The sequence below is a fragment of the Vibrio sp. 10N.286.51.C3 genome (assembly GCF_003050065.1).
Classification (GTDB): Bacteria; Pseudomonadota; Gammaproteobacteria; order Enterobacterales; family Vibrionaceae; genus Vibrio; species Vibrio crassostreae.
Map to the genome: position 1 here is coordinate 1 of NZ_PIGC01000013.1, position 115,343 is coordinate 115,343.

General features: G+C 43.8%; 82 protein-coding genes and 3 pseudogenes (1 of these 85 running past the window's edge). 47 read left to right on the forward strand and 38 right to left on the reverse strand.

The window, feature by feature from the left end; genetic code table 11:
- Both CWO27_RS14855 and CWO27_RS14860 read left to right on the forward strand, forming a co-directional pair.
- Positions 1-1,871 (forward strand): helicase-related protein (locus CWO27_RS14855; RefSeq protein WP_107899159.1); only part of this gene is annotated, 1,871 nt, incomplete at its 5' end.
- A gap of 203 nt (positions 1,872-2,074) precedes the next feature.
- Positions 2,075-2,452 carry a hypothetical protein gene (locus tag CWO27_RS14860; RefSeq protein ID WP_019821854.1) on the forward strand — a complete coding sequence of 126 codons (378 nt, stop codon included), beginning with the start codon at positions 2,075-2,077 and terminating at the stop codon, positions 2,450-2,452.
- A gap of 140 nt (positions 2,453-2,592) precedes the next feature.
- Here CWO27_RS14860 and CWO27_RS14865 read toward each other — a convergent pair whose 3' ends face one another.
- The 8 genes and pseudogenes from CWO27_RS14865 to CWO27_RS14895 form a co-directional block, all read right to left on the reverse strand.
- The gene (locus tag CWO27_RS14865; protein ID WP_017055177.1) at positions 2,593-3,696 is read right to left on the reverse strand and encodes a phosphoribosylaminoimidazolesuccinocarboxamide synthase; all 1,104 of its coding nucleotides are present in this window, start codon (positions 3,694-3,696) and stop codon (positions 2,593-2,595) included.
- 294 nt (positions 3,697-3,990) lie between these two features.
- Positions 3,991-4,398 carry a SulA-like leucine-rich domain-containing protein gene (locus CWO27_RS14870; protein WP_004733418.1) on the reverse strand — a complete coding sequence of 136 codons (408 nt, stop codon included), beginning with the start codon at positions 4,396-4,398 and terminating at the stop codon, positions 3,991-3,993.
- Between the two features lie 364 nt (positions 4,399-4,762).
- Complete coding sequence (locus CWO27_RS14875) at positions 4,763-4,951, reverse strand: hypothetical protein (protein ID WP_004733419.1); 189 nt, start codon at positions 4,949-4,951, stop codon at positions 4,763-4,765.
- 165 nt (positions 4,952-5,116) lie between these two features.
- Positions 5,117-5,551 (reverse strand): annotated as a pseudogene (locus CWO27_RS23980) (hypothetical protein); the annotation flags it as partial.
- A gap of 83 nt (positions 5,552-5,634) precedes the next feature.
- Positions 5,635-6,202, reverse strand: a pseudogene (locus CWO27_RS23985) (tetratricopeptide repeat protein); the annotation flags it as partial.
- Positions 6,203-6,359: 157 nt separating this feature from the next.
- Entirely contained in the window at positions 6,360-7,025 is a 666-nt protein-coding gene (locus CWO27_RS14885) for an OmpA family protein (protein ID WP_048607125.1), read from the reverse strand.
- 113 nt (positions 7,026-7,138) lie between these two features.
- Positions 7,139-7,828 (reverse strand): DUF2786 domain-containing protein, encoded by a 690-nt coding sequence (locus CWO27_RS14890; RefSeq protein WP_017059769.1) that lies wholly within the window; start codon positions 7,826-7,828, stop codon positions 7,139-7,141.
- A gap of 209 nt (positions 7,829-8,037) precedes the next feature.
- The gene (locus tag CWO27_RS14895) at positions 8,038-8,721 is read right to left on the reverse strand and encodes a DUF3334 family protein (RefSeq protein ID WP_107899161.1); all 684 of its coding nucleotides are present in this window, start codon (positions 8,719-8,721) and stop codon (positions 8,038-8,040) included.
- A 222-nt stretch (positions 8,722-8,943) separates the two neighbouring features.
- Between CWO27_RS14895 and ydiJ the strand changes: the two genes are divergently transcribed.
- The 4 genes from ydiJ to CWO27_RS14915 all read left to right on the forward strand — a co-directional run bounded on the left by ydiJ (position 8,944) and on the right by CWO27_RS14915 (position 16,340).
- Positions 8,944-11,979, forward strand: coding sequence for a D-2-hydroxyglutarate dehydrogenase YdiJ (gene ydiJ, locus CWO27_RS14900; protein WP_107899162.1), 3,036 nt, complete (start codon positions 8,944-8,946; stop codon positions 11,977-11,979).
- 67 nt (positions 11,980-12,046) lie between these two features.
- Positions 12,047-12,508 carry a methyltransferase family protein gene (locus CWO27_RS14905; RefSeq protein WP_102433130.1) on the forward strand — a complete coding sequence of 154 codons (462 nt, stop codon included), beginning with the start codon at positions 12,047-12,049 and terminating at the stop codon, positions 12,506-12,508.
- A 152-nt stretch (positions 12,509-12,660) separates the two neighbouring features.
- Entirely contained in the window at positions 12,661-14,295 is a 1,635-nt protein-coding gene (locus CWO27_RS14910) for a trypsin-like serine protease (protein ID WP_102433129.1), read from the forward strand.
- A gap of 389 nt (positions 14,296-14,684) precedes the next feature.
- On the forward strand, positions 14,685-16,340 hold the full coding sequence (locus CWO27_RS14915; RefSeq protein WP_107899163.1) for a S1 family peptidase: 1,656 nt from the start codon (positions 14,685-14,687) through the stop codon (positions 16,338-16,340).
- A 93-nt stretch (positions 16,341-16,433) separates the two neighbouring features.
- Here CWO27_RS14915 and CWO27_RS14920 read toward each other — a convergent pair whose 3' ends face one another.
- From CWO27_RS14920 to hutC, 6 genes are all read right to left on the reverse strand, one after another.
- Entirely contained in the window at positions 16,434-17,159 is a 726-nt protein-coding gene (locus CWO27_RS14920; protein WP_010438254.1) for a DUF3581 domain-containing protein, read from the reverse strand.
- Positions 17,160-17,385: 226 nt separating this feature from the next.
- Entirely contained in the window at positions 17,386-18,918 is a 1,533-nt protein-coding gene (gene hutH / locus CWO27_RS14925; protein WP_107899202.1) for a histidine ammonia-lyase, read from the reverse strand.
- 14 nt (positions 18,919-18,932) lie between these two features.
- Entirely contained in the window at positions 18,933-20,627 is a 1,695-nt protein-coding gene (gene hutU, locus CWO27_RS14930) for a urocanate hydratase (RefSeq protein ID WP_048615115.1), read from the reverse strand.
- A gap of 78 nt (positions 20,628-20,705) precedes the next feature.
- Positions 20,706-21,770 carry a formimidoylglutamase gene (hutG, locus tag CWO27_RS14935; protein ID WP_107899164.1) on the reverse strand — a complete coding sequence of 355 codons (1,065 nt, stop codon included), beginning with the start codon at positions 21,768-21,770 and terminating at the stop codon, positions 20,706-20,708.
- On the reverse strand, positions 21,757-23,007 hold the full coding sequence (hutI, locus tag CWO27_RS14940) for an imidazolonepropionase (protein ID WP_102530447.1): 1,251 nt from the start codon (positions 23,005-23,007) through the stop codon (positions 21,757-21,759). The genes hutG and hutI overlap by 14 nt, the downstream gene beginning before the upstream one ends.
- A 113-nt stretch (positions 23,008-23,120) precedes the next feature.
- Positions 23,121-23,834 (reverse strand): histidine utilization repressor, encoded by a 714-nt coding sequence (gene hutC / locus CWO27_RS14945; protein ID WP_107899165.1) that lies wholly within the window; start codon positions 23,832-23,834, stop codon positions 23,121-23,123.
- Positions 23,835-24,015: 181 nt separating this feature from the next.
- Between hutC and CWO27_RS14950 the strand changes: the two genes are divergently transcribed.
- From CWO27_RS14950 to CWO27_RS14980, 7 genes are all read left to right on the forward strand, one after another.
- Positions 24,016-24,759 (forward strand): sporulation protein, encoded by a 744-nt coding sequence (locus CWO27_RS14950; protein ID WP_102433123.1) that lies wholly within the window; start codon positions 24,016-24,018, stop codon positions 24,757-24,759.
- Between the two features lie 383 nt (positions 24,760-25,142).
- Positions 25,143-27,071, forward strand: a complete 1,929-nt coding sequence (gene thrS / locus CWO27_RS14955; protein WP_048659527.1) for a threonine--tRNA ligase — start codon at positions 25,143-25,145, stop codon at positions 27,069-27,071.
- Positions 27,072-27,073: 2 nt separating this feature from the next.
- Positions 27,074-27,625: a translation initiation factor IF-3 gene (gene infC, locus CWO27_RS14960; RefSeq protein WP_076654893.1), complete on the forward strand. Its 552-nt coding sequence runs from the start codon at positions 27,074-27,076 to the stop codon at positions 27,623-27,625.
- 104 nt (positions 27,626-27,729) lie between these two features.
- Positions 27,730-27,924 (forward strand): 50S ribosomal protein L35, encoded by a 195-nt coding sequence (gene rpmI / locus CWO27_RS14965; RefSeq protein ID WP_004738430.1) that lies wholly within the window; start codon positions 27,730-27,732, stop codon positions 27,922-27,924.
- A gap of 42 nt (positions 27,925-27,966) precedes the next feature.
- Positions 27,967-28,320 carry a 50S ribosomal protein L20 gene (gene rplT / locus CWO27_RS14970; protein ID WP_004733517.1) on the forward strand — a complete coding sequence of 118 codons (354 nt, stop codon included), beginning with the start codon at positions 27,967-27,969 and terminating at the stop codon, positions 28,318-28,320.
- A gap of 176 nt (positions 28,321-28,496) precedes the next feature.
- Positions 28,497-28,814: a N(4)-acetylcytidine aminohydrolase gene (yqfB, locus tag CWO27_RS14975; RefSeq protein WP_048659526.1), complete on the forward strand. Its 318-nt coding sequence runs from the start codon at positions 28,497-28,499 to the stop codon at positions 28,812-28,814.
- 40 nt (positions 28,815-28,854) lie between these two features.
- The gene (locus CWO27_RS14980; protein ID WP_107899166.1) at positions 28,855-29,292 is read left to right on the forward strand and encodes a hypothetical protein; all 438 of its coding nucleotides are present in this window, start codon (positions 28,855-28,857) and stop codon (positions 29,290-29,292) included.
- Positions 29,293-29,396: 104 nt separating this feature from the next.
- Here the strand turns inward: CWO27_RS14980 and CWO27_RS14985 are convergent, their stop codons facing one another.
- The 4 genes from CWO27_RS14985 to CWO27_RS15005 form a co-directional block, all read right to left on the reverse strand.
- Entirely contained in the window at positions 29,397-30,635 is a 1,239-nt protein-coding gene (locus CWO27_RS14985; RefSeq protein WP_107899167.1) for a leucine-rich repeat-containing protein kinase family protein, read from the reverse strand.
- Between the two features lie 114 nt (positions 30,636-30,749).
- Positions 30,750-32,324, reverse strand: coding sequence for an ABC-F family ATP-binding cassette domain-containing protein (locus CWO27_RS14990; protein WP_107899168.1), 1,575 nt, complete (start codon positions 32,322-32,324; stop codon positions 30,750-30,752).
- Positions 32,325-32,815: 491 nt separating this feature from the next.
- Positions 32,816-33,394: a TetR/AcrR family transcriptional regulator gene (locus CWO27_RS15000; RefSeq protein ID WP_107899169.1), complete on the reverse strand. Its 579-nt coding sequence runs from the start codon at positions 33,392-33,394 to the stop codon at positions 32,816-32,818.
- On the reverse strand, positions 33,391-34,827 hold the full coding sequence (locus CWO27_RS15005; protein ID WP_107899170.1) for a coniferyl aldehyde dehydrogenase: 1,437 nt from the start codon (positions 34,825-34,827) through the stop codon (positions 33,391-33,393). The genes CWO27_RS15000 and CWO27_RS15005 overlap by 4 nt, the downstream gene beginning before the upstream one ends.
- Before the next feature lie 561 nt (positions 34,828-35,388).
- Here CWO27_RS15005 and speA point away from each other — a divergent pair.
- The 3 genes from speA to CWO27_RS15020 all read left to right on the forward strand — a co-directional run bounded on the left by speA (position 35,389) and on the right by CWO27_RS15020 (position 59,245).
- Positions 35,389-37,296, forward strand: coding sequence for an arginine decarboxylase (gene speA / locus CWO27_RS15010; RefSeq protein WP_032500248.1), 1,908 nt, complete (start codon positions 35,389-35,391; stop codon positions 37,294-37,296).
- Positions 37,296-38,222: an agmatinase gene (speB, locus tag CWO27_RS15015; protein WP_017105806.1), complete on the forward strand. Its 927-nt coding sequence runs from the start codon at positions 37,296-37,298 to the stop codon at positions 38,220-38,222. Before speA ends, speB begins: the two co-directional genes overlap by 1 nt.
- 668 nt (positions 38,223-38,890) lie before the next feature.
- A complete protein-coding gene (locus CWO27_RS15020) occupies positions 38,891-59,245 on the forward strand; it encodes a retention module-containing protein (protein ID WP_107899171.1) in 20,355 nt (6,784 codons plus the stop codon).
- Positions 59,246-59,321: 76 nt separating this feature from the next.
- On the opposite strand, the gene CWO27_RS15025 is transcribed toward CWO27_RS15020, so the two are convergent.
- From CWO27_RS15025 to CWO27_RS15045, 5 genes are all read right to left on the reverse strand, one after another.
- Positions 59,322-60,086, reverse strand: coding sequence for a transporter substrate-binding domain-containing protein (locus CWO27_RS15025; RefSeq protein WP_102433393.1), 765 nt, complete (start codon positions 60,084-60,086; stop codon positions 59,322-59,324).
- A gap of 222 nt (positions 60,087-60,308) precedes the next feature.
- A complete protein-coding gene (locus CWO27_RS15030; protein ID WP_102433392.1) occupies positions 60,309-60,935 on the reverse strand; it encodes a bifunctional 4-hydroxy-2-oxoglutarate aldolase/2-dehydro-3-deoxy-phosphogluconate aldolase in 627 nt (208 codons plus the stop codon).
- 215 nt (positions 60,936-61,150) lie between these two features.
- Positions 61,151-62,704: a methyl-accepting chemotaxis protein gene (locus CWO27_RS15035; protein WP_102433391.1), complete on the reverse strand. Its 1,554-nt coding sequence runs from the start codon at positions 62,702-62,704 to the stop codon at positions 61,151-61,153.
- A 349-nt stretch (positions 62,705-63,053) separates the two neighbouring features.
- Positions 63,054-63,662, reverse strand: a complete 609-nt coding sequence (locus CWO27_RS15040) for a toxin-antitoxin system YwqK family antitoxin (RefSeq protein ID WP_102433390.1) — start codon at positions 63,660-63,662, stop codon at positions 63,054-63,056.
- Between the two features lie 182 nt (positions 63,663-63,844).
- On the reverse strand, positions 63,845-64,339 hold the full coding sequence (locus CWO27_RS15045; protein WP_102480885.1) for a peptide-methionine (S)-S-oxide reductase: 495 nt from the start codon (positions 64,337-64,339) through the stop codon (positions 63,845-63,847).
- Between the two features lie 239 nt (positions 64,340-64,578).
- Here CWO27_RS15045 and CWO27_RS15050 point away from each other — a divergent pair, with 239 nt between their 5' ends.
- From CWO27_RS15050 to tnaA, 3 genes are all read left to right on the forward strand, one after another.
- Positions 64,579-65,676 carry a YcjF family protein gene (locus CWO27_RS15050; protein ID WP_048659500.1) on the forward strand — a complete coding sequence of 366 codons (1,098 nt, stop codon included), beginning with the start codon at positions 64,579-64,581 and terminating at the stop codon, positions 65,674-65,676.
- A complete protein-coding gene (locus CWO27_RS15055; RefSeq protein WP_107899172.1) occupies positions 65,663-67,351 on the forward strand; it encodes a GTPase family protein in 1,689 nt (562 codons plus the stop codon). Before CWO27_RS15050 ends, CWO27_RS15055 begins: the two co-directional genes overlap by 14 nt.
- A gap of 781 nt (positions 67,352-68,132) precedes the next feature.
- Positions 68,133-69,605 (forward strand): tryptophanase, encoded by a 1,473-nt coding sequence (gene tnaA, locus CWO27_RS15060; protein WP_055318953.1) that lies wholly within the window; start codon positions 68,133-68,135, stop codon positions 69,603-69,605.
- Positions 69,606-69,705: 100 nt separating this feature from the next.
- Here tnaA and CWO27_RS15065 read toward each other — a convergent pair whose 3' ends face one another.
- Positions 69,706-70,590 (reverse strand): LysR family transcriptional regulator, encoded by an 885-nt coding sequence (locus CWO27_RS15065; protein ID WP_057622168.1) that lies wholly within the window; start codon positions 70,588-70,590, stop codon positions 69,706-69,708.
- Between the two features lie 228 nt (positions 70,591-70,818).
- On the opposite strand from CWO27_RS15065, the gene CWO27_RS15070 reads away from it, so the two are divergent.
- Both CWO27_RS15070 and CWO27_RS15075 read left to right on the forward strand, forming a co-directional pair.
- On the forward strand, positions 70,819-71,058 hold the full coding sequence (locus CWO27_RS15070) for a hypothetical protein (protein WP_107899173.1): 240 nt from the start codon (positions 70,819-70,821) through the stop codon (positions 71,056-71,058).
- Between the two features lie 207 nt (positions 71,059-71,265).
- A complete protein-coding gene (locus tag CWO27_RS15075) occupies positions 71,266-71,583 on the forward strand; it encodes a Dabb family protein (RefSeq protein WP_170960825.1) in 318 nt (105 codons plus the stop codon).
- A 93-nt stretch (positions 71,584-71,676) separates the two neighbouring features.
- Here the strand turns inward: CWO27_RS15075 and CWO27_RS15080 are convergent, their stop codons facing one another.
- Positions 71,677-72,885 (reverse strand): DUF3103 domain-containing protein, encoded by a 1,209-nt coding sequence (locus CWO27_RS15080; protein ID WP_107899174.1) that lies wholly within the window; start codon positions 72,883-72,885, stop codon positions 71,677-71,679.
- Between the two features lie 609 nt (positions 72,886-73,494).
- On the opposite strand from CWO27_RS15080, the gene CWO27_RS15085 reads away from it, so the two are divergent.
- On the forward strand, positions 73,495-74,964 hold the full coding sequence (locus tag CWO27_RS15085; protein WP_102433505.1) for a transglycosylase SLT domain-containing protein: 1,470 nt from the start codon (positions 73,495-73,497) through the stop codon (positions 74,962-74,964).
- Positions 74,965-75,125: 161 nt separating this feature from the next.
- Here CWO27_RS15085 and CWO27_RS15090 read toward each other — a convergent pair whose 3' ends face one another.
- The gene (locus CWO27_RS15090; protein WP_102433506.1) at positions 75,126-75,668 is read right to left on the reverse strand and encodes a DUF3332 family protein; all 543 of its coding nucleotides are present in this window, start codon (positions 75,666-75,668) and stop codon (positions 75,126-75,128) included.
- 311 nt (positions 75,669-75,979) lie between these two features.
- Here CWO27_RS15090 and CWO27_RS15095 point away from each other — a divergent pair, with 311 nt between their 5' ends.
- Positions 75,980-76,879, forward strand: coding sequence for a LysR family transcriptional regulator (locus CWO27_RS15095; protein WP_107899175.1), 900 nt, complete (start codon positions 75,980-75,982; stop codon positions 76,877-76,879).
- Positions 76,880-77,002: 123 nt separating this feature from the next.
- Here the strand turns inward: CWO27_RS15095 and CWO27_RS15100 are convergent, their stop codons facing one another.
- Positions 77,003-78,826 carry a M4 family metallopeptidase gene (locus CWO27_RS15100; protein WP_107899176.1) on the reverse strand — a complete coding sequence of 608 codons (1,824 nt, stop codon included), beginning with the start codon at positions 78,824-78,826 and terminating at the stop codon, positions 77,003-77,005.
- A 581-nt stretch (positions 78,827-79,407) separates the two neighbouring features.
- Between CWO27_RS15100 and CWO27_RS15105 the strand changes: the two genes are divergently transcribed.
- The 14 genes from CWO27_RS15105 to CWO27_RS15170 all read left to right on the forward strand — a co-directional run bounded on the left by CWO27_RS15105 (position 79,408) and on the right by CWO27_RS15170 (position 91,349).
- Positions 79,408-80,421, forward strand: coding sequence for an endonuclease NucS domain-containing protein (locus tag CWO27_RS15105; protein WP_102448243.1), 1,014 nt, complete (start codon positions 79,408-79,410; stop codon positions 80,419-80,421).
- Positions 80,422-80,612: 191 nt separating this feature from the next.
- Positions 80,613-81,500 carry a hypothetical protein gene (locus tag CWO27_RS15110; protein ID WP_102448242.1) on the forward strand — a complete coding sequence of 296 codons (888 nt, stop codon included), beginning with the start codon at positions 80,613-80,615 and terminating at the stop codon, positions 81,498-81,500.
- A complete protein-coding gene (locus tag CWO27_RS15115) occupies positions 81,493-81,909 on the forward strand; it encodes a hypothetical protein (RefSeq protein ID WP_108161880.1) in 417 nt (138 codons plus the stop codon). Before CWO27_RS15110 ends, CWO27_RS15115 begins: the two co-directional genes overlap by 8 nt.
- Before the next feature lie 111 nt (positions 81,910-82,020).
- The gene (locus CWO27_RS15120; RefSeq protein WP_102448240.1) at positions 82,021-82,470 is read left to right on the forward strand and encodes a GNAT family N-acetyltransferase; all 450 of its coding nucleotides are present in this window, start codon (positions 82,021-82,023) and stop codon (positions 82,468-82,470) included.
- A 38-nt stretch (positions 82,471-82,508) separates the two neighbouring features.
- The gene (locus CWO27_RS15125) at positions 82,509-83,399 is read left to right on the forward strand and encodes a hypothetical protein (protein ID WP_107899177.1); all 891 of its coding nucleotides are present in this window, start codon (positions 82,509-82,511) and stop codon (positions 83,397-83,399) included.
- Positions 83,400-83,813: 414 nt separating this feature from the next.
- Positions 83,814-85,232: an SLC13 family permease gene (locus tag CWO27_RS15130; RefSeq protein WP_107899178.1), complete on the forward strand. Its 1,419-nt coding sequence runs from the start codon at positions 83,814-83,816 to the stop codon at positions 85,230-85,232.
- A gap of 6 nt (positions 85,233-85,238) precedes the next feature.
- Positions 85,239-86,594 (forward strand): ATP-binding protein, encoded by a 1,356-nt coding sequence (locus CWO27_RS15135; RefSeq protein WP_107899179.1) that lies wholly within the window; start codon positions 85,239-85,241, stop codon positions 86,592-86,594.
- Positions 86,581-87,054, forward strand: coding sequence for a response regulator (locus CWO27_RS15140; RefSeq protein ID WP_010438444.1), 474 nt, complete (start codon positions 86,581-86,583; stop codon positions 87,052-87,054). Before CWO27_RS15135 ends, CWO27_RS15140 begins: the two co-directional genes overlap by 14 nt.
- A gap of 460 nt (positions 87,055-87,514) precedes the next feature.
- On the forward strand, positions 87,515-88,015 hold the full coding sequence (locus tag CWO27_RS15145) for an opioid growth factor receptor-related protein (protein WP_107899180.1): 501 nt from the start codon (positions 87,515-87,517) through the stop codon (positions 88,013-88,015).
- 198 nt (positions 88,016-88,213) lie between these two features.
- Positions 88,214-88,669: a hypothetical protein gene (locus CWO27_RS15150; protein ID WP_107899181.1), complete on the forward strand. Its 456-nt coding sequence runs from the start codon at positions 88,214-88,216 to the stop codon at positions 88,667-88,669.
- A 580-nt stretch (positions 88,670-89,249) separates the two neighbouring features.
- Positions 89,250-89,726, forward strand: a complete 477-nt coding sequence (locus tag CWO27_RS15155) for a DUF2059 domain-containing protein (RefSeq protein WP_053085782.1) — start codon at positions 89,250-89,252, stop codon at positions 89,724-89,726.
- A 109-nt stretch (positions 89,727-89,835) separates the two neighbouring features.
- Positions 89,836-90,198 carry a hypothetical protein gene (locus CWO27_RS23775; RefSeq protein ID WP_240698872.1) on the forward strand — a complete coding sequence of 121 codons (363 nt, stop codon included), beginning with the start codon at positions 89,836-89,838 and terminating at the stop codon, positions 90,196-90,198.
- An 89-nt stretch (positions 90,199-90,287) separates the two neighbouring features.
- Positions 90,288-90,839, forward strand: a complete 552-nt coding sequence (cyaB, locus tag CWO27_RS15165) for a class IV adenylate cyclase (RefSeq protein WP_102433360.1) — start codon at positions 90,288-90,290, stop codon at positions 90,837-90,839.
- Between the two features lie 27 nt (positions 90,840-90,866).
- Complete coding sequence (locus CWO27_RS15170; protein WP_107899182.1) at positions 90,867-91,349, forward strand: tetratricopeptide repeat protein; 483 nt, start codon at positions 90,867-90,869, stop codon at positions 91,347-91,349.
- A 100-nt stretch (positions 91,350-91,449) separates the two neighbouring features.
- On the opposite strand, the gene CWO27_RS15175 is transcribed toward CWO27_RS15170, so the two are convergent.
- Together CWO27_RS15175 and CWO27_RS15180 are read right to left on the reverse strand one after the other, a co-directional pair.
- Positions 91,450-92,478 carry a methionine synthase gene (locus tag CWO27_RS15175; protein WP_107899183.1) on the reverse strand — a complete coding sequence of 343 codons (1,029 nt, stop codon included), beginning with the start codon at positions 92,476-92,478 and terminating at the stop codon, positions 91,450-91,452.
- Between the two features lie 69 nt (positions 92,479-92,547).
- Positions 92,548-93,525, reverse strand: a complete 978-nt coding sequence (locus CWO27_RS15180) for a DUF1852 domain-containing protein (protein ID WP_107899184.1) — start codon at positions 93,523-93,525, stop codon at positions 92,548-92,550.
- Positions 93,526-93,844: 319 nt separating this feature from the next.
- Between CWO27_RS15180 and CWO27_RS15185 the strand changes: the two genes are divergently transcribed.
- Both CWO27_RS15185 and CWO27_RS15190 read left to right on the forward strand, forming a co-directional pair.
- Complete coding sequence (locus CWO27_RS15185; RefSeq protein ID WP_107899203.1) at positions 93,845-94,654, forward strand: sulfite exporter TauE/SafE family protein; 810 nt, start codon at positions 93,845-93,847, stop codon at positions 94,652-94,654.
- A gap of 220 nt (positions 94,655-94,874) precedes the next feature.
- Positions 94,875-95,876: a metal-dependent hydrolase gene (locus CWO27_RS15190; protein WP_107899185.1), complete on the forward strand. Its 1,002-nt coding sequence runs from the start codon at positions 94,875-94,877 to the stop codon at positions 95,874-95,876.
- Positions 95,877-95,951: 75 nt separating this feature from the next.
- Here CWO27_RS15190 and CWO27_RS23990 read toward each other — a convergent pair.
- Positions 95,952-96,078, reverse strand: a pseudogene (locus CWO27_RS23990) (carboxypeptidase); the annotation flags it as partial.
- 296 nt (positions 96,079-96,374) lie between these two features.
- On the opposite strand from CWO27_RS23990, the gene CWO27_RS15195 reads away from it, so the two are divergent.
- The gene (locus tag CWO27_RS15195) at positions 96,375-97,415 is read left to right on the forward strand and encodes an alpha/beta hydrolase (protein WP_107899186.1); all 1,041 of its coding nucleotides are present in this window, start codon (positions 96,375-96,377) and stop codon (positions 97,413-97,415) included.
- Positions 97,416-97,778: 363 nt separating this feature from the next.
- The gene (locus tag CWO27_RS15200) at positions 97,779-99,455 is read left to right on the forward strand and encodes a mechanosensitive ion channel family protein (protein WP_240699568.1); all 1,677 of its coding nucleotides are present in this window, start codon (positions 97,779-97,781) and stop codon (positions 99,453-99,455) included.
- A 32-nt stretch (positions 99,456-99,487) separates the two neighbouring features.
- On the opposite strand, the gene CWO27_RS15205 is transcribed toward CWO27_RS15200, so the two are convergent.
- The 4 genes from CWO27_RS15205 to CWO27_RS15220 all read right to left on the reverse strand — a co-directional run bounded on the left by CWO27_RS15205 (position 99,488) and on the right by CWO27_RS15220 (position 104,307).
- The gene (locus CWO27_RS15205) at positions 99,488-100,417 is read right to left on the reverse strand and encodes a LysR family transcriptional regulator (protein WP_107899187.1); all 930 of its coding nucleotides are present in this window, start codon (positions 100,415-100,417) and stop codon (positions 99,488-99,490) included.
- Between the two features lie 127 nt (positions 100,418-100,544).
- Positions 100,545-101,951: a magnesium transporter gene (locus CWO27_RS15210; RefSeq protein WP_107899188.1), complete on the reverse strand. Its 1,407-nt coding sequence runs from the start codon at positions 101,949-101,951 to the stop codon at positions 100,545-100,547.
- A gap of 85 nt (positions 101,952-102,036) precedes the next feature.
- Entirely contained in the window at positions 102,037-103,128 is a 1,092-nt protein-coding gene (locus tag CWO27_RS15215; protein ID WP_107899189.1) for a calcium:proton antiporter, read from the reverse strand.
- Positions 103,129-103,350: 222 nt separating this feature from the next.
- Positions 103,351-104,307, reverse strand: a complete 957-nt coding sequence (locus CWO27_RS15220; RefSeq protein ID WP_107899190.1) for a DUF2860 family protein — start codon at positions 104,305-104,307, stop codon at positions 103,351-103,353.
- A gap of 215 nt (positions 104,308-104,522) precedes the next feature.
- Here CWO27_RS15220 and CWO27_RS15225 point away from each other — a divergent pair, with 215 nt between their 5' ends.
- Together CWO27_RS15225 and CWO27_RS15235 are read left to right on the forward strand one after the other, a co-directional pair.
- Complete coding sequence (locus CWO27_RS15225; RefSeq protein ID WP_102433350.1) at positions 104,523-104,879, forward strand: hypothetical protein; 357 nt, start codon at positions 104,523-104,525, stop codon at positions 104,877-104,879.
- Positions 104,880-105,291: 412 nt separating this feature from the next.
- Entirely contained in the window at positions 105,292-106,908 is a 1,617-nt protein-coding gene (locus tag CWO27_RS15235; RefSeq protein ID WP_107899192.1) for an endonuclease, read from the forward strand.
- A 421-nt stretch (positions 106,909-107,329) separates the two neighbouring features.
- Here CWO27_RS15235 and CWO27_RS15240 read toward each other — a convergent pair whose 3' ends face one another.
- Positions 107,330-108,256: a LysR family transcriptional regulator gene (locus CWO27_RS15240; RefSeq protein ID WP_102433348.1), complete on the reverse strand. Its 927-nt coding sequence runs from the start codon at positions 108,254-108,256 to the stop codon at positions 107,330-107,332.
- Positions 108,253-109,257 carry a LysR family transcriptional regulator gene (locus CWO27_RS15245; RefSeq protein ID WP_102433347.1) on the reverse strand — a complete coding sequence of 335 codons (1,005 nt, stop codon included), beginning with the start codon at positions 109,255-109,257 and terminating at the stop codon, positions 108,253-108,255. Before CWO27_RS15245 ends, CWO27_RS15240 begins: the two co-directional genes overlap by 4 nt.
- 178 nt (positions 109,258-109,435) lie before the next feature.
- Between CWO27_RS15245 and CWO27_RS15250 the strand changes: the two genes are divergently transcribed.
- The 3 genes from CWO27_RS15250 (at position 109,436) to CWO27_RS15260 (ending at position 112,255) form a co-directional block, all read left to right on the forward strand.
- Positions 109,436-110,482: a DUF1214 domain-containing protein gene (locus CWO27_RS15250; protein WP_107899193.1), complete on the forward strand. Its 1,047-nt coding sequence runs from the start codon at positions 109,436-109,438 to the stop codon at positions 110,480-110,482.
- Between the two features lie 56 nt (positions 110,483-110,538).
- Positions 110,539-111,342 carry a hypothetical protein gene (locus CWO27_RS15255; protein WP_441351762.1) on the forward strand — a complete coding sequence of 268 codons (804 nt, stop codon included), beginning with the start codon at positions 110,539-110,541 and terminating at the stop codon, positions 111,340-111,342.
- 91 nt (positions 111,343-111,433) lie between these two features.
- A complete protein-coding gene (locus CWO27_RS15260) occupies positions 111,434-112,255 on the forward strand; it encodes a hypothetical protein (protein ID WP_102433344.1) in 822 nt (273 codons plus the stop codon).
- A gap of 413 nt (positions 112,256-112,668) precedes the next feature.
- Here CWO27_RS15260 and CWO27_RS15265 read toward each other — a convergent pair whose 3' ends face one another.
- Complete coding sequence (locus tag CWO27_RS15265; RefSeq protein ID WP_102433343.1) at positions 112,669-114,141, reverse strand: carboxypeptidase M32; 1,473 nt, start codon at positions 114,139-114,141, stop codon at positions 112,669-112,671.
- A 298-nt stretch (positions 114,142-114,439) separates the two neighbouring features.
- Here CWO27_RS15265 and CWO27_RS15270 point away from each other — a divergent pair, with 298 nt between their 5' ends.
- Positions 114,440-115,075, forward strand: a complete 636-nt coding sequence (locus CWO27_RS15270; protein WP_107899194.1) for a LysE family translocator — start codon at positions 114,440-114,442, stop codon at positions 115,073-115,075.
- Between the two features lie 116 nt (positions 115,076-115,191).
- Here CWO27_RS15270 and CWO27_RS15275 read toward each other — a convergent pair whose 3' ends face one another.
- On the reverse strand, positions 115,192-115,343 hold the 3' end of the coding sequence (locus CWO27_RS15275) for an aerolysin family beta-barrel pore-forming toxin (protein ID WP_102433341.1). The gene runs 1,330 nt beyond the window's last position; only the last 152 of its 1,482 coding nucleotides appear in the window; its start codon lies beyond the right edge, outside the window; its stop codon occupies positions 115,192-115,194.

Sequence of the window (115,343 nt, forward strand, 5' to 3'; positions counted from 1 at the left end):
AAGTCGAGATTGAACACCGAGCGAATGAATCCAGAACACTGCCTGATAGTCGACATCTAGAACAGCGCATCGCGGAAGAGGTGAATCATCTACTGATAGCGTCTTCTGGCGATATGTTGGTTTTTCTGCCGGGTAAAAAAGAGATCGTGCAATGCGAACAAGCTTTAGCGAAAAATCCAGATATCCAAGTCGTTAAATTGCATGCCTCGGTGAGTGATAAAGAGCGAGATTTAGCGTTATCGGGTCGGAATACCAATACTGAAGGTGATGGCCAGAGAAAGGTCATCCTTGCTACAAACGTTGCGGAAACCTCATTAACCATTCCTGATATTGGTGTGGTGATAGATTCAGGATTAGAAAGACGCACCGTTCAACGCAACGGCAGAACCACCTTAATGTTGAAATCCATATCACGTGCTAGTGCCAAACAACGCGCGGGCCGTGCGGGTAGGGTAATGGACGGCGTTTGTGTTCGTTTGTATGGCGAACACGCAGCGTTAGAATTGGTTACGCCTCCTGAATTGCAGCGTGAAGAGCTGACCGAACCTATGTTGGCGGCGGCATGTTGTGGTGCGACTCTTGATAGTTTATCTTTCCTCGACCCTATTCCTGAGAAGTCGCTAAATAGCGCAACTCAAATCTTGCTGACGATGGAAGCGATTAACGCCGACCATCAAATTACCGAGCACGGCAAAAAGCTGTATCCACTGCCGATTGATGCTTTGTATGCAGACATTGTAACTCGCATCAAAACCAAAGCACTCAAAGAAGCGATGGTCGATCTCACAGCGGCGTTGTCTGTGCCTGCTCGCTTGTATCAATTACCGAACAGTGCAGAACATCTGGAAGCACTGGCGCAACAGGAGAAAGAAGGGTGTGATTTAAGCCTGTTAATTCAGATTGTGCGTGGTCGCGAATATCCGCATTTAGAAATAGACCTACAGGCACTGAATGAAGCTCAAGGTCTAGCTAAGCAAATGCGTGAGGTATTTGAACTTCCTCAGCTAGAAGTCGCGTCACGTTTTCAACGCATTGAACTACTTAAGACTATTGTGGATCTTCATCCTGAACTGGTGTTTGTGCGCCGGCTGAAAAGGAAAGAGGCCTTTGCTAATGGAGTGTTAGAGGTGGTACTTGGTCGCCAGAACCGTTTCCCGGACAATGCACAAGCTATGTTGGTGCTAGACACCCACAGCTTGCCGGGAAGAGGGGTTAAGCAAACACTGACCTTAGCGACGGTCACTGCACCTATTCCTCTTGAGCTTATAGTTGATGCTGAGTTAGGAGATTGGGAGCAAGGTGAAACCGTTGTGAATGATGATGGCGTCTTTACCGAGATGGCGTTGATGTACGCAGGCCGCACGATTACAACCAAGCTTGTCGCGGCTGAAGGGCAACTATCATTAAAGCCTATCGTCGATCTCGTGGTAAGTGGTGCTCAACTTCCTGGTTTTGCAAAGGTTCGCACTCAAGAGATTAAGCATTGGCAGCTGTATGTGAAACTCGGTCTCGATGAGCAAACACAATACACACCAGAAATTGAGAACATTAACTTTGAGCTATGGTTTATAGAGCAGCTTGAAGTGTTAGGGGTTACTGATGTCAGCGAATTGGAAATGTTTGACCACTCAGACATACCGTTCGATGGCATTCCAACTTGGCTCTATTCAGAATTTTCGGAAAAATACCCGTTTGCATTGAGCCTTGCCGACTTGCAACTCGATGTAGAATACTTGCCCGCGAGAAAGCTGATTTACGTTCACTATCAATCGGGTAGTCGAAAGTTATCGCCAAAACGTTGGGAGCTACCGACATGGTCAGGCTGGCGCATTCAGTACAAAAAAGCGAGCCGAATAATTGATATCAAATAGATGGATAAGTTTTATCTCTAAAATATTAATCAAATAGGTGCATATATGATTTTTCAGTGCTTATTTTGTTACAAGTTTGATTTTTATATGCCTTTTTAACCAATCAAAAGGTCATAAAAGACTATTCTTCTATATCCTATTGCTATAAAGAAAGAGTTGATAGATATTGAGTATATTGTGTTGCCAAAGTGTCGGGGGACATCATGGATAAACAGGAAGAGACGCGTGTAGAGTTCGATTACACAACATTTCTTGGCGCCTCATGCAGTAAAAAATGGACTTTTCTGGAAGCACTCACCACAATTGCGCCAGTATTCAGTACCGTCTGGCGAGATAGCATTAAAGAGCTAGCAAGCCCTGAAGATCGTTTATGGCAGATGGCATTGAAATCAATGTCGACGCGTAAAAGTGATGAGTCGAATATTGTGACCTTACTCAAGCTCGCGAAGCTGGAAGGAATCAATGAGCTCAAAGTAGTGATGCCATATTCTCTTGAAGAAGAGCAGATCGAGTATATTGAATCGCGCAGTCATTTAGTGATTGCGGGTAATTCTGGAGAAGAGTTCACGATTAGGCTGTAACTTCAGTTCGCCTATAACCTCTCTCAGGATTAGTAAAACGCACACGTAAAAAGGGCCTCAATATTGAGGCCCTTTTAGTATCTAAAACCTGTGTTTACGAGCTTTCTAGCTTTCTACTTTGAGATAAAGCGATTAAGCCACTAGTCGATTAGACCATAGTCAGCGCGCAGAACATCAATGATCTCTTGCTTAGGATTTTCGCTCAAGACAATCTCAGCACCTGTGATTTTCGCAGCGATATCAAGGTAAGTACGAGAAAGAGACATTAGCGAATCAAGAGGCAGCTCATTGTCACGAGCTAGTGCTTCACGTTCTGGCATACGTTCTTTGTTCAATAGAATGTCGGCATCAGGGAAGTAGTTAAGCAGGAACTGACGGAAGCCTTCTTTTGAGTTCTCAACGATGTTGCCGTTGTTGTATTCCTGAGTATCCCAAATGCGAGATGAATCTGGAGTACCAACTTCGTCCATGTAGATAAGTTTTTCTTTGCCCTGAGCATCGTTGACGTAACCAAATTCAAACTTAGTGTCGACAAAGGTTTGGTCTACTTTCGCCAGTGCTTGGCTAATCACGTTGAAGCCTTCTTTTAGCAGCTTCTCGTAATGCGCGATGTCACTTGCCTGAGTGAAGTTGAATGCTGCGAAGTTGTCTTCGATGTTGTTACGTGTGATGTTCACATCATCAGCTTCTGGAACGCCAGGAATACCTTTCAAAATCCCTTTAGTAGAAGGCGTGATAAGCAGCTCTGGTAGCTTCTTGTCTTTCTCTAGGCCTTCAGGCATCTCGATACCACAGAATTCACGTTCGCCGTTCGCGTATGCACGCCACATAGAGCCTGTGATGTATTGACGACAAATCGCTTCGATCATGACTGGGCGAGCTTTTTGTACAATCCATACGAATGGGTGAGGGATATCAAGGATATGACTGTCAGCAAGGCCGTTGTCTTTAAACAATTTGAACCAGTGGTTAGAGATAGCATTTAGAGCTGCTCCCTTACCTGGAACACCTTTCAGATTCCCTTCACCACGCCAGATACAATCAAATGCAGAGATACGGTCACTGATCACCATGATTGCTAAAGGCGCATCTGGTGCTACATCGTAACCTTTCTCTTTAATTAGTCGTTGGCTATCTTCTTCAGTTAACCAGTAGACTGAGCGAACCTTGCCACTGTGGACAGGTTTGTCAGTACGGATTGGTAGGTCATCATTTACGGCAAGAACTTGATCAGCAAGGCTCATTTAGACATTCCTATCTTTTATCAAACGTCATACAGAGAAGTGCGGTGTGCACATGATTAGACGGGCATTATACCCAATCTACTGTTTGCTTCCAGAGAAAAAGCAAACGATTGCTAAATCTATTGATCAAATAAAAACCCCCGCCTAACTATCCGCTGAATAATTGGCGAATTGTAGGGCAGAGGAAGGCAGTATGTTTGGACTGTGTTTTAGAGCTATGCTGTCGAGTTAACTTAAGTTTGTTAGCTAAAAGATTAAGCTATGTTTGTGAACCAAAATGTTAAGCAAGGTAGATCAGTGAATACGCTCTGAATTTGCATCCATAAAGAAGACTTCACATTGAAAGCGCATACCTAGTGTTCTTAGGTACTGTTGGCTGAATTGATCAATCGATGCACTTGCAACAATCGCACTCGCATTCTTAGAGCGGATGGCTTTCTCAACCGTTTCAACTTCCGTCATCTGGTGAGAGGCTTTCATATGAATAACACGGTCGCAGCAAACATTATGTTGCTTAAGCTGCTTAGCCGATGGTCTTGGTGTTTGAGCCGTAAAAAGTAGCCACTGGTGTTGATTGGACAGCAACGCCATTCTTGCAAACAATGCTTCCTCGTTTGAATTTTTGCTTTTACGAGAAACTGATGTAAATGCGCAGTGAACTAGCGGGCTAGAGTGTTGGGCTTTAACGTGTGCTTGAATCATTTTGCTGTCCTTATATACATGCTGTATGTGTATACAGTAGTTTTAGTTGCTTATAAGATCAAGCGTTTTTTGCGGGATTATTGGACGATTTCGTCTGGAATTATGGGTGAAATTTAATTAAGCTATTGAAATTATTTGATAAATTAAATTTGAATGAATTTGCTGTTTTGTCTCATCAGTTGAAAAAATGTGAGCTTTACACAGGTGTATACAGTGGTTTTGACAGAAAAGTACTGTATATACCTGTGTAGAAGAGAGAAGAGAGAAGAGAGAAGAGAGAAGAGAGAAGATAGAAGATAGAAGAGAGAAAACCACAAGCACAAAAAAAGCGCCTTAGGCGCTTTCTTATATTTCACGGTGTTGCTTATCTCAATGTCGCTTGGGAGAGTTTTGCTCTCATTTCCATTTCACCAATATTGAACTGGCGAACATCAATGGTTGCAATATCATTGCACTCTTTACATGCATGATGACACTTACCATCTAGGTAGTCATGCTTTTTAACTAGGCTTGGCTTTTTGCACCAATCACAAACGCCTTCTATTGTGAACATATTCTCTCCTCACCTGTTTAAGTCAGGTGTATTTTCGGCGCAAATTATGACACAAGTAAGACCCATTAGTTAATAGTTTGTTACCCGTTTTTGAGAGGGGGATCGATTGCAACACCAATAAAATCGTTATCTTTGAGATATAGGAAAATGAAGATGTGTGTTTGTTTACGGTTTTGTAACATTTTGTAAAATGGTTTTTAGCGCATTGTTCAAACGTTTCATTTCTTCGTCACATCCATGACCATCAGGGTGATAGATTTTCGACAGTTGTTTGTATCGAATTTTGATGCTTTTCTGGTCAGGTATTGAACTCGGTGTGTACCCAAACAGAGCACAAGCGACCTGCAAATTACTCAGACCTTTGCTGTTTTTCTGCTTCTTCAATTCGTGAAACATAGTGTGCAGCTGGCGTTTTTGTTGCCTAATCGTAAGGTCCTTTGAGCTAAGCTGCGCTTCAAGTGATTGTTGTTGCTGATTCAATTCACCAGATTTTAGAACCTGTCTCTTTCGCGAGATAACCAGAGTCGCACTGATACTCAAGATCGCAATCAGTAAGGCCAACGCAGCACCAATCATATATTCAGAGCTGGTTAGGTTAGAACTGGAGAGCTTAGAGCGTGTCGCTTGGCTAGATTGCACTTGCTGAGATAGCCCCTGACTGCTGTCGATTTCAGAGTCGATGCTGTCATCGAGCTGTTCTATTGAAGAGATCTGCTTTGCGCGCTGCTGGTTGAATTGCGCTTGTAGAACACGGGTGTAGCCATCTTCTGCATTAGGGTTGTCTTTTAAGGCAGCTTCATACCATAGCTGCGCGGCATCTAATGGTTGGAGTAGTTCCTTTTCAAGTGAGGACTCATAGATCTTTGCTACTTCCACTAGAGCTCTCTTGTTACCTTGCAATGCCGCTTTGATGAACCACTCTAAGGCCATTTTGTTATCTTGCTCGATACTTGTTCCTGCCAAGTACCACTCGCCGAGTTTAAATTGTGCATCTGCATTGCCATTATCTGCAGATTGAGAGTACCAATAGAATGCGTCGTCGATGTTCTCAGGCACACCCGTTCCCAATTCATACGCTTGCGCTAATTGGTATTGAGAAATGGGATCTTGAGGTTGTGACTGTAGTGAAAACTCATTACTACTTGCTGCGTGCACGAAATGTGGGGTGGGCAACAGTATCGAGGAAAAAACGAGGGCTAGAAATAGAGTTCTAAGAAGTGACGATGACAAAAAGTTGGATTGGATAAGCAAAAGATAAGTCTCGTAAAAAAGCCCAGAGTCGATATGTCAGTATGAATACGCTTTATGGTTGTTGGTTATTAGTATTACGTTAATTGAGTAACATAACTGATAAACAACTATATAGAGGTTAATTCAATAGATAAAGACGGACTGGGCTTTAATCGTGCTACTTAAGCGGCAAGATTTGAATTTCTACACGACGGTTACAAGCACGACCTTGAGAGGTATTGTTGTCACATAGAGGGTAACGCTCACCGTTACCACGAGCAATAGCACGGCCTGCTGCTACATCTTGAGAGATCAAGAATGCACGAACAGATTCAGCACGACGCTCAGAAAGGATTTGGTTAGTCGACTCACTGCCAGTGCTGTCCGTGTGACCTTCGATCACTAGGCTTGTGTCTGGGTATTCAACTAGGATGCGCGCAACGCCGCGAAGTGTGTTGTGAATGCTTGATTCTAAAGCGTAAGAACCAGAATCAAAACCAATGCCGTTTTCCAGACGAAGTAGAAGTTGATTCTCACCAACACGTTCTACTTGAACGCCAGAGTTCATTAGTTCTTCACGAAGGGCTGCTTCTTGTCGGTCAAAATAGTAACCAATACCACCACCAACAGCCGCACCACCTGCCGCACCAATAAGTGCACGTTTACCACGGTCTTTAGAGTCACCGGTAGCTGCACCAGCGACGGCACCAGCAAGTGCACCAATTAGAGCGCCTTGAGTTGCAGAGTTAGTCTCAGATTCGCCAGTTGTCGCGTTTTGGCGTTGAGTTGCCTGACAACCCGTTAAAGCGATAGTAAGCGCTAGGGCTAGTGTGATTTTTTTCAACGTATTTTCTCCATCATGTACTTCTATCAAACGAATAAATCCGAGTGACAAACATAGTCCTGTAAATCTTATTGATGGTTTTTATCAATACGCCGAAGTAATGTAAAGTGGCTCTATGATTTAGTTATCTTTTTAGCTGCCTGGGTACCGCCAACTGGTCGATTAACAGACAATTTACGACCTTTCTTCAAACCAACTTCATAATCGGCGGTGAGGTTTTTCATCGCTTCTCTCAGTTGCTGTTTGAACGTTTCACGGTCGATATTTTTGAATTCTTTATCAATGTAGTTATTGATCTTGTTGTTTGATTCGTCGTCTGGAGTAATGGTTGGCAGCTTTTCAAGTGCACCTTCAACCCAGCCTGAAACAAACGAGTTCACGCGGCGTGTTACTTCTAATGAGCCTGTGCCAGAGCCAGCAAAGCTATTTCTGAATTGGCCGGTGTGTTCATTCAGCTCGCGATAAATGATATCGAAAGCGAAGGCTGCGAAGATCGCGCGGTCGGCTTCACCAATGAATTCAACGCGCTTGAGGCCTTTGTGATTCAGTAACACGGCTTCTACGCCAAACTTGGTGTTGATACCGCGAATAACGCGCAGCAGTGTAGAACTGATATTTGCAGGTAACAGGTGACTGGACTGAGTTTTCCCCATCTTGATAAATTCAATATCGTCTTTTTCGAGACCATATTTCAGCATCAAGTTATGCGCCATTTTTATCGCATTGGCAGCTTCATTGACGTTCGCAGAATTTCCAAGCTCAAGACACTTGGCAATTTTCTTTAGGGCTTTTTTCTTATCCATCGACAATTTAATCAGTACCGCAAATTTTTAAAAGTCCAACATTTTACATGTTTTCGCGGGTAACAGAAAGGCAAAACTGGTTTGATGAACAAGTGAGGTGGTGAACATTGGACTGCACGAGCCGGCTTGGTGACACAAACAAAAACGCCATCAAGAGTATTGATGGCGTTGGTGACTCGATTTTTTAGAATGACTAGAGCTTTCGCAAACTAGATACCCAGTTCATCGAGTAGATCTGCTGCAGAATCATTGCCAGAGCTTTGAGCTGGCTTGTTCGCTTCTTGCATTTTTTTCTGAGTCGCCTCAAGAATGCTATCTGGACATTCGTCTTCTGCGATTTCAAATTCTTCCAATTGAATGAATTCGGTCTTATCCATCGCAAGCTCAAGGTAGAAGATGTTGTTATTGGCGGTAGAGAAGGTCACACGACGAGCTTGTGGACGATCGAGATTGGTATCAACAGAAAGGTTTACTTGCTTGTTCAGAGCCAGCATTTTTGGTTGGTTTTGGGTGATGTTGGTTTGCAGCTCTTTGCGGATTTTATTGGTGAAGTCACCCACCAATTGGTTCATCAACTCACCCAATACATCACCCACTTCGTCTGAAGTATGAAGCACAGCGAGCTCGTTTTCAGGCATGCCCATATTGCGCATGTAATTGGTGTAGACCTCTAACGCTGCTTTGGACGTAAAATTGATAACAACAAGACCAGAAAAGCCGCCGTCAAACAGAACGAAGCAACCAAAGTCTGGCTTTAGGCTTGTTTTGTTGATCTTTTGAACCATGGCTGAATAGGACACCTGAGAAGCCGTCGCTGAAGTAAGTACGCTTGAGACTGATTGGCATAGTTTAAGAAGGATATCTTCAGTTGTGACTGTTTTGTTTTTTTTCATTGTGATGTGCTCGTGGAGATGTCTTAAACAAAATGTTATTCAGTATATTACTACTGAAATAAGACGAAAGTGACTATTTCTCCATTCTTGCACTGAGATTCTGATTTGATCACCTTTTTATATGATCTTAATAGTAGTAAAGTGACGAAATTCAAAGAAAATTATTAAAAATCTCAGATAACCCAATGCTGATAGGATCAGCGAAGTAGGGGCAGGAAGCAAATGTTACCAAGACTTCAACTCAATGCTGATGTCGATCCAGTTGTCGTACGCTTTTTAGATGAACTAAAAACAGCGGGCTTTACTGGCGACATTGAATCTCAATATTCTAGCCGTTTGGCTGTGGCGACTGATAACAGTGTCTATCAGCAATTGCCGCAGGCGGTCATCCTTCCTAAAACAACGCAAGATGTTGTGCTTATCGGTAAAGTGGTTTCTAAATCTGCTTACGAACGTGTGACCTTTTCCCCTCGTGGTGGCGGTACCGGAACCAACGGACAATCTTTAACAAAAGGTGTCGTGGTTGACCTGTCGCGATACATGAATAAGGTTCTTGAGATTAACGAGAAAGAAGGCTGGGTAAGAGTTCAGTCTGGTGTCGTTAAAGATCAATTGAACGACGCTGTTCGCCCGTATGGTTACTTTTTCTCTCCAGACCTTTCCACAAGTAACCGAGCAACCTTGGGTGGCATGATCAATACCGATGCTTCGGGCCAAGGGTCATTAAAGTACGGAAAAACGTCTGACCATGTATTATCGCTACAAGCGGTATTCGCAGACGGTTCATGTTTAGAGTCTGATTTATCACACGGCTTACCCGTTGAAGGTGAATTCGCTCACCATGCCCTTGAGGTGACTGAGGCTGTTTGTCGAGACAAGCGCGCTCAAATTCTGGATAAATTCCCTCCGCTGAATCGCTTCTTAACTGGTTACGATCTAAAGAATGCAATCAACGAGCAAGACGATAGCTTTGACCTGACTCGCGTTCTATGTGGCGCTGAAGGTTCGTTAGCATTCATCACGGAAGCTAAGCTAAACCTAACGCCGATTCCAAAAGCACGCACACTGGTTAACGTGAAATACAACACGTTTGATTCTGCATTGCGTAATGCACCGTTTATGGTGGAAGCGAAAGCACTGTCTGTTGAAACGGTTGATTCAAGAGTATTGAACTTAGCGAAGCAAGACATCGTCTGGCACACCGTGAGCGACCTGCTGACCGATGTCCCTAACAAAGAGATGCTTGGCATCAACATGGTTGAGTTTGCAGGCCAAGATGAAGCGGAAGTTGAACAACAAGTTCAAGCGCTGACGGCACAACTTGAAACCATGGTAGAAACCGAAGACGCGGGTGTGATCGGTTTCCAAGTTTGTAGCGATTTGGCGAGTATTGGCCGAATCTACAACATGCGTAAGAAAGCGGTGGGTTTATTAGGTGCGGCGAAAGGCCGAGCTAAGCCAGTCGCTTTTGCTGAAGATACTTGTGTACCACCAGAAAACCTCGCGGACTTTATCTCTGAATTTAGAGTGTTACTCGATTCAAAAGAGTTGAATTACGGCATGTTTGGTCACGTGGATGCGGGCGTATTACACGTTCGTCCAGCATTGGATCTGTGTGACCCGATGCAAGAAGCCTTGATGCATGAAGTCTCTGATGAAGTGGTTAAGCTAGTGGCGAAATACGGCGGCTTAATGTGGGGTGAACATGGTAAAGGCTTCCGTTCTGAGTATGGTCCTGACTTCTTCGGCGAAGAGCTGTTTACCGAATTAAGACGCGTTAAAGCGGCATTCGACCCGCATAACAAGATGAACCCTGGCAAGATCTGTACGCCTTTAGAAAGTGACGCTGAATTGGTGAAAGTCACCGATACTAAGCGTGGTTTCTACGACCGTCAGATCGAAGTACAAGTTCGTGACAGCTTCAAGCAAGCGATGGAATGTAACGGCAACGGCTTATGTTTCAACTACGACACGAGCTCGCCAATGTGTCCTTCAATGAAAGTTACGGCTGACCGTCGTCATTCACCAAAAGGCCGCGCAGGCTTAGTCAGAGAATGGTTACGCCAGTTAACAGAGCAAGGCGTCGATATTCTCGATTTAGAGCAAGAAGCGCTGAAGGACAATACTCCGGTTAAAACCATGGTGGAACGTGTTCGTAATACAATGAACAAACGCCATGAATACGATTTCTCGCATGAAGTTCACGAAGCGATGAACGGTTGTCTTGCGTGTAAAGCGTGTGCGAGCCAGTGTCCGATTAAAGTTGATGTTCCGAGCTTCCGTTCTCGATTCTTAAACATTTATTACTCACGCTACCAACGCCCTGCAAAAGACTATTTAGTCGCCAACATTGAAACCATGCTGCCGCTAATGGCGAAAGCGCCAAAGGTTGTTAATGCTGCCTTGGGTCAAAAGTGGATACAAACCGCAACAGCGAAAACAGTCGGTTATGTTGATGCACCGCTTATGTCGGTCCCTACGCTTAAGAATCGTCTGGCGAGCAAAGAGCTGCAACTATTCGATATCCAATATCTAGAAGGGCTCTCTTCTGAAGAGAAGAAACAGCATGTGTTGATCGTCCAAGACCCGTTTACTAGCTTTTATGATGCAGAGGTAGTCGAAGACTTCGTTACCTTGACTCAGAAGCTTGGCAAAACACCGGTACTACTGCCGTTCAAACCTAATGGGAAAGCGCTGCACATAAAAGGCTTCTTAAGTCGTTTCGCTCGTGAGGCGAAATCGACGTCTGATTTCTTATCGATGGTGGCTGATATTGGTATTCCTTTAGTCGGTGTTGATCCTGCTCTTGTGCTTTGTTACCGCGATGAATACGTCGAGATTTTAGGTGACAAGCGTGGCGACTTTGATGTGCTCACCGTACATGAATGGTTAATGCCGTCGCTCGGTGATTTTGAAGCGCGTTCTGCAAGCGAAGAAATGTGGTACTTGTTTGCTCACTGTACGGAGAAGACCAAAATGCCAAACGCTGAAAAAGAGTGGGGCGCTATCTTCAAACACTTTGGCGCTGCTTTAACCAGCGTTCCTGTCGGCTGTTGTGGTATGGCAGGTACTTTCGGTCACGAAGTCGATAAGCTGCAAATGTCGAAAGACATATACGGTCTAAGTTGGAAGCCAAGGATGCAAGACTTACCGAAAGAGCGTTGCTTAGTGACGGGTTATTCCTGTCGAAGCCAAGTGAAGCGTTTTGAGGGTGAGAAGCTTGCCCACCCACTACAAGCGCTCGCAAAAATTATTTAATACATTTAGCCCAGCAATTGCTGGGCTTTTTTCTAAACTAACAATGGAATTGTTAATAAGGAAAGCTATGAGATTTCTTGAGTTAAAAGTACCACCCGTTGCACTTTTCATTATTGTATTTATAGCCTCGAACTTCTGTGCGCAGCAATTGATCCTAGGAGCAATTGCACTGCCTTATGGAATGGTTGTACTCGGTATCGGGATTGTATTGAGTGGTGTGATTGGAATATCAGGCATATTGGAATTTCGAAAACAGAACACCACCGTTAATCCGATCAAAGTCGAAACCGCCTCGGCAGTTGTGGACAGCGGTATTTTCGGTTACACCCGTAACCCAATGTACTTAGGGCTATTCATCCTACTGTTTTGCTTTGGCTACTTCTTCCAAAACCTGTTCAGCGTTTTACTCAGTTTTGTATTTGTAATGTACATGACTCAGTTCCAAATCAAACCCGAAGAGCGAGCACTAGAAAAATTGTTCGGTGCTGAATATGTTGATTACAAACAAAAGGTTAGGCGTTGGATCTGATGTGGATTCAAAGACAATCAAGTAATTAGATAATAACTATTATCATTTAGTTGAGATTCATCACAAAAAAATATAACCAATGTTTCATATTGTGTTTTTATAAAATAGCCTGCACATCATTATTAAAAGATATAAAAGGCTAGGTAATAAAAATGGTTCAGGCTAAATGGTTGTCGCTAGGTATCTATGCAGTGAGTCTGTCTTCAACGTCGGTGTTGGCAGATGTTTCAGCTCGAATTATCAACGGTAAAGAAGCAACACAAGGCAATTGGCCATTTATGGCTGCGCTAGTCTCAAGGAACGTGAACGCTTATGACGGTCAGTTTTGTGGTGCGAGCTTCATTGGTGAGCGATATGTATTAACTGCCGCTCACTGTGTGGAAGGTAATGGTCGTGAAGATCTAGATGTGGTGATTGGCGTATCAAACCTTTCTGCCTCTCAAGCCGCACAACATAGATACGCTGTTGATAATATTTATGTACATGAATATTACAACTCTGCAGCGACAGGCAATGATATCGCCATTATTGAGCTCGCAGAAAAGCCAGCTGAGTCTGTGGTTAATCTCGTTGATGGTTATGTTCGAGGTAACCTAAATGATGGTCAGATGCTAACGGTGATGGGCTGGGGAGATCAGGACGCATCAGATGGTTATGCATCTAAGAGTGAACTATATCAAGTCAACATTCCTTTAGTTAATCAGTATGAATGTAATAGCGTTCCTCACAGTGGCTATGCGTCAATTGGCAGTGATGCATTCTGTGCGGGATACAGTGATGGTGGTTATGACTCCTGCCAGGGTGACAGTGGTGGACCAATCGTTGTGTCGACAAATGGAACATATGAGCAACTGGGCATTGTAAGCTGGGGTAAAGGCTGTGCACAGTCCAACGCCTACGGAGTCTATACCAATATTAGCTACTTTGATGATTGGATTGATGAGCAGCAATCAGGGCTTAGTTACCGTCAAATTGAAATGCTTGGTGCAAAATTATTGGCGCCTATTTCACATACCTTTGAATTCACAAATAAATCTGATCAAAACATTGCAGTAAACCGTGTTTATCCAATTTCAGGTAATGATACTGTTATAACAGACAACGGATGTAGCATTTTAACTGCAGGGCAAAGCTGTGAAGTTGTGGTTAGTTTCGACCTAAACTCAATTGGTGAACATGAATTTGGTATTAATGTTGACACTGATTTATTGGTAGGCACGGTTACTTCAACTGCTTCTGTAATCGGAGCGAGATCTGTAACGGATACGGTGAGTTCATATGTAAGCATACCAAACAGTGGCGTCTACAACACACAAGCTTGGATTACAGAAGGTGATTCGCTGTCCTCACCGTCCATTAGCCACGGTACATCTACAGCGCTTATTGTTGAGGGGATTCCTTCTGGTACAGTTTCGTTTGACCTAACTGCATCGTCTGAAGCTGATTATGATTTTGTTGAGGTTTATATTAATGGTCAAAAACTTGATAGTGTCTCTGGTGAGTTTTCTGGTTCGGTCAACCTACCGATGGTGAGAGATTCCAATAATAGCTTCATGATTACCTATGTGAAAGATTGGTTTGGTTCCACCGGAAATGACAAAGCTACGGTCAAGAACTTCTCTTATACAGATGAGATAAAGATATCTAAGTCTGAAGGAACGCAAAACGCAAAAAGCTCAGGGGGCGGTAGCGGCGGCTCGCTGTCTTGGCATTGGTTATTTGTGCTTTTAGGCGGTGCGACTGTACGTAAGTCATTTTCACCACTGAAGATGAAAGGTGATCAGTAAGCTATACCACTGACGCTAACTTAAGACTGATAGCCAACCTATCACCTTTAGTTAAACGCGAAAAGCCCAGCTGGATGAAATCAGCTGGGCTTTATTGATCTGAATTCACGGTTATAGCTAACTCCGATTTCCGTTTCTAACTTGGTTTCAATCAGTGCCAAATCAAACCAGAAGAGCGAGTACTAGGCAATTATTCAGTGCTGAATATGTTGATTACAAACAGAAGGTTAGGCGCTAGGTTTGATTTGTTAATGCAGTTAATAAGCTAGCTATTCACTAATGTTTGAAACCTATTCAAGGTAAGCCATATTTTGGTGCGCTTACCATTTATATTTATTTTTTATCAAATAACCTGTCAGTTATTATTAAAACAAATGAAAGGTTAGGTAATGAAAGTTATCCAAACAAAATGGCTGCCATTAAGTATTTATGCGGTTGGTCTCTCTTCAATGCCGGTGTTGGCAGATATCTCCCCTCAAATTATCAATGGTAACGAAGCGGCAAAAGGTAGTTGGCCATTCATGGTCGCGCTTGTTTCAAAAAACATGGATGCCTACGAAGGGCAGTTCTGCGGCGCAAGTTTCATTGGTGAGCGATATGTGCTCACCGCAGCGCACTGTATCGAAGCAAGTAGCAACCAAGATTTTGAGGTTGTCATTGGTGTCTCTGATCTTTCTTCGCCCGACGTAGAGCAGCACCGCTATTCTGTTGAGCAAATTTATGCCCATGAAAGTTATACTCAAGAGCCTGCGAGTAATGACATCGCTATTATTGAGCTTAATGATAAGCCCACGGAGTCTGCGGTTAACCTGGTCGATGGTTATGCTCGTGATAACTTGAATACAGGTCAGATGTTAACTGTCATAGGTTGGGGTAACCAGAATTCATCAGAAGAGCAATACTCATCCACGAGTCAGTTACATCAAGTGAATGTTCCGTTAGTTAGTCAGCGAGAATGTAACTTTGGTCAAGGAGACGGATATTCAGATATTGGCTCTGATGCTTTTTGTGCCGGTTACAAAGAAGGCGGACGCGATTCATGTAGCGGGGATAGCGGCGGTCCAATCATGTTGTCCACCAATGGTCACTACGAACAGCTAGGTCTTGTGAGTTGGGGAGAAGGTTGTGCACAGCCAAGGGCATACGGTGTCTACACCAACATAAGCCACTTTGCTGACTGGATAGGTAAGAAGACGGCAGGTTTTAGTTACCAAACTAAAGCGATGCTTGGTGCTCGATCTTTGGGCCCAATTGAACACAAGTTTGAATTTACGAACAAATCTGATCAAGAGATTAAAGTAACCAACGTATCTTTAGCTGTCGCCACAGACGATCCCATAACCTACAATGGTACTGCGATCATAAAGAGCAATAGTTGTACGACGCTATCGCCGAATGAAGGCTGTGATGTGGTTGTAAGCTACAACATAGATTCAGTGGGTAATCATGATTTTGGTATCAAGCTGTCAACCGACTCATTAGCCGGTGTGGTGACATCAAAGGCATATGCTATTGGCGCGAATGTGGTTTCTGATGCAGTGAATTCACTCGTCACGATACCTAAGAATGCAGTTTACAGCACAGAAGCTTGGGATGTTGAAGGGTATACGATAGCTTCACCGGATATTAGTAATAGCCAGTCCACCGCATTCATTGTTGACGGAATCCCAGCTGGTACCGTGTCTTTGGATCTCACCGTCTTTTCTGAAGAAGATCGTGACTATATGGAGATCTACATTAACGGCTTTGAAGTCGGCGCGTTTGCGGGGCAATTATCTGGGACTGTTGAACTGCCAATGGCGAGAGCTAAAGACAATAGCTTCATGATTGCGTACAGCAAAGATGAGGCGGGTTCTGCAGGGCATGACAGAGTGACCATTAAGAACTTTGCTTATAGTAATGAGATTAAAGAGCTAAGCTTGGTGGAAGATCCAATCATCAAAAAGACAGGTGGTTCAATGGGTTGGTATTGGCTGGCGATGCTGTTAGGTGGCACGATGATACGTAAGTCACTTTCGTCATTGAAGAGGAAAGGTACTCAGTAAATACCGGTGACTTATATTAATATCTATTGTTTAGAATAAAAAAAGCCCAGTTTGATACCTCAAGTTGGGCTTTTTAATTCTGTGTTGGCTTACTTAAGCGGCAGCTGCGAACTGAGCTAGAAACATCTCTTTACGTTCGTTGAAGCGGTTTACTAGGTCATCGACAGAAGCTTGGTCGTATGGCTTAAGGCCACTTGCTACCATGCGTTTCACGCCTTTACCTACCACTTCGCCGTCCTCTTTGAAATCGAAGTTCAGTGTCACGATGCCACGCTTGCCTTCAACATCAAAAGTCGCACCAGAGAATTCAACTTCTGGGTGAGATAGGTCTAGGCGAGTAAATTCAACTTCCATGCTCTCGTAAATAACAAGAGGGCGTTGGCAGTTGATCATCATCTGTTGCTCTTCCATAAGAGGAACCATGATGTGTGGGAAGTTCATACCAGAGAACTTAACGTAGTTTGTTACTACGTGTTCGATGAATGCTTGATCGTGGCTTTTCTCACCTTCACAAGACATGTGTAGGTACTCTTTGCCTTTCTCGTCAACCAGTGAGCTTTCTTTTTCACACTTGTTGTCAACGCTAAGCGCAATACCGTTACCAACCATACCTGAAAAATCAAAACGCATTTTTTGGCTGATGCCTTCTTTCTGCAGAAGAACTGCAAACAAAAGATCGCCAGGCACGCAGAAGCGCTTGTTGTCTTCATCGTGAATTGGGTTGAAGTCAGCGGCTACTTTTTTAGCAAAGTGGCTAGCCTGTTCACGAGTGAATTGAAATTGATTGTCTTCAGTAGAAAAGTAAGGTGTCAGAAACATAGTATCGCTATTAGTCATCAAATCTGGGGTGGATTATAGCTAACTAACTTCGTTCTAATGGTCTATCCAGTTAACTTTGCTTATATATCAGTTAATTAGATAAATACGTTGGATGGTATGTGACGATTTTAAGAGAGATATGGCCTCTGGCTCAATGCAACAAGGGCTAATCGATAGCCCTTGTTTATATGACACTCTAATGAGTGTTGTTCAGAATGTTTTTGCTTTAAAAGCTACACAAAGTGCCTTCTGGCATTAGGTGATTATGAACGGATAATTTGAGCAATAAGTTCGCTTGTTCAATATCCGGTGCAAAATATCTGTCTTTGTCGTAGAAGCTGACTTTTTCACGCAAAATCTGTTTCGCTTCTTCCACACGAGGAGAAGATAGATTCGGAGCGCGGAAGTCTAGCCCTTGTGCTGCTGCCAAATATTCTACAGCCAATATCCCACGGGTATTTTCAGCCATGTATCTAAGTCTACGTGCTGCGAAGGTTGCCATTGATACGTGGTCTTCTTGGTTTGCTGATGTCGGAAGGCTGTCTATTGACGCAGGATGCGCTAAGGTTTTGTTCTCACTCGCCAATGCTGCAGAGGTAACCTGAGCAATCATAAAGCCCGAGTTCACGCCACCGTTATCGACCAAGAAAGGTGGAAGTTTGCTTAGCGCGCTATCAATCAGCAGCGCCATTCTTCGTTCTGACAAGCTACCGATTTCAGCTATTGCTAATGCAAGGTTATCGGCAGCCATTGCCACAGGTTCTGCGTGGAAGTTACCCCCTGAAATAATGTCGCCATCGTCAGCGAAAACCAGCGGGTTGTCGGATACGGCATTCGCTTCAATCGTTAAAGTCTCTGCTGAGTTACGAATCTGCTGTAAACAAGCACCCATCACTTGAGGTTGGCAACGCAGTGAGTAAGGGTCTTGAACCTTTTCACAACAAGTGTGTGATTCACCAATCTCACTCTTTTGATCGAGCAGATGACGGTAAGCAAGCGCTGCATCCATTTGTCCACGATGACCACGAACGCGGTGAATACGAGGGTCAAATGGGCGGCGACTACCGAGTGCGGCTTCTACAGACATTGCACCACACACGGTTGCAGACGCAAACAAGTCTTCAGCTGCGAATAGACCTTCTAATGCAAAGGCCGTCGATGCTTGAGTACCGTTTAACAGCGCTAAACCTTCTTTAGGAGCAAGTGTGATTGGCTCAAGGCCAGCGATCTGCATCGCTTCTAAACCTGTAATGATCTTACCGTTGTGGCGTGCTTGGCCTTCACCTAGCAGAACGGTACTCATGTGGGCGAGGGGAGCAAGATCTCCAGATGCACCTACTGAGCCTTTCTGTGGTACACATGGGTAAACTTGAGCGTTCACAAGATCGATAAGTGCATTGATCACCTTGAGGCGGATACCAGAGTAACCGCGAGATAAGCTGTTAATTTTTAACACCATCATCAAGCGCACAGTTTCATCAGACATGAATTTACCAATGCCCGCCGCGTGAGAAAGCACGATACTTTTCTGTAGTACTTCTAAATCTTCAGGGGCTATTTTAGTATTCGCTAATAAGCCAAAACCTGTATTGATGCCATATACCGTGCGATCTTCAGCAATCACTTGCTCGACAACCTGCATGCTCGCTTCAATATCAGGGATAGCTGCAGGGTCGAGTGACAGGTTCACAGGGCTACGGCTGATTTTACGCAGTTCAGATAGGCCTAGTAGTCCTGGCTTAAGTAATAAATTCAACATGTTATCTCCAGACATTAAAGGCGACGAAGTTCTTCGTTCAACATAGGTAAATCAAGCTTCTGTTCTTTCGCACACTGCTTGGCAATATCGTAACCCGCATCAGCATGACGCATTACGCCAGTTGCAGGATCATTGTGAAGTACGCGAGCAATTCGCTGTGATGCATCTTCACTACCGTCACAACAAATCACCATACCTGAGTGTTGCGAGAAGCCCATGCCAACGCCACCACCGTGGTGTAAAGAAACCCATGTTGCGCCGCCTGCAGTATTTAGAAGGGCGTTCAATAGAGGCCAATCTGATACGGCATCTGATCCATCCATCATGCCTTCTGTTTCACGGTTCGGGCTTGCTACTGAGCCTGAATCTAGGTGGTCACGACCGATAACAACGGGTGCTTTAAGTTCGCCATTCTTAACCATTTCATTGAATGCTTGGCCCAAGCGTTCACGATCTTTCAAGCCAACCCAACAAATACGAGCTGGTAGGCCCTGGAACTGAATGCGTTCACGCGCCATATCTAGCCAATTATGTAGATGTGGGTTATCTGGAATCAGTTCTTTTACTTTTTGGTCTGTTTTGTAGATGTCTTCTGGGTCGCCAGATAGGGCTGCCCAACGGAACGGACCGATGCCTTCACAGAATAAAGGACGAATATAGGCAGGAACGAAACCTGGGAAATCAAATGCGTTTTCTACGCCTTCTTCCAGTGCCATTTGGCGAATGTTATTACCGTAATCTACAGTCGCAGCACCTCGATATTGTAGGTCGAGCATCGCTTGAACTTGAATCGCCATCGATTGTTTCGCGGCTTTCACCACTTTTGCTTCATCAATGGTGCGCTCTTGCGCTGCTTTTTCCATTGTCCAACCTTGCGGCAAGTAACCGTTCAGTGGATCGTGGGCAGATGTTTGGTCGGTCACTACGTCAGGCGTGATGTTACGTTCGACTAACTCTGGGAAGACGTCTGCGGCGTTACCTAATAAGCCAACAGAGATTGGCGTGTCTGACTCTTTAATCATAGCCATTGCTTCATCTAAGCTGGTGGCTTTTTTGTCTACATAGCCAGTACGTAAGCGGTAGTCGATTCGTGATTCATCACACTCAACCGCGATCATTGAGAAACCAGCCATTGTTGCCGCAAGAGGTTGAGCGCCGCCCATGCCGCCAAGGCCGCCTGTGAGTACCCATTTGCCGTTTGCTTCGCCTTGGAAGTGTTTCTTCGCAATCGCGACAAAGGTTTCATAAGTACCTTGAACGATGCCTTGTGAGCCGATGTAGATCCAGCTACCTGCGGTCATTTGACCGTACATCATCAAGCCTTCTTTATCGAGCTCGTTGAAGTGCTCCCAGTTGGCCCAATGTGGAACAAGGTTAGAGTTAGCGATCAACACGCGAGGTGCGTTTTTATGAGTCGGGAACACGCCTACAGGTTTACCTGATTGAACAAGCAGCGTTTGGTCGTCTTCTAAACGCTCTAATACTTCAACAATCTTGTCATAACATTTCCAATCACGCGCTGCGCGACCAATACCACCATACACAACCAGTGCATGTGGGTGTTCTGCCACATCAGGGTCTAGGTTGTTCATTAGCATACGCAGTGGTGCTTCTGTTAACCAAGATTTAGCGCGCAAAGTGGTGCCATGAGGTGCGCGAATTTCGCGAGTCGTGTCGAGACGAGGGTCACTGTTGTGGTGTTCCGTCATTTTGGAATTCCTTCTGTTTCACGTTATATCGTTGTAGTTGTAGTTGTAGTTGTAGTTGTAGTTATCGGTATATCTGGATTAGTCGTTGGCCATTGCAGAGGCAATATCCCAACACAAACGAGCAGCCAATCGAGCCGTTTGGCCATCGACGTCGTAGTCTGGGTTATATTCCGCAATGTCCGCGATAATGAGTTTTTCACTGTGTTTAAAAATCTGTTCTAGAAAAGGAGCGAGTGTTTCATAGCTCACGCCTCTTGCCGCTGGTGCACTGACACCCGGCGCAGTCGCCGCAGGGAAGACATCGAGATCGATGGTGAGATAGAGGTAATCACACTCATCGATGAATTTTTGCAACTTAACCAATTGAGCGACTTGGTTTACTTGGGTCATATTGCGGTCGTGTTCATACCAAACGCCTAGTTGGTCGGCTTTGTTGAACAGTGCTTTAGTATTGCTTGCCGCGCTAACACCAAGGCAAGCGTATTTGAACGGCCATTGATGTTTGTGGCAGTAATCGCTGATCTGATTAAAAGGTGTACCTGAACTGGGTTTAACATCAGCGATGTCGCTTTCAAATTCACGAAGGTCAAAGTGAGCATCAAAGTTAACGATGCCTATTTTAGGCTTGTGTGCTGGCTGACCTTTATCAAGGCGTTCCGCTTCATGTCGGTGTTCAGTTTGATGTAAATGCTCAGCGAGGCCTTGGAACGAGGCCCAAGCCACTTCGTGACCACCGCCAAGGGTAATCACTTTGTTGGTTGATAAGGCATTGGCAATCACAGAAGCACACTGTTTTTGACTGATTTCTAATTGACCATCGTTACATTCGATATCACCAAGATCCGCGATGTGTGTATCACTATGCCAAGCCATATTAGCTAACGCTTGACGAATTAGGTTAGGTGCTTGTCTTGCGCCCACTCGTCCTTTATTTCTTGCAACGCCTGCATCGCTGGCAAAGCCGACCAAAGCGATAGCGCCATCAGTAAGCTCGTTACTTAAATCATTATGTTGCACTTGCTTGGTAATGTGATGAACGCGGGTGCAGAGTGCACCATCTTCAAGATCATTACGTCCCGTCCACACAAAGTTATGTACGGTTTCTGAGTTCTTTTGAATGCCGTTGGACTTAGATTGAGTCATGACACACCTCGCCATTAACAATGCGTTTATGAAGATGAGGAACACCAACTTGATAGCTCAGGTCAGCAGGGTGGTCGATATTCCAGATAGCCAAATCAGCGGCATAACCCACTTCAACTTTACCTTTGGTTTGTGAGTCGCCAATGGCTGCGGCAGCGTTACAAGTCACACCGCGTAGTGCTTCTTCAGGCGTCGTACCAAACAGGGTGCAGCTCATGTTCATCATTAGCGTTAAGTCAGCAAAAGGAGAAGTGCCGGGGTTTAAGTCGGTCGCTATCGCCATTGGAATGTTGTGTTCACGAAGTAGGGCAATAGGTGGCTGTTGAGTCTCTTTTAAGAAGTAGAAAGCGCCGGGAAGCAAGGTAGCAACTGTGCCTGATTCCGCCAGTGCCTTGACTCCAGTTTCATCAAGGTACTCAACATGGTCGACAGAGAGTGCGCCGTACTTCGCTGCAAGCGCACTACCACCCATATTAGAAAGCTGTTCTGTGTGGCCTTTGATCGCTAACCCATGTTCTTTAGCTGTCGCAAATACACGTTCGGTTTGTTCTAGATTGAAGCCGATAGATTCGCAGAACACGTCAACTGCATCGGCGAGTCCTTGCTCTGCAGCTTTAGGAATGATCTCTTGGCAAACCAAATCGATATAGCTGTCCGGATGCTCTTTGTATTCGGGCGGTACAGCATGGGCTGCAAGGAGAGTGGTGCTGATCTTAATTCGGCGATGATTCTCTAACGCTTTAGCAGCACGTAACATTTTGAGCTCATCTTCAAGTGTTAAACCATAGCCAGATTTTACTTCGATGCTGGTTACGCCACTTCTTAGTAGGCCATCGAGTCTCGGTAACGCCATTTCAACCAGCTCAGACTCTTGCGCTGCACGTGTGGCCGTGACTGTCGCTAGAATTCCACCGCCTTGTTTGGCGATGTCGGTGTAAGAGACACCATTCAAACGCTGTTCAAATTCGTTGGCGCGATTACCTGCAAATACGAGGTGAGTGTGGCAATCAATCAGCCCTGGGGTGACTAACTTGTTTTTGCAGTCATAGGTGGCGTAATCCAAAGAACCATCAACACTTACTTGTTCTAACTCAGAAGCAAGTTCGCCTTGGTTTGAACAAGAGATGGACACGATCTTACCGTTTTCGATAACGATATCTTGAGGGGCAGAGGGCTGATAACCATCGGCTCCTGAACTCATGGAGACCACTCGTGCGTTTTTGAGGATCAAATTCATAATCACCTAGATCTTTGCTTAACATTAAATGTATATACAAATAAATAGGCTAAACGCTGACCCGAATCAAGTTGATGTTGCAAAAATGTGATCGTCGATCGGGATGATGTTCTTTAATCTAGAAGTATCTTGGAGCTTAATTTGTACTTAGAGCCAGGATGGTAGAGCAATGCAAAGCTGATGAGACGTTCTTTGCTCCATGTTCTTCTATTCAAAAGAAGGCAAGGCTCTGATTCAGAAAGCTTTAGTGACGTTCTGATCTGAGTGTCTGGAATAATGGCTTCAACCGTGTGTTCAATAGCACTCAACGGGCAGTTTTTTGAAAGGTATTCATTGGGTGTAGATTTTGAAAAGTCCTGCTCTAGGTATTTTGGAGCGGCTTGAGAGCTCACCCAACGAGCTTCCAGTTGTATCGGCGTATTGTCAGCAAAGTGGATGATTTCACTATAGAATACTTCTGCATTGATCATCACGCCTAACCGTGTGGCGGTGCTTTCATCAGCCTTGATGTTATCGTGTTTGATCACTTGGCTAGTATACGTTTGGCCACGGTCTTTGATCTCTTGCGCGATATTGTTGATATCAAGTAGCGGAGATTGTGCTTTTTCGTCGGGCTCACAAACAAAAGTACCGAGCCTTGGCTTCCTGATGAGCTTGCCTTCAGACACAAGATCTCGAATGGCTTTATTCACCGTCATTCTACTCACGTTGAACTGTTCTGTGAGTTCGAGTTCGGTGGTAATTTGATAACCCACCGGCCAGTGACCATTGGTAATTTTGTCATCTATGAACTGTTTTATCTGAAGGTAGAGCGGCGCTTTCGACATAATGAAACCTTATTTGACTATACAAATAGAGTAACGGAATTTTTCACGATTTCAACATTTCCTCGGGTAATGTGACCTTATTCAACATAGATGGGGCAAATTGCTTGATTCTGTGAGGCAAGTGTCGCAAATTGTCACGCAATAACTATTCGTAAATCAGATAATTAGAAAGAGAAATAATATGTTTAAGAAATTAAAGGCCTCGTTGGGCATTGGTGCAGCAAAGGTTGATACCGTCTTAGATAATATTGAAGTTTTCCAAGGTGGCGAGTTGTCAGGCAATGTTCACATTGTTGGTGGCGACGTTGAGCAACAAATCGACCTGATTAACTTGGTTCTCAACACAGAAGTAAAAGTAGAAACAGAAGACAGCACTAGCTATGAAACTTTTTCACTCGGTCGTATTCAAGCCGTAGAGCCTTTCGTTATCCAACCGGGCGAAGCCAAACTGGTTCCATTCCGTCTTAAACTGAATGATGAAACGCCAGTCACCGCGTTGAACGCACAAATGAACCAATGCCATGTGTGGGTCGAAACCAATCTAGATATCGGCTTCGCGATTGATCCTAAAGACCGTGACTTTATCTCCGTACACCCACTGCCAACGGTCGCTAAAATCATCCAAAGTGTAGAAGCATCGGGCATGGCAATGGTGAAAGCAGACGTAGAGAAGGGCTTCTTAAAAGGCAACAGCTTTGCTTCTCGCTCTGGCTGTTACCAAGAGATTGAATTTCGCAGCGGCGGCTTTATGAATAACAAAGAGATCGAGCTGTCATTCATCGTAGATGGTTCTATGGTTCACTGCTTAGCAGAAATCGACCGCTCAATGAGCTTCCGTGGCGACCAATACATCTCATTCAGTTTGCCAGCTAACGCGGCCGACTCAGACATCCGCAACGCTGTATCAAGAATCATGAGTGCGTAGTTCCCTCTCTGTTAGTAGTTGCTCTGTCTATTAACAGAGACAAGACAATACAACTTCTAAAGCCGAACTTAACCGTTCGGTTTTTTTGTATTGTAGATAAAGCCAACGAATTACTGATTGAGCTATGGGTTAGGCGTTAGAAGGATCTATATAGAAGAGACATTTCAGTCATATAGTTTTGTGGTGCTGCGGGACTAACATTGTCATTTCATATTATTTCGTTACAATGTTTGGCTACTCACAAATGGGGCATCTGTATTTGCTTCTATGTGGGTATATTTATTATGCATATATCCCCAATCAGCGTACTAGTTGATTGAAAGACATATATTAAACATTTTCATGTGTTGCTTGGTGTGCAACACCACTGTAAAGGACAAATAATGCCAATTATTACTCTTCCTGACGGTAGTCAGCGTCAATTTGACAACCCTGTATCAACTCTAGATGTTGCCCTATCAATCGGTCCTGGTCTTGCGAAAGCAACCATTGCTGGTCGTGTAGACGGCGAGCGTGTTGATGCTTGTGATCTTATCGAAAACGATGCAAGCCTAGAAATCATCACAGCTAAAGATGAAGTTGATGGCCTTGAGATCGTTCGTCACTCTTGTGCTCACCTTTTAGGCCACGCGGTTAAGCAGCTTTTTCCAGAAGCGAAAATGGCGATCGGTCCTACTATCGATAACGGTTTCTACTACGATATCGACCTTGAGCACTCTCTAACGCAAGAAGATCTAGAAAAGATTGAAAAGCGCATGAAAGAGTTAGCGAAGACCAAGTACCAGGTTGTTAAGAAGAAAGTTAGCTGGCAGGAAGCGCGCGACGCATTCGAAGCTCGCGGCGAGACTTACAAGATTGAAATCTTGGACGAGAACGTTTCTAAAGACGATCGTCCAGGCCTGTACCATCACGAAGAATACATCGATATGTGTCGTGGTCCACACGTGCCTAACATGAGCTTCTGTCAGCACTTTACTCTACTTAACGTAGCGGGTGCTTACTGGCGTGGTAACAGTGACAACAAGATGCTTCAACGTATCTACGGCACTGCATTCCACGACAAGAAGGCGCTTAAAGCTCACCTTGTGCGCCTAGAAGAAGCGGCTAAACGTGACCACCGTAAAATCGGTAAAGCGCTTGACCTATTCCACATGCAGCAAGAAGCACCAGGCATGGTGTTCTGGCACCATAACGGTTGGACTATCTTCCGTGAGCTAGAAGTATTTATTCGTCAAAAACTGACTGAGTACGATTACCAAGAAGTTAAAGGCCCATTAATGATGGACCGTGTTCTTTGGGAACGCTCTGGTCACTGGGATAAGTACGCTGAAGCAATGTTCACAACTTCTTCTGAGAACCGTGAATACGCTATCAAGCCAATGAACTGTCCTGGCCACGTTCAAATCTTCAACCAAGGTTTGAAATCTTACCGTGATCTACCGCTACGTATGGCTGAGTTTGGCTCATGTCACCGTAACGAGCCGTCTGGCGCACTTCACGGCATTATGCGTGTTCGTGGCTTCACTCAAGATGATGCTCACGTATTCTGTACTGAAGACCAAGTTCAACAAGAAGTTAAAGCTTGTATTGATATGGTTTACGATACTTATACAACTTTCGGTTTCGAAAACATTGTTGTTAAGCTATCGACTCGTCCAGAACAGCGTGTAGGTTCAGACGAAATGTGGGACCGTGCAGAGGCTGACCTTAAGCAAGCGCTAGAAGCATTAGAGATTGCATACGAGATTCAAGAAGGCGAGGGTGCGTTCTACGGACCTAAGATTGAATTTACTTTGCATGATTGTTTGGACCGCGCTTGGCAATGTGGTACAGTGCAGCTCGATTTTGCATTACCAGAACGTTTAGGTGCTACTTACGTAGGTGAAGATAACGAGCGTCACACGCCAGTTATGATCCACCGCGCGATTTTAGGTTCACTAGAACGCTTCATCGGTATTCTTATTGAAGAATACGCTGGCTTCTTCCCAACGTGGTTGGCGCCAGAACAAGCAGTTGTAATGGGCATTACAGACAAACAGTCTGAATATGTACAAGAAATTACGAAAAAACTGCAAAAAAGTGGATTTAGAGTCAAAGCAGACTTGAGAAATGAGAAGATTGGCTTTAAAATCCGCGAACATACTTTGAAACGTGTACCGTTCATGCTTGTGTGTGGTGACCAAGAAATGGAAGCCGGCGAAATTGCAGTACGTACACGTAAAGGTAAGGACCTTGGCAAATTTAAAGTGGATGACTTTATTTCATACATCCAAGCCGAGGTTTCAAGCCGTAAGCTCAATCTGGAGGAATAGCTATTAAAGGCGGAAGACGTGGCCAACAACCGGCCAAACAAAACCAGCACCGTTTAAACGGTGACATTCGTGGCGTTCGTGAAGTGCGTCTAACTGGCGCAGACGGCGAAGCTGTTGGTGTAGTATCAATCGCTGAAGCGATGGAAGCTGCAAATGAAGCTGGTATGGATCTTGTAGAGATCAGCCCTAACGCCGAGCCGCCAGTTTGTCGTGTGATGGACTACGGTAAGTTCCTCTTCGAGAAGAGCAAAGCTGCGAAAGAGCAGAAGAAGAAGCAAAAGCAGGTTCAGATCAAGGAAATTAAATTCCGACCTGGAACTGATATTGGAGACTATCAGGTAAAACTACGCAACCTGACTGGTTTCCTAGAAGACGGCAACAAAGTGAAGGTAACAATTCGCTTCCGTGGCCGCGAAATGGCTCACCAAGAAATCGGTGTTGACGTTCTTAATCGTTTGAAAGCGGATACTGAAGAATTTGCAGTAGTCGAATCTTTCCCAACGAGAATTGAAGGTCGCCAGATGATCATGGTGTTGGCCCCTAAAAAGAAGTAATTAACGGCTTTGCAAGTAATTGAACCCTGCAGCCTCAGGTTGCGGGGTTTTATTCGCCCTAATTACTATGTTATTAACAACTCAACAATGCGGAGTTATTCATCATGCCTAAGATGAAAACCAACAAAGGTGCTGCTAAGCGTTTCCAGAAAACTGCTGGTGGTATTAAGTTTAAGCACGCTGGTAAACGTCACATCCTGACTAAGCGTACTACTAAGAACAAGCGTCAGCTACGTCCGAACTCGATCCTTCCTAAATGTGAAGTTGCTCAAGTTCTACGTATGATGCCATACGCTTAATTCTTTTTAGTTTATAAATTCGTTTAGTTTAGGAGAAGCATAATGCCTCGCGTAAAACGTGGTGTACAAGCTCGTGCACGTCATAAGAAAGTTCTAAAACAAGCTAAAGGTTACTACGGAGCACGTTCACGTGTTTACCGCGTAGCTTTCCAAGCAGTTACCAAAGCTGGTCAATACGCTTACCGTGACCGTCGCAACAAGAAACGTCAATTCCGTCAACTTTGGATTGCACGTATCAACGCGGCATCTCGTCAAAATGGTCTATCTTACAGCCGTTTCATCAATGGCCTTAAGAAAGCATCTATCGAGATCGACCGTAAGATTCTTGCTGACATCGCAGTATTCGACAAAGCAGCATTTGCTGTTCTAGTTGAAAAAGCGAAAGCATCTCTATAATTTAGAGTTAGCTTAAAGGTTTAAGAAAAGGAGAACTTCGGTTCTCCTTTTTTATTGCCTGTAATTTAGCTTTGCCATATTTTCTCGCATCTCGCATCTAATTTTTTATTCGCTTGAACAAGTATTCTGGTATATAAACATTTACCTAACCTTTAAATGTTAAGCGACCGAGATAAATGACCGCACCTACTACTATGACGTTCTTCGAACGTTTTGAAACAGATATCCTTTCAGGCAAAAAGACCATTACTATTCGCGATGAATCTGAGCGCGATTACCAGCCGGGCAGTGTTGTAGAAGTATCCACGCTAGAGCAGGGACGTGTATTCTGTAATCTTAAGATCATTAGCGTTGAACCAATCCTGTTTGATGACTTAGGTGAGTTCCATGCTCAGCAAGAGAACATGACGCTAGAAGTCCTGAAGGGGGTGATTCAAGATATCTACCCAGGGATCTCTGAACTTTATGTTGTCTCTTATGAGTTGGTAGCTTAAGCCTGATTGGATTAGATTGACTAGCTAGGGATGGCGATTTATGAGTAATAACCAGCAGACACTACTTCAGCTTTACTGTCGTGAACAGCAAGACCAAACGTTACTGTCTAAGAATGACCTTGATAGTGAACTGAGCGAGAGTGCCGATTATTTAAAGTGGTGCGAGAGCAAAAGAAACTTTGTTGAAGAAGATGTCTTAGGGCGTACTTGGGTAAAAAGTTGCCCAGCAGGGTATATTACTGAGGTTCACTTTCATTTGGATGGCAGTCTAACGGAATACCGCTTGTTTGATCGGTTTGAAACTCAAGGTCATTGGCTGTTGAAAAGCGGGTTGCTGCAAGTTGAAATCAGTAAAGGTGACAATCGTTACCAGTTTGATGCGGTTGCGTGTAAAGACTTGAATATCCACTCGGCGGTGGAATATAAAAACCAAGAGCTTCACTCCTACCTTAAGCTTGTTCAGGTGGAAGCTAGTTAACTCGGATTTGACTCATCAAGCTCCAAAAGCAAAAAAGCTAACGTCAAACGTTAGCTTTTTTCATTTCGATCGAACCTTGATTGGCTACTTAGGCTTGGCAGCCCTTATGCGTGATAGTTTTCAAGTTCCTTGTACAGTTCTGAATCTACGTCGTCAGTAGAGCAAACTGTCAATAGGTCTTCAATAAAACACTTGAGAGCGCGAGCTTCGATGCGTCGAATACCCTGTTGCTGCTCTTCAGTCAGGTAACCGTAGATAGTCGCCGCGCCAAAATCACCAAAGATCATTTGACCTTGTTCATTAACCAAGGTGTTGTGCGCATACAAGTCACCGTGGCAAATCTTGTTGCCATGCAGGTGATTAAATACATCAATCATTTGAGTAACGATGTTGTCGATTTGCGCGATTGGAAGTTCGAAACCTTCTGGGAAAGTATCACGCGTGCAAGTATCGAGTGTCGGTGGCAAGCCTAGGTTGTAATGGCAGCTTGGGATAAGCTCCATCACCAACGCAAGGTAATCTTGTTCGTCCACTTGCGCGATAGACTTCACTAAGTTGCTATGGTGACCAGCTTGAAGACACGCTTCTAGTTCATCATGTGGGTAACCGTCGCTTGTCACTTCGCCTTTGAATACTTTAACCGCCACTTCCTGAGGGAAATCAAAATCACTGTTTAACCAATTAGCATGAGATATCACGCCTGATGCACCTTGACCAAGCACTTGATTCAATGAGTAGCATTGCGAGCTTACTGCAGGCACGCTATCTAAGCTGCTCGGGTGTTTGCAAAATGGATTGCCCGCAAAGGCTAACCAAGCAAGTTTTGGTAGCTTAATAAGGAACTCAGGGAATTCAGTCAGTTGGTTTGCAGACAAGCGGACCAGTTCGAGGTTGGATAGGTCTTCCATACTCTCAGGTAAAGCGCGAAGCTGGTTGCCTGCGAGTGCTAGCTTTTGCAGTTTTGGTCTTTCACCCAGTGAGTTAGGCAGAACTTCGATGGCATTATCTGTCAGAATTAACCAGCGCAATTGAGCGGGTAGGGACTCTTCACTCACAGTTTTGATTTGGTTGGTCTTGAAACCGATCATTTCAAGCTTAGGAAGTGACCCAAGAACATCAGGAAGGTGCGTGAACAGGTTGTTCGAAGCGAAGATAATACGCAGGTTAGTAAGCTGTGCTAATTCTTGTGGAAGCTCTGATAGCTGATTCCCCGAAAGATCCAGAATCTCTAGCGAATCGGAGAGCTCTAAGATCTCTAATGGAAACTCGGTGAGACCTTCTGACAGTTTTAAGCGCTTAATACCTTTTAGTTGCCCTGATTTTAATTGTTCTAGAGTATGCAAACCTTAGCCTTATGAATAGATGTTCGAGGCGCGTAGTGTACTTGTCTCAAGTGAGAAAGGCGAGCACCGGAACGATGCTCGTTTAACTAAGCTTAGCGAATGAATTTACGAAGCTTAAAGTTGCATGTGATTTTGGCTTACGCCAACCTCCTCAACAAAATCGGTATCATGACTGACTAGGATGAACGCACCTTGATAGTCACGTAAAGCCGACGCCAATATTTGCTTTGAGTCGATGTCTAGGTGATTGTCTGGTTCATCGAGCAGCAGTAATGGCGAATCCTGTTTATGGCTGACGATCAACATCGCCAGTTTCATTTTCTCTCCACCACTTAGGTGAGCTACTTTGCGGTACACGGAGTCTCGCCTAAATCCAATGCCAGCTAACAAGGTGCGTGCGTCACTTTCCGTCATGCTGCAGCTATGTGCCATCAGGCTATCGAACATGGTGTCATTGGTGTCCAACAAACCAAAGTGTTGATCAAGGTACACCGTAGATCCTAAGCGTTTGATGGTGCCAGTGTAGTTCGAGTGCTCGTTGTGAATCGCTTTCAACAGTGTCGACTTACCACAACCGTTTGCACCAGTTAGATAACAGCGTTCACCTTGTGACAGAGAAAAGTGGATAGTAGTACCAGCCCCATACTCAAGTCGGCAATCTTCAACTGTTAATAGCGCGTTCTTTTTCTTGCTATTACTCTGCTGTAGATACAAGGCCTGAGGTTTCAGTTGCTCTTGCTGTTCTTTAAGAAACTGAAGCTTATCTTGATTTTGCTCCTTTAAGTTATTTTGACTAATGGCTGATGCTCCTTGCGTTCGTCCGGCTTTATCTTTCATCGCATCCAATAATATCTTGGGTTGGCTGCCTGACTTTCGCAGTCGGTTTCCTTGCGCCTCTCGCTGTTGTGCTTTTTCTTTGTTGGCTTGAGCTTGGCGTTCAAGTCGTCTCTTTTCGGATTGGTGATGCGTAATCTGCTTGTCCAATGCTTCATTTTGGCTCGACATTTGTTTGAAGTAGTCATCGTAGTTTCCTTTATAGAAACGTAACCCCAAACTGTTGAGATGGTAGATACCTTCCATGTGTCTCAACAGGCTTCGGTCATGGCTAACCATCAGTATTTTGCCTTCATATTGTTGGCACTGTTCTATTAACCAGCTACGCCCGTCATTGTCTAAATGATTCGACGGCTCATCGAGAATCAGTATGTCGTTATTTGATGTAAATAAGCGATGAAGTTGCAAGAGGGCAAGTTGGCCGCCGCTTAATGTGTTGCACGGTGTGGTTAACTCACTGGTTATTTTCAATGTAGCTAAAAGCTGTTGAGTGCTTTCTTGCAAACCCCAATCGTCGCCAACGATATTGAAGTGCTCAAGTTCGCAGCTACCTTGTTCGATAGCTCGCAAGGCATTGAGCTTTTCGTTGATACCTAAGAAGTCAGCAATGCTGATCGTGCTATCTAAAAGTTCTGAAGGCAACTGTGAGTAGAAACCAATCGAGCCTTGTCTAGACACACTCCCAGATGTCGGCTGCGCTTGCCCGGTGAGTAATGTAAGTAACAACGACTTTCCGGCTCCATTTCTTCCAACTAAGCCAGTTAATCGCGTGTTCAGATTAAAGGTGATGTCTTTAAATAACCACTCACCAGTATCGAGCTGAAATGAGAGATTATTGGCTAAAATAGTAGGCATAAAAATACCTCCCTTTACGTATAAACGAGTAAAAGGGGCGAGGCGCTTTTCTACATAGACTCCAACGTAGGACTCTAAGAATAGATCGCCCAAGACATTACTTAGGTAGATGACCAATCAAAGATAGAAAAGCTGTGCTGAGATGATTTCTGTCTTTGAGGTGCAGTTCTGCAAGATTCATGTTGTCAAAAGACGGATCTTTAAGAACTTGATTTGTCGCGAAAATAGATGACGAAGTAACGCCCACTAACCCCGAGTGTCCAAATGATTTTTATAAAAATAAATCGGATGTCAGGATGTTAGTACTTCATTATGGCGTTATTCTCTTTTGAAATGATGGTGGGATGTTACTGAAAGAGAGTGCTTAAAGTCAATATGATGACCTGATTAAAATGTATCCAAATAATTAAAGCGCCTCATGCCTATATAGATATAGCCATGAGGTGCTTTAGAGTGTTCTTTGAAAGCAAGAGCTTCAAATAATGTAAAAATTACAGGTTTTGTCCGCCGACAGCTCGCCAACACATGTCAAAGCTATCGCTGATGTACTTGGCTGACTGCTCTGGTGGTAACTCATTCTGCTCAATCAACCAGTTTGCACAAATCAAAAAATGGCTGTGGATGAAGTGCCTAACGAGATTAATGTCTAACACCATTAACTCACCGGCTTCCTGTCCTTTCAAAATGATATCATCGAGTGATGCGAACATCTGCGAGACAATGACTTCGCGAGTTTGAGTCGTTGGGTCAAAATGCACATTGGTGAAAAACTTCATGGCGACTGGGTTTTCTAATGCCCACTCAATCCCTGTCATCCACATGAATTTAAAGGCTTGATAGCGATTTTGTTTAGCGATTTCTGTGTGCTGAACAAGGGTAGAAAATAGCTCTATTTTCAGTTCACGAAACAGTTCATCAATCAGTAGAGATTTGTTCTCAAAGTGATGAAACAGCGTGGCTTTTGCTACCCCTGCGGTTTTCGCTATTTGACCTGTAGATGTGCCCTCTAACCCTTGTTGAGAGAAGAGTAGGAGCGCAGCATCTAGGATTTTTTGCCTTTTCGTAATCATCGATTCAGTACTTTGAACATCATTTTTTTGATTGGGTTGTTATATGGAGGGTGCATCAACTTAGTGAAATTGATTTTGCCTCGAGTCAATACGGTTTTCGCATGGCTGAAGGTTCTGAAGCCTTCAACACCGTGGTAGTGTCCCATGCCTGACGGACCAATACCACCAAACGGCGCGTCTTCTGCTGCGACATGTACTAGAGAGTCGTTAATACAAACACCCCCTGAATGAGTGTCCGATAGGAATAGGTCTTGAGTCTGTTTGTCGTGACTCATTAGGTACAGGGCAAGTGGACGTTCTCTTGTTGTGATGTAGCTGATTGCTTCTTCAATAGAATCATAAGGCACGATAGGAAGCACAGGACCAAACAACTCTTCTTGCATTGCCACCATGTCGTCATTCACTTCGGTGAGAAGGTGTGGCGTCATTCTGTGGTTCACGTCGTCTTGCGCTTGTTCGGTGACAGTATGTACTACAGCACCTTTTGATTGCGCATCTTCAACCACACCTTTTAATCGATTGTACTGACGCATGTTAACCACTGAGGTTAAGTCTTTGCTCTCAATTCCCGCTTTATACAGCTTCTTGAAGTAGCGTTTATAAGCCGTGATAAATGCATCGACTTTTTCTCTTGGCAGCAAGATGTAGTCAGGCGCGACACAGATTTGGCCTGCATTTAAGCTTTTTGCAAACAGGATACGTTCAACAGCGTCAGCCACATCAAAGTCAGGGGCGATGATGGTTGGAGACTTTCCGCCAAGTTCAAGTGTCACTGGCGTTAAGTTCGCGGCAGCGGCTTTCATGACGTGCTTACCTACCGCGGTTGAGCCTGTGAATAGGATATGGTCAAACGGCAGCTGGCTGAATTTCGCGGAAACATCGGCTTCACCTTCGATGATCGCCACTTGATCTTCACTAAAGCCTTCAGCCAACATCGCTTTTAAAACACGGTTGGTTGCAGGGGTAAACTCAGACATCTTAAGCATTGCTGTGTTACCTGCTGCCAATGCTGTAATTAGAGGACCCAAAGAGAGCATAACTGGGAAGTTCCAAGGCACGATGATGCCAACCACACCTACCGGTTGATAATGCACAGTAATCTTGGCTGGTGTTAGCATCAAGCCGGCTTTTCGACGTGAAGGCTTCAACCACTTCTTAAGGTTTTTATCACTGTAATTGATCTGGTGTAGGGAAGGGGTGATGTCAGCAATTAAGCTGTCGTGCTTTGCTCGATGGCCATAATCTTCTGATACCGCTTCAATTAACTGCTCTTGGTAGCGCATTAATAGTTTTTTCAAGACTGAGAGATCATTTCGTCTCTGCTCAAGTGTTGGATTAACGTTGTTACGGTAGTGATCTTGTTGTCGGTTGAACAGTTGATCCATGTCGTTGGTGCTTGACGTGTTTGGTTCAAGGTCTAGATTATGGCTCATAGTATCCCCTAAATTCGAAGGCTGACCGATTGGTCGGCCAGTTAAAATTACAAGAATATCCAACCGAATACAAGATGCGCGCAAGAAAAGTTCAATAATTGAGCGGTTACAACATTGAACTGGGCGATTTTTAGTAGGAAGAATGAAGTATTAGTAGGCATCGAATCGAGGGATACAAGCCGTGTTGGTGATAGCGAGAGTTGTGATCGGGAAGTGCGCATGTTTGTCACAAACCTGACTTAACATCACCAAATTAGCCAAGAATTTTAGGTGCAAATGCTATTTTATTCACCTAATTTTTTATGAGAAAGTGCTTTATATTTAATGCGCTTCAGCCTGCTTTTTGCCCTAAAACCTTGTAATTCCTTATCTGTCATTTTAAGTAGATCGGTCGATAAAAAAACGTAATCGTAACCACAAATATCTATGGTTGGACTCGCTCTTCATAATATCGGTTAATGCAGCCAACAAATCGTTTTTGAGCGTTTTTTGTTGGGTTATACCTCGCTATTCCAAAGAGGTATCTTCTGTCGATGGCCCTATAGTGTGAGGTCTCTAGAATTGGAAAATTCGGTTAATTTGGAACGCATCCGTGCTGAGTATAATGTAAAGCACTGGAGCCAAGGTTTTTATGGAATTGATGACAACGGTGAAGTGTATGTTTCACCGAGCGAAACGGATCATCAAGTTCCCCTCAGTAAGATCGTAAAACAGTTAGAGCAAAGAAATATTGGTTTACCTGCTCTTGTGCGTTTTCCTCAAATAGTGCATCAACGTGTGCACAATATCTGTAACGCATTCAACCAAGCGATCGACGAATATCAGTACGATAACCGTTACCTACTTGTTTACCCGATTAAAGTTAATCAACAAAAAGAAGTGGTTGACGAGATCTTAGCGAGCCAAGCTCAATTAGAGCAGAAGCAACTAGGTCTAGAGGCGGGCAGCAAACCAGAACTATTAGCGGTATTGGCGCTGGCTCAAAAAGCGAGCTCTGTGATCGTATGCAACGGTTACAAAGACAGAGAATACATCCGTCTTGCGCTTATTGGCGAAAAGCTAGGCCACAAAGTATTTATCGTTCTAGAGAAATTGTCAGAGCTTGATCTTGTTCTTTCTGAAGCGAAAGCGCTTGGCGTTAAACCTCGTTTGGGTTTACGTATTCGCCTTGCTTCTCAAGGTGCGGGTAAATGGCAAGCAAGTGGTGGTGAGAAGTCGAAGTTTGGCTTGTCTGCATCACAAGTGCTTACCGTTATTGAGCGTTTGAAAGCCGAAGACCAACTGGATGTTCTAGAGCTAGTACACTTCCACCTTGGCTCGCAAATGGCGAATATTCGTGATGTGCGAAATGGTGTGAGTGAGGCGGCTCGTTTCTACTGTGAACTGCGTGATATTGGCGCTCAACTGAAGTTCTTAGATGTTGGTGGTGGTTTAGCGGTCGATTACGACGGCACACGCAGCCAATCTTCAAACTCAATGAACTACGGCTTGCTTGAGTACGCTCGTAACATCGTGATGACAGTAGGGGACATTTGTAAGCTCTACAATCAGCCACAACCTGTGATCATTTCGGAGTCTGGTCGCTCACTGACTGCGCACCATGCCGTGCTAATCACCAACGTGATTGGTACTGAAAGCTACTCGCCGGAAGACATGGCAGCACCAGAAGCCGACGCACCACTGTTGCTAAACAACATGTGGAAGAACTTCTTGGAGTTAGATGCAGGCAATGATGACCGCGCGCTGATTGAGATCTACAACGATACGCAAAGTGATATCGCAGAAGCACACAACCAATTTGCGACAGGCATGCTGAACCTTCAGCACCGTGCTTGGGCAGAGCAGATGTCTTTGCGCATTAACTACGAACTTAGCTCTCGCATGAGTACTAAGAACCGTTACCACCGTCCAATCTTGGATGAGTTGAGCGAGCGTTTGGCTGATAAGTTCTTCGTTAACTTCTCACTGTTCCAATCATTGCCTGATGCTTGGGGTATCGATCAGGTGTTCCCAGTATTGCCTCTTAGTGGTTTGGATAATGCTGACGAGCGACGCGCTGTGGTGTTGGACATCACATGTGATTCTGACGGTACGATTGATCAGTATGTTGATGGTCAAGGTATTGAAACAACGCTGCCAGTTCCTGCATGGAACCCTGATGAACCATATTTGATGGGCTTCTTCCTAGTAGGCGCATACCAAGAGATCTTGGGTGATATGCATAACCTATTTGGTGATACGCACAGTGTAGTGGTCAACGTTGACGAAAGCGGTGAAGCGAACATCGATTACATTAACGAAGGCGACACGGTTGAAGACATGATGCGTTATGTTCATATCGATATGGACCTAATTCGCCAGAACTACAAAGAATTGGTAACGGCGAAAGTACCAGCTCAAGAGCAGCAAAGCGTACTTGAAGAGTTAGAGCAAGGCTTGATGGGTTACACCTATCTTGAGGATTTTTAATGAACGATCTATTTACGAAACCAGATTACTCACTGTACTCCAATGCGATGACTTTCATGCGCCGTCCATTGGTGCAGAACCCAATCGATAACGATGCTGATGTGGTGGTGTTGGGCGCGCCGTTAGATATGGCGACATCTGGTCGTCCGGGTGCACGTATGGGACCTGATGCGATTCGCCGTGCGTCGGTGAACTTGGCATGGGAAGGCAAGAAGTTTCCGTGGGACTTCAATGTATTTGAACATACCTCGGTGATTGATGCTGGCGACCTTGTGTTTGATTGCGGTGACGCAGAAGATCTAACTCAACGTTTAGAAGCGGCTGCTGATGCGATTCTAAATAGTGGTAAAACTCTGTTAGGTTTAGGTGGCGATCACTTCATTACACTGCCTTTGCTTAGAGCATATGGCAAGAAGTACGGTGAGATGGCTCTGATTCACTTCGACGCGCATACTGACACTTACAGTCAGGGCAGTCGTTACGATCATGGTACTATGTTCTACCATGCGCCAAATGAAGGTTTAATTTCGCCTGAACATTCAGTTCAAATTGGTATTCGTACAGAGTATAAGCAGGAAGGTCACGGCTTTAACGTTATTAACGCGATGCAAGCGAACGACATGAGCGTGGACGAGATCATTGCTCAAGTGAAAGGCATTGTTGGTGATAAGCCAGTTTACCTAACGTTTGATATCGACTGTCTGGATCCTGCTTTTGCACCGGGTACCGGCACGCCAGTGTGTGGTGGTTTGAATTCAGATAAAGTGCTCAAAATCATCCGTGGCTTACAAGGTATCAACATGGTTGGTATGGATGTGGTAGAAGTGTCTCCAGCCTATGACCAAAGCGAGATTACAGCATTGGCTGGTGCGACGATTGCTCTCGAACTACTTTACGTTTGGACGGCGAACCGCCTCGCTAAATAGTAGTGTGTCATTGCTAACAGCATAACGTTATATACTGATTTTAAAGCCCATTAAGGTTTAACTTAGTGGGCTTTTTTGTTTTTGGTGGTGGACAAATAGAGTAACTCATCGTTGGAAATGAGCAGTTTCTCCCTGTTATGAACTAATGCGCTATCAGGTGTGCCTTATGCAAGTCGTTTAATTGACTCTGGATAGAAATACATCATCTTTACTCTGGTTGCTGTCTCAAATGTGGGACTTACCTCTGCTTTGCTGTCAACGCATAACTCACCTCTATTAATGCCCCATATTCGCTAATGATTTATCAACCTTATTACTGTATATATTTATAAAACGAAGAGGTGCAATTACATTGTGCGTTTATTTGCATATAAATCAGCATCCTACTAACTTTTAACTCAGGTTTTCAAATCCCAGCCACAATACCTAGATTTGTGAAAAGACGTCTCGTCGCACAGACATGGCATTTTTTATGGGGAAGACTAGGCTTAAGGGTAAGTAAACTATAAAAAAACAGGTGAAATACTTCTCTCTTTTCAAGCAGATTGGGCATAACAATGGATTGCCATTGATGAGAGCTAAATATGTGTTTAATTAAAACCTGAAATTGCTATTACAAATAATTTTCACAGCTCTAGAGAATAGTGCTTTGTGACAACGGGGGATATATGGATATCGAAGTTTCGCGCCAGGTTGCGGTAGTTGAAGCTACCAGTGGAGATGTGGTTGTAGTTAAGCCTGACGGCAGTGCCAGAAAAGTTTCGGTTGGCGATATCATCCGTGAAAATGAGATTGTTATTACCGCGCATGATGCTGAACTCCTAATAGGCCAGCCTAGCGGCCCTGTTGAGGTTGAAGGTAATTGTGTTGGTTGTGTCGATCAAGACTTGGCTTGGGCAGATGCGCCTATCGCCGGAGAGGTGAATATCGATTTGGCGCAAGCTGCTGATGATTCATTTACTGATGATGACCTTGCAGCCATCCAAGAAGCCATTTTAGGTGGTGCCGATCCAACTCAAATTTTAGAAGCTACCGCTGCTGGTGGTGGTCTAGGTTCTGCAAACGCAGGCTTTGTTACTATAGATTACACCTACATAGAAACTCATCCTTCGACCTTCTTTGAAACTTCTGGTCTAGAAGTGCAATCTGTTGATGAAGACAGAGAAGAGCTTAGATCGATCACGCTCTCATCGGGTGGTCAATCCATCGCTGAAGCACTTACCGAAGGTTCCATTTCAGGCAATACTTACCCTCAATCTGTGACGGTTACTGATACCGTTGTTGCGGGTAGTTTAGCGCTTGACCCAGATTCTTTTGCTCCAGAAACACTTTCTCTCGCCTCGCTCCTTAGTGAACTTAATAGCGACATTACCTCTAGTGGTCAACCGGTAACTTTTACGTTTGATTCAGCCTCCAATTCGATTATTGGTGTTCAAGGTACAGATGAAGTACTGCGCATCGATATTGATGCCGTGAGTGTTGGAAATGACGTTGAATTATCGCTGACCACAACTGTTTCCCAACCGATAGATCATGTTCCGTCGATTGGTGGCGGTCAGGTTTCCTTTACGGGCGACCAAATCAACATCGCCTTTGACATACAAGGTCAAGACACCGCAGGTAATCAGCTTGTCACACCTATCAATGCGCAAGTGACCGTCTTTGACGGGGTAGATCCGTCTGCTGAAAGTGTGAATATCAGTAACGTTGAAACAAGCAGTGCTGCAATTGAAGGCACGTTTTCAAATATTGGTAGTGATAATCTTCAGTCAGTTGTTTTCGACCCAAGTGCACTCGCTCAGTTTGATGGTGTCCTCAGCGATAATCAGGCGACCGTTGCATCCTTGTCTGCTGATGGAAGTACCATCACACTGTCAACCCAAGGTAGCAGCGACGTTATTTTAACCGTTAGCTTAGATACTGACGGTACCTATCGATTTGAGCAGTTGAGACCAATAGAACAAGTCGGCACTGATTCGCTTACTTTCTCTTTACCAATCACGGTTACCGATTTTGACCAAGATATCGTAACCAATACCATCAACCTCACTATTTCTGATGGCGATAAACCAGTCATTACCAATGTCGACAGTATCGATGTTGATGAAGCTGGCATTGTTGGTGGTTCTCAAGAGGGGACGGCAACCGTATCAGGAAGTGGCAGTGTCACCTCAGAGATTTTTGATAGTGACATTATCGATCATCATGAACTTGAACCTGCAGAGTTTAATACCGCTGGCACACTGATATCTAACGGTGAGGTTGTGTTACTTGAGCTGGTTGATGAAACCAATGGTGTGCGAACGTACGAGGGCTATGTCGAGATTAATGGCGCAAGAATTACGGTTTTTGATGTGAAAATTGATAGCCCATCTTTGGGTAGCTACGAATTTAATCTGTATGAAGAACTATCGCATCAAGGCGCTGAAGATGCACAGTTAACCTTTGCACTGCCTATCTATGCGGTGGACGCGGATGGCGATAGATCGGCGTTATCCAGTGGTTCAAGTACACCAGAAGCTGCCCAGATTCTTATCAACGTTAAAGATGATGTTGTTGAGCTCGTTGATAAGGTTGAGTCAGTCACGGAACCGACTTTAGCGGGCGATACCATTGTTTCGTATAACCTGTTCAATTTCGAAGGCGCAGATGGTTCTACAATTCAATCGTTTAACTATGATGGTGTTGATTACTCGCTAGATCAGAGCTTACAGCCCGATGCTGCTCAGACTTTCAGTTTTACTGAGGGTGTCGTCACTATCTCATTAAACGGTGATTTCAGTTTTGAAGTCGCTCGTGATATCGACCACTCAAGCAGTGAAACTATAGTAAAACAGTTCTCATTTTTAGCTGAAGATGGCGATGGAGATACTGATACCTCAACACTTGAGTTAAGTATTACCGATGGTCAAAACCCGGCAATCAATCTGATTCCACCTGTTACTTTATCTGAAACCAACCTAGCTGATGGCTCTGCACCAAGTGGAAGTGCAGTAAGTGCAACCAACACGATCACTTTTACTTCTGGTAGTGATGACGTGGCGAATTTCCGCATTGAGCCTACAGAGTTCAATGTCGGCGGCGCACTGAAATCGAATGGCTTTGTGGTTGAGATAAAAGAGGATTCGGCGAATCCAGGTACTTACATTGGTTTCATTACTGATGGCTCAAACACTGAAATCCCAGTGTTTACGATTAGCTTCTCGTCCACCACGCTTGGTGAATACACCTTTACTTTGTTAGAAGCGTTGGACCATGCCGATGGCCTAGCGAACAATGATCTGAGCTTTGATCTTCCGGTATATGCGGTAGACAGCGATGGCGATGATTCTGTTGTGTCCCAACTGAATGTGACTATCGGTGATGATGTTCAAATCATGCAAGATGGCACGTTAGATATTGTTGAGCCTAATCTAGCTGATGGCACGGTGACCACTAACACCATTGATGTGATGCCAAACCAAAGTGCTGATGGCGCGACGATTACTCAGTTTACTTATGACGGTGTCGTAAACACACTGGATCAAAGCATTTCAGGTGAACAGCAATTCAGCTTCACCGAAGGCGAGCTATATATCACTCTTGAAGGGGAATTGCGCTTTGAGCCAAACCGAAATTTAGACCACTCGGTGAGCGAAGACATCGTGAAATCGATTGTTGTAACCTCAAACGACTTCGATAATGACTCTCTGACTTCAACCGTAACGCTGACCATCACCGATGGTGATAACCCTACGATTGACGTTATTCCGAGCGTTTCGCTTTCTGAAACGAATCTGAGCGATGGCTCTGCTCCAAGTGGCAGCGCGGTAAGCTCCACTCAAACCATCACGTTCACCAACCAAAGTGATGATGTGGTTCGTTTCCGTATTGAGCCAACGGAGTTCAATACTAACGATGATCTTAAATCGAACGGTTTAGCCGTTGAATTACGAGAAGACCCACAAGGTTCGGGTAATTATATTGGTTTTACGACCAGTGCGACGAATGTCGAAACCACGGTATTTACGCTGAGTTTTTCTAGCACCACATTAGGTGAATACACGTTCACACTCATCGAAGCGTTGGACCATCAAGATGCCCTTGGTAACAACGAGCTCAGCTTTGATCTGCCTGTTTATGCGGTAGACAGTGACGGCGATGATTCAATGATGTCACCGTTAAGTGTGACCATCGGTGATGATGTTCAAATTATGCAAGACGGTACGTTAGATATCGTCGAGCCGAATCTTGCAGCTGGTACCGTGACAACTGGTACTGTTGATGTGATGCCAAATCAAAGTGCCGATGGCGCAACGATCACTCAATTCACTTATGACGGCCAACTTCGAACGCTTGACCAAAATGACACTGGCGAGCAGCAGTTTAGCTTCACAGAAGGTGAACTGTTCATTACGCTTGAAGGTGAAGTGCGCTTTGAGCCTAATCGTAATCTAGACCACACGCTGAACGAAGATATCGTGAAATTAATCGTGGTGACGTCTAGTGACTCCGATAACGATGTATTGACCTCAACCGTCACGCTGACCATTACCGATGGTGATATCCCGACCATTGATAATGTCCCAACTGTGAGCTTGTCAGAAACCAATCTGAGTGATGGCTCTGCACCAAGTGGCAGCGCGGTTAGCTCAACTCAGACCATTACTTACACCACTCAAAGTGATGATGTGACCAGCTTCCGTATTGAACCGACTGAGTTCAATGTTGGTGGTACTCTCACATCAAACGGATTAGCGGTCGAGCTGAAAGCTGACCCAACCACACCGGGTGGTTATATCGGTTTTATTACGGATGGTTCGAACGCTGAAACCAACGTATTCACGATTAGTTTTTCAGATACCAACTTAGGCCAATACACCTTCACCTTACTTGAAGCACTAGACCATATAGATGGCCTCGCAAATAATAATTTGAGTTTCGACTTGCCGGTTTACGCGGTCGATAGCGATGGCGATGACTCGTTGGTGTCTCAATTAAACGTAACCATTGGTGATGATGTCCAAATCATGCAAGGTGGTACGTTAGATATCACTGAGCCAAACCTTGCAGATGGCACAATCACAACCAATACCATCGATGTGATGCCAAATCAGAGTGCCGATAGTGCGACGATCACTCAGTTCACTTATGACGGTCAACTACGAACACTTGATCAGAATGACTCTGGCGAGCAGCAGTTTAGCTTCATAGAAGGTGAGTTATTCATCACTCTTGAAGGTGAAATACGCTTCGAGCCAAATCGTAATTTGGATCACACTGTTAGCGAAGACATCGTGAAGTCGATTGTGGTGACCTCAAGCGATTCAGACAATGACGTACTGACATCCACAGTGACGCTGACCATTACTGATGGTGATATCCCAACCATTGATGCCGTGCCAAGCGTGACTCTGTCTGAAGCTAACCTTAGTGACGGTTCTACACCAAGCTCCAGTGCCGTCAGTCAGACCGAAACGATTACCTTCACGAATCAAAGCGATGATGTCGCGAATTTCCGTATTGAACCAACCGAGTTCAATGTCGGTGGTGCTCTGACGTCCAATGGGTTTACGGTAGAGATTAAAGAAGACTCTGCTAATCCGAGCACTTATATCGGTTTTATCACTGATGGCTCGAATGCTGAAATTTCAGTGTTCACCATTAGTTTCTCGGCAGCCACACTAGGCGAATACACCTTTACTTTGTTAGAAGCGTTGGACCATGCCGATGGCCTAGCGAACAATGATCTGAGCTTCGATCTACCTGTTTATGCGCTTGATACGGATGGCGACGATTCCTTGGTGTCTCAACTGAATGTGACCATCGGTGATGATGTCCAAATCATGCAAGATGGCACATTAGATATCACTGAGCCAAACCTTGCTGACGGTACGGTGACAACCAACACCATTGATGTGATGCCAAATCAAAGTGCTGATGGCGCGACGATCACTCAGTTTACCTATGACGGTGTCGTAAACACACTGGATCAAAGCATTTCAGGCGAGCAGCAATTCAGCTTCACCGAAGGCGAGCTTTATATCACCCTTGAAGGGGAGGTGCGCTTTGAACCTAATCGCGATCTAGACCATTCCGTTAGTGAAGATATCGTGAAGTCGATTGTCGTGACTTCAAGCGACTTCGATAACGATCCGGTGACTTCAACCATTACGCTGACCATTACTGATGGTGATACCCCGACTATCGATGCTGTTCCGAGTGTTGCTCTTGAAGAAGCGGATCTCGCTGATGGCTCATCACCAAGCGGCAGTGCGGTTAGCCAAACAGAAACCATCACTTTCACCAATCAAAGTGATGATGTGGAGAAATTCCGTTTAGAGCCGAGTGAGTTTAATACCGGCGGTACTCTGAAATCTGATGGCTTAGTGATTGAGATTCGAGAAGAGCCTGCGGGTTCGGGTAACTACATTGGTTTCACCACAGATACTTCAAATGTCGAGACTACAGTCTTCACGCTTGAATTTAGCAGCACGACTTTAGGTGAATACACCTTCACGCTTATAGAAGCGATTGACCACACACCAATTCAAGGTAATAACGACCTAACGTTCAACTTGCCAGTGTACGCGGTTGATAGCGATGGCGATGATTCTCAAATGTCGCCACTTGCTGTGACGATTACCGATGATATCCAAGTCATGGTAGATGGCGCGTTTACGATTGAAGAGCCAACTGTGGCTGATTTAGCAGCGGGTACGCCGACAACTACGACTGTGAATGTTCTTGATCTAGAAGGGGCGGACGGCACGACCATCACCCAAATCAATTATGACAACGGCACAGTGTTTACGCTTGACCAGAGCAATACGGGAGAGCAGAAGTTTGTGGTTGCTGAAGGTTCGCTTTATGTCACGCTACAAGGTGATGTGCGCTTTGAACCAAACCGTAACCTCGACCACACAAGTGGAGACATCGTTAAGTCGATAGTCGTGACTTCAAGCGACTCAGATAGTGATGTTGTTACTTCTACAGTCACGTTGACTATTACCGATGGTGACATCCCAACGATTGATAATGTACCGAGCGTTACTTTATCTGAAACTAATTTGAGTGATGGTTCTACGCCAAGTGGTGTCGCTGTAAGTCAAACAGAGACGATTACCTTCACTAATCAAAGTGATGATGTGGCGAGTTTCCGTATTGAACCGACAGAATTCAATGTTGGTGGGGCGCTTAAATCAAATGGGCTGGTGGTTGAGCTAAAAGCAGACCCAAGCACACCAGGTGGTTATATCGGTTTTGTGACGGATGGTTCGAACGTTGAAACCAACGTGTTCACGATCAGTTTCTCTAGTACTACCCTCGGCCAATACACTTTCACGTTGTTGGAAGCATTAGACCATGTGGATGGTTTAGCGAACAACGATCTTAGCTTTGATCTTCCTGTTTATGCGGTAGACACCGACGGCGACGATTCATTGGTGTCACAGTTGAATGTGACCATCGGTGATGATGTTCAAATCATGCAAGATGGAGCGTTAAACATTGTCGAGCCAACAGTTGCTGATTTGGCTGCGGGCACGCCCACGACAACGACCGTTAATGTATTTGATCAAGAAGGGGCAGACGGCGCGACCATCACACAATTTACTTATGATGGCGGGACTGTATTAACGCTTGACCAGAATAATACTGGCGAGCAGAAGTTCGTAGTTGCTGAAGGTTCACTGTATATCACTATTCAAGGTGACGTTCGCTTCGAGCCGAACCGTAATCTTGACCATACTAACGGAGATATCGTTAAACAGATCGAGGTCACCTCAAGCGATTTCGATAAGGATACCGTGACATCGACAGTCACCCTGACGATTACTGATGGTGATATCCCGACCATTGATACGGTGCCAAGTGTTACTCTGTCTGAAACTAATCTTGCTGATGGCTCAGCGCCAAGTAGCGGTGCTGTAAGTCAAACTGAGACGCTTACTTTTACTAATCAAAGTGATGATGTGACCCGTTTCCGTCTTGAACCTACCGAGTTCAATGTCGGCGGCGCACTGAAATCGAATGGTTTTGTGGTCGAGATAAAAGAAGATTCAGCGAATCCAGGTACTTATATCGGCTTCATTACTGATGGTTCAAATGCTGAAATTCCAGTGTTCACGATTAGCTTCTCGACCTCGACTCTTGGTGAATACACCTTTACTTTATTGGAAGCGTTAGATCATGCAGATGGTCTAGCGAACAATGATCTGAGCTTTGATCTTCCGGTCTATGCGGTAGACAGCGATGGCGATGATTCTTTGGTGTCTCAACTCAATGTAACCATCGGTGATGATGTTCAAATCATGCAAGACGGTACGTTAGATATCGTTGAGCCAAATCTGGCTGATGGTACGGTAACAACCAATACCATTGATGTAATGCCAAACCAAAGTGCTGATGGTGCAACGGTTACTGAGTTTTCTTTTGGTGGAATCGTTAAGACGTTGGATCAGAGCATCGCAGGCGAACAGCAATTCAGTTTCACAGAAGGTGAGTTGTACATCACCCTTCAAGGTGAGATGCGCTTTGAGCCCAACCGTAACTTAGACCATTCCGCGAGCGAAGACATTGTTAAGTCGATAGTCGTGACATCCAATGACTTTGATAACGATCCGGTGACTGCGACCGTAACTTTGACCATAACCGATGGCGACAACCCGACTATCGATGCGGTGCCGAGTGTTGCACTTGAAGAAGCTGATCTGGCTGATGGCTCATCACCAAGCGGCAGTGCGGTTAGCCAAACAGAAACCATCACTTTCACCAATCAAAGTGATGATGTGGAGAAATTCCGTTTAGAGCCGAGTGAGTTTAATACCGGCGGTACTCTGAAATCTGATGGCTTAGTGATTGAGATTCGAGAAGAGCCTTCGGGTTCGGGTAACTACATTGGTTTCACCACAGATACTTCAAATGTCGAGACTACAGTCTTCACGCTTGCATTTAGCAGCACGACTTTAGGTGAATACACCTTCACGCTTATAGAAGCGATTGACCATACACCAATTCAAGGTAATAACGACCTAACATTCAACTTGCCGGTGTACGCGGTCGATAGTGATGGCGATGACTCTCTGATGTCGCCTCTGGCTGTAACGATTACCGATGATATTCAAATCATGGTTGATGGTGCGCTCAGCATTGAAGAGCCGACAGTGGCCGACTTAGCCGCGGGTACGCCGACAACAACGACCGTCAATATTCTTGATCAAGAAGGGGCAGACGGCACGACTATCACCCAAATTAATTACGACAATGGCACAGTGTTCACGCTTGACCAGAACAACACGGGTGAACAGAAGTTTGTGGTTGCTGAAGGCTCACTCTATATCACGCTGCAAGGCGATGTGCGCTTTGAACCAAACCGCGATCTTAATCACTCGGGCGGGGATATCGTTAAGTCGATAGTGGTCAGTTCAAGTGACTATGATAGTGATGTGGTGACTTCGACAGTCACGCTAACCATTACCGATGGCGATCTGCCAATCATCAACGTCATTCCTGGCGTGAGTCTTTCTGAAGTCGATCTGGCTGATGGTTCTGCGCCAACGGGTAACCCAGTATCGATGACTCAAGTGATTACCTATACCGAGGGTAGTGATGATGTTAGTCATTTCAGAATTGACCCTGCTCAGTTCAATACTTCGGGGGCTTTGAAGTCGAATGGCTTAGAGGTTGAGATTAAAGAGCAGCCAGCGAACTCTGGAAACTATATTGGCTTTGTAAGAGACGGTGCTAACGTAGAAACCAACGTCTTCACAATCAGTTTCTCAACCACCAATTTAGGGCAATACACGTTTACGCTGCTTGAAGCGTTAGACCATGCGGATGGCTTGCAGAACAACTCCTTAAACTTCGATGTGCCTGTTATAGCAGTGGATACCGATGGTGATGAGTCTGCGATGTCACCAATGACAGTGACCATTACCGATGATGTACAAGGTGTACAAGACGGGTCATTGAATATTGTTGAGCCTTCATTGGCGGATCTAGTGGCAGGCACACCAACTACGCCAACCATCGATGTAATGCCGACTCAAAGTGCAGATGGCGCAAAGGTCACCCAATTTATTTACGATGGTGGTACTGCTGTCACCTTGGATCCGAATGTATCGACAGAGCAGGTGTTTACCGTAACCGATGGTTTACTGTACATCACGATTGAAGGCGAAGTTCGTTTTGAGCCAAATCGAAATCTGGATCATTCAGCTGGTGATATTGTTAGAACGATTGTGGTAACGACCAGCGACTTTGATAACGATACTGATACCGCGGATGTCACATTAACGATCCAAGATGGTATTGATCCGGTCATCGATGTTGTTCCTAGCGTAAACTTATCGGAAGTGAACCTAGCAGATGGCTCAACGCCGAGTGGTTCTGCGGTAAGTTCAACACAAACCATTACCTACACCGTGGGTAGTGATGACTTAAGCCACTTTAGAATTGCAACCAACGAATTCAATCCTGGTGATGTGCTGAAATCAAATGGTCTTGTTGTTCAGCTAAAAGAAGATCCTGCTTCACCTGGCGACTACATCGGGTTTACTGATGACGGGGCCGGTAACGTAACCAATGTATTCACCATTGATTTTGATAGTGTCAATAAAGGTCAGTTCACCTTCACGCTGATTGAGGCTCTCGATCACCTTGATGGCGCGCTTAATAACGACCTTAATTTCAATTTACCTGTTTATGCGGTTGATACTGATGGTGATGACTCAGTTAAGCGTGATGTTGTTGTCACCATTCAAGATGACCTCCAACAGATGCAAGATGGTACTTTAACCATCACAGAGCCAAATACTGGCACACCAACTACCTCGACCGTTGATGTATTGCCTACGCCAAGTGCTGATGGGGCAACCATTACACAGTTCACCTATGACGGTGGCTCTGCGATTACTTTGGATCAAAGCATCAGCGGTGAGCAGGAATTTGTTTTCACTGAAGGCTCGCTGTTTGTCACTTTGGATGGTGATGTAAGGTTTGAACCAAATCGTAATCTTGACCACTCTGCAGGTGATATTGTTAAGCTGATTGAATTTACTTCTTCTGATTTTGATAAGGATATTTCTTCTTCAACGGTCACACTCACTATCGTTGATGGTGATGGACCAACGTTGAATGTCGTTCCGAGTGTTAGCTTGTCTGAAAGCTTACTTGCTGATGGTTCAACGCCGAGTGGCAGCCCAGTCAGCGTGACCCAAACCATTACTTCACTCGCAAGCAGTGATGACATCGAGAAGATTGTCGTCGAAGTAGGGTTGTTTAATACCAGCGGTGTATTGAAGTCTGATGGCCTTGAATTGAGCTTGCGTGAAGAGCCTGCTGGTTCCGGTGATTACGTAGCATTCACAACGGACGGCTCAGGTGTTGAGAAAGTTATCTTCACCCTAGAATTTGATAACACTAACCCGAGTGAGTACACGTTTACTTTGTTAGAGCGTTTGGATCATGTCGACGGATTAGGAAACAACGATCTCAGCTTTGACTTGTCGGTATATGCACAAGACACCGATGGCGATATTTCACCGTCTAAACCGCTTTCTGTGACCATCAGTGATGATGTTCAATTGATGCAATCTGGTGCTCTTAGCATCACAGAGCCAAGCACGGGCACACCTACCACAACGACATTTGATGTGATGCCTGCGCAAAGTGCAGATGGCGCCACAATCACTAAGTTTACCTATGGCAGCCAACCTGAAGAGTCACTAGTACAAACCGACACGGGTGAGCAAGAATTTGTGTTCACTGAAGGTTCTCTGTTTATCAATCTTGAAGGTGATGTACGTTTCGAACCTAACCGTAATCTCGATCATTCGGGTGGTAACATCGTTAAGACCATTACGGTGACATCGGAAGATAAAGATGGCGATATTGTCACTTCAACAGTGACGCTGACTATTGCAGATGGTGCTCCACCAGTTATAGATACAGTACCAACGGTTGCATTGGAAGAAGCGAATCTGGTCGACGGCTCTTCACCGGGATTACCTGTGAGCCAAACTGAAACCATTACTTTCACAGCAGGAAGTGATGATGTGAGCCACTTCCGTATTGATACCACTCAGTTCAACACGTCTGGCGATCTGAAAGCGGATGGTTTGGTGGTTCAGCTAAAAGAAGATCCTCTGAACAGCGATAATTATATTGGTTACGTTGAAAGCGGCGGTGTCCAAACGGATATCTTTACCATCACCTTTAGCAGCATGGTTCTAGGAGAGTACACATTCACCTTGTTGGAAGAGTTAGATCATTTGCCAGTTCAGGGTAATAATGATCAAATATTCACGTTACCAGTGATCGCAGTTGACCAAGACAATACTGATTCTGTGATGAAACCTCTGACCGTTACTATAACCGATGATGTGCCTGTCATTACTGACACGACAGCGACCAGCACATTTGTGGTTGATGAAGATGATCTTGGATCTGTGGTGTCTCAAGCAACAGGTGCATTTGTTACCACAGAAGGTGCAGACCAAGTAGAGGTTTACGAACTGCGTAATATCTCTGCGCTTGAAGCGACATTGAACTCTGGAACCGAAGCGATTTCTATTACAGAAGTCACAGGAGCTGCGAACACAACGACCTATCAAGGTACGACGACAAGCGGGACTCCTATCTTCACGCTCGCGCTAGCGAATGACGGCTCTTATACCTTTACGTTGCTAGGTCCTCTAAACCATCCAACAAGCCCGAATTCCAATACCTTAACGATTCCGTTTGATGTTGTTGCGGTTGATGGTGACGGTGATGACTCTAATCAGTATGTATTGCCGATCGAAGTGCTCGATGATGTGCCAGTAATGAGTGCGCCAACAGGTGAGACGGTAGTTGATGAAGATGATCTTGCTGGGATTGGTTCTGATCAATCCGAAGATACCATTATTAATGGACTATTCACCGTTGATGAAGGTGCTGATGGTGTTGTTAAGTATGAATTGGTCGATGAAAACTTAGTGATTGCAGGCTTAACTTCTGATGGAGAAAGCCTAGAGTGGCTGCCTGTTTCACAAAGCGGTACAACCTTCACTTATGTTGCACAGACGGTAACTAGCAATCAGCCTGTGTTTGAAATCATTTTTGATACCTCAAACAACAGCTATCAATTTGAGCTGTTTAAACCACTTAAGCATCCTGATGGCGCGAATGAAAACACCATAGATCTTGATTTCTCTGTCGTGGCCGAAGATTTTGACCGAGACCAGTCGAACGCGATCGATCTGACTATTACTGTGACTGATGATGTTCCATTGGTGACTACTCAATCGATAACGCGAATTGAAGGGCAGGGTTACGGTAATTCCAAAGTTAACATGTTTGCTAATGCGACAGATGTGGGTGCGGATGATGCAGCACTGACTCGCATAGAGGGCATTACCAGCAATGGCGCTGATATCGTTTTCCGTACCGGAAATAGTGGGCCTTACAGTGATGGTTTCGATTTAAACAATGGTAGTCAAGAGGTTCGAGTATACGAGCAGACCAATGGAGGTGTTGATACTCGTGAGCTTGGTCGATTGCGTATTAACTCAAATGGTGAGGTTGAGTTTAGAGCTAACGGTTATCTAGAGCATAACGGTGAGACAATAGATTTCTCTATTAACGTGATTGCGACAGATGGAGATTTGGACACATCTGAAACACCGTTAGATATTACGATTACAGATAGGGACTCTACAAGAATCGCGCTGAAAGTGACGACCTTCGAGGATGCGGGTAGAGACTCAACCATACCTTACGCAACAGGCGATGAGCCGACTCTTGAGAATATTCAAGATAATCAAAGCGGTTTGCCTGATGCTCCTGCACAAATTGCGCTGCAGGTTAACATAAAGGACCAAGATAATAACGAGTCTATCGGCCAACTGACGATTCAGAGCGGTAATCACAGAGGGACGTTCTATTACTTTGATGGCGTGGAATATCACAAGTTAGTCGCTGAACCAAACGGTGATATCTTGTTTGGTCCGCCTCAAATGCAGCAGAGCTTTGCTCCAGACACGAATCAACCATTAGACACTATTGCGACAATCGACAACTTGTTCTTTGTTCCAGACCAAAACTACGGTTCGAATGACAATGGTGTGCGAATCAACTACGAGCTCGAAATTGATAACAACGGCACGCTTGATCATACAGTAAATTCAAACTTCAGAATTGAGATTGAAGCGGTAGCGGATATTGCAACTTGGGATGATGCGAATAGCGCGTATCAGTATCAAGTTAACGAAGATGAAGACAACGTTACGTTGCAGCTGAACGCAGAGTCGCAAGATAACAGTAATACTGAGACGATTACCTATGAACTTGAAGTTGTTCAGGGAGATGGCCAGTTTGAGCTTCTCGACCAAAACGGCAACGTCCTTACTCCGACTAACGGTGTTTACATCATTGCGGCTGGAGACATCAATAGTACGGTCGTAAACCCGATCGATAACTTCTCCGGTCAAATAGAGTTTAAAGCAACAGCGATAACGGAAGAGACGCGTAATCCGTACGATGATTCTGCAAATGGCGGGGTGGACAAAACGACCGCTCGCTCTGTAGAGCAAAACATCATCATTGATGTGACTGCCGATGCAGACCCTGGCTCGTTCAGCGTTAACCGAATCCGTATTAACGAAGACAATATCGATGATCCAGATTACGTCGGGCCTTTAGACAATAAAGACGCGTTCACGTTAGACGAAGTCATCACCATGACAGGTTCGGTAGATGCTGACAGTTCTGAAGAACTGTTTGTGCGCATCAGTAATGTTACGGAAGGTGCAGAGCTTTACTTCTTAGGTACCACGAATGTCGTTCCAACAGTCACTATTAATGGTATCGATTACCAAGAAATAGCGTATTCCGATTTGGCAAACGTTGAGGTTGTTCCAACTAAACACAGTAATGTCAGTTTCACCTTCGATGTCACGGGTGTGGTCAAAGATACCGCAAATCTATCCACGGGCGCCCAAGTCGATGAGGAGATATTAGGAACTAAAACGGTGAACGTTGAGGTGAAAGGCGTTGCCGATACTCCTTATGGTGGAACGAATGGTACGGCTTGGACAGCAATTACTGATGGCACAACATCTGGCGTTCAAACCACAATCCAAGAAAGCCAAAATGGTGATACCTTTGCTGAGCTAGATTTCACTGTATTGTCGGGCGAGAGAAGACCAGATAGCGGCACAACACCATTACCTGACGATGGCTCAGAGTCGATAACGGTTATTCTTTCAGGCATCCCTGACGGCGTTATTCTGGAAGATGGCGATGGTACCGTGATTGACTTGAACTTTGTTGGTTATGAAACGGGACCGGGCGGTAGCCCTGATCTATCTAAACCTATCTACGAAGCGAATATCACTGAAGCGGGGAAAACTTCAGGTATCCGTATTAGACCTGTTGATTCGTCGACAGAGAATATCCATATCCAGGGTAAAGTGATCGTGACTGAGAATGATGGTCATACGCTCTCTTTTGATCAGGAAATTCGCATATTAGTTGAGCCTAGGATTGATACCTCAGCAACCTACAATACGGTAACTCGTGGGGACGAAGATACGGCGATCAACATTGATTGGCACCCAGAGGGCACTGATTACATTGACGATGATGAGCACTTCACTTCAATCGTCATCAGTGGCATTCCAAGTGGTGTTGCAAGTGTGGTTGTAAACGGTGATGTAATTTGGAATTACGATGCCGTAGCCGGAACGCTAACCATCACACCTAAGAGTGGGCAGACTCCAGAAGCGTTCACTCAGATAGCACTGAACAATAATTTTATTCAGATAACACCGGAGCAAGATTCGAGCACCGACTTTACGCTTAGTACGGTTGTCATGATTGAAGAGCGCGATCATGAGTATGTTGATGCAACTGATCCTGGTCAGGGCATCGTTACCGCGACGATTACAGGTACGATTGATGTGCGTGTAAGACCTGTCGTTGAACCTGGCGATGCCGACAACAAGATTGTCGTTTCAAACGAAGATGGCTCTGGAGATCTCACTACGATTACGGCTGATGCTAATGGTGTCATTAAATTTACAACTAACAGTGATAACACATCAATTTCGGATGAATACGTCGTCCGATACCAAGAAACGGATTTAAGCACAGTAGAAGAGCAAGTCGACGAAGTGATTGTTCAGTTGACTAACACCGACGGAAGCGCGTTATCTGATGATATTTTAGGGCAACTTTTGGTCACAGGCGCCTCTTACGAAGGCGGTGGCCGTTGGGTTGTGACCAATGAAGATGCCTTTAGCGTCAGTGCGCCCAATGGATTAGATTTCACCCCTGAAAATGATGCGGATGATGTGGCTACTGATTTCAATGATATCAAGATGACAATTTTCACCTTAGTATCAGATCCAGGTGATGCCAACAATGAAACTTCAGCCCAAGTACAGCGCACCGGGGAAGTAACGCTTTCTTACCCTGAAGTGCTGACGGCTCCTGACAAAGTTGCCGCAGATATTGCGATTGTGCCAGACAGTGTTATCGATGCGGTCGAAGATACACAACTTGATTTCGGCGCGGCACTAAACGGCATTTTAAGCTTTACGGGTCGCGATGATTCTACTGACCAAGTGACGGTGATCATTGATGGTACTCTGGTCATTGATGCTACTACATCATTCCCAATTAGCCTGTCGGGAACAAGTGATGTTGACTTTGTGAACGGGAAATATGTTTACGAGACGACAATCGAACAGGGCGTAGCCATCGATTCATCGGGTTTATTATTGAACCTGCCTGCTGACTATTCTGGCGACTTTAGGTTACCAATCACAATAGTAACCAAAGATACACTTTCTGGTGATGAGAAAACCTTGGTGACCGATGTAGTTATTAAAGTTGCTCCTGACGTTGAAGGTAATCCAGACATTGATGTTACGGTTGTTGGTTCGCTCGATGATTCATTTAATCCTGTCGATACTGATGGTCAACCTGGACAAGATCCGGTGGGTTACGAAGATACTTACATTCAGCTTGATTTCAGCACAACCATTACTGATCAAGTCAGTGGGGTTGAGGGTGGTGACGAAAAATTCACATCTATTACGCTGACTTTGGATGACACAAGTGTCGGTGCATTTTACACAAGCGCGGGTGTATCGCTTGGTACGTCCGTGACCTTCAATGAAGCGGAAATTAATGCTGGTGCTCTGGATAATGTATTGTTCCGTCCTGCTCCTAATTACCCAACGGGTAACGATATTAACCAAGTACAAGTTAATGTCAGCGGAACAATAACCGATACTGCTACCTACAATGACGCCTCATCTCCAGCCGGAACAGCAACCGATACTGATACGTTCAATACCAGTGTTAGCTTTGAAGTTGTCCCTGTGGTTGATGATGTGCTTGTAACAGGGCCGGGTAGTGATCCTGATGTCATTGAGATCACGGGCAATGAAGATCAAGCTATTTCTCTATCGGGAACAGGGCCAGTCTCCATTGCGCTCACTGACCTAGACGGCTCAGAGCAGTTCGTTTCGATTAAGTTCACCGGTGTACCCGATGGCTTCTTAATGAGTGCAGATCTGGGCTCTGCTTATACAGTGAAGAACAATGGTGGTGGTGAGTGGAGTGTTCAACTTCCTCAAGCTTCAGGATTGTCATTTGATTTGAGTGAGATTTCGATCCTACCGCCTAAAAACTTCAGTGGTACGGCGGAATTTGGCGTTGCTGTCTTTACTCAAGAATCCTTGTTAGGCGTGCCTACTGCAGCCTCAAACCTACCAAGCTTTAAGCTGCATGTGGTGCCGGTGGGTGATGATGTTGATACCAACCCAACGGACTCTGTTACAGGCAATGAAGGCCAAAACATTGATATCGAAATCAATGCGACTATTTTGGATAAAGAGCTATCTGCAACAGGCAGCGGCACGTATACCGAAAATGCGCCAGAGACACTTCGTGTAGAGGTGGCTGGTGTTCCTCAAGATGCTTCTATTTTCTATCCAGATGGCACGACATTGGCTAGCTATGATCCTGCGACGCAGATCTGGACGCTAGATGTTCCTGCACAGTCACTAGATAAGATTGTATTCAACTCTGGTGAACATAACAGTGATGCAGGCAATGCACTGGGTATCAATGGCCCGCTGCAGATTACCGTTCGCTCTGTTGATACTGATGCTGATAACACGGAATACTTGGGGACTCCAACGACCTTCGATGTTGATTTGGTGATTGATCCTATCAACGATCAACCGATCTTTGTAAACGTAACGAATATTGAAACATCTGAAGACATCAGTGTTGCCATCGACAACTTTAGTATTTACGACGTTGACGCTAATTTTGATAATCCAGATGCGCCGTATGTTCTTACGTTGCAAGTGGATCAAACACTGCCGGGAGCGCAAGGTGTGTTTGAGTTTACCAGCTCACCTGACGTAACGTTTGTATTGCAGCCTGACGGCTCATTGGTGATTACTGGTAAAGAAGCTGATATCAATACCGCGTTGGTGAATGGGGCTGTTACTTTCAAACCAGACCCAGATCAGAACTATCTCAACCAGAGTGGTTTAGTCACGATCAATGCAACACTCGATGACGGTGGTAATAACGGTCTGATTGACGCGGGTGACCTGAATACCGCTCAAACCAATCAAACTACCTTCACCATTAAGGTGACGGAAGTGAATGACGCTCCTGTGGCAAACAACGTTGATCTAGGCTCGATTGCAGAGGAAGGACAGCTTGTTATCGTTGAAGGTGACTTAATTGCAGCAAGCTCAGATCTTGAAAACCATAACCTCATCGTCACGGGTGTGACCCTTACTCAAGGCCAAGGTCAATTACAGCGCTTTGAAAACGCTGGTGGTGCTGACAACGCTGCGATTACGGGCCCATTCTGGATATTTACGGCTGCTGATGATTTTAACGGTGACGTTAAACTCGATTACAGCATTATCGATGATGGTACAACCAACGGCGTGGATGACTTCTTAACAGACACTGCTGAAATAAGTCTTGTAGTAACAGAAGTCAATGACCAACCAGTAGCAACCAATGTTAACTTGGGCACCATGCCAGAAGAAGGTCAGTTGATCATCAAAGCTGAAGACCTGGTTTCTGCAACGACAGACCCTGAAGGCGATGCGATCACTGTGACTGGAGTTGTTATCGATGAAGGTCAGGGGCAGCTTCAGAAGTTTGAAAACGTCGGTGGTTCTGACGACAACTCGATAAACGGTCCATATTGGGTATTCACTGCCGCTGATGATTACAATGGCAACGTTAAGTTCACTTATACCGTAGAAGACAATGGCACAACCAACGGCGTTGATGATTTCTTAACGGATACCGCTGAAATAAGCGTTGTTGTAACTGAAGTGAATGATCAGCCAGTGGCAACCAATGTTAACTTGGGTACCATGCTTGAAGAAGGCCAATTGATCATCAAAGCTGAAGACCTGATTGCAGCGACGACTGATCCTGAGGGGGATGTTGTTACAGTGACTGGAGTCGTTATCGACCAAGGTCAGGGACAGATTCAGAAGTTCGAAAATGTCGGTGGTGCGGATGACAACTCGATCAATGGCCCATATTGGGTATTCACAGCAGCCGATGATTACAATGGCGACGTTAAATTCACTTACACAGTAGAAGACAATGGCACAACCAACGGGGCTGATGACTTCCTAACGGATACAGCAGAAATCAGCGTTGTAGTGCAAGGCGTTAACGATACGCCTATTGTAAGTGGTGACAACGTCACCGATTTGATTGATGAAGACGCCGGTCAGTTGTTGAGTGGCATCAATGTCAGTGACCCTGATTATGTAGATGCATTCTCTGATGACTTAATGACAGTCACGCTGACGGTGGATTACGGCATATTGAATGTAGCTCTCCCAGCAGGGACGACGGTGATGGTTAACGGCAACAACACGGGTTCAGTCATCTTAGTCGGTACTCTTAACGATTTGAATGCTCTAATTGATACGCCAACCAGTCCAAGTGGTGTCTACCTCGATGCGAGTTTATCTCCAACCAATAGTATTGGATTAGAAGTCATCGCTAAAGACAGCGGAAACCCTTCTGGTATCGCAATAGAAACGACACCTGTGATCTATGATATTGCAGTGACACCTGTGGCGAATGCGCCAACCTTGTCTATCGACCCGACATTTAACTACGTGAGAAACATTACGACCAGCTCATCAGTGGTCGCTAATAGTGGAGTCGCTTTAGTCGGAATTGTTGCTGCATTGACGGATATTACTGAAGAGTTAACGTTGAAGATCAGTGATGTTCCGGATGGTGTTAATGTGGCCAGTGATGCGGGTACGGTTTCGCTAGTAGGTGACACTTGGATAGCGACGGCTGATGCGATTGATAGTCTCAGACTCGTCGAGCAACCATCAGCTGGTAAGCCGTTAACTCCTGGTAACTACACGTTGAAGGTTGAGGCGGTATCTGAGGAAACGGACAATAACGATATTGCGATATCTCAAAACATTGATCTAAACCTCAATATAGTTGCGAACCCACTCGATCTCGATCTGTCTTCTGAAACAGACGATGTGCAACTTTTAGCGAGTGACTTTGATACCAACCTCACTGGCGGGTCAGGAAATGACCGACTTGTAGGTGGAGCGGGTGACGATACGCTTGTTGGCGGTGATGGTAACGACACCCTGATTGGCGGTGGAGGCTCAGACATCCTGACTGGTGGCGCTGGTATGGATTCGTTCGTATGGCTGAATATCGAAGATGGCGTTGAAGACACCATCACTGATTTCAGCCTGTCTGAAGGAGACCAGATCGACCTAAGAGAAGTATTGCCAGAGTTGAAGAATACTTCACCAGACATGACAGCGTTACTGCAGCAGATAGACGCGAAAGTGGACGGGGATGATATTGAGCTTACGATCAACCCTGATGGTGTAGGTACAACGGAGCAGGTGATTGTGGTTGAAGACCTTGCGCCACAACTAACCTTAAGTGGCACTATGCCTTCGGATATTCTGGATGCATTAGTACAGCAGAACGTGATTACTCACGGTTAACGTGAAGCATTAAACCAATACGAAATAGGCCAGCAATGCTGGCCTAATTTTTGTCACTGTATAAATTGAAAAGACGTTACTTAAGAGAGTTGTGGATCAGAAACTCTTCTTCCACGCCTTTCAATTTCATCTCATCCATAATGAAATTTACCGTGTTCAATAGGCGCTGTTCGCCTTTTGGAATCAGATAACCGAATTGGCTGTTGGTAAACGGTGTTTCACAGCGAGCTGCCTCAAGGCGCTCATCCGTTACTTGATAGAACAGACCTTCAGGGGTTTCTGTCACCATGACATCTACTTTGCCTTCCGCAACGGCTTGCGGAACGTCTAGGTTATTCTCGTAACGTGTGAAGTTTGCGTTCTGCAAGTTAGCGTCGGCAAATATCTCGTTGGTACCGCCAATATTTACACCTACACGAACCGAAGACAAATTTACTTTCTCGATGCTGTCGTACTGTTCTGCTGTGCCTTTCGCAACCAAGAAACACTTACCAAAGGTCATATAACCTTGAGTTTGTTCTGCGTTTAACTGGCGTTGCATTTTGCGTGTAATACCACCCATCGCGATGTCGTACTTATCGTCATCTAGGTCGCTCAGTAGATCTTTCCATGTGGTACGAACAATCTGTAATTCGACACCTAGCTGTTCTGCAATGTGCTGTGCAACATCGATATCGTAGCCAGAGTAGGTTTTGCCGTCGAAGTAAGAGAAGGGCTTGTAGTCGCCAGTGGTGCCCACACGAAGAGTGCCTGATTTTTGAATGTCTTCTAACTGGTCAGCTTGTGCGACACCAGAAAGTGCCAGAGCAATGGAAGCAAGTAATAGTGATGTTTTTTTCATTATAATTGTCTGTTGTGTTTGTGTTGTCATTCAAAGTAACAGAAACAATCAGAGAAAGAGATCAAACCATTGGAAAGGGTTGGAGTTGAAAGTTTATTGAAGAGTTGAGAGTGTGAATCAGCGGCTATTGTTAGTTCTACAAGTATTAAAAAGCGATCTTAGCGATCGCTTTATATCTTAAATATTAATTACATTAAAATGCCAGAAGGTTAGGCCGCTTAATTATTTACTTACGAATTCAACAGCGTCACGAACAAGCTTTCCGAGTTCGTTCCATCTTCCTTCATCAATAAGATTAGTTGGAACCATCCAAGTTCCGCCACACGCAAGTACAGAAGGGATAGATAGGTATTCATCTACATTCTTCAAACTTACGCCGCCAGTTGGCATGAATTTTACTGGGTAAACAGCCGTTAGTGCTTTAAGCATAGCTGTCCCGCCTGAAGGTTCGGCAGGGAAGAATTTTAAAGTGCGAAGGCCCATTTCCATTGCCTGTTCAACTAGGCTTGGATTGTTAACACCCGGTACGATTGCAACATCTTTGTCGATACAGTATTGAACGGTACGTGGGTTAAAGCCTGGACTCACAATGAAATCAACACCAGCTTCGATAGAGGCGTCAACTTGCTCGTTAGTCAGTACAGTTCCAGAACCGATTAGCATGTCTGGGAACTCTTTACGCATGATACGAATTGCTTGGATTGCACACTCTGTGCGTAGCGTGATCTCTGCACATGGCATGCCGTTTTCAACAAGTGCTTTCCCTAGAGGGATTGCGTCTTCAGCACGGTTGATCGCGATTACAGGGATTACTTTTAGGTTTGCTAGTTGTTCATTTAATGTAGTCACGAATCTTTTCTCACTATGAAGCGATCATGGAGGGCAACGGTGATAAAGCACGCCAAGCTTCGGTAAGTCATCTACAAGAGCTAAGTTAGCTTAATATGCAGCATCGTTATTTAAACGCACGCATTTAGCATGCGTTTTGTCCTTCAACTTTTCCTATTTGCATAACTCTATATTTAAGTTAATCCATTATAAGAAATAAACCAATGAGAGTCGATTTAGGTTTTTAGGTCAATCACCGCACGTTCTAATGAGTCGGTTTGTTCGACCACAGACGTTGCAGAAGCTGCGTTTTTTGACGCTCCCGTTACACTGGTTAGTGTTAGCTGCTTAATTGTACTCACGTTTCCAATGATCTCTGAGGTAACAGCGCTTTGTTCTTTCATTGCATTCGCCACTTCCAAACTGTTATTTAGAATGGTTTCCATATCCATGATGACCGAAGAGATTCTTGAATGCGCATTCTCACAAGAGTCGACACTGCGGTTGCCTTTCTCACAACAACTTTGAATTGTATTTACGACCATTTGTGTTTGGTCTTGAACGCCTTGGATTATCGTTGAGATCTCTTCGGTTGAAAGTTGTGTTCGGCCAGCCAAGGTTCTCACTTCATCTGCGACCACCGCGAAGCCACGGCCTTGTTCTCCCGCACGAGCTGCCTCGATTGCTGCATTAAGAGCAAGTAGGTTGGTTTGTTCTGCGATGTCTTTAATCACCTCCAACACGGTATTAATCTTCTCTGAGTGAACAGAAAGGCGATTTACTTCTTCAGTGGCACTGACAAGATCAGCCGAAAGGGTATTGATGGTGTCTCTGGTGAATGCCACATCATTTAGACCTTCGTTCGCCGTAGCGAAACTGGTTTGTGCGTTGGATGAGGCGTTTTCGCTGTTGGTCGCAACGTTTTCAATATTGCTGCCCATCTGGTTTATCGCGGTCGCAATATTCTCAGTTTGTTGCTGCTGTTTGTTTAAAGCGCTCTCAACTTCCATTCCGTCGTGTTGTAGCTGGTTCGAAATATTGCCGAGCTCTTTAATAGAGCCCTGAACTTGGCCGACAAGCTGACGAATATCGGTGAGGACTGTATTAAATGCCTTTGCGATATCGGCAATCTCGTCCGATCCCTTGTCTTCGGCTCTTACGGTAAAGTCGCGTTGTTGAGCGACGAGCATCATGGACGAGTTCAACGAGGCTATTTTCTTTGCTATGCGAGATGAGATGCCGAAAGATAGCAGCATTAATAATGCAGCGACGGTAATAATGGAGCTTACAATGAAGGTCGTAATGGTTTGCTGAATCGATTCGACTTGCTGTTCTAATCTGCCTTCAACGTTGATGAATATAGAGATGATATCTTCAAACAGCATTTTCATTTCTGATTTGAGTTCAGCGACCTTGGCTGGGTTGCGGTCGATGGCATCGACCATTAACGAAAAATCTTTGTTGTATTGCTTTACTTCAAGTGTCAGCTTTTCTAACTCTGGGACTGCGATATCAGACTCTTTAAGCAAGACAGAGAAACTGCCCATCAGTTGTTGAAAGTGAGAGTACTCTTGGACAAATACCGACTTGAGCGTTTTATCGTGGCTTATTAGAAACTCTAACTCTGTTCGATTGAGCTGAAGCATAGAGACTTCGAGTGACTTTACTTTGATCAGCGTTTTCTCAAGTTTGATCAGTTTTAGATTGGCCAGTTCTGTGAATGACACAACAACCAATAACGAAATAATCGACAAGCAAGTAAGGCTCAGAAGGGAGGTTTTAATTTTCATAGGCGGGCACCAAAGCAAAACAAAATGACTCAACAACGTATTTATAATCGTGTTTCTCTTATTTGCGTGTAGATAGCATACGGGTCGATAATTGAGATCTGACTCGCAACGGAAACGTTTGCTAACAGTATTTTATAAAATGATTATTAACAAGTTAAATATTTATTATTTCAATGACTATTGATGATTGTTTTGTTATTAGTGATTATTTAGAGCGTAAAAGGAACCGGAAGAAGAAGGGGGCGGAGATGAGGTCGATAGATCTTGTTAATGGAGAATGCGGTGCTTACCTGAGATTAAAGAAGATGAGTACTTGTGCTTTGTCACACGAGCACTCATCCGTTTGTATTTAGCTTTCTGTCGGCATCCAAACTTGTTTAGACGTGATTTTGTGGTCTTTAAAGGTCAGTTCTTCAACCTTGTCTCCGTTAAGGTTCCAGCGCGTTAGTTTTCCATTCGCCACTTCGCCTTCATCGAATTTCGCTTGGCTTGCCTTATTGCCGTTAGGGTAATAGTCCGTTACCAGACCATCTTTTTGTCCGTCGCTGTATTCAGCGGTCAGGCTTTGTTCGCCATTTGGATACCATCGAGAAGCAACACCTGACAGCTCATTGTCTTTATAGTTGAGCTCGGCTTTCTTCTGGCCGTTGGGATACCAGGTTTCTGCTTTGCCTTGTAATTCACCTTTAACGTAATTCACTTTAGAAGCAACTTGGCCGTTCGGATACCAGTTGGTTTCTTGACCCAGTTCTAGGCCGTCAGAAAATTGAGCTTGGGTCGCGACTTGGCCGTTATCGAACTTCTCTTCAAATTGACCGGTAAAGGGTTTTGAGTGGTTTACTTGGTAAGCCACGCCTTTACGCATTTGTAAGTAGTCAACAGCATCTTCGCTGGTGGCCGCATAGCTCATAGAAGATACCGTACTAAGAGCAATTAAGATTGGAACGTATTTCTTCATAATGACACCTTTTTAATGGACGGGGAAAATGTAATCGGTGTGTTAAAAGCATTCCATTTTCCCGAACGGCTGTCAGTACTTATTACTGGTTTTCAAGTTTTCACTATTGGTGTGTCGTATTGGGGAACTTTATTTCATTTTTGATTTGATGGTGAAATCGAGCCATCGATAGGTACTTGAGCCTAAGGTTTGTATTTATGCAGCAGATCCCAAGGGATATGACATAAGTGATGATCTTCAGGGAAGTGACTTAAGTGATGCTGATGGATGTTGTCGCTGGCAACATAATTGGTCAATGGCAACACCTCAACAGCAATACGGTCGGCATCATCTCGCGCGGCGATATAACACTTAGCTTCTGTTAAGTGTTCGGCATTAGTGCTGTATACGCCAGTTCGGTATTTCTCTCCGACATCGATACCTTGTTTATTCACACTGTACGGGTCAATGATCTCAAAGAGGTGGCCCATTAGCGTGGTTACTGAAGTGAGGCTTGGGTCAAACTCAATTTGTACACATTCTGCGTAGCCATCGTATTCGCTTGGTTTGCTTCGGTTATCCTTTATCTGAGAACTTCCATTGGCACGACCTGCTTCTGTGCTGATAACGCCAGGAACGTACTTAATAAATTCTTGTACGCCCCACAAGCAACCGCCAGCTAAATAAATTTGTTCCATACTTCTCTTTGAGCTCTCTGTGTTTGTTGATGTTCGTTAGGTACGTGAATCAATACGATAATACCCGTACGTATAAAAAAGCGTCTATAAAAATGAGTGCGCAAATAAAAACAAGCGTTTAGGCATTGTAAACCTGTGCGACTGAACAAACATAAGTTTAATATGATTTGTGGTTATATAAGTCAGTATTGCTTTGTCATCAACCCGAATCTCAACATCAAGTGAGCGTTACTCTAAACATGTTTGATCAAATAAAAGACTTCATTAATCCGAGCAAGAACCCAGACTTGACTCAGGCCCATGAATATCAGCGTAAGCATCTTCCTACATTGTGGCTGTTGGGCAAAACGGGCGCGGGCAAGTCATCGTTTATTCAAGCGGTTACTGGTGACTCTTCTGTTGAAGTCGGCAATGGATTTGCTCCGTGTACCATGACGGCGATGTCATATGAGTTTCCGCAAGACAAACCCGTGATGCGCTTTCTCGATACCAGAGGTCTAAGTGAAGCGAATTATGATGCGAAAGAAGATCTGGAAGAGATTGGTCAGGCAGGTAATGCGCTCGTTGTGGTGATGAAAGCCGACGAGCCTGAACAATCCGCCGTGCTTGCTGCTCTAAAACAGATTAAGAAACAGAAGAAGATTAAACACTTGCTGCTTGTTCATACCGCTGTGTTGTCTTCCAGTGAAACAGATCGAGCAAGGCAAATTCAGTTCAACACCAACCAAGTAGAAAAGGTTTGGGGTAAAGGGTTTGAATCGGTAGCGGTCGATTTTGAAACCGATAATGGTGATGTCTATAACCTCGAATTCTTGTTAGATCGCTTGACCAGCATACTTCCTGTTATAGGCATGATGGTGCAAGACAAAGAACACGCTACGCAAGAAGAAGCCAACTTTGACCAAGTAGAAAACGAAGTGCTCTGGTACGCAGGAAGTGCAGCTGCGAGTGATTTGATTCCGGGTGTTGGCTTGGTATCGGTACCTGCGATTCAAGCCAAAATGCTTCATAGCTTGGCAAACCAATATGGTGTTGAATGGAACAAGAGAGTCTTTAGTGAGTTGATAGGTACTCTGGGAAGCAGCTTTGCTGTGCAATATGGAATGAAACTGGGTACTCGACAGTTGATAAAGCTGATTCCCGTTTATGGTCAAACGGTCGGCGCGGTTGCTGCTGCGGCAATGAGTTTCGGCACCTCTTATGGTTTAGGTCGCGCGGCCTGCTTTTACTTCTATCATAAGAACAAAGGCGAAGAAGTGTCTGAACAAGAGATGCAGAAGATCTACAAAGAATCCCTGAAAAAAGGTAAGGCGGCGTCGGGCTATGAAGAAAATTAGAAACTTATTTCGATTACTGGCGGTGCTATCGAGTGGCCGCTGGGGTATTGCTCTGATTTCGGCGATCTTCCCAAGCCTCATCATGATGGGCTTTGGCCTGTTTTTGGCCGTCAAATACGGCTATCTGTTGGAAATGTCGATTGCCATTGCCGTGAGTACATTGGTATTTACCATTCCTTTATACATTTCTAGTCGTTCTTCACGCGATTCTTCAAGCCGATCTTCAAGTACGGAGCCCTTCCCAAATAAAGAGAGCGATGACCTTGGCGAGGATATTGCTGAAGCTGAATCACAACATAAAAAAGCTGATATCAACGATGCATTGGTTAAGGCTTCGACTGATTGGTCTCAAAAAGAACTGTCGATCTGGAATGATTCAAAACATCATGTACGCCAACAATTAATGGTCGACATAGAGTGGGGCAACCTAGACCAAACCGGTTTAGAGGTACTTGAATTCGTTGCGAAAAAGTTTGATAAGAAATCGCTCGATTTTTCGATTCCTGAAGGGCTAAAACTGTTCGAAGAAGTAAGTCGACGTTACAAGTTGGTAGTGCGAGAGCATATACCCGGCATTGAGTATCTTAAGGTTTCCTACATCAAAGCGGGCTATGAAGCTTATGATAAATACGGCGAGCTAGGTCAGAAGATCTTCAAAGCGGCTATTTGGGGCAACCATTTTAAAAACCTATATTTGAATCCGCTAAAAGTGATTTCCGATTTGGGTCGAGAACAGGCGACGGCATCGATGACAAGAGGTGTGGTTGATGACATGCAATACGCCGCTAAACAAGCCTTGTTAGATGAAGTCGCTGCGGTTGCGATTGATCTCTACAGCGGACGGTTCAGCATTGAAGACGAAGCTCTAAGGGCGTCGGATGTGTCTGAAACCGATGAGAAACGCTTTGCTCCTGAGTTAGAGCCTGTGCGAATCGTGTTGGTGGGGCAAACCAGTTCTGGTAAATCTTCACTTATCAATGCACTCAAGCAAGAGTTGGTTGCTGAAGTCGATGTACTGCCATCAACCGACACTTCAACGGTATACAACGCGTTTGTCGACGACAATGATGTTCGCGTTGTTGATCTTCAAGGGCTTGATGGCAACCCTAAAACTGAAGCCTTAATGTTGAAAGAGATGACCCAAGCCGATGTGGTGCTATGGGTACTAAAAGCCAATCAGTCTGCACGTGAGTTGGATAAGCAGTTGAAAGATAGGTTTGACGCTTTCTATGATGATCCTAAGAATATCTCACGTAAGAAGCCGATAGTTGTCTCGGTTGTCAATCAGGTAGACCGATTAAAGCCTGTAGACGAGTGGAAACCGCCGTATGACTTAGAGAATCCAACATCGGCCAAAGCGAAGATCATTGCTCAAGCGCTCGAATACAATCAAACACTGCTACAACCCGATATTGCATTACCGCTGGCGATTGCGCCAGAAAAGGTACAGTTTGGTTTAGATACTTTAAGGCAGACGTTGATTGAGCGTATTGCTGATGCAAACAACGTTCAGAGAAATCGCCAACGTTTGGAAGCCATGAAAAGAGGCACATCGGTTAAAGGCCAACTGAATAAAGCGGTCAATGCGGGTAAGAAGGTTGCCCCTAGTGCATTGAAAGCAGCGACCCCAAAATTGGCTGAAATGGCCATCAAGCAAGTCGTGAAGAAAAAGTAATCTATGACTGCGTTTGCAATACGGTTCTGGTGAGGTTTGAGCCTCATCAGAATCTTAATTTTTAAAGCTTATCTTATTTAGTTAGAGCGGAGAGTTTTAGAGCTCGGATTTTTAGAAGATGACCTTTATAGAAATAGCTACCTTTGTCCTTTGTTAGAGATCATTGAATTTAAAAAGTAGCCGCAATTATTAGCTCTCTCTTTGAACTAGTTTAATAGTATATAAACTGATGCTAATCACATTTTATATAACACGCTATCATCTTTAATTACCATTCTAAATATTGATCACATTTATACTTTTCTAAGCTTTATTTATAAAACAATTGCACTATATTTAAATTTCGGATCATCTTGATTTCAACGTAGGGATATATTGTGAACATGTATCTGAAATGGCAATCAACAACATGGCTAACCCTGTTAGCTTGGTATACTTTAGATCATCAGCTCTCGTTCCACCTTTCTTCAGAGTAGTACCCTCTAGGCGTCACGCGCCAGCAAAGCAGCGTGCTTTGTTTACCTATCAGCAGCTTTGATAACCTTTGAACACATGAATGTCGCACTTATTATTCCGTACAGGGTGTTCGTTGTTTTGTCGTTTTTGTTAATTATCTTAGCGTCTGTTTAGGTTTGATTAATAAGTCATTATTTAACTTGTTTATTTTCACTGTTAATTCTTCGTGTGTCTTCATACGGACCGATTAATTTAATGGTGAGGATTCGTGACATCTAAAGAAATTATATTTCGACCTGATCGGAATGTACTGAAAGGTATTATTATGGAAAACTTCAAACATCTACCAGAACCGTTTCGTATTCGCGTTGTAGAGCCAGTAAAAAGAACGACTCGCGCTTATCGTGAGCAAGCCATTGTCGAAGCGGGTATGAACCCATTCTTGCTCGACAGCGATGATGTGTTTATTGACCTACTGACAGACAGTGGAACAGGATCTATTACTCAGCGTATGCAAGCCGCGATGCTAATGGGTGATGAAGCTTATAGTGGCAGTCGCAGTTACTACGCACTGTCGAATGCGGTGAAAGATATCTTTGGTTATGAGCTGACTATTCCTACTCACCAAGGGCGTGGCGCAGAGCAGATTTACATTCCTGTTTTGATTAAGAAGCGCGAAATGGAAAAGGGACTCGACCGCAGCAAAATGGTCGCTTTATCGAACTACTTCTTCGATACAACACAAGGTCACACTCAAGTGAATTGCTGTGTGGCGAAAAACGTTTATACCAAAGAAGCGTTTGATACCTCAGTGAACGCAGATTTCAAAGGCAACTTCGATGTGGTGAAGCTGGAAGAAGCGATCTTAGAAGCGGGAGTGGCAAATGTTCCTTACATTGTGAGCACCATTACTTGTAACTCTGCTGGTGGACAGCCAGTGTCTATCGCCAACCTAAAAGCCGTTTATGAAATCGCTCAGAAGTACGATATTCCTGTGATCATGGACTCGGCACGCTACGCTGAAAATGCTTACTTCATTCAGCAACGAGAAGCCGGTTATCAAGATTGGACTATCGAACAAATCACTCGTGAGTCTTACAAATACGCGGATGGTTTAGCCATGTCTGCCAAGAAAGACGCGATGGTACAAATGGGCGGTTTGTTGTGCTTTAAAGACGACTCTTTCATGGGTGTATACACAGAATGTCGAACACTGTGCGTCGTACAAGAAGGTTTCCCAACCTATGGTGGCTTAGAGGGTGGCGCAATGGAACGCCTTGCGGTTGGCCTTTATGACGGCATGCGTCAAGACTGGTTGGAATATCGTATTGGTCAGGTTCAGTACTTAGTCGATGGCTTAGAAGCTATAGGTATCGTGTGCCAACAAGCAGGCGGTCATGCAGCGTTTGTCGATGCGGGTAAACTGCTTCCTCATATTCCAGCAGGCCAATTCCCGGCGCATGCTTTGGCGTGTGAACTGTATAAAGTGGCAGGTATTAGAGCGGTTGAAATTGGTTCTTTACTGCAAGGTCGTGACCCTGCAACGGGCGAGCAACATCCATGTCCTGCAGAATTATTACGCTTAACCATTCCACGTGCCACTTATACGCAAACCCATATGGATTTCATTATTGAAGCGTTCGAAAAAGTGAAAGAGAACGCAAGCAAAGTGAAAGGGCTCGACTTTACCTATGAACCGCCAGTGTTAAGACACTTTACTGCGCGCTTGAAAGAGGTAGAAATAAGCGAGAAACAAGCAGGAAAAAAGAATGAACAAACGCTCGAAGAAGCATTTTAGAATAAAAACATAAGCGAATAGTCACTAGAAATATAATCAAAGGCTCCCTCGGGAGCCTTTTCTTTTGGACCTTAAAATCGCTAGTCCATTAGGGCTTAAACTACGCTTGTTTGTTTTTCAGGGTCGCTTTCAGTATGCGTAATAACCACTGATTTAACGGTGCATCTTGTTGCGAACGGCGGCAGCTCATCACATAGCTCACATCAATGAGCAGTTTCTCAGGCAGGTCAATACTGCGACAGCCCTCTGGTACGCTGCCACTGAGTGTGATGCCGTAATAGTCAGACTTGAGGACTACATCGTGAATCATCGCAGGGTGGTCGACTTCTACTTTCGGAGTTACATCAAACCCGATGTTTCTCAGGCGCTCAAGGATCGGGTACTTGTTGTCATTCCACCCTGGGGTTTTAAATAGAACCGTTGGAAAATTTGCCAGTGACGCGAACTCTTGCGCTGGGTGAGCATCCCTTACAAAGAACACCACTTTTTCTTTTCCGAACTCCATTTGAGAAATCGACTGCGGCATAGTTTCATCAAAGTAGTGAACCGCGATTGATTCTTCGCCGTCAATCAATCGGTTCTTAACATTGCTTCCCCATCGAACAAATGAATAGTTTGCGTGCGGCGCTTGTTTACTCAAAGCAAAGTAGAGTTTCGAGCCAAAGCGCTCCCAAAATAGCGTATTCGCGTAGATCTTTATGTCGCCTTGGTAGGACTCTGGGGAAAACTCTTGGTGTTTTATGGACTCGATGCTACTGAGTATTTGTTCAAAATTACCGATATTACTTTCAACAAATGTTGTGGGTTCAAACCCTTGCTTAGATTGAATGAACAAAGGATCACCGAGTTGGGCTTTGAGCTTGGCTAGGTTTTTACTGATCGCTCCCGGCGTTTTACCTAATGACTCCGCCACTAAGCTAACATTACGCAGTTCATACATTCGCTTTATAACAAGGATATTTTGAATATCTAGATTGAGGTCCACAGGCTCTCCAAATCGGTCCTTAATAGGCAGAAATTATGTGACCTCAATATCATAGTGGTAATGCCAAACTTTTAAGACAGCACAGCGTCAGAACTTCGCTAATCCCTTGATTTTCCATTTGGTAAATCTTGCTTTTCCTCGAATGGTCCATGTTCGATTGTTAAAGTTACTCCAACAAAAACACAGATACCAAACGAACAAAGAATTAAAAATACAACGAGGTGATGTATGAACAAGTTAATCGCACTGGGATTGATGGCTCTATCAATGAACACAGCTTTCGCGGCTGACGGTACTTATACGAGTACTCTCGATATGACGAGAAGTGAAGGTAATCAAGTAAAGGCTGAGCGTGTTGAATCTGAGCCAGTACTGGAAGGACGAAATGAAGCTTCTAATGGTGGAATCCAATTCCAAAAGAATGTTGATCAAAACCAACCGATCCAACTTACAGGTCGTCGTGATTAACGTTTAAAGTGTGCTTACCATTGTCATGAGAAATGCTGTGCCTTCGGGTACAGCGTTTTTCGTTTTAGAGTCTTTTATAAAATTCAGCCATCTAGCCTTGGCAGTATCTGTAACCTGTGGCATTTTGTTTTTCTATTAACGTTAACTTGCGACTGGGTGTGTGCTCGAATGACACACCAGTAAACAAAGACTCGAAAAGGACTAGCAATGAATCGAAAAGAAACGGGAATGATTCGTCATATTTTGCTGATTAAGTTTAAAGAAGATGCAGAAGAATCTGAAATAGAGAAACTGAAACGACTGTTTGAAGCGATGCCAAGTAAGGTTGAAGGCGTAACTTCAGTCGAGTGGGGGCTAAACGACAGCCCAGAAAACAAGAACCAAGGTTATACCCATTCGGTGCTAATGACGTTCGCTGATGAAGAAGGCCGTCAGAACTACCTTCCACACCCAGAGCATGATGCGCTGAAAGATGTGTTTCGTCCGCTTCTAGACGATATCATTGTGTTTGATTACTCCCTGTAACCAGCTTCTCAGTACGTCTCTTATGTTTTAGCCACCTTTGATAATGAAGAGTTAGGGCTTGTGTGATTAAGCCCTAACTAAACAAGGATCGATTTACTCTGTCGGTGAAATCGTAACAGGGGTGAACGAAGCAACCGCATTACCGCCAGCACCCGGGCGATCAACATAAGGAGTGTTTTGCATTAAGGTGTAATACACGTCTACGAAGTCATCATCATTCACTAATACGCCTTCAGGAATCACATCAATGATCTTACCTGTGATTTGAGGAATGATCGCATACCCCTGAACTTCAGGATCTGGAATCATCTTCAATATCTCTTCTGCGGCTTCAACTAGCAGTTTGGCTAGCGCTTTATAATCGGTGCCGTCATCGTGCTCCATCAAAATCATATCTGCTGCGCCCCAACGGTAGCGAGGCCAGAAGATTACCGTTTGATTTGGGTAGTATGTCTGTTTGTCGTAATCCAGATAAGGCATCTCAACCAGGTCGATCTGTGGTTCTATACGGCTTGCATTAACCCCAGTGACAATAGCGTAGATTTCAGCTTTGCCAGAGATCCACGGTTCTCTATCAATGGCCAAACGAATCTTAGACAATTGGGTGGTGTTCAGTTCTTCAGGTTCAGATTCTGAAATAGAGCGACGAACTTTATTCATTAAAGGCTGTTTTTGAGACTTGTGGGCGCTGATTTTATCACTGTTGGCATTGATTTGAGTTTCAGTACCCAGTTTGTTCATCTCAGTCTGCATCGCCATTAGGCCTGCTTTGAGTTCTTCTGCGCCGTTACTATCAATAACAAACACAGGAACGTCTGGTGTTTGGTAAACGTCTAGTTCGTGAACTTGCCCATACACATCATAAGCTTCGATGTATTGCCAGTTTGAATCATCGCCTGATGGTTCGAAAGCAAACAGCGGGCTCTCACCGTTTTTCCAAGCTTCAATCATCGCTTCATCAGCCATGCGAATTTCTAACACAGAGTCACTGAAGTCGTTGATCCCTTTCATCGTGCGATAACCAAGATCGGCTTTCTGCATTTTGCTTGAAAACGCGGAGTAGGGCTTGTCTGAGCTAAGCTTGTCTATCGGTGTAGACAGCTGTTTTTCTGTTATCTGGTCTTTTAAAGAAAGCTCAAGATCAGAGTAGCGGGTACTGATTTGCAACGCCAAAGATTGCTTTTGTGCTGAGGAGTTCTCTGAAAGAGAGAGTGCGTCTGTCGTGTCGATATTGTTTGCATAGGACTGAAAGCCAACCACTGTCGTTGCAAGTACCATACTGATAGAAAAAGATGGTCTCATAAATAATCCTTATTTTAGTTTTTATCATTAATAGAGCATTTGCCCTATAAGGATTAACCTATCAGTAACGTGAATGTGTTTAAAAGTTAGACAGCTTAATTTTATTTCATTGTGCAGCACAGGATCTCAATTTAAATAATTTATAAAATATTAAGTGTGTGACGACTTGATATATGTAAATTTATAAACCAATCAATAATTTAATGACGAAATTATTAACTAGCCTAGTGATGTGTGGTCTATTGGTGGGGGATTAGGGATCGTGAAGAATGACTTCTGATGGAGGTTTTAGAGGGGGGAGATCTATAGGTACACCCTATATCTACTATAGCCACTGCGTTATTTCGGACTTGGTGTTTTTCGGTATAATTCGCCTCCCTTGATAAAAAGTAACCAATCAAAGCAGCGCCTAAACGATCCATAACGCTTACCAGATTGCTCTGAACATCAAACGCACTTTACACACCAACGTACTCTGTCCAACAACGTAGATTGCAATCGAACAACGTTAAGAAATTCCTTTACGTTGAATCGGTTCTAACACGATAGCTCCCATGTAACACTTAGCACCATTGAGGGTTTGGCTTAAACGCATCAGGAATACTGAATATGACGAATTTTAATGGCGCTTCATGCTTATCAAAAACACTGATTTTTCTCTCTATTATTTCGAAGTCCGCTTTCGGTTTAGAAGTACCTGACAACGCGCTCGAATCCTATGTGGGGGACTTCTCAGCGTTGCGTGAAAAAGGCGTTGTGCGTGTTTTAGTCTCTGGTGATATGGGCTTCTATCATATTGAAAATGGTAAGCCGAAAGGGATTCTTGCTGAGCAGATTTATTACTTTGATCAAGAGCTAAAACTGCGTGACCCTTTACTACGCGTTAAGGTTATTCCGGTTGAACGAAGTGAACTGCTGAGTGCCTTAAATCAAGGCCGAGGCGATATTGCGGTGGCGAACTTAACCGTCACAAAAGAGCGAGAGCAATTGGTCGATTTCAGTATTCCGATTCGTAGCGACATTGATGAATGGTTAGTGACAAGCCGTTCTACACCTTTGATTAACGACATCACCCAGTTACAGGGTAAAGAGGTCTGGTTAAAGCAGAATTCCAGTTATATCAGCAGTGTTCGCACTGTTAATAAACAGCTAGAGAAGAACGGTTTAGCACCCATCTATATCCATTTGTTAAGTGACAACCTCCAAGATCTTGAATTGCTAGACTTGATTAAACGCGGCCAAATTACCGCAACCATTGTGGATAGCCACAAGCTTGAACTATGGGGAAACCTAGAACAAGATATCCGAATTCATAAGGATCTCGCCTTTAGGCACAATGCGGATATTGCTTGGGCTATACGTAAAAATAACCCGCAACTGAAAGCCAAAATCGACCAATATTTGCAAGATTCAAAGCAGGGCACCTTATTGGGTAATGTCATCGACAATCGTTATCTCGAAAGTACGTCATGGATGAATAGAGCCTCTAATCCGATGCAAAACGAAAAGCGGGATAAGCTAGAAAAGCTGTTCATGGTTTATGGAGAAAAGTTCGAGATCGATTGGTTTATTTTGTTAGCTATGGCTTTTCAAGAATCAGGCTTGGATAACTCAAAAATATCGCATCGTGGTGCGGTCGGTATTATGCAAGTGATGCCAAAAACCGCCAAAGATTGGTATGTCGACATTGATAATGTTTACGACTTAGAAAATAATATTCATGCAGGCAGCAAGTATCTTCGTTTTATCTATGACCGATATTTTGATTTGCCTGAAATCTTGGATATCGACAAGATTCATTTTAGCTTAGCCGCTTATAATGCTGGACCAGCTAAGATCAGACGAATGCGCGTGCTTGCCGCTAAACAAGGCTACAATCCAAACAAATGGTTTAATCATGTTGAAGTGGTCGCAAGACAAAACATTAGCCAAGAGCCTGTAAAATACGTCGCCAATATTAATCGATACTTCACTATTTACCAGCGATTGGATGAATTTCAAGACATTCGAGAAGAGCAACTAAGCAACATGACTCGTCAGTTGAATGTGAAACGTTTTTCTCCTTACTTTGCTTATTAGTCGTGGCTATTCTCCATAAGCCATAAGCCATAAGCCATAAGCAAGAAAGCGAGAAAGCGAGAACGATAAACAAAAAGAGAGGTTAGCGACTAAGCTAACCTCTCTTTTTATAGGTACTGACTAACTGAATTGATTGGGGGGAGCAGTGAATTCTACGTTGCTTAAGACTGCTCAGCTGATGCCATGTACATCTGCATCTCTTCCAAGTTTGTTTTTGCAATCACTTGGTTATCAATAGAGTAATGAACTGTATCACCGAAACGTTGACCCGTTAGAGTCGCGCGAGTACCGTCGTTGTAGGTTAGCTCAATTGCAATTTCGTCTTGGTTAAGTACTTTCATTTCACTGTGGTCAATCACATGCTTTGCCAATGGGTCAATAGGTGCTTCTGTTAAGCTGTCATCCAGTTGGTCATTAACATCAATGTAAGTATCAACCTTCGAATCGAAGATGTGTGGCTTCTTGTTGATTGGGTTCTTACCCGTCCAAAATTCCAGTGAGTTAAACACGATGTAATCGGCAGCAACGGTAATACCGTAAGCAGGGGCAAGTAACATGTTTAGGCCACCACGAGCGTAACGGTTATCAACGGCTTTCACGTTAAACTCCATTAGTTTACCTGTTACTGCGTTGCTACCTACGCAGCCAAATAAAGTCACTAGGCTTGCTGAGATTATTATCGGTTTTACAAATCGGTTCATCATTCTCTATTTCTATATGTGTATATTTAGGAACCAGGAATTATGTCAAACTCAAGCGTCTTCTAATATAACGTCACACCTATACTAGATATCAGGAAAACCTATATCTTTATAAAAACCAGTCTGTTACCTGTATTTTGGTATTTGCTCTTTAAGTACTAATGTACTAGTTCGTGTTATTTTAGTTTGGCGTTTTAACAATGTTCTGTCATAACCCTAACTAAAGTATGGGAATGGGAAGCGATAATTCACAGTCATTTAAACGATATTATTTTTATCGTTTATTTAAATACGTGACTGCCTGAAGAGCTCGAATGAAACGATTTAACCTCAACCTCATCTATTACTTTATCGCGATATATGAAGAAGGAAACCTGACGTACGCAGCAGAAAGGCTCAACATCTCTCAACCTAGTCTCAGTGCTCACTTGAAGCAGCTTAGAGACGAATATCGAGATCTGCTCTTCGTTAGAAAATCGTACACGCTTGAACCGACGCCAATTGCTAACGACTTGTATCCAATCTTCAAGCAAGCACACAAGCTTGTCTCTCACTCGTTGCCTGAAACGCACGACTTTGAACCGCAAGAGTGCAGTTACACGTTTAGAATTGCTGCGATGAGTATTTCAAGCAGTGTGACGCTGCCGCAAGTTCTGGATAGGATTCAGAAAGAAGCACCAGACTGCGTTATTGAAATCGTGAACATTAAAGAAGACATGGTGACCGACATTCGAGAGAAAAAAATTGATCTTGTTGTCGACTTAACCAGCGCCCATCCAACCTTATTAAGCCAAGAGGTCTGGAGCGATGAGTTATGTATCGTATGTAGCCAAAACCACTCTAACATCGAAGAACAAGTCACCTTAGATCAATATCTTTCAGAAAAGCATGTAACGCTTACGCATGATAACTACCGAGTGAACCAGCTCTCCGAGTTCCACAGTCCAATATTTTCAGAGAGGAAAGTGGCAAGAAAACTCAATTCCATCGCTGACTTTTCGGACACGATTTATAATAGTAATTGGGTTGCTACCTTCCCCAAAAGCGTGGCGAAAGCGTACTTCGATGAAGAAAAAATAAAGATGTTAGATCTGCCGTTCGAGTACACCAAGCCATCATTGAGTGTGTATTGGCACAGCAACCGTAACGACGACATCGTAAACCGATGGCTAAGAAAACTGTTTACCAGTGAGATCTTAAAGCTGTCTGCGTGATCAATTTGGCGCCTTAGTAGGTCGCCTCAGTCTATAGAACAATCCATCGCTTGATAAACAATGAAGCCTACTCATGTGAGTAGGCTTCATTATGGGTTGTTGCCTTCAGCGGTACGCTCTAACTCAATCTAAACGCAATGTTAGGCCAGAGTAGTTAGAGTATCCGCGCAGTAACACGTGGTAGGTTACGCCCGGTTGAGCGCTCACACTGCACTGCTCATTGTTTCCAGCGCGATAAGGGCGACAGTCGTAACTCGATGTCGTTGGCTTGCTTCCCGATTTCACGTAAAGGTCGGCATCACCTGAACCACCAGACATTGAAACCGTCACGTTTGATGCTGAATCTACAGTGAAGGTGTAGAAGCTCTCTGATGATTGGTTTCCGCTTAGGTTCGCAATCGGTGTACCTTTCGTTAATACATTGCCAGTTGGAGGTGTGACACCACAGCTTGCATTCACGCCTACGGTGTTAAAAGCATCTTCAACATCGGCAACCACATAGCCCATGTCTGCTGCAGCTTTTGCTACGCCACAGGCACCGGCATCAAAGGTACTGTTTGCCGTCCAATACAGTTGGTTTGCGACTGTGAATATTTCGAAGCCCTTACGCACATCCCAACCCGATTTGTTCGCTAGAAGGTAAAAGGCGCGGTTATAAACACCGCTAGATAAGTGGACGTTCAAACCGTCGTAGTATTCAGAGGCATGATCAATCGAGCGGCCATCTTTTGATGGTTGATCAAAGTAACGCAAGCCACCTTCCGATTTGAATATATCGCTACCAACAATCCAATCCACATTACCACGCAAGTAGTATTCAGCCGCTTCGCCCGCAATATCGGAGAAGGCTTCATTCATACCACCCGACATGTTGCGGTAGACAAGGCCGGAGTTTTGCTCGGTGAATCCGTGGCTAACCTCGTGGGCACTCACGTTGATATCGACCAATGGGTAAAAGGTGTTTTTACCGTCACCAAAAGTCATTGATGAGCCGTTCCAAAACGCATTCTCGTAATTCGAGCTGTAGTGAACACGCATGGTCAACTGAAAGGTTAACGGCGAAGTGTTCATCCACTCTTTGTACATATCAAACACGACATTACCGAAGTAGTGCGCATCGTTAAGAGGCGAGTAAGCACCGTTAATGTACTTATGATCGGTGTAGTTGGTTCCGTCGGCACAGTTGTAGCTGTAGGCTGCACTGCCAGATGTTCCGTGGTTCAAGTTGACCGTCTTAACTGAATCGTTTTCTAACTTACACGTCGTGCCTGTTTTGTCGATGGGAAAGCTAGGGAAGTCACTGCCATATTCATATCGAGTGGTTTTGAGGTTACCACCGGGGCCAGTACCAGACGATTTAGCGTGGTTTAAACCATTCCATTTTTGGATTACTTCGCCAGTCATGGCATCAATAAAGTAAAAAGGGCGCTCTGGATAAGAGGAAGCGATAAAGAAATCGACCAGATACACCACTTGGGCGACTTGGTTCTCATCCAATCTCACCATCAGTTTCGCGTTTTTGTTTTCAATCGACTTTTTGCCGACAGTAAACGTGCGGTGAGAGGAGATCGCAGCTTCAATCGCTTGTTCCTGATTCAGCTTTGGTGCGATGCTGGATAGGTCTCCACTGATCCCTTGTGCCATTGAACCGAACACCTGAGTGGGTTGGTTCTTGGAAAGGGTGGCGACAACGGAGGTATCAAAGACGGGTAAGCCTAGGTGAGTTTGTTGGTAGCGGACTTTCGTTTTTCCATTGGGCAGTACCACCCGTTTTACCTCAGAAAAACCTAATTCAAGTGGAGCAACACTCTTCGACTGAGCGACGAGGCTTTGTTGTAGTAATGCATCATTATCGACTCTGACCATTTCTGCAGCGTGTGCAGTAAAGCCGAAAGACGTACCTAGAATGGCTGCTATTTTCCAGCTTAGTTGACGTTGTTGGTTCATTTTTCGTTCCTGATTTTAATATAAACTCCTTCTTCCCAACGGCTTTATAGGAAGTCTATATGCAACACGCTAATGCCATGTGTTGCGAATCAAGATTGGAAGAGCATTTCGGCTTATGACAAGTTTTTATTAGAGATTAAATTTTAGAGTATGTAATTCAAAGTTTACAAAAATACTTATTGATTAAATTGTTTTTATAAAATCTAAGTTTGTTATTTATCGTAAACGTATGAAGGGTCGGGAGTTATTAAACTCCGCTTTGTTTGAATCTAGAGAATACTTTTCTTTAAGTTAACTTCGCTATTTTTCTGTCTTTATCTTAATTGCAAATAAATCAATAACCGAGTTTTTCTTGGTTTTAATATTGTCTTCATTATCAATAGCAAACTTGTTTTAACAATACCGCTAAGTACAGAGCTCACCTTTTTTAACACTTAGTCTCGTTAGGCAGGAAAACATCTACATTTTCTTGTTCAATCACAAACTAAGAACGATAAGTAATTGTTATGAATAAAGTAAGTCGCTTAAGATAGACCGCACAGGAAACTAGACGGAAAGCTGTTACATGCTCAGGAGGATTGATGTTATACAAATTAGAACAAGAAAATGACGAAATTTCAGGTCTAGAGCCAGTTGAATTTCAGGATTTATCATCATTTGGGAAGCTAGAGAAAGATTTAGAGAACCTCATTGCGAATAATATCTTAGAGTTGCTATTTGAAGATTCTAAATTGATGCCTATTTTTCAAGAGCGACAATTTCAAGCTGAAGCAGATCTTTATGCTTTGAATGAGCAAGGTGAGCTCGTGATTTTTGAGTTGAAGCGAAGTTCTGCAGATTCAGGAGCAGTTCAGCAAGTTCTTAGGTATGCGGAAGATGCTGGACAGTGGACTTATAGCAAGCTTGAAATGAAGTTTAAGCAGTACACTGGTGATACTAGTAAATCTCTAGTTGATTCTCATAAAGACGCCTTTGAACTTGAACATAAACTAGAGCCAAAGGAAATTAATCGGAAACAACATTTAATCGTTATAGGCAGTGCAGCAGATGAATCATTAATCTCATCTATTGATTATTGGAAAAACAACGGACTTTCAATCGATTTTTTACCCTACCGGATTTATGAATTAGACGGTAATAAATACTTTGAGTTTTTTGCTCCTCCTTATGACAAGCATAAAAATCCAAGAGATGTTAAAGGTGTATTATTTGATACAAATCGAACATATGACTCAAATGGTATTTGGCACATGCTCGAAAATGGTCGTCTAGAGGCATACGGAGAGGCGAAAAGATTTGTTGGGCATGTCAATGAAGGCGATATCGTGTTCTTTAGCCATAAAGGTCATGGGGTTGTGGCAGCTGGTAAAGTTAAGAGTAAGGTTTACAAACCTGACGGCGACACTTGGTACCGAGAGGTTGATTTCTTAACTCCCATTCCATGTCGTGGAGATAAATTGGCGTCAATGTCATTTTCAGATGTCAGTGAGTTCTTGGGTAAAAGCTTTTTTTGGGCGAGGACGATCAAAGTCCCTTACCTCGCTAAGCAGGAAGCTTTAGATTTAGTTCAAGAATTAAAAACACGCCTAGGCTGACACGCACGTAACAAACATTTAAGAGTGATTCGCAACGCTTGCCATTGTCGCTTCGCTCAAAACATAGGAAAGCGCCGCTCAGAGCTAATACGGCGTTAACCCTCTATCAAATACTGTATAGGTAGTCAACTAATCCCTTATCATTTTAAAGGGATAAAATACGCAACAGTACGTCCTTTATGAGTCTATAAATGTCTAAGCTAAAGCGCAGAGAGAGCGATCTCTGTATTAAAATTGATTTTGAGAAGAACTCTCGTAATCCTCAACGTGTCTTTAATTCAATGAGTCACTTGATTTCGTCAGTTGAAGAGTTTCATTCATGTTTACTTAACTCTGTTTCTGCTGAGACCAAATCAAGCTTCCTCCTTTCAGATATTAACGAGGGCTCCATAAAGTCTTGGTTATGCCCTGAAATTGAAGGGGATGTGACAGAAGAGCAAAAAGGTCGTTTAACTAAATTCCTTAATTATTGTACTGATTTAGTTATATCTTTTATCGCTGAAAGAGACACAATTGAATCATTAGAGGTTCTAGCTGACTTAGAAGACGAAATAGCAACAGCAGCTGTGGAGTTCGAAGTTGAGGAGTTTCCTAATGTTTTTTCACTGGATCGCTACAGGTTGTTAAAAGGTTATACAGAATTATCGCAGTCAACTACGGAGTTGAACGATGTCGATCAAGTTTACTTTAATTCTCGTGGTGAACCAAAAATAATCAATAAGAAGTTCCATTTAACAAAAGATGACGTAGAAGCAATTCTGATCGAGAGAGTTGAAAAGAATACGACAACGGAAACCCTAGTAATTAAAAAAGCAGACTTTATTGGTAAATCAATGTGGGACTTCTTACGCAAGAAATCTTCGATTTCTGCGCGTATTACACACGAGGAGTGGTTAGATAAATTCCACTCTCGAATAGAAACTGTGGCTCCAGGTGATGGATTACTTTGCAATCTCGTAACAACAGCATATTTTGATAAATCTGATAGGCTGATTGATACTAAATATGAAGTGGTATTTGTACATAAAAAAGTAGATGTATTACACCTACAGCAAGAATTAAAGTATGACAATGAATAAATCTAATCAAAATGCGTTGCTGATCTTATTATCTGAGTATCTTTTTATCTTCTTACCTTTCCTTGTCATTGGAATCATAAAAATATACAAGGCTGACTTTTCTACTTTCTTTCAAGCTGCTGATTGGAGTTTTGCTGCTTCAATTTTATTTGGACAGGTCATTGTTAAGTTAGTTTCTGGATCAGTTATTCATTCCAAAGCTAAGTGGCAGCGGGTTGTTGTCTTGCTTTCATTTATTCTCGTATTGGGTCTAGTCCCAAGCCTAGTTGTGTTGGCTCTCATCCTTATCGACGGTGGTGTTTCAAGCTTCTTAGTAAAGACACAGATTATACTTTTCTCTCTGGCATCGTTGGTCTTCTTTTTGGTAGGTTCGGCTGCACACGCGATGATAGAAGAGGGTAACGATTGATTTAAGCGCGATTCGGCGTGCGTGGCATTTTTACTATGTGTTAGTTTAAGTGATTAAGTTGGGCTTGTTCATAAGTAATTGTGCGGATTGAATTAGCATTATGTGGCAGGTATGGAATTCGAATATAAGAAAGTAGAACCAAATCACAGAGATTTTCAGTCATTAATCGCTGAGCTGAATTCGTCACTTCGTCAGATTACTAATGACACAGGCGAAAGCTCTTTTGTATCCGACGCTTTTGACCCACCAAAAGATGGATGTATCGTGGTGTATCTAAATGATAGTGCTGTGGCATGTGGGGTATTTAGATATCATGAAAGTGAAGTTTGTGAACTTAAGCGGATGTACTCTAACAAAGCCGGTGCGGGCTCTTATTTATTGAAAAAACTCGAATGTTTTGCGATTGAAAAAGGCTATCGAAAAGCTGTTCTATCGACACGTAGAGTTAACTCAAAAGCGGTGTCCTTTTACTGTCGTCACTCTTACTCAGAATCCAGTGCGTATGGTAAATATGTCGGTGTAGATCGTTCAATTTGCTTCTCAAAAACGCTGGTCATATAACAACCAAACCTATTCTGTCTTAGTTTCACGGAGGAAACATGACAAGCGACCAACTATTGGAAAAAGCACTTTATAGCAGTGCCAGCATCCATCAACCTCACTCTTTAAAAGCCTATTTGGCAGCGAATCACCTTAATGATTATTTCGGCACAACAGACAATGTGTGGCTTAAAACGAGTGAGTTGATAGATAAAACTGAGATTGAAGTTTTAGGTGAGTACTCTGCAACGGTGCAGGCACCCAAGTTCTCAGATTTTCGTATTCAAAGGATATTGGATAATGGGGTATACCCAGCGTCGTATGCTGCATTAATACAGTGGCATGAGAATAAGGGCTTTCAAGATATCTTCTCGTATTACGTTTCGCAGGCTTCTAAAACAAGCGAATACCTTTCCCACAATGTGACTATCTTATTGGCGTTGAATCGCGTTTACCGTGAGTTAGAGCCGTCTCAAGTGCCAGCGTTCCTTAACCGCTTCACTGAATTTGTCACATCGACTCGTTCTGACGGCGACCGAAGCACTGACACAAACGAAGCCGTAGAGCTCAATAGCGTATTACAAGCATGCTTAAAACAGTTTGGTTTCTTTGGGCATAACTTAATTACGCTGACGTGGATAATGCGTTGTAAGGAAGAGCTGTCGAAAGAGCAATATGACGCAATGCTTTTTAATCTCTATCAACAGGCCAATAGCCCGTTGGAAGATCCTGACGATGAGATTGATCAAGCTATCTTAGCGCAGTGTCAAAGCTCAGATAATTCAGATGAGCTCTATGACAATGTTCACCGATTGGTTTTTGGGTATACGTCGAATCTACACCAGATAACGCTAGCGGATGCATTGTGTTTTCTTCACGAACAATTCCCTGAACATATTTCGGAGCTAAAGCACATTGCCGAGTATCAGTGTCGTCTGTTAGAAAAGTGAGTTTAATTAGGATGTTGCATTTAACTTATGCAACGTTATCAGGCTAGTTAGCGCAGAAGTACAACTTACACGCTAATCAGATCTCAAATTGAAAAAAAGAGCTACTCGATAATGCAGCTGTGCTCTTTACTTCTGAAAACCAGTCAGGTGTGAAATATAGCTCACATATTACGGCTCTCCCACGCAAAGGCGAACGTTTGCCTTTTGTTTCTCGGAATTTAATTGCAACAGTAAATGACACACAAACGTAGAGGTAGCGCACAGAAACGAAAAAGGGGATATCGCGATTACGTAATCATTGATCTAGCCGATAGTGAGATAGTGATAAGAGGTCGATAATTCGTTGTCGGATCTAAATTAGAACTTTAAATCTAATTTCTAAGTAGTTGTTATCTCAGGAAGAGTTTTTGTGCTATGCGCCCCTATATTAAATACATTATCCCTATTTTAATTCCTTTCATTATCCTCTTAATGCCGCTATCAGCGTTTCCATTTGAAGGCCTTACGATTATTCAACAACGCGTTATCGCGATCTTTTTATTAGCGGCATTGTGCTGGGTGTTCGAGCCTATCCCGATTTACGCGACGTCTGTTGTTATTATCGTTCTGCAATTATTGATGTTGTCGGATAAAGGGCTGATCTTTTTAAGGTTTGATCATGGGGAAGAACATTTTGGTGAGCTGTTAAAATACAGCGATATCATGGCGACATTCGCTAGCCCAATCATCATGCTGTTTTTAGGTGGTTTCTTCTTAGCAATGGCCGCCACTAAATATCGATTAGACGTAAACTTAGCTCGTGTGTTGTTGAAGCCATTTGGACAAGACCCAAAGTTTGTGATGCTCGGCTTAATGTTGATCACTGGTATCTTTTCGATGTTTATGTCTAACACGGCAACAACGGCAATGATGCTATCTATTTTAACGCCGGTACTGGCTGTGTTTGGTCCGAAAGACCCCGGTCGTGTAGCGTTTGCGCTTTGTATTCCTGTTGCCGCTAACATCGGTGGCATTGGTACCCCTATCGGTACCCCGCCGAATGCTATCGCACTTAAATATTTAGTTGGCGATAATCTCATTACGTTCGGTGAATGGATGGCATTTGGTGTGCCGTTTGTCGTTATTATGATGGCGTTAGCGTGGTTTTTAATCGGCTTTATGTACAAAGCTGACCAAAAGAAAATTGAGCTAAGCATCAAAGGTAAATTCCTTAAAACGCCTAAAGCCATTGCGGTATACGTCACTTTTGCGCTGACCATCATTCTTTGGTTAATGGGCTCAAGCCATGGCATGAACTCTTATACTGTCGCTCTTATTCCTGTCGCTGTGTTCTCACTCACAGGGATCATCAATAAAGAAGACCTGAAAAAGATTTCTTGGGACGTACTGTGGCTTGTATCAGGTGGTATTGCGCTTGGTTTAGCTCTCGATAAAACTGGCTTAGCAAGGCTCGTGGTACACAGCATTCCGTTTGATACTTACTCACCCTATGTGGTGTTGTTCGGAGCGGCGTTCTTGTGTTTGGTAATGGCAAACTTCATGTCTCATACCGCAACGGCTAACTTGTTAATGCCAATTATGGCTGCATTAGGTTCGTCTATGGCTTCACTCACGCCACTCGGTGGTGAGTTAACGTTAATTCTGGTTGTAACTTTTGCCGCTTCATTAGGTATGTCGCTGCCAATCAGTACGCCACCGAATGCGTTGGCTCATGCCACTGGCCATGTGCAAAGTAATCAAATGGCCAGAATCGGTATTATTTTGGGTGTGGTTGGTGTGCTATTGAGCTTTGTTATGGTGTGGCTGCTACATTCAATTGGTCACATAGGGTAACGATACGTGTATCAACAAAAGTTAGAAGCACTTATCGATCGCTATTTTAACCACACAGAACGTCGGGTGACGTGCTGTGCCGGTAACACCATTATTGAACAATCAGCGTTAAACACTCGTTTATATTATGTGTTGAGTGGGGAACTGGAAGGGTTTTATTCCGATGCGAATACACCGCAAGTGCGAGTGTTTAGCGCGGGTAGCGGGGCTTTTATAGGCGTTCATAGCTTCTTTTCAGGTAATTGGACTGCATCTTCAACGGTTGTTGCTAAAACCGATGTAGAGTTAGCGTGGATCGATAAAGACACGCCTGCAGAAGATGAACGTAAATTTGGTCCTCTTACCGCACAGTTCACACCTGTGATTGTCAATGAGTTGTCGCGTCGTCAACGCCGCGCAACACAGGAAGCGATCGCGAAACAAAAAGCGCTAGAGAAGTTACATACTGCTGAGCAAATGACGACCTTGGGTCAATTAGCTGCAGGGATTGCCCATGAGCTTAACAACGCTATTGGTGTAGTAAATAGTAAATCTGGCCGACTTGAAACGGTCATCATGGATCTACTTGAAGAAGTGCATCCAGAAGCCAGTCAATTTTTTGATTTTGGGTTAATGCATGGTCAGAAAACGTCGTCGTCAGAAGCGCGAACACGTGGGCGACAATTTGAAAGAAAATATGGTTTAGACAAAAACATTGCTCGCTCTCTTGCGAAGGCGATTCCAATTGACGCTTTATCTGCAACAGACGTTATTTCAAAACATTGGCTGAAAAACCCAGAAGAAGCGATTCGTTTTTGGCAGATGGGCTGTGATTTACATGATTTACGTTTGGCATCTAGACACACCGTTGGCATCGTAAAATCGGTTAAACAACTTGGCAGAGTTGATATTGACACCGAAGAAGCGGTTGATATTAACGACTCCATTAACCATGCCTTATCGTTGTTACAAAGTGAGTTACGTAGAGTATCTGTGCGATTGAGCCCAGCAGATTTGCCGACTTTTAAAGGCTCGAAAACAGAGCTCGTTCAGATCTGGGTCAACATTGTAAAGAATGCTTGTGATGCAATGTCGAATTCAGACGATGCTGCAATAGAAATTCAAACCAGACTAAGTAAGAAAAGAATATTAGTTACGATCACGAATAACGGCCCTGAGATAGACGAGGTGACTCGTAGAAAGGTATTTCAGCCCAACTTCACCACTAAAAAAGGTGGTTTGTCGTTTGGATTGGGCTTGGGTTTATCAATCGTTAAGCGGATTGTGGCGGGTTATGGCGGAAGTATCATTGTGAAAAGTGATGCTTCTAAAACTGTATTTAGAATCAAGTTACCAGTAGAGGGTGAACATGGAGAAGCTTAATTTAATCTGTGTCGATGACCAGAGAGAAGTACTTAGCGCAGTGGTACAAGATTTAGAGCCGCTGGCGAGTTGGCTGAATATTGAAGATTGTGAATCAGCGCAAGAAGTGCTTGATCTCATTGATGAACTTGATGCGGAAGGCGAACACATTACCGTCATCGTGTCTGATCATGTGATGCCAGGGAAAACGGGCGTGGAGTTACTCACTGACGTGTTCCATGACAGCCGCTTTCCGAATACAAAGAAAATTCTTCTTACGGGGCAGGCCACTCACACCGATACCATCAATGCGATTAATGCAGCAGGCATCGACCGTTACTTTGAAAAACCTTGGCAAGCAAGCACATTAGTTGAATGCATTCGCACTCTTGTCACTGAGTACATATTTGATCAAGGGCTTGATTACACGGACTATCAGAATGAGCTCGACCAGCAGGTTGTGTTGAGACGCTTACGCTAGTCTCTTATGTTAGCGTTACATTAGTCACTAATGTAAGTCGCTTGAAATTGTATGCACCGAAGGACGCTTTCTGAAGGATATTGTCTTTGAAAGATGTAACCTTTCGGTGCATATATTACCTATCTCTTTTAGTCGTTCAGGTTTTAGTACTTAGTTATTAACACACTGGTTGCTACCTTTAGTCTAAAACTCATACGCTACGCCAACGCCAACGGATGCATTGTGTTTTCTTTACGAACGATTCCATGAACATATTACAGAGCTAAAATGCGTCGCAGGGTATCAGTGTCGTCTGTTAGAACTGTGAGTTGGAAATATTAACAAGTGATTCCTAACGTGCGGTATTTGGAGTTCGAAGTCCGATCGGTAGTTACAAGGTAAAGGACTAGGTTTTTCAAGGCTTACTGCGTAATAATGCATTCGCCCACAAGTAGTGGTTTATAGTCAATAGGATTTTAAAATGAGTGAGATTGCTCGCTTTATATTGGGTGAAGCGCCAGATAAGTTTGGTCGTAATATTGAACAGTTGTTAGCTTATAATCACTTTTGGTTAGAGCACGACCATAAGTATATTCAAGTGTTTTTCCCAATCGATGAAGGGACTAAGTTTAATCAACATGCGCCGTTGGTGACTCAAGAAGATGAGGCGCTTTTTGCTAGCTCAGAAGCGCTTCGCACAGCTCATCTACAAGTGCTGGACCTGATGCTCGAGTTTTGGGGAATGCAGCGAGATGGAAGTAAGATATCGTCACTGTTGCCACTTAGCCCTGCGAATCACGTATGGTTGAAGAATCATGACCATAACCAGCTTCGACTAACGCGAGCTATTCGCAGTTTATATTTGTTAGGTAATGAAGAGGTCGCAACTCGGTTATGTGACTTTCTAGTATCAGCGGCGAGCGAGACAGGCTCGGTGTCGGAGAAAACCGTTCAGTATTGGCGCAATGCCTTGGAAGGTTAGTTTTTCTGTGCAGAGTTTTCGGCACTGCACATCATTGATTCTCAATGCGCGGCATTTTTGTACGATACCGCTTTCTCTATATTCAACATTTGAATGCAATTTGTGGAATATATCAAAATTAATTAAATTGATAGTAAGTTATTACTTTTCATTATGTTAGGGTTCTTTTCTTAAGGTCAGCGGATTAGGAAGAGGCTAATGAAAAAGGGATTTGTGATAGCGATATCAATCGGTTTTGTTGTCTTCTTCCTTGTTGGTCGTGAGCTCCAGTGGTTCGGGTCCAGTAATTCTGAGTCGTTTCCTAAACTTCCTGATAGTCCCCAATTTGTGACTTCTACTGATTTCGACGGTGAGTGGCTAGGCCGCCGTATTAACACCACTGGCAATAATATGTGTGAACGGACAACCATCACCGGAACCATTCGTGAGGGTAAAGCCACGCTAAGGCTCACCTACAACGGAACACCATTAGAAGGTTGGGTGACAGAAAGCGGCGACTTACGGTTATATGCCAAACATCGCCAGTGGGATTATCGCTTTTCAGCAACTGGCAGCGGTAAGAGATTTGATGGTCGGTGGCACTTAACCAATGGCCCGTGCCAAGGGAGTTGGTTTATAGAAAAGCTGGGCGACAATCTTGGCGTTGACGAATAAAGGACAATTTTCATGACATCCAACATTTGGCACTTTCGATACGCATTTGCAGAAGGTTATTACGTTAGGGAACTCTGCCTTTTACCGTTCTCAATTAAAGTTGGTCTACGTTGATGGGTTAGCCGAACAAGATACATATGCAGCACTCTAATATCATGTGTTATGACAAGTTTTTGAGAGATTAAATATTATTGTTTATCGTAAACGCATGAGAGTATATTCGTTATTAAAGTCATTGCTGTTTGAATTTTATGTACTGATTTTATTTAATTAAAAATATATCAGTAATGATATTTTTGGATTTTTAATATTGTTATTTCTATCAGTTTTCAGGATTTTTAGCATCTATCAATCAAAACGAAACTGAGTTGTTTGTTAATAAACCTGCGAAAGTTTGCGTAATGTTGTATACCTCCAATGAATTAAGGTGAAAGTTATATAACCTCTTGTTATTTATAAAGTAAGTCAGGTAATATTAGTGACTTAAGAGCGGAGCAGAAAGCTTAGGATGAGAAATCAGACGCCGTCTGCTTAATAACCGTTATACGCCATAGCATTCTATCAAATAAAAGGAATCAGCATGTTTAAAGGGTTTAGTCTAGTCCTGTCAGTTTTCATTTGTACATTTGCACAAGCTAATACTTCCGTTGAGTTTGAAACTGCACAAAAATTGTTGACGGCGATGGACGTTGATAAACAAATGTTAGGTGGTTTCGACGCAATGTTGCCAATCGTTAATCAGATAGCGGGTAAGCTTGAGCTTAATTCTCAAGAAACTGACCAACTAAAAGATCTTTATAAAGATTGGTTTGAAAATGATATTGATAGAGTAAAAATGCGTGTCGAAATTGCAAAGCTCTATTCTAATCAATTTACCGTTACGGAAATGAACCAAATAATAGAGTTTTACGACACGCCAATTGGGAAAAAGCTGATACAAAAATCGCCAGAGTTAGCAAAGCTTGGAGCGCAAATTGGCATGACAGAAGCTCAAGATAAGCAACAACAATTACTTGAAAGAATCACTCCTTTCATAAAGGAGCATAGTGCTAAGTAACTGGTGATCTACTATCACGTTAGTTTTCGTTGAACAACTAAGATGTTCACATCTTCATCATGCTGTATTACCGAGAGAAATCATGGACAGTCGTATCTAATTAAATTTTATTAAATACTTATTTTCAGAGTTACTGTTTATTATTGCACTAGGTCTTGTCTATTGGATATCAGACGGTGATCGTTCATCGCTACTAACCATAGGGCTGATAATTTGTGTTCCTCCACTAATAAAAATTCTAATGTTGTGGTGGAAGCTTCGCGATAGCTCATTTGAAATCACGAACGGTCATGTACGTTTAAATGGAGTTGCTTGTGATGTGACTTTACAGCGCAGCTTTCTTCCGTTTGAAATTGGCTCTTTCATCAAACTTTCATACACGAAAGGTGCAATGCAGAAACACAATATTTACCTTTCTAAAGGCGCAATGAACAAAGAAGAATGGACCCGTATGTTAGCGTGTCGAACATAGTTTCACGGCTTTAGTTTGTGTTGTGCGTCAGTTTGTATTTCGGATTTGGTTGGTGTGCTAGTATCGCCTTTTTTGCACCGAGCTAGTATATGACTAACGACCATTTCCAAGGTAAATACGAAGTAGAGCTTAAGTATCGCCTCGATTCTAAATCAGAACTCTTGAAAACTTTGAGTCTTATTCCCCATGAAGTGATGCTCCAAGATAATCTTGAGTGCGATTGGTATTTCGATAGCCCAGACAGAAGCTTACAAGCTCAAAACAAAAGTTTGTGCATTCGGACTATGGAGCCATCGGGCATTAAGCTATGGATTGTAAAAGGCCCAGAGTCTGACCGGTGCGAAGCGACAAATATCACCGATGCGTCGAATGCCAAGAGTATGCTTGAGAACTTGGGTTACGAAGTGATTCTAAAAGCGCAGAAGACACGCAGTATCTACTTCGTGGGCGAATTTCATATTACTGTCGACTCACTAAAGGGTATCGGTGATTTTGCAGAGTTCGCTATCATGACGGATGATGAGTCTAAGTTATCGGTTTATAAAGATGAGTTGGAGTTATTAGCCAGTCGGTTTGGGCTGACTCAATCAGCACTACAAACTCAATCTTATAAGCAGATGTTCGAGGAAATGAACGCATAGCACAGCGATTAAGCGTTAGGGAGAGTTATGGACACCATTATCAAACAAGCCATCGAATTGCGCAAAGAGGCCAAGTATCAAGAGTCACGAGATTTGCTGGCGACACTACTCGATGATGAAAATTATGTTGCGAAAGCGCACTTGCAGATAGCTTGGTCTTACGACAATCAAGGCAAAGAACAACAGGCGATTGAGCACTATGTATTGTCTCTGTCTGGCGTACTGTCTTCAGTAGAGCGTTTTGATGCGCTTTTCGGGTTGGCGAGTACTTATCGAAGCCTAGGCCTTTATGCAGAGGCTTTAAGCTATTTCGAACAGACGATGGCAGAGTACCCTGGTTCCCTTGAAGTTCAGCCTTTCTACGCGATGTGTTTGTATAATTTGGGTCGCCATAAAGAGGCAACGTCTCTGTTGCTTGAATTGTTGGTTTCTACGACCAATAGCGAGCCGATCAAAGAGTACCAACGAGCGATCTCTTTGTATGCTCAAGACTTGGATAAAACTTGGTAAGCGAGAGCTGTGATTAACACGCTTCACTTAATACGAGAAAAGCCTAAGCATCATTCGATACTTAGGCTTCAAGATTTAGCTTTTCTATTCAGATCAGCCGTTACGCTGAAAGCTCTTTACGAACGATCTCTGCGCCAGCGCTGAGTGCATTCAGCTTAGCTGAGGCAATGTCGCGAGGTAGGGGAGCCATACCGCAGTTGGTGCAAGGGTAGAGCTTGTCTGCATCAACATACTTAAGTGTTTCTCTCAGAGTGCTAGCCACTTCTTCTGGTGTTTCAATCGAATCGGTTGCCACATCGATCGCACCAACCATTACTTTCTTACCGCGAACAAGTTCAAGCAGTTCAAGTGGCACATGAGAGTTGTGGCACTCTAACGAGATGATATCGATATTTGATTGCTGCAGCATAGGGAAGACTTCTTCATATTGGCGCCACTCAGTGCCTAATGTCTTCTTCCAATCTGTGTTTGCTTTGATGCCGTAGCCATAGCAAATGTGTACTGCGGTTTCGCATTTAAGCCCTTCAATGGCCCTTTCTAAACAAGCGATACCCCAATCATTCACTTCATCAAAGAACACGTTAAATGCAGGCTCATCGAACTGAATAATATCAACGCCTGCGGCTTCAAGTTCTTTGGCTTCTTCGTTGAGGATCTTTGCAAATTCCCACGCCAGTTTTTCACGGCTTTGGTAATGCGCATCGTAAAGTGTATCAATCATGGTCATAGGCCCCGGCAAAGCCCATTTGATCGGTTGGTCTGTTTGCTGGCGTAAGAATTTAGCATCTTCAACAAACACCGATTTCTGACGAGAAACTGGGCCAACAACCGTCGGTACACTTGCATCGTAGCGGTCGCGGATTTTAACGGTTTCACGCTTCTCGAAATCGACACCATTAAGGTGTTCAATGAAGGTGGTCACAAAGTGTTGGCGGGTTTGTTCGCCATCACTCACGATATCGATGCCGGCTTGCTGTTGCTCATGCAGAGACACACGCAGCGCATCCTGTTTGCCATCGGTTAACTCGTCGCCTTCCAGTTTCCATGGAGACCAAAGTGTTTCTGGTTGTGCTAGCCAAGACGGCTTAGGCAAGCTGCCTGCTGTTGAAGTCGGTAATAGTGTTTTCATGATAATTCTGCCTGTCCTTAGATTCCCAAAGTGGATCGTATGTTTCCTAATGCGCGTAAAATAGAACGATTACAGCGCGTAGTTGGCAGACCAGTTGTCTAGTACCGACTGATATGGCTTAATGAAGTTTTCTTCTGCGAACTTACCTTGTTCAACAGCTAGTTTGCTTCGTTCTTCTCGGTCATACACGATTTGGGTCAGTGAGTGATCCAAGTTTTTCAAGTTTGGTTGGTAGCAGTTTCCCGCAACCGCGTTCGCGTTGTAGATCTCAGGGCGGTAGATCTTCTGGAAAGTACCCATGGTACTGATGGTGCTGATAAGCTCTAGATTAGAGTAATCGTTCAGTAGATCACCAAAGAAATAGAAAGCCAGAGGGGCAACACTGTTCGGCGGCATGAAATAACGAACCTGTAAGCCCATCTTCTTGAAATATTGTTCAGTTAAAGAAGACTCGTTAGGTTGGTATTCAAAGCCTAATACAGGGTGTTGGTTTTCAGTACGGTAATAAGTTTTATTATCTGAAACACTCAAACAAATAACAGGTGGTTTCTTAAAGTTCTCTTTGTACGCTTGAGAGTTAACGAAATATTTAAACAGCTTGCCGTGTAAATCACCAAAATCGGCTGGAATACTGAATTTATCTTGGTCTTTATTATGATCTAATAGTAATACACTGAAGTCATAATCACGAACATAAGACGAGAAGTTATTTCCGATAATACCTTCAATGCGCTCATTCGTTTTGTGGTCCAGAATGTTGGTTTTCAGTACTTCAATTGAAGGGAATGCTTCGCCGTTGCTTTCAATGTCCATATCAACAGAAATGATTTCAAGCTCTACAGAGTAGCGGTCGCCCTTCGGGTTGTCCCAGTGTGCTAAAGCATTGAAACTGTTGTCAATCATCTGTAGTGCATTACGTAAGTTCGCTTGACGACTGTCGCCGCGAGCCAAGTTAGCAAAGTTGGTTGTGATACGCGTGCTGTCTGCAGGCTGGTAGTTTTCGTCGAGGCTAATGCTCTTAATCGTAAAGTTAAATTCATTATTCATGTTGATCTGGTATCCCAATTCGTTGTCTGATTCTCTCGGTCTTTAATATTTAAATGCTTTATTTTTGCGTGTGACCGGATTAAGAATCGAGGCTGTCTTCACTAAAAGTGTCGTATAAATTTATTTGCTTAAGGTTTTTATACGTGGATAGGTTGACCATTAACAATGGTATTACTTCACATTCATCATGAGGAATATTCATGATCTATATGTTTGAATATTCAAGTCGGTGTCAGTTATATTAATTAGCTTGATGGAAATATAACCACATTAATAGTGTGTTATTTAAGATAATTAATTTAATTAAGAGATGGATGAAATGAGTGAATTGCTGTTGTTGATTTTCTACTGTGCGTTACTAGGCAGTGGTGTTGGGTTTCTAGCCGGGTTGTTAGGTATTGGCGGAGGGCTGATCATTGTTCCTGTGTTAAGCAGCATTTTACTGTATTTAGAAGTTCTACCGTCTGACCAAGTTGTTGTCGCTGCGATCGCTACCTCGTTGGCATCGATACTGTTCACTTCCACTTCTTCTGCACTCGCTCACCACAAGAATGGAAATGTGCCTTGGGATTTGGCGCCTTGGATCATGTTGGGTGTTGCTCTGGGTGCATTGGTTAGTGGCTTTATGGCGGCTCTTTTACCAGAAAAAGTCGTTCGTATTGTGTTTGCTGTGAGCGTGGTTCTTATCGCGATTAAGATGTTCTTAAGCAGCAAAAATGACGCGCCTAAAGAGCGAAAGCTACCGAATAAAGGTGTATTAACGGTTCTGACAACCATTACTGGCGGTTTGTCGGCAATGATCGGGATTGGTGGCGGCGCGTTACTCGTTCCTTTGCTCACGTTCTTTTCGGTCGATATGAAAAAGGCGATTGGCTGTGCGTCTGCGTGTGGCATTGTTATCGCGCTATTCGGCTCTATCGGTTACATAACCTCGGGCAGTAGCCACTTTGCTCTAACTGATGGCTTTGCAGGCTTTGTTTATCTGCCTGCGTTATTGGGTATCGTGTGTACGTCTTGGTTCACGGCTCCTTTAGGCGCAAAAGCGACAAACCATTTACCCGTTCCAACCATCAAGAAGATCTTCTCAGTACTGTTGGTTGTTATCGCGGCAAGCATGGTGGCTCGTTAATGATGGTTAGTGACCTTCATCCGTTCGTAAATAAGAACACTTGATGATGCGTACATAACCGAACAAGGAGCAGTCATCAGGCTGCTCTTTTTGTTTGCCTGTCTACATTTATACGATTATGTCTATGAGTCTGTTGACAAAATCTTGTTGTTTAACCGGATTCACTGCTATAGCTAAATGTACTTGTTCAATTCAAGGGAATGCTAAAAGTGAGTGATTTATGGATCCGTTAACGCAGGGTGTACTAGGCGCTTCTTTGTCACAATCGGCGAGTAAAAAACAACATTTGGTGGTCGCTGGGATTCTAGGTTTGCTCTCTGGAATGGCGCCAGATTTAGATGCGTTTATTCAATCGGAGAGTGATCCTTTACTCGCATTGGAGTTCCATCGACAGTTTACCCATTCACTTCTATTTATTCCCATTGGCAGCTTGATTTGCGCTCTGGTTTTGTACCCTTTGATTGCAAAAAGGCGTGGTCTCTCGTTTAAACAGAGTTGGCTGTATTGCGCGTTAGGTTATGGCACACATGCTTTACTCGATTCTTGTACTACGTATGGCACTCAACTGTTCTGGCCGCTCACCAACGAACGTTACGCTTGGAATACCATTTCGATCATCGATCCTGTCTATTCACTGCCCATCTTAATATTGCTTGCGTTTGCAACATGGAAGCGAACTCCTTGGTTGGCTCGCATTGCGTTTCTATGGGCTTTGACTTATCCGACGTTAGGCATGATTCAGAGGGATAGGGCAGAAGCGATAGGATGGCAATTAGCACAAGAACGCCAACATACGCCTATTCGCTTAGAGGCTAAACCGAGTTTTGCGAATATCTTAGTGTGGAAAGTGGTGTACGAAACCGAATCTAGATACTACGTAGATGCTGTTCGAGTCGGCACTTCTGTTAAAACCTATCCTGGAGACTCTATTGCTAAACTGAATGTGAGTCAGGGTTTCCCCTGGCTTGATCCTAATTCCCAACAAGCCAAAGACATTGAACGTTTCCGTTGGTTCTCGAATGGTTATATTGCACAGGATCCAACGGATGAGCTGCGTGTTATCGATGTTCGATATTCTATTGTTCCAAACCAACTCAAAGCGCTTTGGAGCATCAAATTGTCTCAATCTGTCGATGCAGACACACACATAAAGTACGAAACCCACAGGGACAACACGCCAGAATCCAGACAGATCTTTTTTAATATGTTGAAAGGCGATTAATGGTTAGAGGTCTTGAAAGCAAAAAGGTTGAGTCAGTGATCTGCTCAGCCTTTTCTTGTGCTGTCTAACCGAGAATTATAGGTAACGACTTCTCAAATGATCTTTGAAGTATTGAGCATTGAGCATTGAGTGTTTCACCTGTCGAGCCTTTAACCAAATCATCAGTAGTTAGTAGGCTGCCTCTGATCCAAATGTTCGACTCAAACTAAGTGAATCGCCGAATGATTAGAGAGCGAGCCTAGAAACTAAAGTTATGAAAAATAATAAATAAGTTAAGGCTATTATGCCTATGGGTAAGTATTTCATACATCCTCCTCTTGTTGTCACTGGTGTTATCTCATTGAGTGACGACATAAGATATGAATTAGAGAAATGCATTATGGGTGGTTCTTAATTGGCAAATTTGAATTTCTCTAATTCATCGTATCTATGTTTTTCGACAGCAATAATGACCCCAGTTAGCCAATCGCGGCTTTGAAATTCACCTCTGGAGTTATTATGAAATTAAAACCACTACGCACAGTTGTTCCTGCATTATTGTTAGGTTTATCAAGCTCGGCTGCCTTCGCTAAAATGACACTGACAGAACGTATTATTCCAACCCCTACAGGTATTTCCGCCGAACTGGCTCAGATAATTGAACACCGGGAAGTCACTCCGCCACTTCCGGTTCCATCTACAGCGAAAGAGTGGCTCGCCCTGCAAGCAGTATTTGATACTCCAGGTATGGAGATAGCGCAGGAAGCCCTCGAACGTTTAGAGGTGACATATGAAGCTAAGCAGTTTGCGGGGGTGGATACTTTCTTTGTTACACCGAAGAACATTGCCCCCGAATACAAAGATAAATGGCTAGTACATATTCATGGGGGAGCATTTGTATTTGGTGGAGGAGAGTCTGCGTTGCGAGAAGCTATATGGGTGGCTAACGGGTTAGGGGCGCAAGTGATTTCGGTTGATTATCGCCAGCCGCCACTGCATCCATTTCCTGCTGCTATTAACGATGTTGCAGCAGTATGGGAAGAGCTGATTAAAACTCAAAAAGCGGAATCTACCGCGTTGTTTGGCTCATCAGCAGGCGGGAATTTAACGCTTGCCACGACACTTAAGCTACAGGAGCTCGATTTACCTATGCCTGGTGCACTGTTTGTTGGAACGCCAGCGGTCGACCTAAAGGAGACCTCAGACTCCTGGCATACTTTAAAAGGACTTGATGCGCTTGGCCAGAGAGAGGGTTTGATTCAAGGTACGTTTGACTTATATGCAGGAGGCGAGCCTCTAGACTCACCGCTGTTATCGCCAATTTATGCTCAAATTGAAGAGTTTCCGCCAACGATTTTTGTCTCCGGGACACGGGATTTATTGCTAAGCGATACTGTACGCATGCACCGTTTGTTGCGTAGCGCTGATATTGAATCAGAGCTTCATATTTATGACGGCCAGTCACATGGTGATTATATGAATGGCATTTTGAGTGATATGCCAGAATCCGATGATGCCTTAAAAGAACTCGGGCAATTCTTCAACACTCATATAAATTAGTTTTTAATGCACAGGGACGTGGCTTCTTTATTTAGGAGACAGTTATGACTCATCTATTTTCTTCATTGTTTACATGTGTATTGACATTATTGCGCGCTAACCATCATTACTCTCAGCATCAGTCACTCTGGGAGCATGGGGATTCTTCATCTCTTTGGCTCTCTCCAATATATGATGAAAAGAAAGGTAAGCAACGGTCACAGGTAAATGGGAACCTATCGAGAGGTAGTGAAAACTGTGTTTAGTAATGTGCCCCGTTTAGTACTTATTATGTGTTTGGCATGGGTTAATTCTCATGTATTGGCTAATGACTCTCTCGAACTTGCTGATACTTCTAGCCCAAGCCAGACATTGGCGAGCTTTATGACCGCATCTGATGTGCTAATAGATCACTGGAGAAGTGAACAGTTACACCTACCGGCAGCTCAACACGCATATTTACAAGTGATGCGTACCATGGATCTCTCTTTATTGCCTAACCGTAGTCGAACAGTGGTTGTAATGGAAAGGATTCTCTTACTGAGAGAAATCATCGATCGTTTAGACAGCGAAATACACACTAGAACTCCAGACGCGCTGCAAGTGAGTAAAGATGACCTGATCCATTGGCGTCTTGCCAATACTGACATCGTATTATCCAAACAAATGTCGGGAGATAATGTTGAGCAGTTTCTATTTAGTTCCGGAACGGTTCAGAGTTTACCTCGTTGGTACAGAACCGTAGCTGCTGTTGATTATCAAGTCGAAAACCGCACTGATTATTATCAAGAATTTGTGCTTACTCCTGGTCCTTTGTTTTCCAAAGACTTGATTCAATCATTACCTCCTCCTTTCAAGAAACTGTATGGTCCATTACCTTTATGGCAATGGTTAGTGTTAACCTGGGTGCTCACCTTGTGTTCAGCTCTTGTTAAGTTAAGTTTTTTATTAGGTGTTCGATGGAACTCCCGTTGGGAAAATTATGGGCGAAAGTGGCGTATAGGACGTCTTATTTCATTAGTTTGTACGGTGATACTTTTGCTATTAGCTAGGAGGGTGATAGATGAAGGGGTCTGGATAACAGGTACAACTTATCAGTTCTTTTCGACGCTGTTTTTATTGGCACAGTTTTTCTATGTTTCTTGGTTGATCATGGCCATATTTAACTACTTTGCTGATATTTATGTATTCAATAAATATCAAGGTAAGCATGTAGACTCATCATTGATTACTGTGTTAGCACGTATTTTTGGTGGCTTAACCATTGTTATTCTGGGTATTTATGTTATCGAATTTATGGGTTTTTCAATAACCCCTATTTTGACTGGCTTAGGGGTTGGTGGTTTGGCTGTCGCGTTAGCAATTAGGCCAGTACTAGAAAACGTGATAAATGGCCTCACTCTGTACGCAGATGGTGGCGTTAAAATTGGAGAGTTCTGTCGTTATGGCAATAACAACTTAGGAACGATTGAAAGTATCGGTTTACGTTCCACACGTATTCGTACACTTGAACGTTCGTTAATCACTATACCAAATTCAGAGTTTGCTAATATGGAAATTGATAATCTTGAGCGACGGGACAAACGTAGAATGGACCATCTATTAAGGTTGCGTCCAGAGGCAACGTTGGAACAGTTACGTGTGCTCATTGTCCATATACGTAGGTTACTGTTGCAACACCCTATGATCGATGAAGATCCTGTGCGAGTCAGATTGATGGGGATTGGCGAGTATTCAATCAACATTAATATGATGGCTTATATCAAGTGTTGTGACCATGAAGAGTTTATGGCTGTGCAAGAGGATATTCTGTTTGCTGCATTAGCCTATGTCGAACAAGTAGGTGCAACTATTGCACATTCCACTCAGTACCAACTGGTGGATAAACGCAATGAAGGTGCTTTGGAGCAGAAGGAAAAAGCCGCTCAAGTGGTTGCAGGGTGGCATGAAGCTCAAGCCTTCCCATTCCCTGATTTTGCTTACGAATACAAATACGAAATTCGAGACACTATCATGTATCCAGCTAAAACTTCGGCAGTACACCGAAGCTCTAGCGGTTAATCAAACCAGTAGCTCGTACTTTGTGCGAGTTACTATACTTCCGGTTGAATGACTTTATCAAAATAGTGCTGTAGTGTTTGGTGAATGAGTTGATTCAATGGGAAGCCTCGCTTGGATTGCAAGTAGCCGCCATTGATCTGTAGTTGGCGCATTTCTTTCGGAAGTAATGGCAGCGGATAACAACTTAACTCCGTTTCATTTTCTGTCATAAAACTACTGCCGAATGAGAAGGCGTCAGAATTCTTTAACTTGTTTAGCAGTACTCTTACACTGTGTGTAGATAATACAATCCTCGCTTTATAGCCTTTAGCTAAATACAAATCTTCGATTGGCGCTCTTTTTGAATTCACACCATCCACCAGGATTCGCGTGATGGGTAAGTGGTGTATATCTTCCCATTCACTAGATTGGCTGAGCTCTGGGTGGTTCTTACGCGCGATGAGACTGAGCTTTATTTCTTTTAGTTTGTGTTGATATATTTCTTGCGGAAGCGGAAATACTGAAAAATGCAGCATGTAATCAATTTGGCTATTGAGCATTTCGGCAAGTGTTTGTTCTTGCCAATAGATCATTTTGAAGTTCGCATTTGGTAAAACTTTTCTCAGAGCTGAAAATATTCCCTCTCCATATTGGTCAAGCAAAAAAATATTCATTGCTATAGTGATGTCGCCAGTAAAACTTTCTGGTTCAAAATTCTTATAAGACTCAATGACTTTAGCCAATGGAATAAACATTTCCTCAGCGGCCTCAGCTAATTTTTCTGCTAACTCTGAAGGTTCTACACCGTGTGCTTTTCTAATGAAAAGCTGATCGCCAAACGTATCTCTAAGCTTTGCCATACCGCGGCTGACACTGGTTTGAGAGATACCGAGCTTATCTGCGGCAAGGTGGGTATTGCGCGTTTCAACAACCGCTTGTAAAAGCTTCAGTAGGTTTAGATCTAAATCGCGTAGTTCTCTCATAAACCGTCCTTGGTTAATTTAGAAGTGGTGGTAAAACTTAGCCATTGCTAGGTTAGGCTTATATGTAGATTAAGTGAAATGTAATAATATTCAACTAGATATTGCCTCGTTTAGAGGCAATAGCACATTAGAGTAAAAAGGATTGAGCGAGGTACAGCACACTAAAAAAAGCGGCGGCATCCGTAAATGTAGTTAGGAGAGGGCTAGATAGCATCGCAGGGTCGAGATTCAGACGTTTAAGAATCAGCGGTAGCGTTCCTCCTGTGATCACTGCTAGCGTTGAAGAAAAAAGGTACGCGACACTAACTAATATAGGTAATGCGAGATGTTCTTCGCCGTAAGTCAAAAATGAGAGTAGAGCGAGAACTGAGCCAATCACCGCGCCATTTATAATGCCGATAGGTAGCTCTTTTACGATCACGAACAACACATCTTTTGGTGACAAGTTCCCGACAGAGAGCTCTCGAATCGAAACGGCAACTGCTTGATTTCCAGCTGCACCGGATAAGTTCGCAACTAAAGGTAGTATTGCTGCTAACAGCGCAAATTGTTCAATTACGGGCTCGAATTGAGCAATGATTGATACCGCTGCGTAGCTTAATAGAACAGAAGGTAGCAAAAATGCTAGCCGGCGTAGATTACGTTTCGCGGTCGGCATGGTGCGAAACTCATCCCCGCCAAATACACCAGCTTGTTCAAGAAGCTGCTGTTTTGATTGACGAAACAGCGCCTCATTCAATTGTCTAAATCCCACAACACCAATTTGGAACCCTGAGTTATCGATTACAGGAAGGACTGGGTGTGTTGTCGTATCTAGTGCACTTTTTAGTGAATTCAAATCCCACTCAGCCGGTACCGCCAGTAGTGAGGAGTTGAGGTGCTCTTTTAGTTTCCCACCGAAAGGTAACCCAAATAAGTCTTTGAGCCTGATTGCTCCCAGATAATTACCATCTCGATCCTGCAGGTATACGTAACGCCACTCTTGATAGTTATAGCTAGAGTCATCATCGGAAATAAGGTGGCTGAGCTCGGCAACCGTTGTGTCTGAATCAACCTTCAACATTTCATTGTTGCAAATACCTCCTACGGTGTCTGATTCATAATTAAGCGCTGCTTTTTCTTCTTTTTGCCAAGCGTTGGGTAAGGACGTATTTAGCTGTGTTGACCGCTCCAATGGAAGCTGATTGAGTAACATACGGCGGTCCGGCGATTGGAGTAAAGGGAAAACTTCTTGGAGGTTCTGGATTGGCAGTTTTTCTGCTAAGTAACGTAATTGAGAGCTACTTAAGTGATCAATTAAGTTAGCCGCTAGTTCAGGATCTATTTGAGAGAGTAGCGACCAAGCGTGAACTCTTTGATCATCATCTAGTCTCCTTAATGCATTGGAGATCGCTGGTGTATATGCGTGGAGCAAGGTTTCGCGTAAGAGCTTGTCTTCCTCCGTTTCAAGGCTAGTGAGTATTGACTCGTAAAGGTGTTCGGACTCTGTTGAGTGTGACGCTTTTGAATGTAAACGTGTCGTTAATAAAGTCATGGGGCCTCAGCATTATTCTTGGTAGTGATGATTAGGATCGTTCAAAAGACTCTGGTTAGATGACCAGAGTCTTCAAGTCATAGGCTTAATCGAACATTAAGATGATATAGGCCAAGAATAAGACTAAGTGTGTGGCGCCGTTGAGCGGGTTGGTTCGGCCACTACTGAAACTGACACTCGTCATCAGCAAGGTCGTAATTAACAAGACCATTTCGGCAGGTGCTAGACCGAGGTGAATCGGTTCATTCATGACACTTGATATCATCAGTACCGCAGGCACAGTCAATGCAATTGTTGCCAAGACAGAACCAAAGAAGAGGTTCATCGCGCGCTGAAGTTGATTGGTAAGAGCTGCTTTGACTGCGCCAACCGCTTCAGGAGCCAGAATGATCAACGCGACAATTAAACCGCCTAATGCGACGGGGGCACCCATGGTAGAAATACCATCATTAATCGGCAGTGCGAGGCTTTTTGCCAGTAGAATTACCACAATCAAGTAACCAATTAGCATCAAGCTGTGGAATAAATTACTTTGCAATGGCTCATGATGGTCGTGGTGATCTTCGTGAACCGAGTTAATAAAGTAGTCAGTATGGCTACGAGTTTGAATGAACAAAAAGACCGCATATAAAGCAACAGAAGCGAAGACTAAAATCCACATTAAGCTTGATGACATATTTCCTAAAGCGTCTACGCTCGCAAAGTTGGGTAGCACTAAGCACAGCATCGCGAGTGGAATAATGGCGACTAAGTAAGCTTTGATTCCATGAAGGTTATAAGTTTGAGTGTGATACTTTAGGCCGCCAATCAGTAAAGTGATACCGACAAACCCATTGAGTACAGCCATGATCACAGCAAACATGGTATCGCGTGCGAGCACAGGGTTTGAATCACCAGTAAGCATGATTGATGAGACCATAATGACTTCAAGCAATACCACAGAAAGCGTCAATATGAGTGTCCCATATGGGTCACCAAGCTTTATAGCGAGTGCGTCAGAGTGACGGACAACAGCAAAAATAGCAGTCATGACGACATAGAAAAGTAAGGCGGTGAGCAGTATATAGGACATGGATGATAAACCGCTCATGAGTAGGTTATCGCCAACTAGTTTGAAAAATAGTATAGCGATAGCACCTGTGAGAAGTACATGTTCTTGTTTAAGTAGTTTGAGCATGATGACCCTTTTTAGTGGTCCTAATTGCTCGTCATAATCCTTTAACGAGAAAGCGAGGATAAATTTAAGTAACTGATTCCAATCCAGTCTTTTATGTGCGTAGCAGCAAAGCTAAGCAGTATTCAAAGCACCGATGAGAGGTGTTCATCTGTGAAACGAAAGCGAGAAAGAGTCACAGGTAGGTGGTGGCATTCTTTCTCTGATTCATCGGAGGGGAACAAATTAGAAACGGTAATTCAAACCAACAGACATCAAAAATTCGGTGCTTTGGTAGAAATCGATATTCGATGTGTTTAGGGTTGCGCCACCAAATGATGTCACGCTCCAGTTCTCCCAGTTAGGGATATCGTTGTATTCATAAGCCACGAATACTCGGTGGAAATAGTCAGCGCGCTCTTGATTAAATAGCGGGTTAACTGATTCAAAATCGCGATAACCATGGCTACTCGTGACAGCAAAATGATGATCATTTAAATTGGCAAAATAGGTGGCTTCAATTTTGTATTGATTATATGAAGCCGCAGAACCTTCAGCGTTATGATCGGTATAACTGAATGCAGTAATTAGTCCTGAGCGATGGTTTAGCATCGACAGGTATTGCCCTTTTAAAAAATAGGTATCATGATCTCTCGCTAACTCTTGATAAGCGACTCCTTCATTATCAAGTTCTGAGGTCGCATAGCCTAAATCGAAAGAAACTCCGGTATTGGCAATATTCGATAGCTTTAGACGATAGGCATCGCCTTCAACGTCGGTTGTTATTCTTTGTGTACCTTCTAGGTAGGGGTTGTCCCAAACTTCGCCGGAAACAATTGTCGGAAGGTAAGCTATGTCTATTTGCGTTCCATCTGGTAAGTCACGTTGGTATCCAACCTCAAAGGCGAGAGTACCGACGGCAAGATCGTCACGAGACGTACCTGCATAAACTCGGTGGGTGTCTTGAGTATCTAGCGCCAAGTTTAAGTTTCCAAGAGGCGCTGCAAAGATCTCGTTTGTGTGAGACACATTATTATTTAGGCCCTTTAACATTCTGTCGCCGTTGGGATTTAGATTTGAGTTAGAGGTGGCAAACCCCGTATTCACTGAGAACTCACCACTAACTCGACTTGAGTCGAAAGCTTGTGCTGCAAGGGGTAGTGTCGATAGTAGCGAAATAAAAGGTAGGCTTATCTTTTTCATAACATAGCTCTCCGCATGATTAATTAAATGTGTGATTCGTTGGTTGAATTATTTGATGGAGTGGATAGTAAGTTTGTGTATGCGAGGAGGCGACGGTTTAGAGAAATTCATATATGAATTGAAACGATATGCAAAATTGAATTTCTTTAATTCCTCCTTGATTTAGTCCAGATATGGATAATGGACAGTACGTAAACAGTTATGAGAGAAGGAATATGGATCAACATTTGATTCTAAATAACCGGCGTTATCGAATCTGCGATTTGGGCGAAGGGGAGTGTACGTTAATGATCACTGCGGTGAGCTATTTAGACTCATTAACGGATTTCTATTTGCCACGCTGCAATAAGCGATTGATTGTGTTGGATATGTCGGAGTCATGGCCTTTGAATACAGATGTTGTTAATCAAATTGAAGCGGTGCAACTTATTGATGACATTTGTTTACTACTGGATATTTATTGGCTAGAAGACGTAGAAATTGTATTAGAATCGCCGATACAAGATATGGTTCCATCTATTATTAAGTCTTTGGAAGGGCGCATAACTAGGGGAATATACCAAGCCAAGTAAGTTAGTGTCGGGCGTTATGTTTGAACTGTGTTGAAGAGGCTAGATTGCTGACTGGTCATGATAAATATATTGTACTAATCATTAAGTAGCGAGCCAGCAACTTATCGTTAATGCGCTGCTGGCTATTATAGTTAGCCTTTAGATAACTACTTCTCAAATGATCTTTGAATTATTGAGCATTGAGCATTCAAAGTTTCACCCGTTGCGCCTTTTCCCTGAAATCCGAGATAAACCTTTTTTCAATAATCTAGCGTGTAAAAGTATTTACCAGATCGATGTTGCATTGCTTTGCATCACATATATTAATAAAGCTGATGGTGCTTACATTTATAAATGTGATGTATGTCTCTATTCATCTTTTGATTACTTTCTAAGCTTAGTTGGTTTTTTATCTGATTAAACAGAAGGTTATATGATAAATAGAATAATAAATCTAAGTGGCATTGCATTACTTTGTTCAGCGAGTGCGCATGCGCAAATGCAAAATGGAAGTTTCGAAAGTTGGGAAGGAAATGTACCATCTGGATGGAGTGTGATTGACTCCGGCATTGCAGTTTCACCCTCTAGCGTTCCTGTAAATAACGGCAGTTTCTCTGCGCAAGTAACAGTGAATACAGGCACTCAAAGTAATACCGATTTTCTGCAAACGATACGTGTTGAACAAGGGAAAACTTATGATTTCTCTGTCGATGTTTACCACACGGAAGGTAACGTGAAAGCTCGCCTTTTTGTTGATGGCTATTTAGGCTACTCGAATAATGGTTTAACGAATCAGTGGCAAGCATTGACTCACTCGTACAGCGCTACTAGCACTAAAGATATCGTTGTGGGCATACGATTTTATGATGATGCAGGTTTTGATGGTTCGGAAGTGGTGTATTTAGATAACTTTCAGCCGACGGAGACTCCACCAACACAAAGCTGCAATGATACAAGTGCCGCACTCACGCTAGTGACGGATAACTATGGTTCTGAAACCAGTTGGTCTCTCAAAAACTCAGTTTCTCAAACTCTTTATTCTGGTTCAGACTATAAAAATAACACCATCAATGAAGTGGAAATGTGTTTAGCGGATGGTCGCTACATCCTAGAAGTCTCAGACTCTTATGGAGATGGAATGTGCTGCAGTGGGGGAAATGGTTCATACAGTTTGTCGGTAAACGGAACCGTTGTGGCGTCTGGTGGTGATTTCCAAGCAAGTCAGAGTACAGAATTTACGATTGGTGGTTCAACTACACCACCAACTGAACCACCAGTGTTAGGTGAGTATTACAAAGACGCTGAAGGCAAAGTGGGCTTTGCGTTAAAAACGGCCTTATATCAAATTATTGATAATCATAGTAGTCAGGGTTACACCGCTATTTGGACGTTGGTGTCTGAGGCTGACCTAGACGCATACTATGACACTGATGGGTCGATTCTCGATATGTATTCGGAGAAACCTTCAGGCTCAGATTCAATCCAATTTACTAAGGTGGCCGATCAATGTGGTCAATACAGAAAAGAAGGTGATTGCTACAACCGTGAGCACTCATTCCCGAAAAGCTGGTTTGGTGGAAAAGTCGAGCCAATGAACTCTGACGGTCACCATCTATTTGCCACTGACGGCTACGTTAACTCGAAACGTAGTAATTGGCCATTTGGTGAGGTGAGTAGCGCGACATACACATCAAGCAATGGTTCTAAGTTAGGCAGTGCAGCGAACTCTCTTGGTTATGTAGGTACGGTGTTTGAGCCAATTGATGAGTTTAAAGGTGATTTCGCAAGAGCATATTTCTACATGGCAACACGCTATGAAAATGAAATCGCTAATTGGGAAGGGAACTCTACAAGCTCTGATGCCGTTCTGGATGGAACCAATACAACCGTTTTTGAACCTTGGCTACTTACTATGCTAAAGCGTTGGCATTCTGAAGATCCAGTAAGCCAAAAAGAAATTGACCGAAATAAGGCGGTATATGATTTTCAAGGGAATCGTAATCCGTTTATTGACCATCCAGAGTTTGTAAGTCAAATCTGGGGGAATTAATCGGAATATAACCACCATGACAATGGCTTCATGATTATTGAATTGAGCCCAATCCTTTGTTTGGGCTTTTTTATTGAGAGGCATTAGAGAGCATGATTTTAAATATTTGAAAAAGCATATTGTCTGAAGACCCGTATACTTGTCAGTGATCTACACCATCAAACTGGACGCTATGTTAAGCGACTTTCCATACCTTTAGTTATCTCTGAATTGTTAATTTAGGGGAAGCTGTAGCTCATTTATGCCCCAAACTGTTTAGGGTAAATAACCCTCATCTGTTGGAAGCAGTATGTTTTCCATACTTAAAGTTATCAATTAAAGTCAAATTGGCTAATTTGACCATCATGTCTGCGAATCGAACTAGGAGAATAAAAGTATTGAGCCAGTTGCACTAAATTGGATCTGACCACGTTATATTCACTTAGTAGAGAGCTTCGATCTCTGCTTGAATAACGTCGATGAGCCACTGTGAGAATGGTGTGTCCTGAAACTTCTGATTCACAAAGCAGCCAATTTTGTTGTGAACTACCCCTTCCCAATGGTTAATGTTGAGAAGAGTTAACTCTTCAAAAAGCCCTTGTCTCGTGATCTCACACACCGCCATGACAGAGTGTATTTTTCTGACGGTATCTAAACAGATATCTAACTTATCGCTCCTCAGTAAAATACGAGGCTCAAAGCCACGTTCTTGATAGTAGGAAACGATTCGGTTGTCCTTTCGCACATAGTCGGGCATACGCACGACAACGAGGGGATATTGCGCGACATCTTCGAGCGACACTTTATCTTTTTTAGCGAGTGGACTGTCTTTGTGACAACACAATCGCACCTCGGGTGCGTTGGTTTCAATTTGCGCGATATTGTGGGACACGTCGATAGGGGTGTAGTTGATGCCAATGTGAATATCACCTGCTAAGATTTGCCTCTCAGTTGTCGTCGACCAACTCTCAAGCGTGATAATGGCTTTTGGCGCTAGCTGATGCAACCTCATGAAAAGGGTTCTAATTAAGGGTCGAGCGAGTGTTCCATTCAGGTGAATTTTTATCTGTCCCCGATAGGTTTCAGGCACAAACTCATCTTTGTGGCTATACAGCTCTTGCAAGTTACGCATGACAGAGGGGAGCTTCGATAACAAGCGGGTGCACTTTTCTGTTGGCACCATACCGTGATGCGTTCGGATGAACAGCTCGTCATCGAATTGCACTCTAAGTCGCTTTAATGCTTTGCTCACAGCAGATTGACTTAAGAACAAACGATCAGCTGCCGTTTGTGTATTGAGCTCTTCGCCGAGTACTTTGAGCACCTTGATAGAATTAAAATCAAGGTTATGCATTTGATTGTCTTTCATCGGCTCGCCTCATTGATTTGTTCAACGGTCAGAGTCGGGTAAACATATTGATCATTTGGGTTGTCACAAAGAGCCATGATCTCATTGATGCTTTCTTGGGTGATTTCGATCAGCCATTGAGAATAGGCACTTTCTCTAACTCGGTTTGCCACCGTATAAGCAATAGGGTAGTGATCTACATCATCAAGATGCGCAACATCAAGCAGAGCCAGGTTTTCTTCCTGCATCAGAGGGCTAACTATCTCGCTGACCGGCATGATTCCATCGGTTGACTGCAAGATCTCTGAACACATATCCATCCTATCCGTTCGCAGCATGACATTGGCGATGTAGCCCCTTCGTCTGAGATAAGTTTCTATGTAGTTTTCATTGTTAGCGATGCCAGGCATGGTCGAGAGCACTAGGTAAGCAGCCGCAATATCTTCTAAAGTGATTGGGTGCTTATTGATAAGTGGATGTCCCTTTCGACAACACAGCTTGAAATGAGGAGAACACAGGACCTCCTGGAAGAGACCATCAGACTGGCTGATCGGGAAAAAGCTGACGCCAATATCGACCTGGTTTTGACGTAGTAGCTCTTGGGTTGATGCGGCCCAATCTTCGACAATCAAGGTCGCGTTGGGTGCGAGTACACTCAGTTTCTCAATTAAAATACTGGACAGTGGGTGATTCAGTACGGGGTTGATGTGAATACGGATGTCACCAGAATAGGCTAATGGGTTAAAGCTCAGCTCATCTTTAAAAAGCTCTTCTAGCTCTCGGAGCACACTGGGTAGTTGCCCCAATATCGCTTCACATTTAGGTGTAGGCTCTAAACGGTTTTGTTTCAGTGTGAAAAGCGGGTCGTCAAACTGCTGGCGAAGTTTTTTCAGCGTTTTGCTGATAGCTGGTTGGCCAATGTCTAGACGCTCTGCGGTTCTCTTGGTGTTTTTCTCTTCTCCGAGGACTTTGAGCGCTTTCAAACTATTGAAGTCCAACCGGAACATTAGGTCATCTTCCATTGATTTCCCCTCAGTGCTGCTTGTGTCCTTAGTATTATGAATTTGAGGAATAGTTAATTCAACTCCAATTCGATTTTTTCTGATTTAGTATTTGTATATATTTCTCCCCGTCAACTGATGTGACGAATGAACGCGAAGGAGGCGCAATAATAAAACTTTTAAAATCAGAGAATTAAACATGAACAAGCTAACTCTATCACCAATCACTTTAGCAACAACACTGGCACTTTCTTTAGGCGCAAATGTTGCAATCGCAAACGACGCAGCACCGATTAATGTCACCGTTGAGAACTTTGTCGAAGTTGAAATGGACGCTCGAATTCAGCGTTTTTTCGACGCAGGTGGCATGAACCAAGGCATTATCTTTTCTGAACCAACGCCAGTTGACGTGCAGCCTGTACCACGAATGAATCGCGACACACTATACGGTGGTATTCCAGTAGATACATCGGAGGGCTTCACGATTTCAATTCCGGAGCACCCTGAAAATCGTTACGTATCGGTTTACCTGCTGGATAACGAACACAAGACCATCGATATCCTGAAAGGCTCAAACACCGTTCATGAGTTTGAAGGACAAGCAGACACGCGCTACATCGTTGCGATTCCACGTATTCAGCTGTTCGACTCAAACGATGAGCAAGACATCCAAATTGCACGTGACATTCTAAACGGAGTAGAAGTGACTTCGGGCAGTGAAGAGCCGAAGCCTCTAGCAAACTGGGATTGGCCGGGAATGATAGAGCTGCGTGCTGAATACGAAAAAGAGATGAGAGATACCATCACTCAATACCCAAATGACTGGCAAGGTAAGCGTGGAGAAGTCGACCGATACGAAGGCCATAACATAGCGGTAGCGACTTCATGGGGACTATTCCCGAGTTCAGAAACTGTTTATATCGCACAAGCGCCACACTTAAGTACGCAGGAATGCTACACCGCGACTTATGAAGTGCCTGAGAACGATGCTTTTTGGTCTATCACTGTCTATGACAACCAAGGTTACATGTTCTCTGACCATAACAACATCAACGGTGAAGTCGCAGCGATGAATGAAGACGGCACGTTCACGATGCATTACGGCAATACAGAAGTGTGTGGTGATATTGAAAACCGTTTGGATACAACAGAAGGCTGGAACTTGTTATTACGAGTGTATGAGCCTGCACAAAACATCATTGCTGGTGACTACACAATGCCAGAGATTTCTCTGAAGCAACTTTAATGTTCATTACTGCACAAGGATGTGCCTTCTAGATTTAAATACGAATTTCTATAGGCATGACAATGATTAACAATAAATCACTCTCTTCAATCGCCCTATCAGTGGCAGTGGCTCTATCAGGTTCAGCATTGGCTGACACTCAAGACGTGCAGGACATGTCTGACCCGCTATCGGTTTATACCCAAGCAGGCTTAGGGTACACAGATAAAGGTCTAAACCTAAAAATCGGTCAGGCATACGACACCGGTGATGCAAACACCATGGCGATGAACGTCCTTGAAGTAAAAGGCTTCGCTGGCGATGCAATCGGCTGGAATGGTCGCGGCGCGGACGACAGCATCGACTCTTTAAGATACCGAAACTTCAGTGTGGATTTGACCAATGGTCGCGGCGCTCAGGTGGATGTCAATGTCGCATTTGATAGCGACCTGGGTACTCAAGGCACAGCTTCTTATAGCCTAATTCAAGCTCTGCCCAAAATGGGCCCATTAAACCTTTACCCTCTTGCTGGAGCAGGCTTAGCATTTGGTGAGAGCTTTGACCAAAACAACAAAGGCGCACTGGAAGCTCAAGACCGTTGGGACTTACATGGCTCATTCTATGTAGTGGGAATGTACGGAAAGCTAGAGTTAACCGACAACATTTGGGTCAACTACAACCCAATGTACATGGGCACAATCTCAGGCTCAGATCCGTTCCAAAATGGCAGTATGGAAGGCAGCGATAGCGTGTTTACCCATGAAGCGGCCGTCAGTTACCAGATCAATGACCGAACCAATGTTCGATATTTTGCGAATTGGACTGAAAACACCAATTACGCCAACGGTGACCACCGTATCGAAGTGAACTATCAATTCTAACTCATTCAAATTAACTCGTCGCATGTGACCAATATAAGCGACACCAGCACACGGATGTGTCTTTGATGATTACATATTTAAAGGCATACAAATGAAAAACGTAAAAACTCTTCTTTCTCTAGCGATTGCTTCAGCACTAACACTTTCAGCACCCGTTATGGCAGACGATGTCCATGATGCAGACCCTCGTAATACCGCTTGGCGTGGTGGTATCGCGACAGATAACAGCGGCGAGATTAAACTGGTTGCAGGTGGTGGATTCAACAACCTTTATGGTGGGGGCGAATACGCAACCCAAACAATCATGATTGGTGAGTATTTCACTCAATCAGAAGACGCACGCTTTCGACTAGCGAACTTTGACCAACGTTTTGGCGGCGTTTACCTTGATACTAACTTTACTGAGGCGATGGACTTATACACCGTAGGTTACATGCTGCCCCTTACCGCGACGAATGGCACCACTCAGTTTTTCCCATCGGTGAACTATTCGTATATCGATATCGACACAAATAAGATTGCGAATGGCCTAAATTCAGTGTCATTTATGAATGGTTACTCTACAGGCTCTGGTCAGTTTGCCGGTTTTACTGGTGATATGGTTAAGCAAGCACTAGGTGGCGATGATGCGCATATGGCGTCCGTGAACCTCTATGGCTTACACCCATGGAACGACACACACTATACCGTATTCCAAGCATTTGGTGGCTCAAGCTATGGTGGTGTTGACCTACAAATGGTGGATTTAGTGCTGTTACAAGGCGTGAGAACAACCGTTGGGGAAGGGGTGTTCAATATTTACCTTGAAGGTAAGTACACTCATATGGAAGTCAATGATGTTCAGGGCTTGGATAAAGACTACATCCGAGGCGATGAAGCGAAGGTTTCAGTGGGTTTTGACTGGCGTTTTTAGAGGCAATGCATGAATAATTGATTAGCAATCACGTACTGTAGTGACATCGTTAGTTTTGCTACCTTTGTGTTTGCTTAGCTCATGGTTGCGATGCCTGAGGTACTCTGAAAAGTCAGAGTGTATTTTGATTTGCAACTCGGTTTGTAGTGGCTGAGTGAATTGGTCACTACAATAGATTTTTTCTATACTTCAAGTAATCCATTGAATGCTAATTTAGCAGTGTCACTGACTCACTTTTGTCCAATTCCGTGCTAGCAGGTACCAGGATATTCCGTGATTGTTAGGTTCGATGAAGGCACAAAGCCTTCAAATCAACCTAAGTATGTTTTGAAAATGTGATTAAAAAGCTGAGTCAGTAATCTGCTCAGCCTTTAATTTATCGTTGTTCTAAACAGCCTTTGTTGATTGGCTGATTAAAGGTAACGGCTTCTTAAATGGTCTTTGAAGAATTGAGCATTCAAGGTTTCACCCGTTGCGCCTTTCACCAAATCGTCGGTACTCAGCAGGCTCCCTTTGCTCCAAATGTTGGACTCTAACCAAGTGAAGATAGGTGATAGATCACCGCTTTCAATTACTGAGTTCACATCAACCGTTTTCTTCATTGAAGCCATGAACTGAGCCGCGTACATCGCACCTAATGTGTAAGATGGGAAGTAGCCGAATGCGCCGTCTGTCCAGTGGATGTCTTGCATACAGCCGTTAGTGAAGTTGCCTTGAGTGCTTAAACCAAGGTAAGACTGCATCTTAGTGTTCCAAAGTTCAGGAACATCAGTGTGTTTGATTTTGCCGTTAATCAGGTCACGCTCAATCTCGTAACGTAAGATAACGTGCGCTGGGTAGGTCAGCTCATCGGCATCAACACGGATGAAGTCTTTCTTTACGCGTGTGTAGATCTTCTGGAAGTTCTCTTTCTCAAACTCTGAGCCTGAGAATTGCTGACCAGCCAAGTTTGCTAAGTGCCCGATGAACGGGTCGCTGCGGCCAACTTGCATCTCGAAGAACAAAGATTGAGATTCGTGGATACCCATAGAGCGTGCTTCGCCCGCCGGTTGGCCTGCTAGGTGTTTTGGTAAGCCTTGTTCGTAACGTGCGTGCCCTGTTTCATGCACAATGCCCATTAAGCTTTGAACGAATTCCGCTTCGTCGTAGCGCGTTGTGATACGCACGTCTGAAGGCACGCCGCCACAGAATGGGTGAACACTTTCATCCAATCGGCCGTGTTCAAAATCGAACTGAAGCAGCTTCATGACTTCTAAACCCAGTGCTTTCTGTTTCTCAGTCGAGTAGATACCAGATGGCGCGTTAAATTGCTCGCTCGATTGCTTTTCGATCACTTCGTCAATCAGGGTTGGAAGCCATGTTTTAACGTCTGCAAATAAGATATCCAGTGAAGCAGAGCTGGTGCCCGGTTCATAGATATCAAGCATCGCATCATAAGGAGTTAAGTTAGCGGCATCTGCGCGGATTTGTGCTTCTTCACGTGATAACTCAACCACTTCACGCCAGTTCTTTTCAAAACCAACCCAGTCGTTGTTACCGCGTTGGCTACGCCACGCATGTTCACATTTTGAACCCGCTAGAGATTTCGCTTCAACCAGTTTTTCTGGAAGTAGGTTTGCTTGTTGCCACTGGCGTTTAATTTCACGAAGTGACGATTGTTGCTCGGTGTTCAGCGCTTCGTTTTCAGCGTCTGCAATCCAATCGCCAAGTTGTGGCTGAGTCATTAGGCCGTGAATATGAACAGAAAGCTCGGCCATCGCTTCACTACGTGCTTGGTTACCGCCAGCTGGCATCATGGAAGCTTGGTCCCAACCACAAATAGAAGCTAGGTGTTGAAAGCGGGAACATTTTTGAGAGTGTTCGACTAGTTTTTTGAATGCGCTCATTTGACTACTCTTAATTTGGTTTCTTTAAATGATCCTTAGGGCCGCGTCAGCGTTAAGTTTCATCTCTCATGTACTTTGATTATGGCTCTGCTTTTTAATGGCGCTGACCTCCGTAGTCGAAGATATAGCGAGAAAAGCGTGAGGCGGTACGATGCCTTGAATTTACTATTTCTTAACAAATTAAACTGTACCATTGTGCACAAAATCAGTGACTTGTATAGCTGGTGGCAATTGTTGCTTGCGAATTTTTCAGATACACGGTATTGATGATAGATCGCTGAACAAGAATGACAATAATATGGATATTTTGAACTTTGAGGCATTTCTGATTGCCATCACGATTTTAACGTTAACACCAGGCTTGGATACGGCTTTGGTAATTCGTAATACCAGTCGCTCTGGCTTATCTGATGGTGTGATGACCAGCTTTGGTATCTGTAGTGGTCTTTATGTGCACGCCTTTTTCTCTGCAGTGGGTATCTCTGCGATTCTTGCTCAATCAGCTGAACTCTTTCAAGCCGTTAAAATGGTGGGTGCGGTTTACCTGATTTGGCTTGGTTTAAGCAGTTTACGCGCCTTAATGAAAAATGGTGGCGGGCTGAAGGTTGGCGAGCAAACTCATCAAGCCTACAGCGCAAAACGTTCTTTGCGTGAAGGTTTCTTATCTAATGTGCTTAACCCGAAAACAGCGGTTTTCTATTTGGCTTTTTTGCCTCAGTTCGTAAACCCTGAAGGTTCGCCGTTATTACAATCTATGTTGATGGCTTCGGTACACTTCATGATTGCTATGCTGTGGCAATGTGGCTTGGCTGGTGCACTTAACTCGGCTAAAAATTTGCTAAAGAATGCGAGCTTTATGAAGTGGATGGAAGGTGTGACTGGCATAGTGCTGGTGGGGCTGGGCATTAAGCTTCTCATGGAAAAGCCGGTTTAGGTATTTCTGGTTCGTGATGAACGTATTAAAGCCCACGCTAGGTTATTGTGACCAAATTAGCGTGGGCTTTATCGTATTACGGGGTAAGCGTTCTGTTATCGTGTATCTACACTATATTAGTCAGCTAGACGAACGTTGAACTCAGCCCCTTCAAAGCCTAGGTCGCTCAGTTCTTGAGCATCAAAGTTGGTCGTTACATCAATATTACCAAGCTGTTCAGTTATTTGGTTTTCGCCGTCAATACTGCTTTCAGAACGCAGACCACCTG

Excerpts from the sequence above, each read along its gene's own strand:
- CWO27_RS14860 (WP_019821854.1), top strand. The coding sequence starts at position 2,075 with ATGGATAAACAGGAAGAGACGCGTGTAGAGTTCGATTACACAACATTT.
- CWO27_RS14865 (WP_017055177.1), bottom strand. The coding sequence starts at position 3,696 with ATGAGCCTTGCTGATCAAGTTCTTGCCGTAAATGATGACCTACCAATC.
- CWO27_RS14870 (WP_004733418.1), bottom strand. The coding sequence starts at position 4,398 with ATGATTCAAGCACACGTTAAAGCCCAACACTCTAGCCCGCTAGTTCAC.
- CWO27_RS14875 (WP_004733419.1), bottom strand. The coding sequence starts at position 4,951 with ATGTTCACAATAGAAGGCGTTTGTGATTGGTGCAAAAAGCCAAGCCTA.
- CWO27_RS14890 (WP_017059769.1), bottom strand. The coding sequence starts at position 7,828 with ATGGATAAGAAAAAAGCCCTAAAGAAAATTGCCAAGTGTCTTGAGCTT.
- CWO27_RS14895 (WP_107899161.1), bottom strand. The coding sequence starts at position 8,721 with ATGAAAAAAAACAAAACAGTCACAACTGAAGATATCCTTCTTAAACTA.
- ydiJ (WP_107899162.1), top strand. The coding sequence starts at position 8,944 with ATGTTACCAAGACTTCAACTCAATGCTGATGTCGATCCAGTTGTCGTA.
- CWO27_RS14905 (WP_102433130.1), top strand. The coding sequence starts at position 12,047 with ATGAGATTTCTTGAGTTAAAAGTACCACCCGTTGCACTTTTCATTATT.
- CWO27_RS14910 (WP_102433129.1), top strand. The coding sequence starts at position 12,661 with ATGGTTCAGGCTAAATGGTTGTCGCTAGGTATCTATGCAGTGAGTCTG.
- CWO27_RS14915 (WP_107899163.1), top strand. The coding sequence starts at position 14,685 with ATGAAAGTTATCCAAACAAAATGGCTGCCATTAAGTATTTATGCGGTT.
- CWO27_RS14920 (WP_010438254.1), bottom strand. The coding sequence starts at position 17,159 with ATGTTTCTGACACCTTACTTTTCTACTGAAGACAATCAATTTCAATTC.
- hutH (WP_107899202.1), bottom strand. The coding sequence starts at position 18,918 with ATGTTGAATTTATTACTTAAGCCAGGACTACTAGGCCTATCTGAACTG.
- hutU (WP_048615115.1), bottom strand. The coding sequence starts at position 20,627 with ATGACGGAACACCACAACAGTGACCCTCGTCTCGACACGACTCGCGAA.
- hutG (WP_107899164.1), bottom strand. The coding sequence starts at position 21,770 with ATGACTCAATCTAAGTCCAACGGCATTCAAAAGAACTCAGAAACCGTA.
- hutI (WP_102530447.1), bottom strand. The coding sequence starts at position 23,007 with ATGAATTTGATCCTCAAAAACGCACGAGTGGTCTCCATGAGTTCAGGA.
- hutC (WP_107899165.1), bottom strand. The coding sequence starts at position 23,834 with ATGTCGAAAGCGCCGCTCTACCTTCAGATAAAACAGTTCATAGATGAC.
- CWO27_RS14950 (WP_102433123.1), top strand. The coding sequence starts at position 24,016 with ATGTTTAAGAAATTAAAGGCCTCGTTGGGCATTGGTGCAGCAAAGGTT.
- thrS (WP_048659527.1), top strand. The coding sequence starts at position 25,143 with ATGCCAATTATTACTCTTCCTGACGGTAGTCAGCGTCAATTTGACAAC.
- rpmI (WP_004738430.1), top strand. The coding sequence starts at position 27,730 with ATGCCTAAGATGAAAACCAACAAAGGTGCTGCTAAGCGTTTCCAGAAA.
- rplT (WP_004733517.1), top strand. The coding sequence starts at position 27,967 with ATGCCTCGCGTAAAACGTGGTGTACAAGCTCGTGCACGTCATAAGAAA.
- yqfB (WP_048659526.1), top strand. The coding sequence starts at position 28,497 with ATGACCGCACCTACTACTATGACGTTCTTCGAACGTTTTGAAACAGAT.
- CWO27_RS14980 (WP_107899166.1), top strand. The coding sequence starts at position 28,855 with ATGAGTAATAACCAGCAGACACTACTTCAGCTTTACTGTCGTGAACAG.
- CWO27_RS14990 (WP_107899168.1), bottom strand. The coding sequence starts at position 32,324 with ATGCCTACTATTTTAGCCAATAATCTCTCATTTCAGCTCGATACTGGT.
- CWO27_RS15000 (WP_107899169.1), bottom strand. The coding sequence starts at position 33,394 with ATGATTACGAAAAGGCAAAAAATCCTAGATGCTGCGCTCCTACTCTTC.
- CWO27_RS15005 (WP_107899170.1), bottom strand. The coding sequence starts at position 34,827 with ATGAGCCATAATCTAGACCTTGAACCAAACACGTCAAGCACCAACGAC.
- speB (WP_017105806.1), top strand. The coding sequence starts at position 37,296 with ATGAACGATCTATTTACGAAACCAGATTACTCACTGTACTCCAATGCG.
- CWO27_RS15020 (WP_107899171.1), top strand. The coding sequence starts at position 38,891 with ATGGATATCGAAGTTTCGCGCCAGGTTGCGGTAGTTGAAGCTACCAGT.
- CWO27_RS15025 (WP_102433393.1), bottom strand. The coding sequence starts at position 60,086 with ATGAAAAAAACATCACTATTACTTGCTTCCATTGCTCTGGCACTTTCT.
- CWO27_RS15035 (WP_102433391.1), bottom strand. The coding sequence starts at position 62,704 with ATGAAAATTAAAACCTCCCTTCTGAGCCTTACTTGCTTGTCGATTATT.
- CWO27_RS15040 (WP_102433390.1), bottom strand. The coding sequence starts at position 63,662 with ATGAAGAAATACGTTCCAATCTTAATTGCTCTTAGTACGGTATCTTCT.
- CWO27_RS15045 (WP_102480885.1), bottom strand. The coding sequence starts at position 64,339 with ATGGAACAAATTTATTTAGCTGGCGGTTGCTTGTGGGGCGTACAAGAA.
- CWO27_RS15050 (WP_048659500.1), top strand. The coding sequence starts at position 64,579 with ATGTTTGATCAAATAAAAGACTTCATTAATCCGAGCAAGAACCCAGAC.
- CWO27_RS15055 (WP_107899172.1), top strand. The coding sequence starts at position 65,663 with ATGAAGAAAATTAGAAACTTATTTCGATTACTGGCGGTGCTATCGAGT.
- tnaA (WP_055318953.1), top strand. The coding sequence starts at position 68,133 with ATGGAAAACTTCAAACATCTACCAGAACCGTTTCGTATTCGCGTTGTA.
- CWO27_RS15070 (WP_107899173.1), top strand. The coding sequence starts at position 70,819 with ATGAACAAGTTAATCGCACTGGGATTGATGGCTCTATCAATGAACACA.
- CWO27_RS15075 (WP_170960825.1), top strand. The coding sequence starts at position 71,266 with ATGAATCGAAAAGAAACGGGAATGATTCGTCATATTTTGCTGATTAAG.
- CWO27_RS15080 (WP_107899174.1), bottom strand. The coding sequence starts at position 72,885 with ATGAGACCATCTTTTTCTATCAGTATGGTACTTGCAACGACAGTGGTT.
- CWO27_RS15085 (WP_102433505.1), top strand. The coding sequence starts at position 73,495 with ATGACGAATTTTAATGGCGCTTCATGCTTATCAAAAACACTGATTTTT.
- CWO27_RS15090 (WP_102433506.1), bottom strand. The coding sequence starts at position 75,668 with ATGATGAACCGATTTGTAAAACCGATAATAATCTCAGCAAGCCTAGTG.
- CWO27_RS15095 (WP_107899175.1), top strand. The coding sequence starts at position 75,980 with ATGAAACGATTTAACCTCAACCTCATCTATTACTTTATCGCGATATAT.
- CWO27_RS15100 (WP_107899176.1), bottom strand. The coding sequence starts at position 78,826 with ATGAACCAACAACGTCAACTAAGCTGGAAAATAGCAGCCATTCTAGGT.
- CWO27_RS15105 (WP_102448243.1), top strand. The coding sequence starts at position 79,408 with ATGTTATACAAATTAGAACAAGAAAATGACGAAATTTCAGGTCTAGAG.
- CWO27_RS15110 (WP_102448242.1), top strand. The coding sequence starts at position 80,613 with ATGTCTAAGCTAAAGCGCAGAGAGAGCGATCTCTGTATTAAAATTGAT.
- CWO27_RS15115 (WP_108161880.1), top strand. The coding sequence starts at position 81,493 with ATGAATAAATCTAATCAAAATGCGTTGCTGATCTTATTATCTGAGTAT.
- CWO27_RS15120 (WP_102448240.1), top strand. The coding sequence starts at position 82,021 with ATGGAATTCGAATATAAGAAAGTAGAACCAAATCACAGAGATTTTCAG.
- CWO27_RS15125 (WP_107899177.1), top strand. The coding sequence starts at position 82,509 with ATGACAAGCGACCAACTATTGGAAAAAGCACTTTATAGCAGTGCCAGC.
- CWO27_RS15130 (WP_107899178.1), top strand. The coding sequence starts at position 83,814 with ATGCGCCCCTATATTAAATACATTATCCCTATTTTAATTCCTTTCATT.
- CWO27_RS15140 (WP_010438444.1), top strand. The coding sequence starts at position 86,581 with ATGGAGAAGCTTAATTTAATCTGTGTCGATGACCAGAGAGAAGTACTT.
- CWO27_RS15145 (WP_107899180.1), top strand. The coding sequence starts at position 87,515 with ATGAGTGAGATTGCTCGCTTTATATTGGGTGAAGCGCCAGATAAGTTT.
- CWO27_RS15150 (WP_107899181.1), top strand. The coding sequence starts at position 88,214 with ATGAAAAAGGGATTTGTGATAGCGATATCAATCGGTTTTGTTGTCTTC.
- CWO27_RS15155 (WP_053085782.1), top strand. The coding sequence starts at position 89,250 with ATGTTTAAAGGGTTTAGTCTAGTCCTGTCAGTTTTCATTTGTACATTT.
- cyaB (WP_102433360.1), top strand. The coding sequence starts at position 90,288 with ATGACTAACGACCATTTCCAAGGTAAATACGAAGTAGAGCTTAAGTAT.
- CWO27_RS15170 (WP_107899182.1), top strand. The coding sequence starts at position 90,867 with ATGGACACCATTATCAAACAAGCCATCGAATTGCGCAAAGAGGCCAAG.
- CWO27_RS15175 (WP_107899183.1), bottom strand. The coding sequence starts at position 92,478 with ATGAAAACACTATTACCGACTTCAACAGCAGGCAGCTTGCCTAAGCCG.
- CWO27_RS15180 (WP_107899184.1), bottom strand. The coding sequence starts at position 93,525 with ATGAATAATGAATTTAACTTTACGATTAAGAGCATTAGCCTCGACGAA.
- CWO27_RS15185 (WP_107899203.1), top strand. The coding sequence starts at position 93,845 with ATGAGTGAATTGCTGTTGTTGATTTTCTACTGTGCGTTACTAGGCAGT.
- CWO27_RS15190 (WP_107899185.1), top strand. The coding sequence starts at position 94,875 with ATGGATCCGTTAACGCAGGGTGTACTAGGCGCTTCTTTGTCACAATCG.
- CWO27_RS15195 (WP_107899186.1), top strand. The coding sequence starts at position 96,375 with ATGAAATTAAAACCACTACGCACAGTTGTTCCTGCATTATTGTTAGGT.
- CWO27_RS15200 (WP_240699568.1), top strand. The coding sequence starts at position 97,779 with ATGACCGCATCTGATGTGCTAATAGATCACTGGAGAAGTGAACAGTTA.
- CWO27_RS15205 (WP_107899187.1), bottom strand. The coding sequence starts at position 100,417 with ATGAGAGAACTACGCGATTTAGATCTAAACCTACTGAAGCTTTTACAA.
- CWO27_RS15210 (WP_107899188.1), bottom strand. The coding sequence starts at position 101,951 with ATGACTTTATTAACGACACGTTTACATTCAAAAGCGTCACACTCAACA.
- CWO27_RS15215 (WP_107899189.1), bottom strand. The coding sequence starts at position 103,128 with ATGCTCAAACTACTTAAACAAGAACATGTACTTCTCACAGGTGCTATC.
- CWO27_RS15220 (WP_107899190.1), bottom strand. The coding sequence starts at position 104,307 with ATGAAAAAGATAAGCCTACCTTTTATTTCGCTACTATCGACACTACCC.
- CWO27_RS15225 (WP_102433350.1), top strand. The coding sequence starts at position 104,523 with ATGGATCAACATTTGATTCTAAATAACCGGCGTTATCGAATCTGCGAT.
- CWO27_RS15235 (WP_107899192.1), top strand. The coding sequence starts at position 105,292 with ATGATAAATAGAATAATAAATCTAAGTGGCATTGCATTACTTTGTTCA.
- CWO27_RS15240 (WP_102433348.1), bottom strand. The coding sequence starts at position 108,256 with ATGAAAGACAATCAAATGCATAACCTTGATTTTAATTCTATCAAGGTG.
- CWO27_RS15245 (WP_102433347.1), bottom strand. The coding sequence starts at position 109,257 with ATGGAAGATGACCTAATGTTCCGGTTGGACTTCAATAGTTTGAAAGCG.
- CWO27_RS15250 (WP_107899193.1), top strand. The coding sequence starts at position 109,436 with ATGAACAAGCTAACTCTATCACCAATCACTTTAGCAACAACACTGGCA.
- CWO27_RS15255 (WP_441351762.1), top strand. The coding sequence starts at position 110,539 with ATGACAATGATTAACAATAAATCACTCTCTTCAATCGCCCTATCAGTG.
- CWO27_RS15260 (WP_102433344.1), top strand. The coding sequence starts at position 111,434 with ATGAAAAACGTAAAAACTCTTCTTTCTCTAGCGATTGCTTCAGCACTA.
- CWO27_RS15265 (WP_102433343.1), bottom strand. The coding sequence starts at position 114,141 with ATGAGCGCATTCAAAAAACTAGTCGAACACTCTCAAAAATGTTCCCGC.
- CWO27_RS15270 (WP_107899194.1), top strand. The coding sequence starts at position 114,440 with ATGGATATTTTGAACTTTGAGGCATTTCTGATTGCCATCACGATTTTA.